This window comes from Leptospira bandrabouensis, assembly GCF_004770905.1.
GTDB lineage: Bacteria > Spirochaetota > Leptospiria > Leptospirales > Leptospiraceae > Leptospira_A > Leptospira_A bandrabouensis.
In genome coordinates this window covers 1-115,343 of sequence record NZ_RQHT01000014.1, presented here as the reverse complement: position 1 = coordinate 115,343, position 115,343 = coordinate 1, and the positions used below count along the sequence as shown (strand labels likewise).

Here is a 115,343-nt window from a genome sequence, read left to right as displayed (position 1 = left end):
GCCAAACTTTTAGAAGAACCCATCAAACGTATGTTACCTGCTCATGGTAGTGAAATTGAAGATCCGAAAAAAACCATCACTCTTGTGAAAAAAACATTAAGCATTCTGGAAAAAGGCGTTCTCCGAAGGCTCAGAGAAGGGGAATCCGACTTAAAAGTCCTTATGGAAGCTGCCATCGGAAAAAAAGTCCATAATGGGGGCCACTTGCCGACAGCACTTGGACTTGTATACAGTATCATCCAGAAATTAGTTTTAGAAGGCCAGATACGTATCGAAAAACGTGAGAATGGATATGAAATCTTTCATATTGTAGATTGAGCGGTCGTTATGCGGTGGTTTGTTTTAATTTTTGAAATGATTTTTTAAATATTTTCCTTTTAAGTTTTTGTAAATCGAAAAATTTGAATCAATGCTAACAATTCGTTCGATTCTCATTCTCTAAGAGAATCAGCACGAACCTAAGTCATCCAAACTAGTTTCTTTGAGGTAACTTCCTAACTTCTACTTGTTCTCCTTCCCATACAAAAACTCCCTTTTGGTTTTCTAATTCTTTTTTATATTCCAAAATCCTAGATTTCGGCCAGAGAATTTCATCAGTAAACTCTGGGGCCATTACCACATAACAAACATTCGCCTTTTTGCAAATGGAGGAGGAGTTTTGGATTTGTTCTAATGGAAAGGTTGTCGCTTTGTCAGTGATATAGAAGGAAAGATTGTACTGAGTGAATACAAATATTCGGTTTGCGTTATCTTTTAGATCCAAAGGCTCATTTGGGTATGTGGGATTTTTAGGATTTAGTTTCTCTTTTGGCTCACCAAAAATTGGTCCCTTAAAAATGGAGAGAAGAATCAAATTTACTTTTTTTAGATCTGATTGGATTTCCTTTTGGATCGTAGGAATTTTCCAAGGACTTTCGATTTTGGGATCCAGTGGATAATTTTGGTCTAGTGAGTTTTTCCAAAAGAGACAAGTTAGAATCAAAAAAGCAAAGGAAAGAGTTAATTTTTTATCTGATCGGATCCATAAAATTCCACTATAAAGTATAAAAGGAACTAACGTATAACTGTAATACGTATAAACCTCATGGTGCCAAGGCCTTGAGGAAAATATATGTGTAGCATATATTAGCCCGATTCCTATGACTTCGGGTATCATCTGAAAGATTCCGAGTCCCCCGCTGACGATTAACTCAAGAAAAATTTGAAATGATTTTTTTGCACCTGTCACTTGTTTGAATACGGAATGGTATTCTTGGGTGAGTGTTTGGGTCCAAGAGACGGATTCTGATCTATCACCAAACATTGGATAAATGAAAAAAACATAACCCAACCATACAAAGACAATACTGTAAACAAGAGTTAGTGATTGGATGGTTGCTTTTTCTTTAGAGTTGTCTCTTACCGATCCACTTGACTGTTGCGCATCCCTATTTTCATTCTTTTTCTTTTTCCAAAGATTATATGAAATTCCTAAAACAGTCGGTAGAAAAAATAGAAGAAGATAAATACCAATATCCTCTTTTTGCGAGAGATAGAGAACGATAGATAAGGTTAAAACGTTATAGTAGATCCAAGGGGAACGGAATGGACCCTTTTGTATCTTTTCTCTTTGTTCCCAAATATAGAAAAAGAAAAAACCAAAGAGGAGAACTAGCACTTCAAAATGAAAACTAGACCCAATCCGATACAAATACAATTGGTTTGCCAAAAGAATCCAAAAAGTTAGAAATTTGATTCCATTCTCTTTTAAATGGTGTTTGGAAATTTGATAGGCCCATAGTATCCACAGGATGGTAGCTAGTTGATAAACAAAAAACACTGCTACAGCAAGTCCCCACCGTTCGGGAACCCAACTCACAAACGGTGTCAAAACTAACATCCCTGGTGCGAAGTGGTGGTGGAGATAACTTCCTTCACCTGATGGGGAATAGTAGCCGCTGGTGAATCCTTCTCCACGAGAAATAGAGAGAAGGATATCCGAAATGCCAATATAATCCGCATCTTGAAACAAAAAAGCATCGGCTAATGACTTTGTTAAATGGAACGCATGGTAGGTGCTTGTGATAAAAAAGAAAATACAACTGACAAAAAGTAAATAGGGGAGAATGGTTATCTGTTTATCAGATAACAAACCAATATTAGTTGTGCTTTCATTCAGCTTTGCCTCAGATTTAGCTTTTTTTTCTTTCCAAAAGTTTAAGATGGTTAGGAAAAACAAAAAAAGAAACACCCCCTTTTGGAAGGGGGCATGAAAGTTTTTAGGAGAAATAAAGAGAAAAGGGGAAACTAAACTGAATAAAAAAAATAAATAAACCACTTAACGGATAAAGTACAATACCTTTCTTTCGCCGATCCGCTCTCTATTGATTTCCACTCGGTTGCGGTAATAATAACCTTTTTCCGGAAATGTTTTAGAGAAAAATTCAAATAAATCCATTTCGAATAACAACATACATTCTGCTACGTCAGTGGAACCAATCGACATTGCTTTTTTTGTATCTACCATCACATGACGTGAGTTGATAAAGTCGGGTTCAATTTCGTTGGCAATCAGTTCAAAATTAGTTTTGGTGATGGTTCCACCGACAGAAGTTTTTTTCCCTCTGCTTTTTGCTTCCGAAATGATTTTTTTAGAAACACGAGTGACTTCTTTGTCGTCTGGTTTTTTATCCATAGAAGCACTTAGATCTGATCTAGCAGCTGTTACTTGCTCCAAACTTTGGAATGGAACAGAATCAAAGATATCCATCAAGTTTCTATATCCTGTGATGGTTTCCATGTTAATTGATTTGTTATAAGATTCGTATTCCGAAGGTGTGAGGAGATTCTTCATGGTCTGGATGAAGTTTTTTAATGCATATTCGGATTCCACCATCGGTGCAGAAATCCCCGATACTCCGATTCTTTTGCAGATTCGGATATCGTTTCTAGCTTCCGGGCCACCAATTTTGACATAGAGTGGCAAAATTCCGGCAGTGATCGTTTTTAAGAGGGAGATTTCTTCTTCTCCCATGTCCTCGGTTTCCGTACCTGTTTTAATGCAGACAAAAGAGTAGTTTTCTTTCATCTCCAGTAAGGTTTTGCGTAAAACGTGGATTGATGTTTCCATAAGTAGAAGATCTCCATGTATGGTATCGTCGATTCCCGAAAATAGTACAAGTCTTTTGCGCTTTTTTTCCCCCTTTCTTGACAGAAAATTCCAATTCCTTAGCTTCGAACCTATGGGAATATTCTCCACCATCTTCCAATCCAAACCAAAACAAGATTCTAAGGAACCGCCAAAAGAGGGAGCCGCTGCCTCTGGAATTTCTTTCGGAATCATTGTGGTTCTTGTATTTGCTTTCAAATCATCTATATTAGATGCTAATAATATTCCTTCTGGTTCGATGATCCCGACACTCAAAATTGGGGACTTTTTGTTTGTGAATAAAATGCGTTATTCTTTTCGAATGCCTTTTACAGAGAAGGAACTCTTCCGTATTGATGATCCCAAACGTGGGGATATTGTTACTTTTATTCCACCGGCAACGGCCCTTGCCCAAGAAGAATCACGGACTGGAATTTTTGCCAAACGATTTGTGAAACGAGTTGTAGGATTACCTGGCGATACGATCCGAATCACTCGCAAATACATGGACACAAAAGATAGAGGACGAGTACACTTTGCACTCATCGAATACAAAGAAAAAGGTTCCGAAGAGTTTCGATCTTACGAACCAAAGGAAGTTCCCATTGGAAGAGAACTTTCTGATCTAGATAATTTAGAAGCCACACAAAGAGCACTCTTCAAAGAAGTCAAACCAGGGTTTGAACATTTTATTTTGGAGGGATTTGAGGATGATCGCCGTGCCCATATCTTTGAATATTGTGATTTTTTACATGGTTGTCAAATTCCAGAAGGCCAGTATATGGTGATGGGGGACAACCGAGATGACTCTCACGATTCACGTGCTTGGGGATTTGTAAAACGAGAAGATATTTTAGGTAAGGCACTCATTATTTATTTCTCCATCGATTGGAAAGATTCCACATGTGAATACAAAGATGGACAGGAACTTGCTGAGAAAGGACCTGAAATTGCAGAAAGATATGAAGGGGAAAAACTAGAAAACCGTTGTCATTATACAGAAATCTTTTCTTCACATAATACTCGTTATAGAGATGATGAGTCTCGGTTCGGATGGATTGAAAGAACTATTCGTTACCGATTGTGGAGACTTAGTGTTAGGTGGGACCGAATTGGTCGTATCCTCCAATGAGCGAAGAGCAGGAAAAACCATCTGCCAAAAAACCAGAAAAGTCACCTATGGCGATGGCTGGTGCTGGTTTTGAATTTGTATCTTCCATCGCACTTTTTGTGGTGGGAGGATACTACCTTGATGACTATATGAAAACGGAACCACTTTGGCTCCTGGTTGGTTTTTTCCTGGGTTTTATTTTTGCTTTTTATTCTCTCATCAAACGAGCCAAAGAAAACGAATAAAAATTCGATCCATTCTGCTGTTACATCTGCATCTATCAATTCCATCCTTAGGCTTGCGAAATGTTTGCAGAAAATCACTAAGCCACTCCAAATAAATTCTTGACGGATCACAAGTTTACAAAAAACTTTTTACTGTAATGGCCTCTCGGACAACCACAGACAACGAATTCATGGATTCCATGCCCGTTCTTGGATTGTCTAGCTATGTCCTCTCTACTCTCGTCCTAGTCGTCGTAGTCTCCTCATACATACGTAGCTTTCTGTCATAATTCTCACTTGTTTCCTCGGTCGACAGAAAGCTGAAAGCCGACGGGGAAACCAACAAGGAGAGGATCTTTATGTCGGAACAAATCACCGTAAGTCAATACATCATACGTTTTTTAGAATCAAAAGGTATCACATGGATTCCAGGAGTACCAGGGGGAACCATCTTGCCATTATACGAAAGTTTGGCGGGGTCAAATATCGAACATGTGTTAGCAAGACATGAGCAGGGTGCTGGATTTATCGCACAAGGTAGGGCAAGGAGCACTGGAGAGGTGAGTGCCGTATTTGTTTCCTCTGGACCTGGTGTGGCCAATCTCATCACTGCTGTAGCCGATGCGCAAAGGGATTCTGTTCCCTTGCTAATTTTTTCGGGACAAGTTCCATTAGGGTTAATGGGAACCGATGCTTTCCAAGAATTACCAACAGTAAAGATTGTTTCATCAGTCGTGAAAAAGGTTTATTTGGTAGAAGAACCAAATCAAATCACTGAAATTTTAGAGGAAGCATTTTTGTTATGCGGGGAAGGGAAAAAAGGACCAGTTTGGATTGATTTACCCAAAGATATACAAACTCAAAAGATTAACTTACCTGAAAATAACATTCCTTTTGGTGGATCATCTCATTTGGATTTTTTGGAACAGGTAAGTAAGGCAGATCCTTTGTCTTTTGAAAGTTTGGATATTTTTCTAGATGAGTTCAAATTCTTGTTAAAGAGTTCTCGGTTCCCCTTACTATATATAGGTGGTGGTGCAAAAAAAGAATATTTGCGATTAAGAGAATTTGTTTCTCGTTTTCAAATTCCCGCTGTGACCACTCTTATGGGACTTGGGATTTTTGAAAAAGACGATCCGATGAATTTAGGGATGATGGGGATGCATGGAACTGTGGCTGCCAATGAAGCTCTGGGTGTTTGTGATCTCTTGATTGGCATAGGAGTTCGTTTTGACGATCGTGCGACAGGTGCCATAGAAAAGTTTTGTAACCAAGCAAAAATCATTCATATAGATATTGATGCCCGTGAAATTGGCAAAAATAAATCGGTAACTTTAAGTTTACAAAAAGATATTTCAGAAGTTCTTCCTTTTTTATTAGAAGAGGATTTTCAGGTCCAAAACAAGGAATCATTGTTGCAGGTTGAAACTTGGAAACAGATTCCAGAAGAACATCCGATGAAATCTATTCTTTTGGATTTTGCTTCGGTTTTACCAAGTGGCGAACATTTTGTCCTAACGGATGTAGGCCAACATCAGATGTGGGTGGCACAATATTTTCCATTTCATCAACCATTGTCTTGGATCACCTCAGGTGGACAAGGAACTATGGGGTTTGGTCTTCCAACTGCTATTGGTGTTGCATTAAGCCATAGAGATTCTCATGTGTATTGTTTTACAGGTGATGGATCGATAATGATGAACTTACAAGAATTGTCTACACTCAGAGAACAGAATCTTAATGTAAAGATCATTCTAATCAACAATGAACATTTGGGGTTAGTGAAACAACAACAAGACTTGTTTTATGGAAGTTTGTATTCTGGTTCTAAATTTCATTTCCATCCCGATTTTTCTATGTTATGTGAATCATTCGGAATAGTATATTATGAATGGGATTGGAGATCGGAAGTTCAGGACTTAGAAACAGTTTTAGAAAAGAAAGGCCCGGCTTTGGTTGAAGTAAGAGTCCCTTCTAGTTGGGGAGTGTATCCATTTGTTCCTGGTGGAAAGTCCAATCAGGAATATATTCTCGGCCAAGTAACAACTTGAGTTTTGACTCCGAGGGAAAAATTCCCTCGGATCATCAAATTTTCGTTAGATGGCTTTGCTTCCTCGTTCTCCGCTACGAATGCGAATCACCTCTTCAAGTGGCATTACAAAAATTTTTCCATCTCCTATTTTACCTTCTGGTCCTGTTTTTGCTGCTTTTAAAATGGCATCCACAGTTGGTTTGACAAACTCATCGTTAACTGCGATCTCTAAGCGCACTTTTCTAAGAAGATTCACTTGGTATTCATGCCCACGGAAAACTTCTGTTTTTCCTTTTTGTTGGCCATAACCTTGGACATCACTTACAGTCAAACGATAGATTTCGTTTTTGGTAAGTTCGTTTTTTACTTCTTCTAACTTATGTGGTTGGATGATTGCGACTACTAATTTCATACTGATTACCTTATATCATATCCTTTTTCACCATGAATCTCTTGGTCGAGTCCGGTGATTTCTTTATCTTCTTCGATTCTGAAACCGATTGTTTTTTCAATTACAAGTGCAAGTATATAGGAAACCACAAAAGAATAAATTCCTGTTGCGACTACGCTAATGACTTGCGCGTTCATTTGATTTCCTAAGGTCATTCCTTCAGCTAACTCTAAAGCAAAGAGTCCAGTGAGAATGGCACCGAATGCTCCTCCGACACCGTGAATACCAAAAGCATCAAGAGTATCATCGTAATTGAGTTTTCCTTTAAGTAAAATTGCCATATAACAAATGGGTGACACTAAAAATCCCATAATGATGGCACCTTGTATGCCCACATAGCCGGAAGCAGGTGTAATGACAACCAAGCCTGCTACAATTCCTGAGGCAGCTCCTAACGCTGTTGCTTTTTTAGTGTGTAACCATTCGATCAGTAACCAACTGGCTCCCGCAGCGGCTGGCGCAATGAGTGTTACAGAAAATGCGCGCGCTGCAAGTCCATTGACAGAAAGACCAGAACCGGCATTAAATCCAAACCATCCAAACCACAAAAGTCCTGAGCCAAGTAACGTATAAGTCATATTATTGGGATGAGTTAATAATCCAGGATCACCTTTTCTTTTTCCAATAACAATGGCTGCAGCAAGTCCAGCGATCCCTGAAATTAAATGGACGACTGTTCCTCCAGCAAAATCAAGTGCATTCATTTGTAATAACCAACCTGAATCGGACCAAACCCAATGTGCTACCGGATCATAAACTAACGTTGACCATACGAGAATAAAAACTATATAAGCTGAAAGTTTGATTCTCTCGGCAATGGCACCTGAAATTAATGCTGGAGTAATGAGTGCAAACATACCTTGAAATAAAAAATGTACGTATGTGGGAATACTTCCTTTTACTGAATTAATATCGATTCCATTCAAAAAGGCTAAATCAAAATTACCTACGTAAGGGTTATCTCCCGAAAAAGCAAAACTATATCCAATGATGGTCCATTGTAATGTCATCACGATGATAGCCACAAAACTATGCATCATTGTGGAGAGGACATTTTTGGATCTGACAATACCACCATAGAACAAAGCAAGGCCTGGGATCATAAAAAACACAAATGCAGAAGAAACTAACATCCATGCGGTGTCGGATTTATCGATAGCAGGGGTGGGAGTTAATTCACCTTCTGCTGCCAAGAATCCGGGCAAAAGGAAGAGTATAGATACCAACAAAGGCCTTAAGACCAATTGTATTTTCATTGTTTGCTCCAAATATCTTTTGAAATGAGAAATAAAATTCGTATCATTTCGAATGCCTTCCCTCTGAAAGCTAGTAAATTCTGCAAAACTAGGAACTTTTTTGTAAAAAATAACGGGAAATTGGGAAGGCGATGGCTGGATTCGCTCGGTTGTGGTAAGGCGGTGGTATTGGGAGGCGGGTTCAGTTCCCCACCCAAATTAGGGCGGGGTTATAAATATCCACACTCACCCGGTTCCTTTCATTCAAAATCCGAATTATTTCTTAAAAAAGATTGAACAAAATTGAATTGTGCACAATCTAATTTGCAGTAAGGGAGAGAACAAATGTCAGATGAATTTTATAAAATCAAAGTAAAACGCGGATCCGAGGAAGTTCCTTTGGAACAATTTAAAGACAAGATACTTTTGATCGTAAATACAGCGAGCGAATGTGGTTTCACCCCTCAATACAAAGGTCTTCAGGAAACTTATGATCGTTGGAAGGGGAAGGGTTTGGAAATTTTAGCATTTCCGTGTAACCAGTTTGGACAACAAGAACCAGGAACAGACGCAGAAATCAAATTGTTTTGTGAGAGAACATTCTCTACTACTTTTCCTATCTTTTCAAAACTAGAAGTGAATGGTCCAAATACGGATCCACTATATTTACACCTTAAAAAACAGGCACCGGGAATCTTCGGTTCCTTGGATATCAAATGGAATTTTACAAAATTCTTGATTGATAAAAACGGAAACGTTGTGAAACGATATGCTCCGATTACAAAACCCGAAGATATCGAAAAGGATATCGAAAAACTTGTCAAAGCTTAAGAATCCAACAGAGGAGGTTCTTCTATTGAAGAACCAAATTTGTTTCTCCTTATATTCTTCGATGCACCGACTGATGAGAATCTATCGGCCTTTGCTTGAATCGGTAGGGCTAACATACCCGCAATATCTGGTTATGTTAGTTCTCTGGGAGGAAGGTGAAAGTTCTGTTAGTGGATTAGGAGAACGTTTGCAACTGGATTCCGGTACATTAACCCCGCTACTCAAACGATTGGAACAAAATGGATTGATCCAACGTAATAGAAATCCCAACGACGAACGCGTTGTGATTGTTACTTTAACCAAGATGGGAAAACTATTAAGAGAAAAAGTAAAAGGAATCCCTGAACAAATTTTTTGTTTATCCGGGATTAATGAAAGTCAGGCGAACCAATTAAAAGAAATTTTGGATGGCCTTGGTGCCAATTTAAATCAAATTTAGTTGTTTTTTAGGAATTAATTTCCTAATTTATGATTGACTATTAAATTATCTTTTTTAAATAATCTAACATCGTTTAGATACTAAATCGCTTGAACAAACGAAAGCAAAGGTAAACTGCTCCATGCTGAAGCCATATTTCAAATTTTGCTTTTGTTTCTCACTTTTTTTATTTTCCTGTAAAGATCCTTTTTCTGAAAATTTATGTGACCCCAATGGAAAGCGATTTATAAACACTTTGCTGTTAAAATGGGCAACTACAGATGGCAGTCCAACTTGCGGTAAAATCTATGTTCCATCGGTCGCAAAAGAATTATTGGAGTATTCGATTCCTAGTTTAGGTGTTAAGGGAATCATCACAGAAAACAAAATAGTCATCACCTCTGAAACAATCGTTTCTATATCTTCCTATATTGCAAATTTCAAAACAAACGGTGCCTCTGTTACAGTGGATGGAAAGGAACAAATTAGTGGCGTTACTTCTAACTCTTATTCAACTCCTTTAAAATATATTGTGACTGGAGTGGATGGTAGTACCAATGAATACACTGTCCAGATGGTAGCACCCAGGGTTTTGGGTTCTGGTTCTCTCAGGCTTTGGTTCAAGGCAGACCAGCTAACATTAAATGATGGTGATCCCATTGCTACTTGGTCTGATGTCAGTGGTTATGGAAATCATATAGTTCAAGCACCAGCCCCGACTATACATACACTTTATAGAAAAGGTCCAGCTGATGGATACCCAGTTGCAGAATTTAGAAGTGTAAATGTATCAAAGATGAATTTATCAGGCGGAGTCGGATTGTATGTTAATAATAGCGGAAGCGTTTTTTTTGTGATGAAGTTAATCAATACTATTACTGGTGGGATCACTCTAATTAACATACATGGTGGCCAAGGAAGAGAGATTTCTATAGATCATCCAAATTCAGCATATCTTGTCTGTCGAAATGGTGCAAGTTGCTCTACCATATCAGCTTTACCAATTCCAAAAAATGAATTTCTGGCAATAGGTTCAGTGCAAGTGTTGATGACTTCTGGTCGTGAGTATTGGAATGGTAATTTGAAAAGTCAAGTACCAATTTCCTATGATTATTCAGGTGGTGCTAGTCCAAATACAATTTATTTAGGCAATGGAAATCTTGATGCAGATATAGCTGAAGTTCTTTACTTTAATACGGACCTTTCAGAAGCAGATGTAGAAAAAGTTTTCTTTTATTTGAATACCAAATACAAACTTTCGCCAAAGTAATTGTAGTTTTCTTTTCAGAATCGGCAAAAAGATGAACATGATTCAATTAAATTTGTGAACCTACAATTCCTCCTACACAAACCAGCAAACATGTGATATATGGTAGTCATTGGGTGGCGGGTGGATTACCCCACCCAGTTCGATACGGGCGGGGATCTATACCTTCCAATCCCCCACGCACCCCCAAACCTACTTGCCCCCAAACCGCCACTATGCAAACTACAACCAATGGATCTAAATACCATCAATCTGAAAAGGTTCCATCTCCACTATTTTACTTATTTACTTTTTATTTTCATTCTAAGTCTCCCCCTAACTGCAGGTTTGGTGGAGGATGGTTATCGTGTGATTTTCTATTTTGGAGGTGCTATGTCCTTTGCGATCCAAATGGCTGTCTTACAACTCCGGTTTTTGCCGCGAAAAATCCCCGCACTTGCTGACTCAGGGTTCCCCTTTTTTACAGTATTTCTCTCCTTTTTTCTAAATCTGGGCATATTGACAGCTTTGCAGGTCTTAGATTACCCTTTTGAGGCAACTTCTGGATTTTTAATTGCCTATTTCGTCCACCTTCTTTTCCTTGTATTTGCGAGCTATTTCAGTGGAAAATAAGTCTAAATATCGGTTTTTTTTATCATTTTTATTAGTTTTTTCCCTTAGTTTTACGAATGTTTTTGCAAACGATTCGGAAGGGCACGGCTCTGAAGAGGGCTTCGATTTCAGCGAAGTGATGGCACACCACTTAGGTGATGCTCCGATCTTCCCTCTGAACTTCGGTGGCACAATCGTAACGGAAGGCCAACCTGGTTTCGATGCTGAAAACCACGATGTCTTCGTAAACCATGACGGTGTGAAATACCACTATGTTGGTGGCCTTGACCTTCACATCACCAAACGAGTGACCATGATGTGGATCGCTTGTTTTTTTATGTTCCTCGTTTTTATTCCCGCAGCCAATTTGATTTCTAAGAACCCTAAAAAGGTTCATAACAAATTCACATCCGGTGTAGAGGCTTTTGTATCTTATCTAAAAGAAAACGTTGTAGATTCTTCTCTTGATCACCACGGCCATTCTTACTACCATTATATTTTCTCATTGTTTTTCTTTATTCTATTCTGTAACTTGTTTGGCCTTATCCCTTCAGTAGGGGAGCTAACAGTTGCCGCTTCTGATGCTCTTGTGGCAGTCGGGGCAGTGGATCACACACCACATTCTCTCCATACATTCGGAGAAATCTGGTCTGGGATCACACCAACAGGTGATATCAGTGTCACACTTTCTCTTGCATCAATCACCTTACTAACGATATACGGCACAGCATTCTCTTACCAAGGAATTTCATTTGTAGCACATGCGGTTCCTAAGGGAGTTCCTCTCCCACTTTGGCCACTGATGTGGGTTCTTGAATTTATCGTCACTCATATCGCACGATCTTTTGCGTTAACCATGAGGTTACTTGCCAACATGACTGCAGGGCACGTTATGATCCTTGCGTTACTTGGGTTTATCTTTATGAGTGAAAATTGGCTCATAGCACCTGTATCTGTTCTCAGTTCAGTGCTTATTTACTTTTTAGAACTACTTGTAGCCTTTCTACAAGCGTTCATTTTCTCACTGCTCACAACCGTGTTCATCGGAACTGTGATGCATAGACATTAAGATTGGTTTTATTTATATTATAAAACACACAGGAGTGAAACGAAAACAATGGAATTCGGTTTAGGATACATCGCAGTAGGACTCGCAGCAGGACTTGCATTACTTGGTGCAGGAATCGGTATTGGTAGAATTGGTGGATCAGTGGCAGAAAGCATCAGCCGCCAACCAGAAGCAGCGGGAAAGATCCAACTCGTTCTTTACGTAGCAGCAGGTATGATTGAAGGTGCAGCACTTTTCGCAGTGGTAATCGCTCTTCTTATCGCGCTCAAACTCAATGGCTCAATTGACAAAACAATTGGTGCTGGTGCCACTAAAGTAGAACAAGGACAATAGTCTTGGTTATCCTTGCGGCTTCCGGCTTCAATTTGCTGAAAGTCAATCCGGGTCTGGTCATCTGGACCCTGGTCACTTTCTCAGTTGTTGTCTTCGTTCTTAAAAAATTTGCATGGGACAAGATCCTTCATGCTCTCGAAGAACGTGCTTCCGGCATCCAAGGCGATATCAACAAAGCTGAAACCCTTCGCGTAGAAGCAGAAAAGTCTTTAAAAGAATATAAAGACCAACTCTTCAAAGCGACGGAAGAAGCTCATAAAATTGTAGATGAAGCTAAAAAAGATGCAGTTGCTCTCCGCTCTCGATTGACGGAAGAAGCACACAACGAAGTGAAAGGCATTAAAGATAACGCAATTCGCGAAATCGATTTAGCGAAGAGCAGAGCATTATCTGAAATGCAAAACCAAATTGTGGAAATGTCCGTTCTCATCGCGAGTGAGATCTTGGAGAAACAATTGAAGAAGGAAGACTATGCTTCCTTTGTCGAAAAAGAGATCGCAAAACTCGATAAACTTAAAATCAAATGAGTCTGAACCAAATTTCAAAGGTTTACGCAACGGCAATTTTAGAGTTAGCTCAAGAAACTAACTCACTTGAGTCAACAGAAGAGGAACTTTCAACACTCGTTGATGTTTTCTTTTCTGATGAATCAATTCGCCATTATTTCCTTTCTCCATTAGTTGATCCTTCTGAGAAAGAACGAACTGCTGAAAAGTCAGTTCAAGGGAAGGCATCGGAAATCGTTGCCAACTTCATCACACTTGTGGTTCGCAAAAATCGATTTCTATTCCTCAAGGATATTTTGGAAGATTATAGAACAGGAGTGGACCGACTAAAAAATCGTAGTTCTCTTCGCATTGTTTCCAAAGATTCTCTTGGCAAAGAAGCTGTAGATCGAATCACCAAGTCTATCACTTCCAAGTTTGGACGCGATCTTCGTGTCACAGAACAAACGGATCCAACCCTTATTGGTGGATTCAAACTCTTTATAGACGACTTTTTAATCGATGCCTCGATCCGTGCAAAACTTGCAGGAATAGAAGAGGCTCTCCTCCAAAAGAAAATCCCAGTCGGAGCATTTGAATGAAAATTAAAACAGACGAAGTAACGTCGGTACTAAAACAAGAAATTAAAAACTTCAAAAAAGACCTTCAAGTTGAAGAAGTCGGAACAGTTCTCGAAGTTGGGGACGGGATTGCGAGAGTTTACGGACTCACAAACGTAATGTCAGGAGAGCTTGTTGAATTCCAAAACGGAGTTCGAGGACAAGCATTCAACTTAGAAGAAAACTCCGTAGGGGTTGTAATCTTCGGTGATTATATTAAAATTGAAGAAGGTTTTTCCGTTAAACGTGTGGGAAAGATCTTCGAAGTTCCAGTAGGACCAGAACTTCTCGGTCGAGTACTTAACCCTCTTGGGGAAGTGATCGACGGAAAAGGACCTCTGAACGCAAAAAAAACAAGACCGGTTGAGTCTCCAGCTCCTGGAATTGCGATGAGAAAATCGGTTCATGAACCAATGCAAACAGGAATCAAAGCGATCGATGCAATGATCCCAATTGGACGTGGACAAAGAGAGCTTATCATCGGTGACCGTGGAACAGGAAAAACATCCATTGCGATCGACACCATCATCAACCAAAAAGGAAAAGGTGTAATCTGCGTTTACGTAGCGATTGGACAAAAAGCATCTACTGTTGCTTCCACCATCGAAATGTTACGCGAAAAAGGTGCTCTTGAGTATACAATCATCGTATCGGCAAACGCATCGGAACCTGCACCAATGTTATACATTGCACCTTACTCTGGTGCGACTATGGCTGAATACTTTATGTATGAAGAAGGAAAAGCAACACTCGTTGTTTACGATGACCTTTCCAAACAAGCCGTTGCTTACAGACAAATGTCATTACTTCTACGCCGCCCACCAGGTCGTGAAGCATATCCTGGGGACGTATTCTATCTTCACTCTCGCCTTCTTGAAAGAGCAGCAAAACTCGATGATAAATTTGGTGGTGGGTCTATGACTGCACTTCCAATCATTGAAACGCAAGAAGGGGAAGTATCCGCCTACATCCCGACTAACGTAATCTCCATTACTGATGGTCAGATTTACCTTCAATCCAACCTTTTTGCATCGGGACTACGCCCTGCGGTGGATGTAGGGATTTCTGTATCACGGGTTGGATCTGCAGCGCAAATCAAAGCGATGAAAAAAGTAGCGGGAACACTCAAGTCAGACTTGGCACAGTTCCGTGACTTAGAAGCGTTTGCACAGTTAGGAACAGAACTTGATCCAGTCACACAAGCACAGCTTGATCGTGGATACCGAGTTCTTGAAATTCTAAAACAGCCAAATAACTCACCATCTCCAGTAGAAGAACAAGTAATTTCCATCTTTGCTGTAACAAAAGGATTTATGGATACAATTCCTACCGCTAAAGTTAGAGAATTTGAATCTTTCCTTTTGAAAACGATGAGAGAGCAACACACTGAAATTTTGGAAGAAATTAGAACTGCTAAAGAAGTAAAACAAGAAGCAGCTCTACAAAAAACAATCAAATCGATTGTTGAACATTTTCTAGCAAAGAATAACTAAGGGGAAAGATCTTGGCGACACCGCGTGAGATAAAAAAGAGGATTAACTCGGTTAAAAATACGAGAAAAATCACTCGAACCATGGAGATGGTCTCCACGGCAAAGGCAAAAAAAGCCACTAACAAGGTTAATGCGGCAAAACCATATGCCGAATTAACTCGTGAGTTAGTTTCTTCTTTGTCTGGCCTTGCTGGGATCATCCACAGCCCTTACTTAAGGAAGCCGGACAAAATCCGAAAAGTGGCTATCCTTGCAATTGCCGCAAACCGTGGGTTATGCGGTGGTTTTAACTCCAATCTTCTTCGTATGGTCAAAAACCGTATCGAAGACTTGAAGTCAAAAGGTGTGGAAGTCGAAGTCCATGCTGCAGGGAAAAAAGCCATTGCTTTCTTTAAATTTGCAAAAGTTGAATTGGTAACAACATATACCAATATCGATGACAAAGCAGGAAGTAAAGAAGCAAACGACCTTGCAACTTACTTTATGGAACGTTTTGCAAATGAATCAGTGGATTCTGTTGAAATTATTTCCACTCATTACTATTCGGCAGCGACTCAAAAACCTGAGATCACAACGGTTCTTCCATTATCAATGGAAGAAAAAAGTTCCAAAGGATCTTCTGGCCCTGAAGTTTTGTATGAGCCGGATCCAAAAACAATTTTGGAAAACCTTCTACCAATGGTGATCAAAACAACTTTTGTTAAAATCATTTTGGAGTCGGTAGCTTCCGAACACATTGCACGAAGAGTGGCGATGAAAGCGGCAACAGACGCTGCAGGTGAGATGATTAAACTTCTAACTCGCGGTTACAACCGAGTTCGTCAGGCAAAAATTACGCAGGAAATTTCAGAAATCGTAGGAGGAGCGGAAGCCATCTCCTAACAAAGGTCTTTCGGAGTATATATGAATAAAGGTAAAATTAAACAAATCATCGGTTCGGTAATGGACATCAGTTTTGAATCCGGGAATATGCCTGAGATCTACAATGCCGTGGAAATCCAATCGAAAGTTAACGGCAAAGACGTAACAATTACTGCAGAAGTGCAACAGCACATTGGAGACAACACGGTTCGGGCGATCTCCCTTCAATCCACTGATGGATTAAAAAGAGGATTAGAAGTCATTGATACGGGAGCTCCCATTTCTGTTCCTGTAGGAACAAAAACTCTTGGTCGTATCTTTAACGTTCTTGGTGAGGCTATCGATGAACTCGGTGATCTTCCTAAAGACGTAAAAAAGATGCCAATCCATAGAAATGCACCTTCTTACGATGAAATTAAACCAAAAACTGAAATCTTTGAAACAGGGATCAAGGTTATCGATTTACTCGCTCCTTATATCAAAGGGGGAAAAACAGGACTATTCGGTGGTGCCGGGGTAGGAAAAACCGTTCTTATCCAAGAGCTTATCAACAATATCGCAAAACAACACGGTGGTTACTCTGTGTTCGCTGGTGTGGGTGAAAGAACTCGTGAAGGAAACGACCTTTGGAACGAGATGAAAGAATCTGGAGTTATCGACAAAACCGTTCTTTGTTTTGGTCAGATGAACGAACCACCAGGTGCTCGTCTTCGTATCGCACTTTCTGCATTAACAATGGCAGAAAACTTCCGTGATGAATCCGGATCAGACATTTTACTTTTCGTAGATAATATCTTCCGTTTCTCGCAAGCAGGATCTGAAGTATCGGCCCTACTTGGTCGTATGCCATCTGCGGTAGGATACCAACCAACTCTTTCTACAGAGATGGGGGGATTACAAGAACGAATCACTTCCACAACTAGAGGTTCCATTACTTCTGTGCAAGCGATCTACGTTCCTGCCGACGACTTAACTGACCCGGCTCCCGCAACTGCCTTTGCTCACTTAGATGCAACCACAACCTTATCTCGTGCGATTTCTGAAAAAGGGATTTACCCTGCTGTGGATCCACTGGATTCCACTTCACGGATCATGAACCCACAAATTGTTGGGGAAGAACACTACAACACAGCACGTGAAGTACAAAGAATTCTTCAAAGATACAAAGACCTTCAAGATATCATCGCAATTCTTGGTATGGACGAACTTTCTGAGGACGATAAAATCCTTGTTTCTCGCGCTCGTCGTTTGGAGAAATTCCTTTCACAACCTTTCCACGTGGCAGAACAGTTCACTGGTCGACCAGGAAAGTATGTAAAATTGGAAGATACCATTCGTTCCTTCAAAGGAATCATTGAAGGTAAATATGACACCCTTCCAGAACAAGCCTTCTATATGGTCGGTTCGATTGACGAAGCGATCGAAGCGGCAAAACAACTCAAAGGTTAATTCGGATGAGTAAAGAACTGACTTTAACAGTCATCTCTCCCGACAAAATCCTTTATCAGGGCAAGGCAGAATCAGTGATTCTGCCGGGTTCTGTGGGTTATTTTGGAATTTTGCCAGGGCACGCAACACTCGTTTCCCAACTCGATTTTGGACTCATCAAATTGCATTCTGCAGGAAAAGAGTTCCGAATCGCCATCGATGGGGGATTCTGTGAAGTAAGAAATGACCAAATCCGAGTGTTAACCGAGGGTGGGGATTCAGAAGACGATTTGTCTCATGACCACGCCATTGAACTCTTACAGGAAGCAGAAGCCCTTCCCGTTTCAAAAGAGAAAGAAAATCTCCTAAAGAAAGCAAAAGTTCGCATTTTACTGCACGAACGTTAATTTTTTTCCCCCCTTCTTGCCGAAAATAAACCAGAGGGGGAATTCCTTTGGCTATAGATTGGATTCGACGTTCTGTATTGGTAACGATACTGGTTGCCGGATTCTATTACTTAAAGGAAAACCCTGATTTGCGAAAAAGAATCTATTCTGAAGAACCAATTCGTGTTAAAATTGAGGGACCTGTGGTGAACCCTGGGTTTTATTCATTAGATGCGGGTTCCAATGGAAAAGATTTGATTGAGATGGCAGGTGGGTATGTACCTGGAGCGCAAATCAAAATGGAGGACAGTGTCTTGGACCAACCTTTAGAGGATGGCCAGATACTAAATTTGGGAAAACGGTAATCGAGGCGAATGGCGGATCAAGAACAGAATAAAAACGAAGATCTAGAAAACATCGAACCTATACTCGATGAAGACTCGTTTTCTTTGGATTTGGATGATTTTGATATGGGCGATGATGACTTAGATGTATCGCCAGGGATTGAAGCCCCAAACCTCGATGATATCTCTGCCTTCGATGAGGAAGACGATTCCATTTCGGATATGGTTGCTTCTTCCGATTCCTATGATGATTTATTAGATATAGATTTAGATTCTGATTTAAACTTACTTGGGGAAGAAGACCCCATTTTGCATGATGAAGACATTCATGCTGATTTTTCTGACTACGAAGAAGATTTAGAAAAAGAAAATTCCAAAAGCCCCGCAAAACAATCATATAACGATACCCTTGACGAAGATCTTGAATTAGAGTTTGATGATGATTTGATTGACCTGGATAAAGAAATCGAATCAATTCTTAACGGTGAAGACGGAATTCTCACTCCTAAGAAAACCAAGCAGGATGAAGACGAAGAAGAAGGTCCTATCTCTTTATCTTTAGAAGAACTTGAGAATATTACAGGTAACTTAGAAGAGGAAGATCATACAGGAGAACCTGCACGAACTCAATTTGATGAAGAGGAACATGAACACAATTTAATTGATGAACATTCCGATTTAAATCTAGATTTAGATGATTCTGAAATTGATACAGACCTTGCGTTCGATGAAGAAGGTAAACCGCAATTTGATTTAACTGACCATGACGAAGAAGATTCTTTTATACCTAAAGATGACTTAGGTCCCGACACAGAGGAAGAGGATACAAGTTTCAAACCTCTTGTTGATCCAGAAGAAGAAGAATTATTCGGAAAAAACAAAGAAGATGAAAACCTCACGCTTTCTGATGAAGAACTAGGAAGTATCCTTGGAGCAGGCGGTGAAGCAAGTTTAGAGGAAACTTTAGGTTCGGAAGAAGAATTCCTAACATCCGATGATGAATCAGACCTTCCTAGTTTCACTGATGAAGAAGGCAGCTTTGACCTATTAGGCGGCGAGTTTGAAACGCATGAAGAAGAAAACGAAACTAAGGACAATGACGAAGAGGAAGGTCCTCTCACATTATCATTAGAAGAATTAGAAAACATTTCTGGCGAAGCTATTGAAGAGGATTTTGAAGAACCTACTTCAGACATTCTAAACGAAGAATTAGAAGACGAATCTATCACTTTAAGTCCAGACGAACTTGGAAATATCATTGCCAGTGATCCAATCGAAGAAACAGAAGATTCTGAAACTTCTGAAATCGAAGGAAGTGACGAATTAGAAACGGATCTCGGCGACGATTTCGGTTTTGATTTAGGAGAAACGGAATCTGACCTAGAAGGATCGGAAAGTTCGGAAGAAGGGCTAGAAGGTCAAATGGAAGGTTTTGAATCTTCCGAAGAAGATGAAGGCCCCATTGCTCTTTCTATGGAAGAATTGGAATCCATTGCTTCTGATGCTGAAGAAAATTCGGAAGAAGAACTTGTTGATAGTTTTGACCGCGCACCACTCCCTTATGAAGAAGAACTGACTCCAAAATCAGATCTAATGGCAGAAGATGAAGAAGATGAATCCATCGCTTTGTCAATGGAAGAGTTGGAAAACATTACTGCCTCGGAAGAAGAAGAGGTTTCAGCTGATGAAATTGCAAACTCTCTAGAAGCAGAAATTGAAACAGATGATGAAGATGTAACTCTCTCGCCGGAAAGTTTGGATGAAATTTTAGGGGAAGAACTCCCCGGAGAAGGATTAGAAGATATCGCTGACCTTCCAGTTGAGGAAGAATTTGCGTTATCGGAACAAATTGGTGAAGAAGATGCATCAGAATTTGATTTTGGCACTGTCGAGGAACAAGACTTAGTCGAACATGAATCAGATACGGATTTTGGAGATTTAACTTCCGATTCTGCGGTTGATGATAGCTTTGATTTAACAATCAGCGAACCACCTAAAGAAACAAGAGTTCCGACTTTAGCTTCAGATGATTCGGAAGAATACGAAGTTGATTTAGATGAATATGCAATGGAAGGAAAACTTTCTCCATTGGAAGAACTTCGTAAATCAGATGTATCCGCACCAGAGGGAAAACAAACCCCTGCAGAGGAAGCTTTTGCCGAGGTTGGTAGCGAAAATTTATCCGCTGGTGATCGCAAAAAAGTGTTAGGTTATTTGGATAACTTACTTGGCAACCTTCCTGATGAAGTCATTCGTGAATTCTCGAAATCCCAATACTTCGAGTTATACAAAAAAATGATGAAAGAATTGGAGTTATAAAGTGGGACTTCTCGATAGAGCCGAAGAAATTAAAAAAACTTCGGATTCCCCAACTCCTAAAACAATTTCCGACTTTCAAGATAAACCTTCATTACTAAAAAAAGCGGAACACTTTCGGGAAGAGATAGAACTAACTCAAAAAGAATCTTCACCTGCCGTCGACTCAGACTCGGAATGGTTAGACGATGAATTTCAAGAAAACCTTCCCACTGAAATTGGGGATCTACCCAATCCTGATGGAGAGGAAGAGTTTGATTTAAGTGATATTCCAGAATTGACAGATGCCGATTTTGGTGACTTAGCAGATGAGGCATGGGATGAAAATCCTGTCTCACAATTAGAAGATGATTTTGAAAATGGACCTAATGATTACCAACCAATTGCGGATGAGGATTCTGAAAATGATTCTCTTGTAGAACCTGATTTAGATTTTGAATTGCCCGCAGAGGAAGAATTATCTCCCGAGTTAGAAGGAGAATTACCACCTTCCGATGAAAATCCTTCACCAGAATTAGAAGCAGAATCACCTGAAAAGACAACGCCACCTAGCAAAGGAACGGAACCAGATAAGACCAGTGAACTGGAGTTTGGTGACGATTTAATTGATCGTGATTTTCATGACGATACAACGGAACCGGATGCACCACTGCCAGAAGTAAATCTTTTTGATGAGTGGGAAAACGACGCAAAAAAAGAAGCTGCAAAACAACCTCTTAGACCTACGAAAGAAGATCCGACTCCGATTGGCGAAGATGTCTTGTTTGACGATGAGTCTGATTTTGGAACAGCACCGATGTCATATCATCTTGCTTCCAAAAAACGAATCGAAAATTACCAAGCTATATTTGAAATAACAAAAGAAATCGCATCTTCCAAAGAATTTTCTGATTACTTTGATAATTTAGTTTATAGTTTAATTGGACAAGTGGGATGTAACTCAGTCGTAGTTCTCACTTCCACAAATCCTAAAAATCCAAAATGGGAAGCAGTTGCTGCTCAAGGAATTCAATCCAAAGATTCTTGGTATTTGTCACCTAACGATGAAATCTATTCTCGCATTTCTGATTCGGAAACTGTGATTTATGCAGGAGAGTTTAAATCTGCTCGTTTGCCTAGCCGAGAATTGAACCTATTAAATGAAATGGGTTCTGAAATCCTCGTTCCGATTCGACATGGAGATAAATGTTTTGGATTATTATCCTTAGGAAAACTCATCAATGGGGAAGAATACATTACCGACGATTTGGAATTTGCAAAAATAGTAGGTGATATAGCAGGTTCTGTATTTGAAAGAGTCTCAGAATTTGAATTGATGAATGATAGTTTGGTGCAAGCCAAAGAAGTTATAGAAATCAATGAATCTGTTTTAAAATCTGCGCGTGAATTTGCTCGTGTTCGTAAGATGGATGAAGCATTTGATCTTCTTGTTGAAAGCATTAAACAAAAATTAGGTGTAAAACAATTTTCCTTTTTGGTGTTAGATTCTGAAACTCGTTCTGATTACATTGTATTTGGTTCTAATTTTATACTTCCGGAACGAGCTAAAGATTTTAGGCTGAGTAAAGATTCTGACATTGTTGGAATGGTTTCCAACGTTCCTGGGGTTTATAAATTAGAAAACTTCAGAGAAGATTCAGAATTGAAATCCATTTTCACAAATGATGAGCTAGGTATCATGAGTGAATTTACAATTCTACCTATCATTAACTTAAATTGGCTTGTAGGTATGGTGATTGTTCATTCCACCGGATCTTCTTGGACCGATACTACTAGGGATGTAGCTGTTAGCCTTCTTGAAACATCGGCTCCCGTTTTTGCCAATCTTTTGATTTTGCAAGAGAAAGAAGCATTATTCAGAAATCCATTTAATCCACTAGAAAATAGAATTTTAAGTGAAATCGAAAAAGCATCTCAGATGAATACAAATTTCACAGTTTCCTTATTCAAAATTCAAAATGTGTCTCGAATGGTTCACTTAGTCGGGACAGGAACATTTGCTCGTTATGCGGATGCTTTACGAAAGACTATGATGGATCATATTGGCGAGTTAGACTTTTTTACGCGAGTAGGCCAAGGAAAGTTTGCAATGGTCCTTCATGGAAAAGATAAAGAGGAAGCAGACATTGTAATTAAAAAAATTAAGTCTTCTTTTGCCAAAAAAGAAGATGCCATCATTGGATCCTTCCGAGCTACATATCGTGTATTAAACTTATCCTATCCTCATGATACAAAGGACAAAAATCAGTTTTTGGAAATGGTTGAAGAAGCCTAAGTAACTACCTGTGTTATTTAACTCTCTTCCTTTTCTCTTTCATTTTCTTTTATTCTACGCTATTTATTATTTTGTTTCCGATCGAATTCGGAAATTTCTTCTTTTGGCTTTCGGAATCTATTTTTATTCTAAGTGGAATGTAAACGCTACATTTCTTTTGCTGTTTTCTGTGACTTTTAACTTTGGTTTGGCAAGGTTTTTGTCACAACTCTCCGGGAAAAAGAGGAAAGTCCTTTTCGTATTCGCAATTTCTTCTAACTTATTATATCTTGGGGTGTTTAAATATTTTATTTTTGTTTGGGATTTGTATTCTGATCTAAGGATAAGTGTTGGTTTGAGTGAGTTAGTATGGAAACCAGAAATTTTATTACCCATAGGCATTTCTTTTTATACATTTCATAATATTAGTTATTTAATTGAAGTGTATGATAAAAGAATCTTTCCTTGTAAGAATTTTTTTACCTTTGCTATTTATGATTTGTTTTTCCCATTATTGTTACTTGGGCCAATTGAAAGACCTGGGAATCTTATCCCACAAATAGAATCGAAACAAACCATTACAAAAGAAAAAATTTGGAATGGCGTATCTTTGTTTATGTGGGGAGTTTTTATAAAATCAACCATTGCGGATCCCTTTTCCCGGTATGTAGAAACCCATGCCCAATCCTTTCATTCCTTGGAGCTTGGAATTTTGTGGATTGTGGCACCTGTGATTGCATTCCAAGTGTATGCAGATTTTTTTGGTTATTCCCTTTGTGCAATGGGTCTTGCTGAGATGATGGGCTTTCAGCTTATGAACAATTTTAAAAGGCCATTCTTTTCTTCGAATCCATCAGAGTTTTGGTCCAAATGGCATATTTCTTTATCTACTTGGTTACGTGATTATGTTTATATTAAGTTAGGTGGGAATCGGCATGGTTTCCTTCGTGAAAATTTGAACTTAATGATTGTTTGGTTTCTTGCGGGTATTTGGCATGGAGCCGGATATGGTTTTTTAATTTGGGGAGTATACCTAGGTCTTTGTTTAGTTTTTTATCGCTCTTTAAAACATTACGGGTTTGTAAAGGAAACAAGTCATATCCAATCTATCCTTGGGATATTTTTTACCTTTTATAGTTTTTCATTAGGACTATTATTATTTCGTATTCAATCGCCAAAGGAAACCAAGTTGATTTTGGAAAATTTAACTCATTTCCCGAAAATTTCTTCCATTCCACTAATGATTCTAATGACAATCTTGCCGTTGTTAGTATTCGATTTATGGCAAGAGTGGAAAAAAACGGACCGACCCGACTTTTTTATTTCATCGAAACCCTTTTCCTTTTTGGTTGTGTTTTTTTTCTTATTTCTTTGGTTTTCTTTATTTTCTCCCTTTGGGAAACAGGATTTTTTTTATTTCCAGTTTTAGTTTAATTTATGAAACCACTTTATCTTTTATGCACATTCATTCTTCTTTCTCTTTTTATGCATCTCACTGTCGACTGGATTGTACCTTTTTGTGAAACAACTTCTTCTTATTGGTTTCTATCAAACGAACGAAAAATTAACTCAAATGCAAAGATATTAGTATTAGGTGATAGTCAAATAGTTACCGGCGTAACTCCTCAGTTAATTGCAGAAATGGAAGGTGTTACCACTGATGAAGTTTTGTATCTTCCGAAGCCAAGCCAACAACCTGAAGGGATTTTATTGGAATCTTTGGAGGTCCTTCAAAAAGTACCAAAACTAAAAAAAGTTTATGTTAACCTTTCTCCACTAAATACGAGTAAAAATTCAGTTACTGATGCCAATCGGCAACTTTTCCTTTCCTTTGGAAGTTTTTCCTTAGACACAATCACTCATCCATTATTACGTAAGGCTTATTTTTCTAATGTAACCGATTTGAGTTGGAAGATAATCATCAAGATCTTCCCATACTTTGGACTTAGTTCCAATATCAATCGTTTGGTGTATGATCCCATCGCACAGTCAGATGTTTTACGTAGGCAAAAGGAATTTGTATACATAAAGGATAGTATGGAAAAAAACCAAGGATCTTGGGTTTGGAAATTCATTGGTGATGATCCAACCTTAGATGTGAAGGAAGAATTTCCGCCTAACAGTTCACAAGTTCTTTCGGGAAAAAGGGATTTATCAATGCTTTTATGGTTCGATTTGATTCGTCTTTGGCAAGAGAGGGGAGTAAAAGTAGTTTTTCTTCGTATCCCATTTTCTCCCAAGATGGAAAAAGATATTTTGAAAACCAAAGCAAACTTAGTTGCCGATGAGTTTTTTAAAACGATTACAACTGAAGAGAGGCTTAAAGAGAGTGTGGCAGTGTTTGATTTTAAATCAGAATTTTTAGAAGAGTATCAGTATTTTGGTGATTTGACGCATCTCAACCAAAAAGGAAGAGATGCTTTTGCAATCATTTTGAAAAAAGCTTTATTTGATCACACCCACTCTTCGGCCCAAGGCATGTAGGTTGATTCCCCAACCGAGTCCAAAAAATTGTTTTGGTGTTAGGATTTCTTCTGTACTAGGATCCCAGATATCTTTCACAAATGCTTCTGCTGAAATTTCTGTTCCGTATGGGATTCCCCAAAAATTTTTATCTTCACCGTATGACATGAATCACCTCGCTATTTAGCCAAATCTTACGATTTGCTAGATTCTACCATAGTATAAAATTCTTGAAAATGATAAGCGGAATCATGAGGACCTGGACAGGCTTCTGGATGGTATTGGACTGCCATCACGGGAAGGCCTTTGGTTTTTAGGCCGGCAACTGTATGATCGAACAAATTGATCCTAGTGATTGGCATCTCACTTGTGGACTCACCGAGTACATGAAATCCGTGGTTTTGGGAAGTGATTTCAATTTTGCCAGTTTCTTCGTTTCTGACCGGATGGTTTCCACCTCTATGACCAAACTTGAGTTTGGCGGTCTTTTTGCCTAAAGCCAATCCAATGATTTGGTGGCCTAAACAAATCCCAAACAGAGGTTTTTTGGCATCCATAATGGCTTTTGCTGAGGAAATCGCATAATCCAAGGGAGCTGGATCTCCAGGACCATTGGAAAGGAAAAAAGCATCAAATCCTTCTTTTAATAAATCTTCGGCTTTGGTTTTGGCAGGGAAAACATGAACATTGAATCCAGCTGCATCCAAAAGTTTTAAAATGTTGCGTTTGACCCCAAAATCATATACAGCAAGTTTAAACTTACTTGGAGAATGTGCTCCAAATACATATGGTTTCTCACAAGTGACTACTTGTGCTAGGTCTTGGCCTTCCATAGTAGGGGCATTTTTGACTGCTTCAAGAAAAGAATCATTGTAAGTTTCGCTAATAAAAATCCCACAAGACATGGCACCTGAGTTTCGTATGATGCGAGTTAGCTTGCGAGTATCGATACCTTCTATGGCAGGGATACCGAATCGGATTAAAAAATCGCTTAAAGTTTCTTTCGATTGAAAGTTAGAAGGTCGTTTGACATATTCTTTGACGATGAGTCCAGATGCCTGGATCTTATCTGATTCCATGTCGTCTGGATTGATACCGTAATTCCCAATCATAGGGTAAGTGAGTGTCACGAGTTGGCCTTTGTAAGAAGGATCAGTAATGATTTCCTGATATCCCGCCATAGAGGTGTTAAAGACTACCTCACCAATCGAATTCTTATTTGCACCGAAAGATCGGCCCTTCATGACCGTTCCGTTTGCTAAAACCAAAAAAGCCTGCATCCAGTCCATTCCAAAGAAATGGCCCCTTATGACGAACAAAAATTCATCAATCTTTTATGTAATAACGTTTTATCCTGTCGTATCTGTAGTCCCCATTGATTTCCACTGTTTGCATCTGTGAAAGGGATTCGGCCATTTCCTGTGCCAGTTCTGGTGCAATGGTTAAATAAGACCTTTTACCTCTTACCAAATAGACAATTTGGCCCGTGTTGGGATCGGCTTCGATGACTTGTCCTTGGATCCTTTTTAACTGAGAACCTGGGGTGCTAATAGAAACTTGAAATTTCTGAAAAATATGAGGTTTCCCCAAACAAAGCCAAATATCAGAAGTGGGGTTCAATTGCGTGGCTTTGCCCTCAATATTGTGTTTTTCAAAGGACTGGTTGCCAAGGGCCAGCTGCATCGTATCCGCATCACAATAGATGGTTTTTTCTCGTAAATTGGTAGGGTCGATAAAACGAAACTGTGGTTCGGGTCCTTTTGTATCCCAATGCACCAATTCGCCTGAAAAACGAATGATTTTGCGTTCCCGACCAAAGGCCTCGCCGGAAAACAGAACAAAAAGCAAGAACAATCTGCAAATAAGGAAAGATTGCCTAGATGGCATTAGACTCATTCGAATTACCACATTTAACACAATTTTCGTTTAAATTTAACAATTTTATTTGACAAATCCTAGAAGAACGACTAGTTTCATTGCAATTGTCGGTATGAACGGTTGCTCACTTGCATTCGTTTGTCCACAGGAATGAAAAAAAATTCAGGAAACACTCACTAAGGAGTAATCATCAAATGCTTAAATCTCTTCGCTTTGGAATGATGGGGTTCTTACTTTTGTGCTTAGCTGGCAGCTTAAGCGCACAATCCGGTCCTCGTTCGTATCTTATGATCGGTCTAGGTATGCAATTTGACCTAGCACAACTCGGCGGAACCATCACAAAAGATGGTCTCGATTCTCGCCTTCCAGTAACTAACAGCTCTGGCGCTTTGACTGGTGGACAACAAAAAGCTATTTATGCAGAAAACACTTTGCTCAGCTTAAAAAGATCTACTGGTGGAGTGATTGGTGGAAAAAACAGCGGAGCGATGACTGGTGGTAACATTAACGTAGGTTACGAAAAAGAAGGGATCTTTGGACTCAACAATCTCTTTTTCCGTATCAATGCAAACTATACTACTAAAATTGCAGGTGGTGATACTACTTCTACTGTGATGGGTTACAAATGGTTAGACCAAGAGTGGAATTATACTGCGGTAACAGTTCCTACTTACATTGGTGTTAAGTTATACAATGCAGCTAACGATACAGCTGTTTACATCGGTGGTGGTGTGAACTACTTTAAAGGTATGTGGAACGTTTCAGGAACTATCAACGCTCCTGGTTTAGAGTTAATGACTGCTGGACTAGGTTCTAATGGTTCTCCACTACTTGGTCGTGGGGGCGCTCTTTTGGGTGATGTTCCAAGTCCAGGTGTTGCAAAAGAAAATGCAAAATTTGGTGCTAGTGGATTCGGTTTCAACTGGATCGTAGGAGCGCAAACAAAAGTGACTGATAAAGGTCACCTTTTCTTCGAATTGGAAACTATCCTTTCTGCAGGAATGGGTGTTGCGGGTGTAACATCTGTTGGTGGTGCTAGTGCACTTGCTCCTTGGGCAGCTTACCCAGTAGTAGTGGGTGGACAAACTTACCGTGTAGGTTACAAAATCGAGATTTAATCAGTCTCACTGATTGGATCAAAAGCCGGTGTTGGAATTCCGACCCCGGCTTTTTTTATTTCATCACGGATCGATAGGATTTTTGTTTAGTCCATCAGCCTTGTAATGAAATCTTTATCTCTAGTGGTTAAAGAATTAGTTTCATGAGTGAATAGTTGCAATCGTAGTTTGTTGTATACATTCCAAATCTCTGCATGATGATTTATGGATTCAGAAACTAACGCTACTTTTGTGATAAATGAAAAGGCTTCTGTAAAATTATGGAATTCTTTTTCAAATTTTAAAATAGGGATTCCTTCTTTTGAGTCCAATTTCCAATCTTTTTGGAGAGTTAAGAGATTCTCAATTTCTTCATTGGATAGACTAGTAGGTTTCTCTCTCATGGTTTCCCCTTTCGTTTGTGAAATACGATCAAATACAATCCCGTTAGAATGATACCAGCACCAGCTAATTTTTGTTCGTCAAATGGTTCTTTCATGAATAATATACCAACAAACATTAAGAAGATGGGTTCAATGAGTAAAGTTGCATTAAGTTTACTTATAGGTAAATAATTATGCGCCTCAAAATAAAAAGCTCTACCTAAAAAATAACCGAGAAGTGAAAATAAACCAAGAGTCACTATAATAGAAATTTCAGGAACATGAAAACTCCCAATGTATAGTGAATAAACTAAGAAAAACAGACTCAAAAGAAATAGTCTTAAGTAAGCATATTCTAAACCCAAAATTTCAGGAATATATTTTTTAATCATATAACTTTGGATTGCGAAAAGAAAGGCACTGAGTAAAATACAGAAAGTAGATAAAAAATTAATTTGTCCTTCCAAAGTTGAAATCATATAAATTCCCAAAATGGCAATTGCGATTCCAAACACTTCTGTTTTACGTAATCTTTCTCCTAAGAAAAAAACTCCAAGTAATACATTGTAAAGAACAGTTGTTTTGATAAGGATGGCAGCGGGACCTAAATCGGTTTGTTTAAGAGCAAAGTAGTATAAAACGATTCCAATGGCATTGGAAATAGTTCCTAAAGTTAGAATAAAACCATCTCGTTTAATCGTTGTGGTTACTTTGAATCTTCTTCTTTTGGAAATTAAAAAATAGGGAGTCACTACCAAAAAAGAAAACCCAACTCCAAAAAAAGCGGCAATTTCTGGTTCTAATTGGTATTTCCTAAATATCTCTTTAAAACCAATTACCTCAAAGGCAAAGAATACCCCTGTCAGAAATACAAAGAAATATCCTTTTTTTTCGTTACCAGTCAATGGGTTTCTTCCCTTGTGTTAGTAAGTATTCGTTTGTTTTGGAAAAATGTTTATTTCCTAAAAATCCTCTATAGGCGGAAAGTGGGGAGGGGTGCGCCGATTTTAAAACCAAATGTTTGTTTGGTGGGATTAAAACTTCTTTTTTCTGAGCAAAAGATCCCCATAACAAAAATACAAGATTCGATTTTTTTTCTGCCAGGATTTTGATCGCAGCGTCTGTAAATTCTTCCCAACCTTTGTTTTGGTGAGATCCGGCTTTGTCTTTTTGTACAGTCAGAGTGGCATTGAGAAGAAGGACACCTTGGTTTGCCCAATGCGTTAAGTTTCCTGATTTTGGAATAGGTTTTTGTAAATCGTCTGCAATTTCTTTAAAGATATTTTGTAAGGATGGTGGGAAGGGAACTCCTTCGTTTACGGAAAAACAAAGACCATGTGCTTGCCCTGGGCCGTGGTAGGGATCTTGCCCAAGAATCACTACTTTCACTTGTTCAAAAGGACAAGAATCAAATGCATTGAAGATTAGTTTTGCCGGAGGATATACGGTAGAGGTTTTGTATTGTTCTCTTACCCATTCGCGTAAGTTAGAAAAATAAGGTTTTTCAAATTCATCTCTCAGGACTTCTTTCCATCCTGATTCAATTTGGACGTCTTTCAATTCTTCCCTCCGAGTGAAAGTATAATACTCGTAAGTCGATTCCTCCATGTGTGACATGGATGGTTTTTTTAGAAAAACTTCGAAGTTCTCTCATACAATCGCTCCATTTTTCTTCCGTGGGACAAAGAATAAAACCAATAAGTTTGGGATGATTTTTGGTGAGTTTTAAAAGTTCTTCTAATCGTTTTCCAATTTTGGAATAAAGCTTTTCTTCGGATTCAGTTCGTTCGTTTTTACGAAGTCCATACGGCGGATTCAAAGGTAAAAAATAATGAGAAAATTCTGCACTCCCTTCTGGTAAAACAGGGAAGGTTCTAAAAAAATCAGAAATACTATGATCCCAATGAGATACTTGGATTATCTTTCTCCAACGTTTAAACTCTTCTGACCAATAACTCTCTAAAGCTGGGTCTGTATCTTGGATGATAATGGGAGTAGATGTGATAGGTTTTGTGGATAGTTGTTCTTTTTGTTTCTTTTTGAAATGTTCGAATGATTTGTCTGGAAACAAATTTAGTTTAAAAAACAAAAAGTCTCTAGGTAGGGAAAGAAGAGAAATGTTCTCTTCTTGTAACGCCCATTCGGTGGCGAATGTCAAAGTTCCAGCAAATGGAATGTATAAACCGATTACATTTTTTTTGGGAACTAAAAAGATATCAAAACATTGTTGAATTAAAATTTGTGTTAAGTCTTCAGGGACTGGGGCACTGGTGGGAAAATTGGCTTTGATACCTCGTTTGTATCCAGGTTCTCCTAGTACTGATAGGGAAACGGTAATTTCATCTTCGAAATAACTAATATGTAAGTTTTCTTTAATTTCGTAAAACCTTGTGTTTGGATCAGAAAACAAAGGTTTTGCGATTGTCACAGCCTCTGTTAGAATTCTTTCCCATTCTTCTTCTCTAACTTCAGAAGACTGATCCCAGTCTTTGGTACGCCCAATCACAAGACGAATGTCTCTTAAGAATAGACCATGAAACAAAAGATAGGCGATTTGGTGGGAATTTGTATTTTCTAGTTTGATTTTTTCAGAAAAAATGCGTATATTGGGTTCCGGTTGGTTGGGTAGTGGGACCGATTGTAAAATATCTTTGATTTTTTCTCCAGACCAAGTGGCTGTTCCGGGTGGAAAATACACCTCCCAACTAAGGGCAGTTCCAGTTTGTGGTTTTCGGATTCTAAATTTCCAATTCATCTTTTCCTTGCTCTGAACCTTTCTTTCGAAACATTGTCTTCTATATGTCCAGGATCTTCACTCCAGAACTCTTTTTGGTGATTGCCGCCATTCTTTGGGGTGGAACCTTTGTGGTCATCAAACTTGCGCTGGATTCGGTGCCTCCCTTCCTATTTTTGGCCGTTCGGTTTTGGCTCGCAGGGATTGTCACTTTACTCCTCTATAGAAAAACTTTGTTTTCAAAAGCCAATCGAAGGTGGGATTATATTTTCCCTGCCTTTTTGGTCGCTTGTTCCGCCCTTTTGGGTTATGCTTTTCAAACCATTGGCCTTGTTTATACGACTGCCACGCAGTCTGGTTTTATGACCGGTGCTTATGTTGTCTTTGTACCCTTATTACAAATTGCCATAGAACGTCGGCTTCCCTCACTACGAACTTGGATCGCAGTTTTGATTGTCGTGGTTGGATTATTTTTGATTTCTCAAAATGGAAAATCGTATGAAGAAATTATAAACTCTAGTGGCTTCGGAATGGGAGATGGACTCACTCTGATCGGCGCATTTTTCTTTGCGATTTACATTATACTCATTGATATATTTAGTAAAAAAATTCCTGCCCAAATCTTAGTGTCCTTTGAGATTCTTTTGATTGCGATTGTATCCACTACTTTGTTTCCAGTGGAATCTATGTTTTTGAATCAAACCATTTCCATACAATTTGATTTAAAATTTTGGGTCGGAATCATTTATACTTCTATTTTCGCTACGATTTTTACAACACAAATCCAAACAAAATACCAAAAGGCAGTTCCTCCGGCAAGAGCAGGGTTACTCTATAGTTTGGAACCGGTGTTTTCTTTTTTTCTCGCCTATTTAGTGTTAGGAGAAAGGTTGGAGACAGTTGGTGCTATTGGTTCCGGCCTTACCCTTTTTGGAATTGTATTTTCTGAATTAGGTAAGTGGAATCAAAGAGAAGAATAACAAACCATAAACTGTTTTTGATATGGTTTGTTTAAAAATTTCGTAAAAGTATGTACTCCCAGAGTATACCATCTTCGTTTAAATGATTTGGTGTTCTTTGAGTGCATGGTAAAGAATTCCTATTGTTACTTTGAGAATGGACAAAACTGGGATTGCGAGTAACATTCCAAAGATCCCAAAAAAGTTTCCCCCGACGGCAATTCCAATGAGAATCGCAAGTGGATGGAGAGAAACCGCATTGGCAATCACTACCGGTTGTACGATGGCATTATCGACTAGTTGAGCTACCACCACAACAGAGGCAATCGATCCAATCGATGGAGACATCTCAGGGAAAAGAATGGAAAATAAAATGGGTGGAACCGCTCCGATTAGAGGTCCCAAATAAGGAATGGAATTGGCAACACCCAAAAAGACACCAAATAGAATAAAAAACTTAACTCCCACGATATAAAAACCAACCGAAGCAACGATCGCCATTATTCCGCATTGGATGACTAAACTTTTTAAGTAACTAGTAATCTGTTGGTTCATTCGATAAAAAACCATTAGAAACATTTCAAAAAAACGATTTGGTATAAAACTTATCATTGTTTTATAAATCAAATTCGCATCCAAAAGCAAAAAGAAACTAATGATAGGTATAATTATCATCCAACTTATAAAAGTGGGGATCATCACAATCATTTCTCTTAAAAACGATTCTAAATTACTTGTTGCCATCTTTGCCACTTCTTCTGGATTTATAATTTTTTTCCAGAGTTCTGGGTTTTTGGAGAGAACAGGTAGTTTATTAAAATCAAATAATTGAAAATTGGGATCATCCATTTTGGCTGACCATTCAGATACGATGGGTTGTGTCTTTTCAAAAAGGTTTGGTAAATAAAAAGCCAAAAACCAATAAGCAGCAAAGATCAAAATAGAAAAGATAATGATAATTGTAATGGCTCGATGGATTCCTCTTGATTCAAAATAGTCAACGATTCCGTGGAAGATATAAAAATGGATCCCTGAAATTAAGAGTGGAATTGCTAAGAATTTTACTCCTACAACTCCAATCAAAACGGTAAGTGCAATGAGTCCAAAAAATGCAGTTCTTAATATTAAGGATGAAATATTGAATTCTTTTGGATTCATTTGGTTTTATTTTTTTTACTTTTGAAGTAAGCAGCTTCGAGTGTATCGTTTGTTTTGCGAAGCCTGTCGGCGATGATGGATGCAAAACTTAATAGTAGATCGTTTCCTACCCTTGGTTTCGTTTCCAATAGTGTTTTTAGTTCAGGTTGAAAAAAACCAAGTAAAATAGAATCAACAAGAGCCACGGCAGTCGCAGATCTTGGAAAATCTTGGAATAAGGCAAGTTCTCCAAAAAAAGCGCCTTTTTCCAGTTCGGCGAGCTTTAAGGTAACACCTTCTCTTTCTGAGAAAATTTCCACCTTTCCTTGTAAGATAAGATACACTCCTGTTCCAGCTTGGCCTTGGTAAAAAATGGTTTCACCAGCATAATACTTCCGCTTGTGAATGAGTCTTGCTACTTCTCGTAATGTCCTGCGAGACATTCCTTCAAAGATAGCGGTTTCACGTAAAAAATGTGAAATTTCGGTAATCGGATTTTCGTCACGTTTGAGAATGGATTTCCAAAGGGGAAGTTGCATAAAGCCTCTACTATATAAATCGGATAGACGAGGGTAAGAATTGATAAAACTTGATCCGTATGGGCCAAGCTTTTTACGTTGCAGGGACAGGGACCGATGTAGGAAAAACTTTTTTCTCCTGCCTCTTTATGGCCAAATACGCAGAAACGTATGGGTTCCGTTATTGGAAACCCATCCAAACTGGGGCTCTGGGCACTGGTGATACAGAACTTGTGCAGAAAACCACCAGTCTACCGGATTCCTATTTTCTAAAACCAGTGTATGAATTTCAAACTCCTGCCAGTCCACATTATGCCTCCAAACAAGAAGGAAAAATTTTAGATCCCAAGTTCCTTCTCGCGGCACTTGCCAAACAAAGAAAAACCAATACCCTTGTCGAAGGGGCAGGTGGCGTTTTTGTTCCTTGGACCGATGACTACTTAACCATCAGAGGAATTGGAGAAAGTAACCTTCCCGTTGTGGTGATAGGATCCACTGAACTTGGTACTATCAATCATACCTTACTCACTTTGGATGCGCTTACCAGTCGCTTTGTGGCGGTTTTAGGATTTTATTTAGTGGGCCCAGAAAATTCCTTACAAACCGACAACGCTGAAACCATACAAAGATTAGGTGGTGCACCTTGTTTAGGTGTTACCAATTTTCCGGAACAAAAGTTATCACCGGCAGAATTTATTTCTTATGCAAACCAAGAGTTTGACACCAATCGAAATGTCATTGATACCTTACTCAATCCAGACGATGAAATTTAATCCTCTCCAAACTCATACATGGGTTCCCTTAACCATTCAAGAAGAAGGGGAATCTTTAATCGATATTGTAAAAGCCGAAGGGGAATTTGTTTTCGATTCCGAAGGGAACCAGTGGATTGATGCCATAGCCAGTTGGTGGACAATGATATTTGGTCATCGTCATCCTAAGTTAGTATCCGCACTTAAAACACAAATCGATGAACTAGATCATGTGATGCTTGCAGGTCATATCCATCCTGCGGCAGAAAATTTATCCAAATCTTTATTGGAACTTACTCATCTTGATTTCCATAAAGTATTCTATTCGGATAACGGATCGAATGCAATCGAAATTGCATTGAAACTCTCAATCCAATTTTATAGAAACCACCCAGACTTCAATCCAAGATCAGAGTTTCTCGTGTTTTCCAATTCCTATCACGGCGATAGTATTGGAGCCATGAATGTTTCAGGAAAAAATTATTTTAATCGAATTTTTTCTGAACTTAGATTTCCCACAAAAGAATTTCCTGCTCCCAATTGTATGAATTGCCCTTGGGGAAAAAATGTAAGTAGTTGTTCTACAGAATGTTTAAACGATTTAGAACTGAGTATCAAACAACAAGAATATGTGGGAATTGTCATTGAACCCTTGGTGTTTGGTGCCAATGGGATGTTATTTTATGATAAAAAAGTATTAATTAAACTTAGGGAACTTGCGACACAAACCAATACTCTTCTAATTTTTGATGAAGTATTTACAGGAATGGGAAGGTTAGGTGAGTTTTTTGCTTACCAAGTGGCAGGGGTGAAACCAGATCTTCTCGTGATGGCAAAAGGACTAACCGGGGGAATGTTACCCCTCGGTGCCACCTTAGTTTCTGAATTCATTTATCAACAATTTTTATCTAAAGATCCTTATCATGCATTCTTTCATGCACATACGATGACAGGAAACCCTTTGGCATGTAGCGTGGGTTATGCGTCAGTCAAACTTTTGCAGGAAGACGGTATGGATCTTGTCAAAAAACTCGAAAGTTCTTTGCAAAGACGAATAGAAACATTCCAGAAAAAATTAGGAAAACGAATCCAGAATGTCCGTGTGTTTGGTGGAATCTTTGCTTTTGAATACAAAGAAACTATTGCAGAAGATGAGTATTTGAATCCTATCGGGAAAAAAATCCGGGAAAAAATGAGAGAGTTTCGCGTTCTTTTGCGCCCACTGGGAAGAACGATTTATATCACACCACCATATACTATTTCCGAGAAATCCCTCGATCAAATTTTTTTGGCAATGGAAGAGACCCTTCTTAGTTTTGTAGATTCAGATTGAGACTAAATATACGAAGAGATTTTCTTCGTTTACACAGGTTGGCGTCGAAAAGAATCTGTTCCCATGATTGCAGAAATCCAAGAAAAAACTGTTTCCACCACACCTTCCTTAATTACGGAAATGGAAGCCCTTGAAATCCTAGAAGGAAAAGTTCCTTTGCTTTCGGTTGTCGCTCGTGCCGCCGAAGAAAGAAATCGTTATTACACCAATCGTGTTCGCATTCATATATTAGATAATATCAAAAATGGTTATTGCCCTGAGGACTGCGGATACTGCGCCCAAAGAAAGGGTGGAGATTCAGGAATTCAAGAGTATTCACTCAAGTCTCCTGAAGAAATTTGGGAAGATGCCAAACGTGCCAAAGAAAATGGAGCTTACCGCTTTTGTATGGTAACTTCTGGCCGTGGACCAACAGATAAGGCTGTTGATAAACTTGCTGAGACTATCTCCAAAATCAATGGGGAACTGGGAATGAAGGTGTGTTTGTCAGCAGGGATCTTGGATGCAAAAAAAGCTCGGACCTTAAAAGATGCGGGCCTTGACCGATACAATCATAATCTCAACACATCCGAATCCAAATACAATGAAATCTGTTCCACTCATACCTTTAAAGACCGACTAACAACACTTGAGGCGGCAAGAGAAGCTGACATCGGGCTTTGTTCGGGGATCATTGTGGGTATGGGAGAAGAACTCAAAGATTTGGTACAAGTTGCTTTTGAACTCAAACGACTTGGTGTGATATCTATCCCTGTTAATTTCTTTATTCCTATCAAAGGCCATGCCATCCAGAAGTCATCACTTACTCCAGAATTTTGTATTCGTGTATTGTCTATGTTTCGATTGGTCAATCCAGATTCAGAAATTCGAATTGGTGCGGGAAGAGAAGGTCATTTAGGTTCTTTACAATCCATGGCTCTTTTTGTAGCCAACTCATTGTTTGCTGAAGGATACTTAAATGTAAAAGGCAGTGAAATGGCCCAAACGATGAACTTAATTCGTGATTGTTCTATGGTTCCTGAATTTACAGAAGGGGTACCAGAAGGATGGGAAGAATACGAGTCACAGTTCCTTTACGACGAGAAAAATTTTCCAGAACTCTATAAACATAAAAAGTAGTTTGCCTTTTTTACTTTTGGCGGTAGTATGCTCCTACTTTACTGCCTCAAGTGAAAAATATGCGAAAACCTTCTTTACCATTTCGAAAACAGATGAGTTATGCGATCGGCCAATTGGGTTGGTCCACTCTCATCAATATCATTGGTCTTCACCAAGTTTATTTTTATCTTCCCCCCGCACCGAAACCAGGACAGGAATGTTTCCCTGATCTAATAGAAAAGTTGGCCTTCTGGGGGCTATCCACCATTGGAGTTGTCGCAGCAGTTGGTCGTTTGTGGGATGCTTTTACCGATCCTATCATTGCTAATTCCTCAGACCGGTTTAGTTCCCGATTTGGACGTCGGATTCCCTTTCTTTTTCTAGGTGGAGTGCCTTCAGCCGTCTTTTGTTGGCTCATTTTTGTACCTCCACACAACTTTATCTCTTCTACCAACTTGGTTTGGATGACCGGATGTATGTTGTTATTTTATTTATTTTTAACAGTGTATGTCACACCTTTCTTTGCTCTCATTCCAGAGCTTGGCCATACTCCGGAAGAGAGGTTGAATCTTTCTACCTATATTTCTGTGACATACGCATTGGGGATCATTGTGGCATCCACCGAGCCCATGATAGCAGGTGTTTTAAAATCCTCTTTTGTTTTTGATGCTGATAGTGCCGTTCAAACCTTGGTATCTCGTCAGTATGCTTTGGGAATCCTTTGTATGTTTGCGGCGATCTGTATGTATTTTCCTGTATTTTCGATTCATGAAAAAACCTATTGTGAATCAGAAGCTTCTAGTGTTCCTTTCAAAGAAGCGCTTTTTCTTACATTCAAAAATAAGAATTTTCTATACTTCGCTTTGTCCGATCTCTGTTATTTTTTAGCTCTTACCATTCTCACCACAGGAATCTCTTATTATGTAACCGTACTTTTGGAATTGGAACGAGAATTTGTCACACAACTTCTCACTGTGATGTTACTGGTTTCGTTTGCTTTTTATCCTGTGGTCAACTGGATCGCAAGAAGGATCGGAAAGAAAAAAACCGTACTCGCTGGATTTTATATTTTTCTAATCCTCTTTCTTTCTATATATTTTGTTGGGAAAAATTCATTGCCATTATCACCACATATCCAAGGTTATTTGATTGTTGCCATTGCAGCCGTTCCCATCGCGATTCTTGGAATCTTACCGAATGCCATCCTTGCCGATATTGCTGAACTTGATTCGTTAAAAACTGGTTCAAAACGTGAAGGTTTGTTTTATGCGGGAAGAACTTTTATGCAAAAGTTGGGACAAACGCTAGCGGTTCTTATTTTTAGTTCCGTCATCCTTTTAGGACTGGATCGTGAAACAAAGAAAAATGTGACACCAAATGTAACAGGGATTCTTGCGCCTTCTGTAGCAGATCCTAAATTAGAATTGAAAAAAAATTCAGAAGGAGAGGCAAAAATAAGTATGGAATCTACCATTTGTAAAGTCGAAGAAGTAGAAGCGGGAGGGGAGCTTGGTGTTCGTTTGACCGGTCCTCTTGCCTCAGCATTCTGTCTACTCGCCATCTTCCTCTTTGGAAAATACAAGGAAGATGAAACTTTAGAAGAGATTGCAAAGATACGTGGTAATTAAATCCTGGTTTTTGGAGCTATTCAGATGAGATATCGCATTGAGACAACCAAGTTAAAGAACGGGTATATCGAAGCCAAACTCATCGAGACAACCACAAATAACCCGATTGAATTTCGGATTTGTGACACGGAAGAATATGCGCAGGCCCAAATCAAAGATTGGCAAAAGCGCTTCCGAATGAATGAACCGCAAGAACAGGATTAAATTCTTCCTCCGATGGGGCATGGCTTTTGCCCTTGTTTTGAGTGTTGCCGACTGTAAATCTTCCTCAAAACGTGATTATTTCGATACCAGTTTTCAATGTTTTGCAGAGCCTGGGTGGCGAGACGACTCAAACTTTAAAAAGTATATAGAGAAAGCTTGGCTCCCCACACGGCTGTTATATGCCGAAGACAATTTAAAAATCAAAAAATCAGATATTGTTTTTACTGGTGATAGTTTGGTTCATTTGTTTTTACCAGACTTGATGGCCAAAGAATTTCCCGGCCAATCCGTTACCAATCGTGGGATTGGTGGTGATATGACAGAGACTCTTCTTACTCGCATTGAAGAAGATGTCCTTGTCCTTCGTCCAGAAAAGCTAGTCATTGAAATTGGTGGAAATGATTTTATCCAAGGTAAATGCCTTAGTCTCGTACAAAACAATCTCCTTGCTATCATTCATAAAATCCACTCTCGGAATCGAAACACAAAGATATTTCTGATTGCTGTGCCGCCAACGCGAGTGAAGGAACTGAACCAAATTGTTCCTGTTTTTAATTTGTTTTTAAACCAAGTGGCAAGAACTACATCTAATGTGGAATATATCGAAGTTTGGGATAAAATGCGTAAAACCGATTCTCCTACACTAAGTGATGAATTCATACGCCCTAATGGGGATAGTCTTCATTTTAATGAAAAAGGATATGAACTCTGGGGTAAAAAACTAAGACCCTATCTACAAAAGTAAAAATGCATTCACTCCTACTGATTTCTCGTTCTCCCATCACTGATTCTATTCTTTCTGAAACTTTCACCAATTTAAAGTTTGGTGGTTCCGCTTCCCAATTAAATTCAAGTAATCCAAATGTAATTCGATCGGAGAAGTTTGGATTACACTGTGTGCGAATCTTAGTAAATGATTTGTTCGATCGAGAAATAATTTTGACGATTCGAAAGAAATTAGCCGAACACCAAATTGATTTTTTATTTCTTAAAACGTTGTTACCAAAAGATAAAGAGTCTCTTTTTGTTTTTGATATGGATTCCACAGTCATCAAAGAAGAGGTTATTGACGAGTTGGCAAGAAAACACGGCGTGTATGAAGCCGTGGCCACTGTCACCAAACAAGCGATGGAAGGTGGAATGGGATTTGACGAAGCACTTCGCTTACGAGTCAAACACCTGGCAGGTCTTTCCAAAGAAAGTTTTCGCGAAGTATATGATCTATTAACACTAAATGATGGAATGGAAAAAGTATTTCAATTTGTTCCAACAAATGGATCAAAACTCGGAATCCTCAGTGGTGGGTTTACTCCTGTATTGAAACTATTTTCCGAAAAATATCCCGTGGATTTTTATAGAGCCAATGGATTGGAAGAAGTAAATGGAACCTTTACAGGGGAAATTTTTGGTGAGATCATCAACCGAGAAAAAAAAGAAATTTATCTAAAACAATATGCAAAAGAACTATCAATTCCTTTAGAACAGGTTGTTGCTGTTGGTGATGGGGCAAACGACGCCCTCATGCTCATTGCCGCAGGAATTGGAATTGGAATTCACGCGAAACAAGGGTTAAAAGATCAAATCACCAACTGGATTGATTTTACCGATCTATCCGCTTTAGTTTTTCTCTTTGAGAATTCTTTTTAATTCATCCAAAATCGTCAACGCTTCCATAGGTGGAATTTGATTGGGATCGATTTGTTTTAATCTTTTTATGACCTTTTCTTCGTTAGGTGACATGTTGGAAGTATTGTTATCCATGAGACCCGCAAACAAACTCGGTTCTTCGTTTTTAATTTTAATTTCTCGTTTTTTAGATTCAAGTCCCGAAAGAATTTCTTTGGCACGATCAGAAACGATTTCTGGAATCCCTGCAAGTTTTGCTACATAGATTCCAAAGGATTGTTTTGATTTTCCACGTTTGACTTTTTTAAGAAAAAGGATCTCTCCTTCTTTTTCAAAGGTATCCAAATACAAATTAAAGATTCCATTTCCTTTTTCTAGTTCTGTCAACTCATGGTAGTGGGTCGCAAATATGGTTTTTGGTTTGGGAAACTTGGCAGATAAAAATTCCAAAATGGCCCAAGCAATCGATAAACCATCGTAAGTGGAAGTCCCACGACCAACTTCATCAAATAAGATGAGGCTATTCTCCGAAAACTGATTTAAGATGGTGGCTGTCTCTTTCATCTCTACAAAAAAAGTAGATTCACCCTTCGTTAGGTTGTCACCAGAACCAATTCGAGTAAAAATTCGATCCACTACAGCAAGGGAGGCTTTTTTAGCGGGAACATAAGATCCCATTTGAAATAGGATTTGGTTAATCGCAATTTGGCGCATAAACGTAGATTTACCGGCCATATTGGGACCAGTTAACACAGCTATGGCGTTTTCACTCGGATTCAGCTCTAAACTATTGGGTACAAAACGTTCGCCAATGGGTAAAAAAGTTTCTACAACGGGATGGCGAGATTCGGAATAGTTTAAAATTCCATCGTTACGAATCTCAGGCCTAATCCATTGGTATTCTTCTTTGGTTTCTGTGAGAGAAAGATGATAATCCAAAGAAGCAATTTCGTTGGATAAAGTTAAAAATTCCTCGTAAAGTGAAATACAGTGCGCAACTAATTCTTCGAATTTTTCTTTTTCAATCCTTTCGATGATTTCATCTGCTTGGAGGATGGCTCGTTCTAGTTCTTCTAATTCGGGAGAAGTGAACCTTTCTCCGGTAACTAGTGTTTGTTTTTTTAAAAAATGTTTGGGAACTTCTTTTGCTTGGGCTTTGGAGATTTCAATAAAGTAGCCAAGGATTTTGTTGTAACGAATCTTAAGTGAGGAAATGTTTGAAGCTTTTTTTTCCTTCTCTTCCAATTCCAAAATCCAATCTTTTCCTTTTTCGCGAGCAAGGATGGCATCATCATATTCTTGATTAAACCCGGATTTTAAGAACGGAGAGTTGCCGAGAAATACCGGAAGTTCTCCGTCATAAAGGGTATCCATAAACAGTTTTGATAGGGCATTTAGTTCTTTGGGAAGTTTGGAAAAATCATAACCAATTCCGTCTAGAATCGATTTGATATTCGATGTGGATTCTAAACTTTTTTCGATACCACGAAAGTCACGAGGCAGAGCTTTCCCCACGCGAAACCTTGTGAGGACCCTTTCTAAATCAATCAAATTACCTAACAAATCTTTTATTTTTTGTCTTTCTTTTTTATTGGAAGAAAGAATTTCTATTTTATCCCAATGGGCTTTGATTTTGTTTTCATCTCTTGTCGGAAATAAAATTCTCTGTTTGAGATACCTTTTTCCCGTGGCAGTGATACAACGATTTAAAACCCCAAACAAAGTATGGTTTTTATCATTTGGATTTTCAACGAGTTCTAAATGAGAAACGGTTTGTTCGTCCAAAACCAGATATTCGTTTTCATCAATTCGTCTAGGGGACTTAAAAACAAAGTTTTGTTTGCGATAGTTATACTGAAGATAGGCGTCGAGTACATGGACAACCGTATCAATTCCAGCTCCTTTCTTTTTGGGAAGATAATCGAGGGGGATTTTCGAGAGAATGATTTTAGATTCTTTTGCTAAGGGTGGAACTTCTTCTGTATAAATGATTTCTTTAGGAGAAAATCGTTTGATCGTATCGTTAATTCTTTCTGTTTCCTTTTCTGAAAAAAAGAAATACAAAAGTTCTGAAGTGGAAACGTCAGCAAACGCTAAGTAAACGGAAGTTTTTTCCCGGTAATACAAGGATAAATAATTGTTTTGGTATCCGCCGAGAAGGTTATCTTCCACCACAGTTCCCGGTGTGATGATACGAACCACTTCTCTCGACATGATTTTGGCTTTGGGATCGTCGGGTTTTGTTTGTTCACAAACAACTACTTTTTTCCCCGCAGCGATCAACCTTGATATATAACTTTCCGTGGCATGATACGGGATCCCTGCCATCGGAATTTGGTTTTGGCGTTTGGTGAGGGTGATGTCTAAAATCTGTGCGGCAATTTTAGCATCTTCTAAAAACATTTCATAAAAATCACCCATACGAAAGAATACAATCCCATCCGGGTGTTGTTCCTTCACCTCCATGTACTGGCGCATGACAGGAGTGTTCAATGCTTCATAGTGTTCGGACATTTTGTACCAAAGTTTTTATTTTATTAGGATCTTTTTTCCCGTCGGTTTCCACTCCACTGGCCACATCGATCCCATAAGGATGAACGGTTTCTAATGCAGTTTTAACATTGTCTGGAGTGATCCCACCAGCGAGTAAAAAAGGTCGTTTTACGGATGTTATATATTCCCAAGGGAAAGTATGTCCTGTCCCACCACCTAAATTTTTTTGATAACTATCTAAAATCACTAAACTAGATTTTGGTTCCAGGTCTTCATCACTTGTGACCTTGGTTTGGATCCTGATGGCAGGTAATAACCTTTTTGTTTCTGTAAATTCATCCCAAATTTGTGGCGAAATCAATTGGTCTCCTCGGATGAGTTGGATGAGGTCCGGTTGGAAACGTTCTGTGAGTGTTTTGATTTCTGTCAGATTGTTTTCAAAAAATAAAAATACAAGTTTTGGGAATCCGGATTTTTGTCTGATGCGGAGAAGTTCCTCGGCAGTTTGAGGTGTGATGGCACGAGGAGAACGTGGAGAAAAGTTGAGCCCAACAAAATCGACCTGGAGATCCACACAAAGTTCCAATGTGGCCAGGTCTTTGATTCCACAGATTTTGATTTTGTATCTGGTTCCCATTTGGAAACCAGATTGAATCAACTCAGATCAGAGGCAATCGATCCTTTGTACCCAAAGTGCAAAAATTTAAGGAAACTATCCTGATACACCAACATATCCTGTTTGGAAATTCCTTGGCGAACCATCTGCACAAAGATATTGAGAAAAAAAGAAAGAATATTGCGGACAACAAACTCACTCACTTCCCCTTTGTAACTCGGATTTTTTTCTTTAAAACTACTATACTGGTCAAAATTGATTTTGGTGAGACGAGTGAGAACCGTATCTGGAAATTCTTCTAAATGAGAACCTTGGGATTTGGTTAAAAGTAAAATAAAATCATCACGATTGGCATCCACATAATCAAGAGCAATATGAAATCTCTCTTGCCATGCCTCATAACTGTCGTTAAATCTTTTTTCAAAGTAATCAGGATGAGATACATAAGCAAAAGCTTTTTCCATTCCCGAAAGTACCGGCTGCAGTATCTCTGTTAGAAGGTGTTCTTTGTTTTCAAAGTAATTGTAGATATTACTCGTGGAAACCTTTGCCTTTTTGGCAATGGTTCTCATACTAGCTTTCTCAAAACCGAGTTGGATGAATTCCTCTCGAGCCGCTTGTAAGATTTCTTTTCGTGTATGTTCTTTTGGCGTTTGCATGGTTCTGAACAATGTTTCCTAAAAGAACAATGTCGTTCAGGATTCATTTGTAAAGTTTAATTTTACATGTTTGTTGTATTTTGTATTAATTTTGCCACAATTCCATAGAGCCGAAAACTTCCTAACACCAATACCGGAAATCTGCCTTGAAATAGAGGAGATAAATCTTCTTCTCTCTGGATTCTCTGGGTCACCGACTTAAGTGATTCCGGTAGGGTTGGGAAGGTTCCAAAACCGCTTCCTTCCCATAAAACCAGAGATTGGAGGGGAAGTTCCAACAATTGCGAAAGTATCCCTTCTTGGTCTTTGTCGGGGAGGCTACCGAGAAGCAAGGAAAAAGAAGGATGTGTTTTGGCAAACTCTGCTGTTGTCATAGCGATGGCGTCCGGGTTATGGGCCGGATCAAAAACAATTTTGGGAGAGTTTTTTAACACTTCCATGCGGCCCCGAGGTTTTGCTACAGATTCGAAGGTTATCGAATTTAGTTTTGGAGTTAGGTCGGGATAAAGACAGCTGAGTGCTGCTTGGGAAAAAAGAAAGTTTGTTTCTAAATACGTGGGTTTTCTTTCAAGGGGGAGGATTTGCGTTTTAGTTTTTCCTTTGGGAAAATTTTGAATGAGAGTTCTTAAGGAATCTTCTTCGGGATCCATCACCAAAAGATTTCGACAAGTGTCTGTTAGGATTCCTAGTTTCTCCAAACAAATTTTTTCCTTGGTATTTCCTAAAATTTCAGAATGATCCAAACCAATTTTAGTAAGTATAACATGGTCGGCATACAAGAGTTTTGTGGCGTCAAGTCTTCCTCCAAGTCCTGCTTCCCAAATTTCGAAATCTGTATTTTCTTTTGCAAAATAGAGATAAGAAAAAATGGTTAAAAATTCAAAATAGGAAAGTGATTTAAATTTTTCTAAATCAGGAAGGATTGTATTCTTAAAAAACGAATTTACTACCTCTTCTTTAGGAACCTGAGGTTTTCCATCTACAAAGATTTGAAATCGTTCTAGTGGTGTCAAAAGGTGGGGGGAAGTGTAAAGTCCAGTTTTGTATCCAAGAATGGACAAAAGTGATGCAAGGTAATGGGAAGTAGATCCTTTTCCATTGGTTCCAACCACACTGATACGAATTGGTTTCTTTAACTTGTGTTTAGATTGCACATATAAAAAAAGTTCAGAGAGTCCATCTAAAGAATAGTTTTTAAAAACATTGAAGTTCCTTGTTTTTTCTATGTTTTGTAAACTATGTAAAAAATCTAAAAACAACATATAGAGTTTTTTTTGTAATCCTTCCTTAAATGTGGGAATCGATTTAATTACGATTTTTTAATTGTTTGAGAAGGAGTGATTCTACCTTCCTTATCCATTTCTGTTTTGTTTGAATATTTGTAAATAGTTCAAATTGTCGAATCCCTTGGTAGAGTAACATATGGTAACCAGGAATGATCTCTGCTTTTTTTTTCTTTGCCTGTTTGACTAAATCGGTTTCTAAAGGATTGTAAACAATGTCGAATAACGTGTGTTTCTTGGTAAAAAAGTCGGAGTTTAGAATTGGTTTTCCACCAAATCCTTTCATACCAACAGGAGTTGTATGGATGACAAGGTCATAGTTTTCCGCTTCTTCTAAAGATTTTTCATTGGTAGTAACGCCAAGCCATTCTGGATTTCCTAAAGAATTGAGAATCTCTTTGGTTGCAAATTCATTTCTTGCAAGGATTTTGACCTTTCTTTGGATCTTTCCCAGCTTCGCCTTTTTTTGGAGCGATTCTGCGATGGAAAATATAATTCCTTTGGCACTTCCCCCACTCCCGAGAACTAAAATTTGTTTTTCCTGATTGGGATCTAAAAGATCGGGATTGGCTTCGAGAATGGACCTGACGGCACCCGTTCCATCTGTATTCACAGCCTCAATCCCTTCGCGAAAGAGTAGGGTGTTGGATGAACCCATCGTTTGGGAAGCCTTACAAACAATGTTCGCTTGTGAATACGCCCATTCTTTGAAAGGTATGGTTACAGATACTCCCCGGACACCTAATTCGAGTAAGGGACGAAGACCGATCTCGTTCCATCGTTTGTTTTCGAAAACCAAATACACTCCATCATATCCAGAGAGTTGGAAGAGTGTGTTGTGAATCCAAGGGGAAAGGGTATGGCCTAAGGGATATCCCAAGATGCCAAATAGTTCAGTGTGTTTTGAATACAAGGAAAACCTCTTTTTTTATCTTATGGACTAAACTATGGCTTACCGAAAATAGGTAATAGACAGGTACAAGATCAATGATTTCATTACCGCTTGCCGCACCATCAGAACCGTGGACCATTCTAGTAGATATTTTATTCTTTTTTCTCGCATCCGCAGCCTGTGCCTATTATTTTTATTATTATAAACGTAAAGACTTACTCGGAAAATTTTGGGGATCTACATTCGTTGCAGGGATTGGTGCCTTAATCGTTTTTGCAACCTTCCAAACTTACATTCGCGACATCATCATGTGGCTCATGTCACCCAAAATTGGATCCACTCAATTATCCAACGTGAACTTGGTTGCTATCTTTCTTGGTGGATTTACGGCTCTTTACATCATGAACCGAATCAACCATAACAAAGAAAGAAGAGATTGAATTCGACTTTTCATATAACTTTAAATACTTGAGAAAGTTATAATAAAATCCTAGAAGTGCCAAAACAAATCCTTGTTTCCCATCTAGGATTCCCAGCCGAATCCAATACATATAAAATCCTTTAAAACAACCTTTCAAAAAAGCCCAAAGTACTGAACTCGATTTTCCTTTTCGGAATTCTTCCTCAGCAAAAAGACTAGAATAGCGATCAATAAACTTTAAATGATCGGAAATGTTTTTATAGGAATAATGATAGAGTGGATTTTTTAGTTTGATTGGTTTTCCGATGAGTTTCACTCTTTCGTGCACCAAACCACCGCTAAACTCGCCAGCCGTTTTTTTAAACAAACGAATTTGGTAATTAGGGTAGTATCCACCAAATCGGATCCACTTACCCAAATAATAGGTCAACCGGGGAATTAGGAATCCTTCCGATTGTAATTTATTTTTTGTAAATAATTCTGTGATTTCTGCTTTTAATCCGTTGGATACCACTTCATCGGCATCGACTGCAAGTACCCAATCGTATTTAGTTTGTGCAATGGCAAAGTTTTTTTGATCCGCATAATTTACGAACTTACGATAGAATACACGTGCACCTAAAGATTTTGCTATCTCAACAGTTTTGTCAGTAGAACCAGAATCAATGACTACGATATCTTCAATAAAGGAAAGGGCAACGAGAGTGCGAGATATATTATCCTCTTCGTTCTGGGTAATGATGGCACAGGATAAAGGAAGAGGCATAAATTAAATTTGGTTTGGGTCGCGGACAGAAATGAATTTATCAGAGAGAGGAATTTCTAAACGAGCGATGGTAGAGTCTTCTCCGATGATGATACGAAAGAAATTGGGATCGATACCTTCCCCTTTTAACATAATGAGAATGAGGGCAAGTCCAAGACCTGCACCTTCTGTTGTATCCGCATTGTCCATATAGAACTGAGCGATATCATCATACACCATTCCCTTTTCCAATCGTTCACGGATGGCTTTTTCTTCTTCTTTGGCAATGGGTGTGTTGTTGATGACTTCGATGGTGATTCCATCGTCATTGAATTTAAAATTAATTAAGCAGTAGTATCCCTTCTTTTTGGCTTTCATTCCAAATTCATTGGACATTTCTTCCGAAAACATCTCTCGGTATTCTCTGACCCCTCTTGCATATTCAGAAGGATTTAACATACTGTAGCCACGTTCTTCAAAAAACACACGTTTTTGGTTGGCCTTACAAGCATTGATTGCTAATTCTTTGATGATGGTGTAAAGAGTGGGGACGAGGGTAGGATAAGTAAGGCGATCTAGGATGAGGCCTACCGCTTCCTTGATATGTTCCTCCACAGATTTGGAAACCCGGTGCGTTTTTAGCGAGAGAATTTTCCCATTTTCGATGTGTAATTTGATGTGATCAGAAATCTCGCTTGTTTCCTTTCCCATACCCGAAATCTTTTCCATTCTAGTCCTTACTGTCAAGGTAACTAAGACCGCTAGCATGAAAAACCGCAGGCTTCTATTCCTCTCCTTATTTTTATCGGCTTTTGCCCCTACGATACTTTTGTCTCAAAATTTGAAAATGAAATCAGTCCGAATTTGGGATAGTGAAAAATCCAATTTTGGCGGATTTGTCGATCTAGAGGTGGTCCAAGGCAAAATCATTTCCCTAAAGGCTTCAGCTCCCATTGTACAAACAAAATACTTATTGCCTGGATTTTGTGATGCTTCTGTCACTTTAGGTTCCAACGCACGGGGCGGAAAGACAGGGCGCGAGGAGATTTCCACTTATCTTTCCGGGTTTTTAGCGGCAGGATTTAGCCACATTGAGTCAGTCGGGGATCCAAATGCATCCAACTTACAAACCGAAATTTCCAAATCGAAGTGGTTGTCTCCTATCATCACCCAATCCCAAAAACCGGCTTTGTATCCAGAACTTGCTTTGAGGAAAGAAACTCTTTACCAATCAGGGCTTTCCGGATCCCCAGATTCGAAAAGGAACCGTCACCTCCCTATCTTTTTAAAAGAAGTGGAAAACCGGGGATTTTCTCAAACGGAACTTTTTGCCAAACGCAGAGAAGGAGAGGAAAGAGGGTATCTTCCTGTTGCTTATACCTTTGCGGATAAAACCAGCTGGGAGGATGCATTGGATACCGGTTTTGCGGTGATTTTCCATCCCATGCCAGAGGGAACCAATTTATACCGAGCTCAAAAACGGGACTTCCGTTGGGCCCCTATGTTGTCTATTATGTATCTCCAGGAATTAAAATCGAATCCAGAACTGGGAAAGGAAGAAGTCCAAATTTGGTCTCGTCTCCATTCAGTTTTTGGATCGCGTTGGAAGGACTCCCTTTCTTGGGAAGGCGATGAGGAAAGTTCAGAAAAAATTTCCTTTTCTCAATACAAGTCTACTTTCCAGGCAGAGGCCGAAGTGGGGAAAAATTTACTTTTTGCCAGCGGGGCAGGGCATTGGGGACTTTTCCCTGGACAAGCTGCCATTGTGGAAATCCGACTTTGGGAGACCCTTTTGGCTAAACCAGAGGAAAGGAAGGCCGAGTTTGTGAATGGGCAACCTGGGTTTTGGGCCTCCCTTTTCGGCAGTTTTTCCCCAAGTATTCTTTCCACAAATAGAGATCCGGAATCTGTATCACAAATCCGCAGGGAAATCATCCAAACCTTGACCCTTCGCACTTGTTCCTATATGGGCGCAGACCACGAGGGGAAAATCCGGGTGGGTGGACCTGCTCATTTCTCCATTCACGACGAAAATCCTCTGAAACGTGCTTCCGGAATATTTCCAATTGAATCCATGGTATTAGGAGGAAAATTGGTTTATACCCCAAAACCCACCAAGGAAGGAACCGCAAAATGAAAGGCCCATCCTCAGAATTTGAACGTTTATTAGAAGAAAGTTTTAAAAAAAGACAATCCATTGAACCTGGCTCTCGCCATGAAGCTAAAGTAACAGCTGTTAAAAATGATTATGTGTTCATTCGAACCATAGAAAATAAAATTACAGGAAATATCTCAGTCGAAGAATGGAGAGAAGAAGTTTTGCCTAAGGTTGGCGATTCACTTGTTGTTTATTTTTTAAAAGAGAACTCAGGCGATTTTTATTTTACCACTTGTCTCTCTGGAGACAACCTAACAGAAGAAAATATGGAGATGGCAGCTCAATATGAAATTCCTGTACTTGGCCAAATGCTTGTGGAAGCAAGTGGCGGATGGGATGTCAAACTGGGAAGTCATCAAGCATTTGTACCTTTCAGCCAATTAGATGTTTCCTTAAAAGGAAAAAATATCGCAGGCAAACGTATCAAATTTGTGATTTCTGAAATTGGGAAAAAACAAAATAAAATTGTTTTGTCTCAGAAAAAAATTGCTGATAAAGAAAGAGAAGCCAAAAAACAACTGTTACGTGATGAACTAAAAGCAGGTATGTTTGTGTCTTGCACAGTAAAAAGTATCCATAAATTTGGACTGATTGTGGATATGGACGGGTTTGATGCCTTGGTTCCTCAATCAGAAGCCACTTACAAAAAAAATGCTGATCTCACTACCGAGTTCCGTGTGGGAGAAACTTTGCGTGCCAAAATTCTTACGCTCGATTGGGCTACGAACAAAATCTCTCTCAGTGTAAAAGACTTTTTATCAGATCCTTGGTCCGGGAAACTTCCTTTTAAAGAATCTGATATTGTAACAGGAACTTTAGAGTCGATCAAACCTTTTGGCCTCTTTGTTCGGTTAGGTGATGATTTTTCTGGACTTGTTCCAAACAAAGAAACTGGCGTTCCGTCTCGCACTCCACTGAATACTGTTTTTAATCCTGGCCAAAAGTTAGAAGTGTTTGTAATGGAGATCAATCCAGAAAAAAGACAAATAGCTTTGTCAATTTCTAAGGCGGCAGAGGCCAAAGACCGGATGGAATACCAAGAGTATATGTCCAAAGAGGAAACAACAGGTGCCGTTTCTAGTTTTGGTCTTGCCCTTCAAAAATCTTTGGAAAAAAAGAATAAAAAGTAATTCACGAATTGGAGATCGCGCTTTTTAAACCAGAGATTCCACCTAACACCGGTAATATAGCAAGGCTTTGTGTGAATGCCGGTGTTCCCCTATCCATTGTGGGGGAACCCTCTTTTGACCTTTCGGAAAAGGCAGTCAGGCGTGCAGGACTTGACTATTGGAAAGATCTGGATTTACGTCGGTTTGCAGATTTTGAAGAATTCCGAACTCAAAAGGAAGCGGAAGGGAGTCGAATTTTCCTAGTATCCAAATTTGGGACCAAAGTGTACTGGGATGTAACTTTCCAAAAGACTGACGTTTTTTTGTTTGGCCGTGAAACCTCAGGACTTCCGGAAGAAATCCACAAGTCTTGCCCTCCAGAACATATTATATCCTTACCTATGGCAGAGGTGAGTCGATCGATCAATCTTTCCAATGCCGTTGCCATTGTACTTTATGAAGCACTGCGCCAAGAGAAAACACGGACTAATCCTTAAAGGATAAAACAATTTACAACTCTTCCGTTCCCCTTGAAATGGGAATATATGCCGTTCCCTCTCTCCAGAACTGAGTTAGAGAAAGAAGTGAAAACTTTGTTCTCCAATGGCCTCTCGGGGAATGTGAACGATTTCTATTCTTGGGTGTTTATGGAAACCCAAAGGAAATTTAAGGACAATCCAAATACAACTTTGGAAACCATGACCTCAGTCCTGGATGACTTTATCAAAGACGGAATCATCACCACAAACCCCTTGGACCCCAGGGAATATTTGTTGGCTGAATCTTCTCCTATCATTCGCAAGATGGGTACTTCCGAACAGTTTGTAATCCTTGGTGCACTACCTTACAATCCCATGCAATATGTTCGAGCTAGGCTTGATTATTTTCTAAAACGAAATGGGATCATTGAAGACCTACGTATGGATCTTTGTATAGCCACTGTTGAGGCTGTTGAGAATGCCGCAAAGTATGGTGATGGTGGAGGAGTGGAAGTTATATTTCAAATTGACAAACACAAAAACTTTACCATTGAAATGATCAATACAGTAAAAGATTTTAATCTAGAAGACGATATTCAAAGGGGCAAGTTTTCTTCCACAGCAACACTCATGCGTGGTATGATGGTTATGCAAAAACTTTTCGATTCGGTTGATTTAGAAATTAGCGACAATCGAAAACAAGCTATACTCAAAGCAACTCGTAAACTAACATAGGTTCCTATGGCAAATTTCAAAATGGTTTCTCCTTTTAAGGCTGCCGGAGACCAGGTCAAAGCAATTGAAGATATTGCAAAGTCCTTCGGTGAGGGTAAAAATAAAATTACCCTAGTCGGTGTAACAGGTTCTGGTAAAACCTTTACGATGGCAGAGGTCATCACTCGTGTCAAAAAACCAACTCTGATTTTGTCACATAACAAAACTCTTGCCGCCCAGCTCTTTCGTGAGTTTAAAGAATTTTTCCCTGAAAATGCTGTAGAGTATTTTGTCTCTTATTACGACTACTACCAACCAGAAGCCTATGTGCCTTCCTCTGATACATTTATAGAGAAAGATATGTCGATGAACGAAGAGATCGACAAACTTAGGTTACGTGCAACTTCCAGTTTGTTAGAACGAGATGATGTGATCATTGTAAGTTCTGTATCTTGTATTTATGGTTTGGGTTCTCCCGAAGATTATATGAATTCGGTGGTAATGTTACGCATCGGAGATAAAATTGATAGGGACCAAATCATTCGAAAATTTCTCCATATCCAATATGCAAGAAACGATATAGACTTTAGCCGTGGTAATTTCCGTGTACGTGGGGATACCATTGAAATTATGCCTTCTTACCAAGAAGAAGGGATTCGGATTGAACTATTTGGAGATGAAATTGATGGACTTTCCAAAATTGATCCACTCACCGGAAAGGTAAAAATGAAACTAGACCGAGTGGTGGTTTATCCTGCTAAACACTTTATCACTTCTGGTCCCAAAATTAAAGACGCTATCGAAAAAATTAAAACTGAGATGGCGGAACAAAAGGAAAAATTCCTAAAACAAGGAAAACATATCGAAGCAGAACGTATTGAATCCAGAACCAATTATGATATGGAGATGCTTGTGGAACTGGGATATTGTAGTGGGATCGAAAACTACTCTCGCCACCTAACGGGTAGACAGGAAGGCGAAAGGCCCGCATGTTTACTTGATTATTTTCCTAATATGGATTTTTTACTCATCATAGATGAATCCCATGTGACCCTTCCACAAATTGGTGGGATGTATGCGGGGGATAGATCCAGAAAACAGACGTTAGTTGATTTTGGTTTCCGTCTTCCTAGTGCTCTTGATAACCGTCCACTGAATTTTGAGGAATTTGAAACCTTAACTCCGATGACTTTGTATGTTTCAGCCACTCCGGACCAAAAAGAAATTGATAAAAGTGAAGCGGTCATTGAACAAATCATTCGACCGACGGGCCTACTGGATCCAGTTGTGGAAGTTCGTCCCACCACAAACCAAATTGAAGATCTGTTAAACGAAATCCGACTTCGTATTGAAAAAAAAGAACGTATTCTTATCACCACACTGACCAAAAAAATGTCGGAGGATTTAACTGACTATTATAAGGAAGTGGGATTAAAAATTGCTTACCTACATTCGGAAATTGATACCATCGAACGAACAGAGATTATCAGGGATTTGCGTAAGGGTGTTTATGATTGTATCGTGGGAATTAACTTACTCCGAGAAGGATTGGATATTCCGGAAGTTTCCCTTGTTGCCATTTTAGATGCTGACAAAGAAGGTTTTTTACGAAATTATAAATCCCTGATCCAGACCATTGGACGTGCCGCAAGGAACGTAAATGGGAAGGCCATTTTGTATGCAGACCGAATGACTGATTCCATGAAAAAAGCAATCAGTGAAACGGAACGCCGTCGTCTAATCCAGGAAGCACATAATACGGCCATGGGGATCACTCCTCAGAGTATCATTAAAGAAATTCATGATATCCTCCCACGGGAAATGGCGGAAGAGGATAGCAAAGAAGAAGCACTCAAGGAAATGGAAAAAGAATTTACCTTGAAGAAATATAAAACCAAAGACAAGTTACGCGATGCTTTAAAAAGAGAAATGTTGCGTTATGCTTCGGATTTGGATTTTGAAAAAGCGGCCATGTTTCGAGATAAGATGTTAGCACTCGGGCCCGATAAAATAGAGTCATAAGGTAGGATTTTGATTGGAAACAAATGAATTTTGGGAAAACTCAACAAAACTGGCGAGAATGGAAGACTCTCTTCCTAAACAAATTTTTCTTCTCCCCATTAAGGTAAGACCAGTATTTCCAGGAATCATCACACCTTTAATTGTTCCACCCGGTAGATTCATTCAATCCATTGAAGAGTCATCCAAAGGAGCTGGGTTTTTGGGACTTATCCTTTTAAAAGAAGATGAGTCTGACCTTCCTTCGGAAGATAATATATTCCAAATCGGTGTGGTGGCTCGAATTTTGAAAAAAATCAATCTACCCGATGGTGGAATGAATATTTTAGTAAATACCATTCAAAGATTTAAAATCAATTCCATTCATACAAAAGAGCCCGCATTGATAGCTAATGTAAGTTATCCGGAAGAGGAGTTGGGTACTAGTAAAAATAATATCAAGGCTCTGATGAGAACCTTACTTATTTTGACCAAAGAACTCGCGCAAAACAATCCTCTGTTTACGGAAGATATGAAACTGACTATGATGAATGTGAATGAACCAGCAAAAATGGCTGATTTTGTTTGTTCGATTCTAAACTTAGAAAAAGAAGAATACCAATCTGTCATTGAAGCGATTCAGATCAACGATCGTTTAGAAAAGGTTTTATTATTCTTAAAAAAAGAAATAGAGTTGGTAGTTCTCCAGAAAAAAATCCAAGAACAAATTAACGACAAAATAGATAACCAACAACGCCAATTTTTTCTCAGAGAACAGCTAAAGGCCATCCAACAAGAGTTAGGGGTCGGAGAAGATAAAACCGAAATCAAATACGACAAACTTTTGGAGCGATTGAAGGCCATCCCGGTGGCTGAAGAAATTATCGTAGAAATAGAAAGGGAAATTGATAAGTTTAAAAATTCAGATCCTATCTCCAGTGATTATAATGTCATTCGAAATTATTTAGATTTGGTAGATGCACTTCCTTGGGAAAAACCTGCCGAAAAAGATGTAAATCTACTTCATGCCAAAAAAATTCTCAATCGGGATCATCACAAATTAGAAGATGTGAAAGAAAGAATTTTAGAATTTTTAGCAGTACATAAATTAAATCCAAAAAGTAAAGGATCGATTCTTTGTTTGGTGGGCCCACCTGGTGTGGGTAAAACTTCCATTGCTAAGTCAGTGGCAGAAGCTTTGGGTCGTAAATTTTATCGTTTTTCTGTGGGTGGAGTCAGAGATGAGGCTGAAATCAAAGGACATAGGCGAACTTATATTGGTGCCATGCCTGGTAAACTGATCAGCGCATTAAAAATTACAAAAGAAAGAGACACTGTGATTCTTTTAGATGAAATTGATAAGATGTCGCAAGGATACCAAGGAGATCCACAAGCAGCCTTACTCGAAGTTTTAGATCCTGAACAAAATTCCAATTTTAGAGATCATTATTTAGATTTGCCGTTTGATTTATCTGATGTACTTTTCATAGCAACTGCAAACACATTTGAACCAATTCCTCGAGTTTTACTCGATCGTATGGAAGTCATTCAACTTTCTGGATATATCACAGAAGAAAAGGTACAAATATTCCAAAAATATCTTTGGAAAAAAATCTTTGAAAAAAATGGATTAAATCCTGATTCCTTTTCCATGAAAAAGGAAACAGTATCGGTCCTTATCAATTCTTATTCTAGAGAATCGGGATTACGTGGACTTGAAAAAACTTTCGATAAATTAGTTCGTAAAATTGCCTTAAAACAAGTGTTAAAGGATAAGTATTCCAAAGAAATTCGAGAAAAAGATTTAGTAGAATACTTAGGTCCCCCTCCTTTTGTGGATGATCGAATGACCATCCCAAAAGTCCCTGGAACGGCTCTGGGACTTGCATGGACTAATGCAGGAGGTTCAACACTCCTGATCGAAGCAGTCCTCATCCCAGGTAAAGGTGGACTGACACTTACCGGTCAGATGGGAAAAATGATGGAAGAGTCGGCAAACATAGCATTATCGTTTGTTAAAAATTATGTGAACAATGATAGTTTATTTGAGAAAAAAGCGATTCACTTACATGTCCCAGATGGTGCCACTCCCAAAGATGGGCCTAGTGCTGGGATTACAATGGCTACTGCACTTTTATCACTTGTAACAGATCGTGTGATTGCTCCTGGTTTTGGTATGACCGGAGAACTTACGTTAACTGGTGAAGTGCTTGCTATTGGCGGATTACGAGAAAAAATCGTGGCTGCAAAACGTGTGGGTGTAAAAAAAATCATTTTCCCTAAAGATAACGAAAAGGCATTCCAAGAAATTCCTGATTATGTAAAGAGGGGTGTAACTTTTTATCCTGTGACTCGTTTTGAAGAAGTGGAAGAGTTGGTCTTTCCGAAATCCAAAGGTAAAAAGAGATGAACCATCAATCCAATTCTTTTGTTCTCATCTTGGAAGTATTATACGGTCACTTAAAAGATCTAGTTCGCTTTTTTTGGGTTAGGCGAGTCCGTTTTTTGACTTTAGGGTTTATTTTTGGTGTTTTTTTATCTTTTTTCTTTTTGGGTGGGGCGTATGTGGTTTGGTCAGGCGAAGAAGCTCGTGTCCATAAATCGCTAGAAAAATATAGATCCGAAGTTTCTAACTTTTATGATAGTTTTCAACCGAAGTCAGTTAAGATTTTGGACCGCAGTGGAAAAGTTATGGGAGAGTTTTATAGGAGAAACTTCAGGCCCATTCGAACAGACAATTTAGGAAAACATAATGTCCTTGTTTGGGCCGTTCTTTCTTCTGAGGATCGGGAATTTTTTTCCCACTCTGGATTAAACTATACGGCCATTGGTCGTGCTGTAGTGACAAATCTAATCCAATTTCGATTGTCCCAAGGTGGATCTACCATCTCACAACAGTTAGCAAAACTAACTTTAAACTTAGGAAAACGTAATTTATTTAATAAACTAACTGAACTTTATTGCACTTTTTATATCGAGAGCCAATATTCTAAGGAAGAAATTTTGGCCATGTATTTAAACCAAATATTTTTGGGGGAAGGAAATACTGGTGTTGAAGAAGCTGCTAGATATTATTTTCGAAAACCGGCTTCAGAACTAAGTCCAGAAGAAGCAGCCTTACTTGTGGGAATTATCCCCGCTCCTAGTGTATACAATCCTGTTCGCAACTTAGGAATCGCACTTTCCAGACAAAAACGTGTGTTATACGATATGGCAAGGAATCCTGAGCTTCATCCCTCGCAAAAAGAGATTCCTCATAAGTTCTCAGATTCCATTGAACTTAATTTAAAAAAGTTTAGAACCATCTATAAAGTCAAGGAAACCAAAGACGAAGAAGGAAATCCGAAATATTCGAGTGAAATTGGAAAATATGGTGCAGACAAAGATTTTCGAGTTAACTTGGCTCCAGATTTTAATTCGGAAATCAGAAGATTTATATTAGAGCGATTTTCTAATGAAGATTTAGAAGAACGAGGTTTACTTGTATATACAACTTTAGATTTGGAAAAACAAAGATTTGCTGAAGAAGCTTTACGTGTTGGTGTTGATTCAGTAAGAGCAGATCTCACCAAACAAGAATCAGATTATCAAAGTAAAGGAAAAGCTGATTTAGCAGAAGTAACAAGGGCGATTTTACCACAACTAAGTGGATCAATGATTTCTCTTGATCCTGAAACAGGAGATATTGAAGCATTAGTTGGTGGATATAAAATCTCAAATGTTTTTCGATTCAATCGTGCAGAAGAAGCAAGAAGGCAACCTGGTTCCACGATCAAAGCTCTTGTTTATGCATTAGCCTTTGAAAAAAGAATCGTAAACCCTTCCTCAAAAATCAAAGACGAAAAATTAGACATCTCTGGTTATTCACCGAAGAACTGGTATAAGGGCTATAAAGGTGAGATAACAGTTAGACAAGCACTCGCACAATCTGTGAATACAGTCTCCGTAAAATTATTACATGAAATTGGGATTTCGTATTTTATCCAAAAGCTAAGTGCCATTCTTTCCATCCCTGAAGAAGAAGCAGAAGCTAGGTTTCAAAGAAATTTATCGTTAGCACTTGGTTCTGGGGAACTGAGTCCTATGGAACTTTCTGTGGTGTATGCAACTCTTATGAATGGGGGAAGGCGAGTCACGCCTAGAAAAATTTTAAAAATTACAGATTTAGATGGGAACGAGTTTTATAGCACAGTTCCTAATGAGGCCGCAGAACAAATATTAGATCCTGTTGCTTGTGCTATGGCTATCAATACTTTACAATCTGTCCTTACAGAGGAAGGAACAATGACTTTAAAGCGAAAAGAGGGAGAACCTTTTTTATACGCTGGAAAAACAGGAACTGTTCAATCTCCCAAACTTAAATCCTCAAGATGGAAAGGATTAAAAGGAGTTCGTGATGTATGGTTTGCTGGACTTACTCCTAGAAATGTAACCGTTGTTTGGGTGGGGCATGATGAAGGAGCACCTTTCCCTGGTTCAGGATCTGGGGTTTCTGGTGGGATTTGGTACCGTTATACACAAAACGTAAAATCAAAACTCGGAATGGGAAATCAGTTGATTTCTAATTTTGTAGGGGATTTTGTAAAGGTGGATGTTTGTGCTGATGATGGTACTATCATTGAACCAAATCCAGATTACGTCTGTAAGGTGCCTTTGTATGCGCAGTACTATTATATTGGAGATTTACCGCCGAAAAGAGCTGGTTTTGTAAAACAAGAGCCTGTAAATCAAAATGTTAATCTCAAACCAGAAGAGGTTGAGGATGATGATTCAGAAATTTCTACTTATGATGTGCAAGGAAGTCGAATTCGGCCAACTGCTGTGGATTCGGTAGAATTGGAACCTCCCGTTATAGAAAATCGACGAGTGCGGTATAACGAAGAAAATCCTTAGATACTAAATAGTTTTCCTGGATGGACCAAAGAAAAATCCAAGGTTTGTCTTCGCGAATTCTTTCAATAACTTGAAGGGCATCCTTATCATTTTTAAAAGGTTGGTCCAGAATTTTACCTACCTCCGCATTTTTATAGAAAGAGCGGTTCCCTCCATTACCAACTTTGTTCGGATGAAAGAGTGGATCTAAAAAATTCCAAACCGAATCAAAATCGGAATACCAAGTGAGTAATGTAAGGTCTCCTTTGCCTTCTCCATTTTCTTTATATAAGGGAGCTTTCTCAATTGGTTTGATTTGGATCTTTAGTCCTATTTCCTCTAATGCCTGTTTGATGGCTCTCCCTTTTGCTTGGTTTTCATCATCACCTCGCATTCTAAATTCTAATTTTGTCGTTTTCAGTTTTGAAAAACAAGTGGATCTTTTTAGTTCCTCTATCGCCAGTTTTGGATCATAAGTTTCTTTTGGGATAACTTGAAACTTTGATATTCCTTCCATGTAGGTAAAAGGAACAGGTCCATAAGTGAAATCTGCATGGTTTTCTAATAATTTCTGAATGATCATTTCGCGGGGGATTGCTAAATTGAGCGCTTTACGAAAATGAATATCAAAACATGGATTGTTTTGGTTGATTGCCACATACTGAACAGACCTTCCTCTTTTTGTCAGAGTGAATTCAGAATTAGCTTCGGGTAAGGAAAGTAGAAAGTCTGTAAGTTTGAATGCATCTAATTGGTGTTTTTTGTATAAAAATAAAGAAGTGGAGGATTGTGGTAAAATTAAAAATCGAATTTTTTTAGGAAACTCAAGATCTGTTTTGCTTTGTAACTCTAAGTCTAAAAATTCATTTTTTTTCCAAGTGCTGAGTTTGTATTTTCCGTAAGACTTTAAAATTCCCTTTTTCCATTCCTCTTTTCCAATGATGGAAGCAAAAGGCAAACTGAGTTTTTCTTTCCACTCTGTTTCTTTGGTACCTGGTTTGAATTCTAAATCGATTTGGTTTTCTTTAAACAAACGAACAGAAATTAAGAATTGGTAATCCCCTTTTCTCGGATAGGATTCAAAAATTAAACGGGATAAACTGTATTCGATATCGGAAAGACTCGGTGCATGGGAATGCAGTTGGAAGCGCCAGACTTCATTTTTTGCGTGTGGAAGTTTTTTGTAAGAAAGAATCCATGGAGAAAGAAAACCATTTTTCTCTCGAGTAAATAATCCTTGGTGGAGGAACTTTGCTAATTTTTGACCTGACAAATCAGTCAGGAAAAGGGGATCCAAATGTGCCGGATCAGAGGGAAGAGCAATTTTTAAGTCAAAATGGGGAGTTTCCTTTTGGCAAAAAGTGAGGGACAAGAGAAAGAAAACAAGGGATAAGGTTCTCATACGTGAAGATTTACCGAAAACTCTGGCCATACTTGGCAAAATACAAATACAGACTCAGTATTGGTATATTTCTGTCTATATTTGTTTCTATATTTAATGGGGCCTCCCTCACGTCTCTGATTCCTATTTTTGATTCCTTGGGTACTGGTGAAAATTACAAGTTCCAAATTGCTCTTACCAAAAAAGACCAAACCTTGCTTTCAGAATACAACAAACCAAACCAACTCGAGGGACTCAAATACTGGGAATGGCAATTTGCCAATCTCAAACAAAAAACAAACGAAGAACTGGCAGATAAAAAACCGGATGATCTTGTATATCTATTTTGTTTAATCATCCTTCCTATTTACTTTTTGAAACTCCTATGTCTTGCGGGAACAGTTTACTTTGTCAATTCAGCAGGTCTACTTGCTGTCAGTGATCTTAGACAAGCTCTCTATAAAAAACTGCAAGTATTACCATTAAATGAGTTCTATCGTGAAAAGACTGGTGTACTTATGAGTCGGGTGATCAATGACGTGGATATTGTTGGAAAAGTCGTTTCCAATGACTTAAAAGATGCGATCAATGATTTCTTTTATATAGTCACTCATTTGATCATCTTACTTGTATTAAGTTGGAAATTGTTTTTTTTATTATTTATTGTAATTCCGCTGATTGTGGGACCTGTCAGTACATTCGCTGATCGAATCAGACGAACCACAAAAAACCAACAAGAACAGCTATCTGAGTTGAATGGGGATCTTCAGGAAGTAATTTCTGGAATTCGAGTGATCCGAGCATTTTCAATGGAAGATAAAGAAGCCGACCGATTTTTTAAAGTAAACCAAAACCTTTCAGATAAAACTTTTAAAACACATTTTTACCACCAGATAGGTCCCGCCTTGACAGAGTTATCTGGTTCCGTTGTGACTATGGTTTTTTTAGGAATAGGGGCTTACTTATTAGAAGATGCAAGTTTTTCAAAAGGGATGTTCATTGCTTTTTTTCTAACCTTGATTTTTTTGATGCGCCCGTTAAAACAGATGAGTATTCTTGTGAATTTAATCCAAGCTTCTGTCATTGCAAGTGATCGTGTATTCGAAATTTTGGGAAGAGATGTTGATATTAAGGAACCGGAAGTCCCAAATTCTTTAGGTCCACTTTCTAAGTCCATTGAGTATAAAAACGTTTCTTATTTATATCCTAATACAGATATTTATGCACTGAAGAATATCAATCTTAGTTTGCCCCGTGGCGGAACCATTGCGATTGTTGGTTCTTCTGGAGCAGGTAAATCAACGTTAGTTGATCTTTTGCCAAGATTAATCGATCCCAGTGAAGGTGGGATTTTTTGGGATGGTGTAAACGCAAAAGATATCAGTTTAGATAATTTACGCCAACGTATCGGTGTGGTTTCGCAAAATATCTTTTTATTTAACGGTTCGATTCGTGAAAATATTGCTTTCGGAAAACCGGACGCATCTGAGGAAGAAGTGAGAAGAGCAGCCGAAGATGCCTTCGCCTCTGAGTTTATAGAAGCCTTTGAAGAAGGGTATGATACCATTGTCGGAGAACGTGGAGTGATGTTGTCGGGTGGTCAAAGACAAAGGATTTCTATTGCAAGGACTTTACTTGCCAACCCAGAAGTATTGATTTTGGATGAGGCAACTTCTGCTTTAGATACAGAATCGGAGCGCCTGATTCAACAAGCATTTGTTAGGTTGTATGAAAACAAAACGGTTATCATCATTGCTCACCGTTTATCTACGGTCAAAATTGCAGACACAATTTATTATTTAGAAAACGGTGAAATCGTAGAAAGTGGAAGTCATACTGATTTATTAAAAAACCAAAACTCTAAATACAAACGTTTGTATGATATGCAGTTTTCAGGTTCTAATAAATGATAACTTTTTTAAGCTAAACGACTTGTTCCACAATTAGGACAGAATTTTGCACCGGGAACGGCAACAAACGAACCGCAGTTAGCACAAGTCCAATTTTCGTTGATTTTGGGAGTGGGGAGAGTTGCCACATTTGCCTTTTTTTCTTTAAGTTCTGCTTCTAAAGAATCCAAAGCTTCAATATAAGGAAGGGATTGGGTTTGGAATTCTTCCTCTGTCAATTTGCCCGAATCAAAGTCGGAACGAATGTCTTTCAGTGAATCTAACAAATTGTTTTTCTTTTCTGTAAGAGGTTTTAGATAAGCTCCTTCATCTTTACCAAAGGGTGATTCATCCAGTCGGAATCTGTAATAAAAGACTAAAAAAGGCGCAACCAGAATGATTCCAAATAGCAAACAATACAGATATAAGAGAAAATCCATACGTTCAGAATTTGGACTTTTTATTTTTAGGCAATCTCTTTATCTTTGGTCAAAGAAGAGAATTTAAAATTATGGCCGTTACAAACCCTTTAATTGAACAAAAAATTAAAACAGCAGAAGAAGTGGCAGCACTTCTCCCCCAACATGTCACTCTAGGATGTTCTGGATTTACACCGGCTGGATACCCTAAACTCATTCCAGTAGCCTTTGCCAAACGAATTGAAGAAGAAAAAAAATTAGGCAAAGAGTTCTCTATTAATTTATATGCCGGTGCTTCCACTGGTGAGGAATTGGATGGTGCATTAGCAAAAACGGGTGCACTAAAATTAAGAATTCCATACCAATCGAATTCGCATCTGCGTAATCTTATCAACCAAGGTGAAACTGATTTCATCGATATGCATTTATCTCATGTTGTAAAATACATCGAACATGGAATTTTACCAAAAATTGATGCCGCTATTGTAGAAGCAATTGACGTAACCACAGATGGAAAAATTTATCTTTCTACTTCTTCAGGGATGAGTGCCACTTACATTCAAAATGCAGAATCAGTTTATATTGAATTAACAGATACTCATCCGTTAGAGTTAAAAGGTTATCATGATGTATATCTTCCCAACCATCATGAAAAAGGACTTCCTATTAATATTCTTACACCTGGGGATCGTATTGGATTACCGTACATTCAAGTCCCACCTGATAAAATCAAAGGGATTGTTCGATCTAGTAAACCAGATGCCTCTACGGTTTTTAAAACTCCTGATGAAGATTGTCAAAACATTGCCGCTCACGTATTGTCGTTCATCCAACATGAAATTAAAAAAGGAAGAATTCCTAAAGAATATCTTCCATTTCAAAATGGAGTAGGGAATATCGCAAACGCAGTTCTTTCTAGTATGGCGAAAGATCCAAACTTCCACTCGATACAAATGTATACAGAAGTAGTTCAGGATTCTGTATTTGATTTGATTGATGCAGGCAAATTAGAAATTGCATCTACCTCTGCGTTGACTTTTTCAGATGCAGGCCTGCGGAGATTCCACGAAAACATATCAGAATGGAAATCTAAGTTTATCATTCGTCCGCAAGAAATATCAAACCATCCAGAAGTGATTCGACGTATGGGACTCATTGCTATGAATACGGCAATCGAAGTTGATATTTATGGAAACGTAAATTCCACTCATGTAATGGGAACATCAATGATGAATGGAATTGGTGGATCGGGTGATTTTACTCGAAATTCCCATTTATGTATTTTTATGACACCATCGCTTGCCAAAGACGGAAATATTTCTGCAGTGGTCCCAATGGTATCACATACAGATCATAATGAACATTCAACTATGATATTTGTAACAGAACAAGGGTTAGCTGATCTTAGGGGTTGTCCTCCTAAAAAAAGAGCAGAACTCATTATTAATAACTGTGCTCATCCCATTTACCGAGATAAACTTCGTGAATATTATGAAAATGCCCTTCGCGTTTCAAAAGGAAAACATACACCTCACGATTTAGAAAGAGCACTTTCTTGGCATGTTCAATTCTTAAAAACGGGAAGTATGAAGTGATTGCAGTCGTTGGCTCTGGAATCACTGGACTTACAGCAGCATGGGCAATCGGAAAGTATAAGGATGTAACTTTATTTGAGAAACATCCAGAGATTGGTATGGCTGCTTTTGGAGCCATACAAACGATTGATGGGAAAAATATTGAATTTGATATTCCGTTTAGAACCATCAAACGCGACTATTATCCAACTCTCTTTCAAGTGTATGATAAGGCAGGAATCAAAACAAGGCCGGTGGATTATTCATTTTCTGTGGAATCGAATGGTGATTCTGTTTTTGGATTTCGTTCCCACCAAATCTTTGGTATTCCTTTTGGAATACCAACTATGGATTCTTTTCGAACAGGGAAAGGAAGGCAAATTTTTTCAGATTTACTGAAGTTTTATGCTAACGCTAAAGAAGACTGGAAAAAAGAAAATCCGTCCATTTCCATTTTAGATTTTTTAGTAAAATATGGATACTCCGCTGAATTTATTTATGAATTCCTTCTGCCAACATTTGCTTTAGTGAACACCTGCAAAACGGAGACAGTAGGTGCGTATCCTGCAGAAACCATTATTGGATACCATTCTCGTGGTTATTCTTATACTCCCCAGGAAACAGCAAGTTTAGGAACAAGGGATGTTGTGAATCGCCTTACTGAGAATTTAAAAAACCTAAACCTAAATGCTGGAATTCAAAAAATTTATAAACGAAATCATAAAACCATCATTCAATTTGCCAATGAGGAAAAAGAGTTTGATCATGTGATTCTTTCCACTCAGGCGAACCAAGCTAAAGATTTACTTGGTGAAGGTTTTGATTTAGAAAAAGAAATTTTAAACGAATTTCGTTATGAATCGAGTGATGTGGTCTTACATACCGATGAATCGTATTTTTTAAATCCTAAGGTATCTTTAATTTTTAAAATCAGAGAAGGTTTTGATAAACCTGAGGTAACTTTGGATTTAGGGAGAATCATCCCTGAGTTGAAAGGAAAAAAAATATTTCAAACTTGGAATCCACACAAACTGCCTAATGATGTTCATACATTGAAAGTGGCTAAGTTTGAAAGACCAGTGATGGATGAAAGAACAGCTAAAGCCATTCAAAGGATTGCAACATTACATTCTCAAACAAAATGTAATCTTTGGTTGTGTGGATCTTACTCTTTGTATGGGATTCCACTTTTAGAAGCTGGCGCAAAATCTGCGTTACAAGTTGCTTCTCGATTGTTAAACCAAAATATAGATGAATTGATACAAAAGTAATTCCTGCTTGGATTTATTTTTCGAAAACATGATAGTAGTAAGTAAGTCCAAGGTAATTCACAAACCAATCTAAAACCTTTGCAAATGCTCTTAAGGAAATAGGTAAATTTGTGGAATGATTGGTAAAACCCTTGATTACAAATAAGGTCCAGTTTTGGTTTTCTATTTGTTTCCATCCCATTGATTTTAATTCTAAAATTGTTTCTTCGTTCAATTTTAAATTTTCTTTGGGTATAAGAAAAGGCAGATAGAGCCATACAAATTTTTTAAATTTGTTTTCTGCGATTTGAAAATTTGTGAAAACAAACTTTCCTCCTGGTTTTAAGACCCTATAACTTTCTTTGTAAAATTCAGAAAGATTCTTAAAATGATAGGCTGCATCTAAAGAAAAAACATAATCGTAAGTAGAATCAGGTAACGATTCCAAAACTTCCCAACTACCTTTTAAGAAAGGTTTCACTTCTATATTATTAGAACCAAATAATTGTTCGGCGAACTCTGATTGTTCTCCAGGGAGATTGATTGCGGATAGGAGTTTTGGATGATAAAATTTCGACCAGTATAATAAACTTCCTCCAAGGCCCGAACCAACTTCCAAAATTTTTGATTCTGTTTTTAGCTGGCATCCCTTCGCAAATTCTGATACAAACCGGATCCCCGCATTTTTGTAGGAAGATTCCCCCTCCCAGTATCCAAAATTAGAAAGGTAGAAGGGGGGAGATTGGGGAAGGATAAACGCTGGTGATTTAGAAAAGGGGAAGGGTGTCATTTTTTACTTGCTGGATTCTTATACCCTGCCGGGTATGTAGTATGAGCTTTTCGGAAAACCAAACTAAACTGATCCACCGTATCAATCGAATCCAGGGACAGCTGGAAGCAATCAAGAATACAATCATAACAGAAGAAAAAGACTGCGAAAAGGCAATCTTACTTTTGAAAGCAGCCCACCAAGCCATGAAAAAGTTCGGAGAGGCCTATATCCATGAATATATGGATACTTGCTTCAAAGAAAAAAAATCCACACAAAACATAGAAACGGATGTAAAAAAAGCAATTTCTGCCGCCTTTTCTCTCTAACCCCCCTCTTTTTAAGTAAAAAATCCATAAATCGCTTGCCACATATACCCACAGGGGTATATGTGGATTTAGTATCTGTATACTATAGGGGGTATGGTAATGTTTCTAGCTTCAACAAAAACTTGGTATTTGGAACGAGTGGTATTTTTCATCGCAGGACTCTTCAGTCTCGTGGGTGTATCACTGGGATTCTTCGTTTCACCTTGGTGGTATTTATTGAATCTACTTGTGGGTGTGAACCTGGTTGTTTTTTCAACCACTGGCTTTTGTCCGATGGCCATTCTTTTGAACAAACTTGGTTTTGAACCAAAGGTTAGGGATTAAGAATATGAAATCAATCATTAGCTTTTTGCTTTTGGTCGGACCGATGGCTCTCTTTGCGGAGAGCGTCGGTTTTAGTGATTTGTGGAAACGAATTGAGGAAAATTCTTCAGCGAGAAAATCCAAGTATTTGGAATGGAAGGCAGGAGAAATTGCCAAAGATAGATCCGAAAAACACTGGTTACCTAGAGTATATACCGATTTACGTACCTTCCAAACAAATGATCCTACACTTAATTTTATGGGAAAATTGAGCCAACGAAGTGCAACAGATTCTGATTTTTCTACAGCTTCAACAAGATATCGGCCAGGAAATTTTTTAGATTCGAATAACCAAGCTTATTCGACATTAAACTCGGATACAATGAATCTATTTGCTAAAGATACACTCAACTATCCTGGAAGTCATACATATTCTCGCGGAACACTTGGTATGGATTTACCATTGTATGAAGGTGGGTCTGGAAAAACTCTCGCTGCCATGAATGAAAAAAGGTCTACAGGTCTTAAGTTTGAGTGGCTTGCTATCCGAGACCGGGAGTTTGCACAAACTGGTTTTTATTACCGAGCGATCCAAACTTTAAATGAATACAAACGTAGATTGGAACAAATTAAGAAAATTGAGTCTAGGTTCCAATCTAATTATTCACTTGGTAATAAAGGAAATCCCGTTGGGTATGCAGGTTATCTTGCATTAAAATCTATCAAAAACCAAATTGCCGTTTTAGAAAAACAATCTGATCTACAAATCAATGATTATAAAGAAACTTTATATGTTCTATCAGACCTCCCTCCATCTGAATTAGAAATTATTGAATCCGATTTGAATGTATTTTTAGATACACACTTCAAACGCCCTACCGGTTACGAAAGATCCAATCAAATGAATGCACAGATCAAATATGCGGAAGGGGAAAGACTCAAAAGCGATATGGAGATGGCAAAGTTTTTACCTAAAGTTGGAGCTTATTCGGAAGCTTATGGATACCAAGGGAGTCGTAACGTTTCGAATGCTTACCAAGCTGGTGTGTATTTACAAATGAATCTTTACAATCCAAAAGATATGGGAGCAGTCGAAGAATCTAAACTTAATGCAGAAGCTGCTTTGAAAAAGATCGAAGAGAAAACTAAGGAAGAAGAAGCTCATGTAAAATCTCTTTTTCAAAAAGAAATTTCTCTCAAAGAAAGTCTTGATTTGGTAAGAGAAACTGTAAAATACCAAGACGAACAAATTGTGAATATGCAGAGACTCTTTCAAAGTGGAGCCATCAATGCTATCCAATTTGCAGAAACATTAAATAAATCTCTTGAATTATCCCGTGTGCTTATGGAAACAGAAATCGCTGTTTTACAAGTAAGAACAGAGACGTCATTATTTTCAAATAAGGAAGAATCAAATGAATCCATTGGAAGAAATTAGAAAAGGGTTTGCTGGACGACTTGCAGAAACATTTCTGCATTCAAGACTGACTCCTGTTATTGCGGTCGCTAGTTTAATCTTGGGGTTATTTGCTGTATACTTAACACCCAAAGAAGAGGAACCACAAATTTCTGTTCCTATGATTGATATCCAGATTCCTGCACCTGGATTTTCACCAGAAGAGACGGAACGTAAGGTTACAGAGTTTGTAGAACGTGCCGTATGGGGACTCGAGGGCGTAGAATATATTTATTCCACTAGTAAGTGGCATGGAAGTTATATCACTGTTCGATTCAAAGTGGGAGAACCTATTGAACCTTCTTTGGTCAAAATCCATCATAAATTGATGGAGGTTAAGAATGTTCTACCTCCAAACACTTTAAGCCCTATTGTAAAATCGTATTCCATTGATGATGTTCCGTTTTTGGCATTGAGTTTCAGTGCAGAAAACATGAACGATTATGACTTACGACAATTGGTGGCACCATTAGCACGTGAACTCTCTTCTACTCCTGATTTAGCATCAGTGCAAATGTTAGGTGGTTTGAAAAAAGTCGTAAGGGTAAAAGTAGATCCTAATCTTTTGAATCGATTTGGTGTCACTGCAATTGAAGTAGCAATGAGTCTGAAACAAAACGATGCTTTGATCCCTGCTGGAAAAAATTGGTCCTCAGATGCCATTATGGATATTGAGGTAGGTGGAGTACTCAAAAAAATATCTGATGTCAAACGACTCCCCGTCGCGCAAAGGGGTGGGCGAGTAGTTCGGATCCAAGACCTGGCAACTGTCGAAGAAGGTCCAGAAGAACGAACCAAATCTTCTGCCCTGTATGATAAATCTTTAGGTGAAGGAAAACGAAATGCAGTTACCATTGTGTTTGCCAAAAGAAAAGGAACAAACGTAGTCAATTTATCCAAAGATTTATTGGAAAGAGCAAACTTGTTCCAAAAAGATTTACCAAAAGAAATTCGTTTGAGTGTGATTCGTGATTACGGAAGTACAGCAGAAGATAAATCACATGAGCTGATAGAACATTTACTCATTGCGACCATTTCTGTTACAGTTCTCATTGCGCTTTGGATGGGATGGAGGTCTGCTCTTGTCGTAGCCATTGCAATCCCAGTGACTCTTGCCCTTACTTTGGCGATTTATTATTTTCTTGGTTATACTTTGAACCGGGTGACATTATTTGCTTTGATTTTCTCCATTGGGATTCTTGTGGATGATGCCATCGTTGTTGTTGAAAACATTGAAAGGCATTTAGAAGAAAATCCAAAGTTAGGAATCATTCGTGCCACACTCGTGGCAGTATCGGAAGTTGGGAATCCTACCATCCTTGCTACCTTTACAGTAATCGCAGCTATTTTACCAATGGCTTTTGTTCGAGGACTTATGGGTCCTTATATGAAACCAATCCCTGTGGGAGCAAGCCTTGCGATGATTCTATCTCTTATCGTTGCTTTTGCCATCACACCTTGGGCTTCTGTTAGATTACTAAAGGAAAACCATTCTCATGCAGAAAACGGATCCGGTGAACATAAAGTTTCCAAACTGGATCAAATTTATATTCGTTTTATGAATTGGTTACTAGGTTTCAAAAAGAACGCTGCTGTATTTGGAGCTATTACCATTGGTTTATTACTGATCTCCATGGCCTTTGTAGGTTTCAAGTGGGTGAAGGTAAAAATGTTACCTTTTGATAACAAAGAAGAATTTCAAGTTTTGTTAGATTATAAACCAGAAACTACACTGACTCAAAGTATGAGGCATTCCGAAGAGTTAACCAAAATTCTTTTAAAAAATCCCAATGTGGAAAAAATACAAATTTTTGCAGGAGAAGCGGCACCGTTTTCTTTTTCGGGAATGGTAAAACATTCATTTTTACGTAACCTTGATTCGATGAATGATTTGCAGGTAATTTTAAAAAATAAAAATGAGCGTAAAGAATCAAGCCATGAGATCATCGAAACTTTAAGATCCGACATACAAAAGTTTGGTGAACGTTATGATGCCATTACAAAAGTATTGGAGATCCCTCCTGGGCCGCCAGTGATGGCCACTATGGTGGCAGAAGTGTATGGTCCAACGGCTCAGGAACGAAAAAAGGTAACTGAAGAAATTTACGAAGTGTTTCGTAAGGAACCAAGTGTAGTAGATTTGGATACATCTCTTAGAAATGGTCGTCCAAAAATGGTTTACCCAATCGATTTTGAAAAATCGGGACTTTATGGAATTAAAACTTCAGCCCTGGCTTATACAGGATCTATTCTTTTTTCCGAATCGCCTCTAGTCAGTTTGGCGACAGCGGAAGAACCTGAAGAAGTGACTGTGAATCTTTCTGTGATCCAAAGTTTCCGAGGTTCTAAAAACCCTTTTCAAAACCAAAACATCATGTCTATGGAATCGGGTGTTGTATCCTCAGAACGTGTTTTAGGCAAACCATATTTGGAAGAAGATCGGGCTCTTTTTCGTAAAAACTTAAAACCAGTCAATTATGTGATGAGCGAACTTTCTGGTGAAGAAGAAGCCCCTGTATATGGAATGTTAAAACTCGCACCTAAAATCAACTATGAAACACAAACTGCAGATGTTCCTTGGAATACAACAAAACCTGTGATTAAGTGGGATGGTGAATGGTTTATCACCTATGAAGTGTTCCGCGATTTAGGTGGTGCATTTGCTGTGGTGATTTTACTCATTTATGTTTTAGTGCTTGGGTGGTTTAAAAGTTATTCTGTTCCCCTTGTGATTATGGCACCAATTCCAATTTCGCTGATTGGAATTTTACCAGGTCACTGGGCGATGGGTGCTTATTTTACGGCAACTTCCATGATTGGTTTTATCGCTGGTGCAGGGATTATTGTCAGAAACTCGATCATACTTGTAGATTTTATCGAAGGTGAAATTAGGAAAGGTGTGGAACTTAAAGAAGCTGTTGTCCATGCAGGTGTAGTTCGTTTTCGACCTATGTTACTCACTGCTTCTGCCGTGGTGGTTGGATCCTTTGTGATGTTATTTGATCCAATCTTTGAAGGTCTTGCTATCTCACTTATGTTTGGTGAAATTGCTGCCACTGTCCTCAGTCGATTTGCTGTTCCTGTTTTATATTACTGGTTTATCGGGAAATCAAGACAAGGAGTGATTAAACACGCGTAAGGAATTAAGTGAATCACTTAATGAAAACAAAAAAAGGCTGAAATTACTTTCAGCCTTTCAGTCGAAACCCTTTGAAAAAAACCAAAGGGTCTTTTCTCAAACTAATGAATTAACGAGTTCCCTCGTTTTTAATCTCACTATGGTTCTTATACAATCCGGTTGCTGTTAGAGAAGGTGCTCTTAGATGACCAGTGTATTGTGTGTAAGTAGTGCTACCACTCACAATAGAAGATTGGCATTTATCAAGTCCACCAGCACGGTTGTATCCGCAAGAAGAGTGGTATGCCACAGCATAATCATCTTCTCCAGGTAGGATGGCAGAAGCTCCAAATGCACCTTTATAACCAGGCACATGGTTGATCTGAATTCCACCAGTGTTGTTGTGATTGAAAGCCCCACGAGCGGTTGATACGATGAGAGATTTGTCCATCGCATTTCCTGCAAATCCAAACGTTACGCCGTTGAGTGCAGAAGCAAGTTCCGATCCACCAGAAGCAGCAGCAAGTGCTGTCACTTTTGTGAGGTTAAATCCTTTTGCCGATGCCGTTGAACCTAGGTTTGACAACCAAAATTCAATCGCATAACATCCTGCTGAGTGACAAACGATTTTGCAAGAGTTGGACCCTTTGCAATAGTTTGTGAGTCCAGTTGCAATGTTTGTTTGTGCGCGGGCAGTTCCGTAAGTTCTAGGATCTGTGGTTCCATCGTAACCGATGAAAATTTTCGATCCAGAAACGGTATTGGCAGAGCTTCCCCAATACGAATTTACGTCTGTGGTTCCCACGCCGTTGTGGTTTTTGTCTGACTTACCGTGAATGAACACGGTGTATGTTTGTGCACTGAGCGATCCTGCAAACAGCATCGCAAGTATCGTTGTGATTGAGCTACGCATCTTTTTTTTCCTTTTTCTGATTTTCTATATTACGACACAAATTCCATAAATAAGTCAAATATGTCAATTTATATATAGTTGGGGCAAAAAAAAGGCCAGCCGATTGGCTGACCTATCCTTTTCTCTTGATTCAGAGAAGAGTGGGAGTTTCGGCGATTTACCGATATCCTTCTGATTTGATTTCGCTGTGGTCGAGGTAAAGTCCAGTCGCAGTTACAGAAGGAGCACGGTAATGTCCGCTGTATTGTGTGTAGGTTACGTTGGAATTAAAAGGCCAGATTCCTTCACTTTGAGTGAGAGAAGATTGGCATTTGTTAAGTCCACCTGCTTTGTTGTAACCGCAAGAAGAGTGGTATGCCACAGCATAGTCATCTTCTCCAGGAAGGATGGCAGAAGCTCCAAACATTCCTTTGTAACCAGGAACGTGGTTTACCGCAACACCGGCAGTGTTGTTGTGATTGAAAGCACCACGAGCGGTTCCTACGATGAGAGATTTGTCCATCGCGTTTCCTGCAAATCCAAAAGTAATTCCGTTTAGCGCAGAAGCAAGTTCTGATCCACCAGAAGCTGCAGCAAGTGCTGTTACTTTTGTAAGATTAAATCCTTTTGAGGAGGCAGTAGAACCAAGGTTAGATAACCAATACTCAATCGCATAACAACCAGCAGAGTGGCAAACGATTTTGCAAGAGTTAGATCCTTTGCAATAGTTTGTAAGACCTGTGGCAATGTTTGTTTGTGCACGAGAAGATCCGTAAGTTCTAGGATCAGTCGTTCCATCGTATCCGATGAAAATTTTTGATCCAGAAACGGAACTAGTGGAAGAACCCCAGTATCCGTTTACGTCTGTTGTTCCCACACCGTTGTGGTTTTTGTCTGACTTACCGTGAATGAACACAGTGTAAGTTTGGGCACTGAGCGATCCTGCAAACAGCATCGCAAGTATTGTTGTGATTGAGCTACGCATCTTTTTTTTCCTTTTCCTTTCTTTGAATGATACCGGTTAACTTATCTCCAACCTTCGGTTTTGATTTGTCCGTGGTCTAAATAAAGTCCTGTGGAAGAAACAGAAGGAGCACGGTAGTGTCCACTGTATTGGTTGTATGTTTTATTGGATCCAAATGGCCAGAGCCCTTCGTATTGAGTGAGTGAAGATTGGCATTTATTTAAACCACCAGTTCTATTGTATCCACAAGAAGAGTGGTAAGCCACAGCATAGTCATCTTCACCAGGAAGAATGAGGGAGGCACCAATCATACCTTTGTAACCTGGAACGTGGTTAACGGCAACACCAGCAGTGTTGTTGTGATTGAAAGCACCACGAGCTGTGGTAACTATAAGTGATTTGTCCATTGCGTTTCCACCAAATCCGAAAGTGATTCCGTTCAGAGCGTTCGCAAGTTCTGATCCACCAGAAGCCGCAGCAAGTGCTGTTACTTTTGTAAGATTAAATCCTTTTGAGGAGGCAGTTGAACCAAGGTTTGACAACCAATACTCAATTGCATAACATCCAGCAGAGTGGCAAACGATCTTACAAGAGTTAGATCCTTTGCAATAGTTAGTAAGACCTGTGGCAATATTAGTTTGTGCCCTGGAAGATCCGTAAGATCTAGGGTCAGTCGTTCCATCATAACCGATGAAAATTCTTGTTCCCCCTACCGAATTAACGGAAGAACCCCAATAGCTGTTTACGTCAGTGGTCCCAACGCCATTATGATTTTTGTCTGATTTTCCGTGGATAAAGACTGTATAAGTCTGTGCACTTAGGGATCCTGCTAAAAGGACTGCCGTTATGGTTGCTAGTAGAGTTCGCATCTTGTTTTCCTGTTTCCGAAGGTATGTTCTCCTTGTTTTATAAGTTTGGCAAAAGATTGACAAGAAATTTTTTTACATATTTAGACAAAATTTTAACATATTTTTGCCATTGTCAGGGTTTCTCTGACGATCTTTAGGGCAGATTCCTAGGATTTTGCTAGGGGAATGCGGATGGTAAAAAGGGTTTTGCCGGGACGACTTTCCACTTGGATGTTTCCATTGTGGTTCTGGATGATTTTCTGGACGATCGATAGCCCAAGCCCCGTGCCCATTCCTAGTTCTTTTGTGGTAAAAAAGGGCTCAAAGATTCGGGGAAGAATTTCCTCAGGGATTCCTTTCCCATTGTCTTCAATGCTGACAATTGCTTCTGTTTCTTCTTCTTTGAGGAAAATTTGGATTTTCCCTCCTTCTTTGGGACAGGCTTGGATGGCATTGTAAATGAGATTGGTCCAAACTTGCACGAGTTCGTCGGCATGCCCGAGAATTACGGGATCTCCACTGATTTTCCAATCAATTTCGATACTCTGTTTCCAACTGGTGGAATACATGGAAAGAACCGAATCGATCCCCTCTTTGAGAGAAAGGAGTTTTTGTGATTCCTTGGGACCAGCATAGGAATGATGTTTGAGTGCAAATACAATCTTTGAGGCCCGTTCCACTGCCGTTTCAATAATCCCCAAATGGAAACCAATGACAAATTCATTGAGTTTGGATTGGAAGGTGTTTCTTCCTTCTTCTGTATCGAATAATTTTTGGTATTCTTCTGGAATAGTTTCAATTTTAAAATCGAAACAAGTATCAGCAAGGGAGATGGGATCGGGAATCGATTTGGATTTAAAATATGCAATGAGTTCTTTTTTCCTTTTGAACCGTGACGTAACTTCAGATCGTTTTTGGGTTTTAAACTCTTCCAAAAATTGTTCTGCTAAAAGGACCAGTTCTGTTTTTTCTGAACTAACAACATTTGCCTGCCCATCTTTGATAAATTGGATACTTCCTTTAATAGCTGCTAGTGGGTTATTGATTTCATGTGCTACACTGGCTGCAATTTTACCTAGAGTGGACATTCGTTCTGCATGTAAAAGTTGTTCTTGGGTTTCTCTTAGTTCTAAGATGGTTTGGTTTAAAGATTCTGTGCGTTCTTTGATTTTTTGTTCTAATTGAAGCCTTGCATCCCGAACAATGGAAATCATTTCGTTAAAACTATTGGATAACTCGCCAATTTCATCTCTGCTTGATACTTTGACAGTAACAAACAAATCCCCTGAATGCATTTTTCTAATCCCTGCCAGTAATCTGGTTAATGGATATACAATACTTGTTTTATGTAATACGGGATATAACATAAAAATTGTAAATAAAGAGAATAGGAGAGTAACGATAAGCCAAACAACGGTTTGGTGTACTTTGTTTCTGTATTCAATATAAGGGATTGCGACTAAAAAATGATGGTTTTTCGCGTAAAAATCAGAAGTCCAGTAAATGCCACTAGGTTCATTTGTCAATGAATGTAACTGAAATGATTCGAAAGAAGATGAAACCTTTTTAAATTCTTTTATATTCTCTTTTGTAAAGTTAACTTTATTGATGCGGAAATTTTGATTCTGTATGTCTATGACTAGTTCAGAAAGATATACAAATGGATAAGTCGAACCAAGTTCCAGTTGTGTTTTAATGCTATGTTTTTCTCGACTCATTTCATTTTGAAAATCCACACGAAACCTGTTGAATAAAAAATTAGCAACGATGGAAAGGATCAAATACAAAATGGTTAAATTGAAAGTCATGATTTTAAATCCAACCGTGGAAGGTATTGTTTCTTGGTTTAGTGAAACCAAAATAAGAATCGTCATGATAATGATTGTTAGGTTAGTTAGTAAAAAAAGAAAGGTTGGTTTGCTGAAATAATTTAGATCCACAAGGATATCAGCTAATGCCAAAGAAAGAATCCCTAGGATGGCTAAAAGAAATCCTCCTGTATTTCTTTTTTGTAAACCTTGAAACTTTAAGTATTTAGCAAAAAGTACAACAATCGTATTTCCAAGAACCAAAAACATAGTACCTGCAATGGAAAGGATGGAAAGTTGGACTATCAGAGAGGTGGATTGTTGGTCTGGAACATAGAATTCCATTTTGGGATCAAAATGTACTTCACGGAAAAAAAAACCGGTTCCGTTGGCAAAAATCGCAAGGACGGCAAGTGTGATGTGTACGCGAAGGCTCCATTGTTTCCAACGCGGAAAACTATTTTCCTGAAATCCAAAGGCTAAATGGGAAGAGGCAACACCCAAAATCAAAATGACGGGATTTTTCAAAAAAACAAAAACGTAAGCGGTCCAAGGGGCAACAAAGGAATTGCAAATCGACCAAGCCACCGACCAGAAAAAAAGACAGATAAGGGGAATGAGAAGGCCTCGGAAAGTAGGGGTTAAATCCTCCTTTCGGGACATAAAGTAGACAAAGGCAATCCCGCTCACCAAACAGAGCCCAAAATAAAAAAAACTGTATAGATTCAGTAAGGGAGCCAAGCCAATCCAGAAATCCCTGAGATTTGACTTTCGGCAAGCATTTCGTTATCCCGGGAGAAATCCTATAGTGCGACGCACAAAATTCCCCTTGCCAACAGGACAGTCTCGAAAATCATGGACTTATTGTGCGATGCACAATTGAAAGTCTGAAAATGAGGACCCCATGCGAAAACGAAACACAATCACTCAAATTTTAGGAACTGGCCTACTTTTGGTTATTTTCCTCACAGAATCCTATGGAAAGATCAGCTCTGCCGGTCTTTCTGTTCGTAATGAATCTTCCAAATGGAAATTGGAAGTCTATATTGCCAAACACAGACCAAACCTTACTCCTAAGGAAAGGCGAGAATTGGTTTCTGCGATGGAAAATGCTGCCCTTAACCTGAGGTTTCCCGTAGGTAACAAAATGGAACGTTATGACAAATTGGGATTTTTGGTAGGCCTTGTGCAGACCGAATCGCAGTTCCATAAAAGAGCGAAGTCACATAAAGGCGCACTTGGACTCATGCAAGTAATGCCGGCAACAGCCAAGTGGTTGGCTGAAAAAGAAGGAATTCCTTTTTCTTCTGCTAAGAATTTGTATGAACCTGAAATTAATTTGTACATTGGTGTTCTTTATTTGAATTATTTAATGGAACGCACTGATTCCTTGGAGGCTGCCTTATTATCTTATAATGCAGGGCTTGGAGGTTATAAACGATTTGGAGGCATTCCAGAGTATTCGCGATCAGTGTACCGGTATTACGAAGAATGGAAATCGATGCCCGTACCAACACAAAGTCTGATTACTGAAACTGTAGCGAGTCTTCTTTCTATCTAAATTTTACTTTACATAGTTTTAAAACCGACAAGGCTCTTATCCGTTTTATAAAACAAAAGGATGGGAGCGTATGGATTTAATTCGTAGATACGGTGTGTATCTAGCAGTTGTTATATTGGTCGTGATTGGCCTTATCTTCTTTTTATTTAAGGATAATGTTGGATCGGATCAAGATGCTAGAGAGAAAGCCAGACAAGAAAGGATGGCAAGTAACTCTGATCCAACGCAAAATGATGATAGTTCTGGAAGTGGATCGGATGGATCAAGCGGCGTTCCAGACGATGGTGCCACTCCTGAATATATTTTAGAAAAGTATTTAGAATGGGCTGAATACCCACCTTTCTCAAGACCAATGTCCATCCTCAATCATGATTTGGCTTTCCCATTCATTATTGAAACTTCTCCCGATTATTCCATCGATCCAAAAACGAACGAACCAACAGGTTATGTATGTTTATTCCAACCAAAAACTTGGGCAGTCATTGGAAACAAAGACATGATGTATGTAACATTAGAATGTCGTGACAAAGCAAGGAATCGAGTAAAGGTATCCATTGATTCTCATCAAGTTTTTAAAGAATGGGAAGGGCAAAGATACGGCGTAGTCAGTGCCTCTGTGAATGACAACGGAACCGATGGGGACCAAACTAGAGGAGATAATATTTTTACATTCTCTTGGAAACCACAGAAAGGTGATTGGGGACAAATGTCTCTTGTTGCAGAAATTACTTACGGACCAGAAAATCTTAAAACAACTCTTACATCTAGTTTCTTTTCTAGTCCTTCCATTCCAGCTGAATTTAATGGAGTTTTTTCTGACTCTTTACAAGACGGATCCCTCATTGTTCGTGCAGTGGTGAATGTTTATCGAAAAGGAAAATACCATTTAGAAGCAAATTTAAAAGACGAAAAGAATGGGGAATATATCGCCTATGCCGTGTACGATGGAGATTTGGTTTCTGGTTCGAACGAAGTGGAATTTACTTTTTTCGGGAAAATCCTTCGTGATAAAGACTTAGATGGTCCGTATTTGGCGACATCTTTTCGTGGACACCGAGTCAACTTACCCATTGATCCTGAATGGTTCAACCAAGGGGCAGAAGGGCTCAGAAAAATCCAAGCGGCAAAAACAACAGAACCTGATCGTGAGCTTGTTGTTCCTTATAAAGATGAGTACAAAACAAAATATTATAAAGTGGAATCCTTCTCGAATGCAGCTTGGGATTCAGCAGACAAACAAAATCGCATTCGTCAAATCAAAGCACTACAATAACCTATGTTAGATAAAACTAAAAAATTCATCAGAAAGAGACCTTTTTTAAGTCTCTTTCTACTTTTCATTCTCACTCTACCTGTCACCTTACACTTTTTGTTTTGGGGACTTGTATCCTTAAAAGCACCTCGTTACAGCGGAGAAATTGTTTCTGATAAACTGACAACGGCCGTGACTGTGATCCGAGATGAAGCAGGAATACCTCATATTGTGGGAGGAGATGCCAAGTCCGCCTATTTTGCATTAGGTTATACAATGGCACAGGATCGCATTTTTCAGATGGAATTACAAAGGCGGATTGGGAAAGGAGAACTCACTGAAATTTTTGGTGATAAACTCATTCCTACCGATCAGTTTTTGAAATCTCTTCTTTTGAAAAAAACAGCGGAAGAATATGTAAACCAGAAGGAACATATTTATCCTGAAGCATGGAACCAATTGGATTGGTTTTTGGATGGGGTAAATCATTTTCTCTCCGAAGACAATTTGCCAATTGAATATACCATTCTTGGAATCAAACCGAAGCCATTTGATCGGGTAGATGCCATTTCCTTCCTATTTTATATGGGTTTTTCTTTTGCAGAAGGAATCAAATCGGACAGTTTGTACACCATTATGGAGTCGGAATTAAAGGCTAGGTCTGCAAATGAACTTTTCCCGCGGTATGATTTTGAAACAAATGCAACCATTTTGGAAACACAACCGGGTGTACAAAGGTTAGCGGATAAAAACAATTTTCAAAAAATAGATTCTAAACAAATCCAAAACTCAAGTTTCAATCGAGTTACAAACCAAAGTTATTCCTTTCCACCAGAAACCAAAGACCATTCAAACGGAAAAGAGGTTTTTGGTCTAAAACAACTAGTATCTTTTGTGGACCAATTGCAACTTCCGATTGAGCCACTAGAAGGTAGTAACTCTTGGCTTGTGGCACCTAGTCGTTCTGAGAGTGGTGGGGCAGTTCTTGCAAACGATCCGCACATTGCTCTTTCCAATCCAGGGGCTTGGTATGAAGCTTATATTGAATATCCAGGATATGAAAATTATGGTTATTTCCTTTCGATCATTCCTTTCCCTCTCATTGCACATAATAGAGATAAGGCATGGGGACTTACCATGTTGGAACAGGATGATGTTAACTTGTATTTGGAAACCGTTGAAGGTGGGAAATTCAAAACGGGAAATACCTGGAAAGATTTAACATATTATCGTGATCCCATCCGTAAAAAAGATGGATCCGAAATTCCATTTGAAGTTGGGATTACAAACCACGGTCCTCTCATAACAGAACATATCAAAGGATTTAAGGGAAGACCTGTAAGTTTGTATTGGGCTCACCACCATTTACCAAATCCGCTGCTTGATGTTCTTTTCCAAATGGGGAAATCCAAATCGTTCACCGAACTTGATTCAGCTTCTTCTATGATTGGAGCACCGGGACTTAATTTTAGTTATGCGGATAAAAATGGGAACATTGCCTATTATGCAGTGGGAAGATTTCCAATCCTAAAATCGGGAAATTCTCGTAAAATTTTAGAGGGTTCTACTGGTGAAAATGATGTGGTTGCTTATGTTTCGGTAAAAGACAATCCAAAGATCATCAATCCAAAAAATGGAATCATCGTCACAGCAAACAACCAAGTGACAAGTAAACCACTTCCGGGACTTGGAAAACCAGAAGGAAATTGGCAACCACCTGATCGTTTTCAAAGGTTAGTTGGTATTTTGGAAACAAAAGAGAAGTGGAGTTTGGAAGACCTTGCGGCAATCCAAAATGATACCGTTTCTTCCTTTGCACCAGAGTATTTAGAACTTATTTTGTCTACGGTAAAAGAAACAAAAACTCCCAACGGGAAAAAGGTTCTAGGGATTTTGAAAAAATGGAATTTTGAACATTTTCCCGAATCCCAAGGTGCGGCTGTTTACGATGTATTCTTTTATATCACTCTTCGGGAATTGTTAATTGATGAGATGGGTCCCGCCAATTTTGAGTTATATGGAGATATGGCAGAATACTGGAATGCTTATCGCCGATTTATTAGGAATCCAAGTTCTCCTTATTGGGATGACTTAAGAACCGAAGGGATCATCGAATCAAGAGAAGACATTCTCAAAAGATCGATTGAGGAAACTGGCAGATATTTAGAGGCACATCTCTCAGCATCGCCAAGCCTTTGGACTTGGAAAAACTTATACAAAATCAAACACCCACATCCGCTTGGCGTATTGCCAGTGATAGGTGGTATTTTTGATATTGGTCCGCTTCCTTCTGCTGGTGGTGCCGAAGTGGTTAATAATTTAAAATACAAACTGATGAAAGAAGATTGGACTGCGTTTGCAGGTCCATCCAAAAGGCGGGTGATTGATTATGGCCGTTTCGAAGAGTCTGTCACACAACTTCCCATCGGGAATAGCGGAAACCTTGCTAGTCCTTTTTACGGGAACTTAGTGGATGATTATATTAACGGAGTTCACAGGAAAATCCTCTATACGAAGGAACAAGTAGGGGCTGGAAAATTCCGATTGGAATTTCGACCTCGGTAATTTTTAAAAAAATCCCCACGGGACCTGTGGGGATTACTATTTTTCTACACCTAAAGATTCTCTTTTGGCCGATCTTTAAACCAGATGTTTCGTTCCTTCCTCCTCTGTATTTTGTTTGTTACAGCAACTTTTGCCCAATCGTCTTCCGATCGGTTGGCCTTTGCATTTCGTAGCCAGGCGTCGCTTGACCCACTTCGGATGATTGTTGTGGGAGAGGTTGTGGGAATTGAAAAAGCCAGTTATTATGAAGTGGATACACTTTCTCAAGAATTGGAAGTAGACACAAGACCAGATACTGTGACAATCAAAGTGGCTGACCCAAAAGGAATTCGTGTGGGTCAAACTTTGTATTTATTAGAAAAGAACCAAGACCACAAAACATTTCGTGATGGTAACATTGTGGGAATGATCACGGTGAAATCTGTTTATCAAACTACTTTTTTTGGATGGCAAGTCCGCGGGGAAGGGTATTTGCGACTCATTGAAGATCGCCCTGTAACAGCCGCAAGGTTACTTGATACCACAAAATACGATGAAGCCTTTATGGCCAAAAAGAAAGGTGACCATTATTTTGCCAAAGGGCAAATGGAAGAAGCCCTTAGAATGTATAAACATTCAGTTTCTCTCGATCCGGGGTCACCTGATTCCCATTATGCGCTTGGGAAAGCTCACTGGAAAGATGGGGAAGGATATGTATCAACGGCGTTTGAATACTCAATGGCTTGGAAAAATAGAGAACGATTTTCGAATTCCCAAGAGAGACTTTTATTCCTAGTCGATTATTTGCGGTTTTTAACTTTCTATTTTAAAATAGAAGGAAAAGAAAACAAAAAACAATTGGATCTGATGCCTTTGGTGGCAAAAGAAGCACGTAATCTTTATCCAAAAAATTATGAAGTTTGGTTATATAGTTTTGAAACTTCTTTTTTAAATCTTTTACATTCGAATATGGCCGATACTGGGATGGATGGTCGTAAAAAAAGAGATGAATGGTCCGACCGTTCGGAAGAATATTTACAGAAAGCCTATTCCCTCCGAAAATCTGATTATTATCTTCATAAACTAGCTTGTGAATTCTATAATTTGAAATGGAAAGAAACTCGGGGTTCTGTTAAAGAAACGGATTATCGTAATAAATTAATTGAACATGGAAAGTTGTTACGTCTTTATTATACGGGCGAAACCACTTTGTCAGAAGATCTTTTGAATGCAATTCGACTTGCTGAAAAACAGTCAGGATCATTCTGACAAAATTTTCATACTCTTTTCAAATAAATACGATTCCAAATACAACATATCATCTGGGGCTGAACTAAAATAGTTTACCCCAAGGTGGTAATGGTCTCCTTTATCTAAAAATCGAATGATCTCACCTCGGATGATCATAGTTCGTTCCTTACTTAAAGGGATAAACATTTTGATGATATTGTGGCGTTTCAAATATTGAAACAGACGTTTGTCATAAATTTCAAAGAGAAGCCCGTCGAGAGAAATATCCACAACTTTTGTTGTGGATTGCATGGTTTCATAACTCCCGTGTTGAATGGCAATTTTTGTAAATACATAACTTATAATTTCTGCTAGTTCGAAAACATATACAGCTTGGTTATGAGAGATGGTAAATCTTTCCATCGCCGTGGAATGTACTTTGATATAGCCAACAATATCTTCATACAATCGTATGGGTGTAATTACATAAGAAACGTAAAAATTACGCGACTCATGTTTACGCATAGATTCAAAAAAATCCAAAGCGAATTCTTCTCCGAATTCCTTCGTCATTTCTTTATGTTCATTAAAATAATTAAAAAGAACATCATCACCTGGATCATTGATATAAGAAGTGATTCGATTACAATCAGGAATATAAATTGTTTTTCCAGTCCTTAGAATGGTTTTTTTAATGAAGTCATCATACTCGTTAAGTTTTTCATCTGGTTGAAAAAAATGAATTTCATAGTCTTTGGAAATTCGTTCGATTGCTTCAGTTAACATCACATTGATGAGTTTACTATCGGGCCTGTCCTTTCGTACTTCTTTCATTAGGTGAGGGAATCGACTTTCTGCGTATAGGTTTTTTCCCACCTCTCTTGAACCACCAGTTAAACTTCTAAACAGAATGATAAAGTTCATAAACAAATCATCTACAGGAATCCGTTTATTGGTTCTGAGTTGGTAGGATTGTAACTCCGTAGGAGTTTTGATCACAGTTTTATCTTTTTGGATATCCAGGATCACTACCTCAAATTGGTAGTTGATGTTCATCACTTCAAAACGAACCCTTGCTCGTCTGGAACCTTGTTCCACAAGATCGGGAATCATGAGGGTGACTGTATGAGATTCAATTTCTTCGACAGCAGCGACAAGAATTTCTTCTTCATAGATAAATTCAAATTCTCTGTTATCGGCCTTTAGATAATAAAAGAGATGTTTTACGATATTGACATCGGATCCAATGATGGTTTCTTCAAATAACGATTCTAGAATCGTTATGAGTTCTTGCATCGAATCGGTTCTGCCAATTGCCATACTAAAATTATCGATTTTCTAAGGGTCAAAATCGATTTTCTCACAAGGAAAATATGCAAGGAAACGACAGAATTCGCCGAAATGGGAAGTATATGGAACTAACTCTCCCAAAACAAGTCAATCCTGAACTTTTGCCAATGATCCGCCAAGGGCTACTCAGTCCGGAGAAATTAGCCATCCTAACCGAATTACATTCACTTGTGGAACGATTTGCTGGTTGTTTGTATACGGATGAGGAAAGCCAAAAGAAAATTTTGGAACGAACAGGATCTTTGCCTGATCTCATCACTTGGGGTGATTATTTCCAAACCGAAGTGGCTTCTCGTTATTTTTTAGAGTCAGAAGACTCTTTACGACGAATTGTTGATACCATCCGTTTTGACCTTATCTCTGCCCATTTGATTTTTAGCGGAAAACCGGACCATTATAAAGATAAAATTAGAGCAGAAGTTTTGGTAAGCAAAGGAATCGATTCTGCGCTACCAAAAGAGAATTTAGAGACCCAACACCTAGAAATTCTACTCAACTACTTTGAAAATATGGAGATCGGAAAAAAACCTTTATCTTTACAAGATAAAGCCTGGTACGAATCCTTTCAGATAGATGAAATCGCGATTTGAATCCAAAGAGTATGAATTCCTAGAAGTTGAATCCCGTGAAACAGAAGATGGAAAGATTGTTTCCATCTTCCTAAACAATCCTAGTTCCCGCAATTCCATGACATGGAAAATGGGGGAAGAGTTTGCCGACCTTATTCATTCCATTAAAAAAGAAAAAGTCTTACCTCGGGCCGTAATCATTTCTGGTCGTAACGATGTATTTTGCGCAGGTGGCGATTTAAATTTATTAAGATCTTTTTCTGAAAAAACTTTCTCGCAAAACAGACGTGATATGAGGAAATTCTACGGTTTCTTTTTATCGGTCCGTAAGTTACCAGTTCCTGTGATTGCCGCTGTCAATGGGCATGCAATAGGTGCAGGTCTTTCCTTAACCTTTGGATGTGATTTGCGAATTTTTGCTGAGGAAGGAAAGTATTCTTTTAATTTTGTGAGACTAGGAATCCATCCTGGTATGGGTTCAAGTTTTCTATCGCCAGAGCTCCTTGGAAAAAGTTTGGGAGGAAGGTTATTACTCACCGGGGAAACCTTTGATGGTAAGTTTGCTAAAACTTGTGGCCTTGCTGTAGATAGTGTTCCCAAAACAGAAGTATATACACGCGCTATGGAGTTAGCATTATCCTTGTCTAAGGCTGCACCACTCGCCTTACAAGAATTAAAGAAGAATTTATACTCCTGGAAACACTTGGACTCCGCCCTAAAAAAAGAAGCAGAATCCCAGGCGCGGAACTTTATTTCGGACGACTTTAAAGAGACAATCAAAAGTATCTTAGAAAAGCGGGATCCCAAGTTTACCGGCAAATAAAAAATTTAGAAGGTTTCTAAATTATGGCTCGACAAGGATTTTTTAAGAGGTTACATCGAAGCTGAATGGCGGATCTTCCACTCAATCCTGATTGTTTTGCATGTGATTATAAAAATCACAATGTCCTACACTGTGCGGCACATGAGACTATAGAAAGAATCAATGCTGGTAAAGACTTCACTGTATTTCCACGAGGGAAACATCTTGTTTCCTCTGGGGAAAAGGCTCTGGGTTTTTTCTTCATTAAATCTGGTCTTGTAAGAAGTTATGTCCAACTTGCTAGTGGTAAGGAACAAACTTTACGTCTTAGTGGACCTGGAGATTGGGTTGGTTTTCGGGATTGTATTTCTGATTCCATTTCCCACCACAACGTGATTGCTGTAGAAGACACCCACGCATGTTACATCACCGGGGATCTTATCGATGCACTTGTGAAAGATGATATCAACTTTCAAAAAGAAGTATTTAAACAAATGGCAAAGGAATGGCAGGAGATGGAGGAACATGTTGTTTCTCTTGGAACCAAACAAGTCCACGAAAAATTAGCAGAAATACTCATTGTTTTGGACAATGCCCAAGGCCGTAAGAACCAAGTGGAGCTCAAAGTCACACGTGACGTCCTTGCCACTTTTATTGGCACAAAAACAGAAACTTTGGTTCGTGCCCTTTCCGATCTCAAAGCCAGAGAATTCATCTCCGTAGACAAAAACCGGATCGATATTCTGAACAGAGAAGCTCTGTATTCACTTTCAAAAATCGCCTAAATTTTTTCTAATAAACTATTAAGCCCCCACCTCGGAATTCCGATGGTAGAAATGATTGATAATCAAGGTAAGGTCTGTTGCCTGATTTTACCTTAAAATCACTCCCGGGGGGACTTTCCGAAAGGATTCCCCCTTTTTTTATTTCCCTTGTTTCTTTCCATGCTATCTAAATCTTGGAGGTTACATGTCTAGAAATCGAGGCCAGAGTCCTAGTTTATTTGGGAATCCCATCCTTCATCCCCTGAATGTAATTCTCATCATCAATTGTCTTATTTTTTTTCTGCAATATTTTGCAAACCAACAGTTAATTTATCGATTTGGATTAACACCTGATTTTGTGTTAGGTGGTGCTGTTTGGCAAGTTTTTACTTATGGATTTTTACATGCGGTGGATCTCATCCCTTTTCACTTACTGGTGAATATGTATGGGATGTATATGTTAGGTTCCAACATCATTCCCATTATTGGGAAAACCAAATTTACCATTTTGTATTTTGCTTCGCAAATTGGTGCGGGAATATTTGTGGTTCTTTCGGCTTATTTGAATGTGATGTTAGGTGGTAATATCCCATTTTTAGAATCCATGACCACTCAAACCATCGGTGCATCCGGGGCCTTATTTGGATTACTTGCACTTTTTGGAATTTTTTATCCCAATGCGGAATTACTTTTATTTATTTTTCCGGTGAAGGCTAAAAATGCCGTTTGGGTTTCCCTTGTGATTGGATATTTAATTTCACAATTGGGAAATGGAGCTATTTCCAATACCTGTCATTTGGGTGGTGCTCTCACCGCTCTCATCCTCTATAAAATTTTTCAAAAACAAATCAAACCGGGAAGTTTACCATACATCCCAGGGTTAGAATGGGAAGCCCCAAGAGAGTCCAAAATCCAACAGAAGGCCAAACCAGCTGTTGTTGAGGATCTATTTCAAGACCAAAAAAAGATCAACGAATCTGTTTTGAAACAGATTGATTCTAAAAAAGATAGAGACTCGGTAATAAATTATTTACAAGGAATCCAAGTGGCAGATGCAAATATTTGCCCTCCTTCTACGTATAACACCGAAGATCCGATTTGTTTGCGTTGTGAATGGTTAGCAAATTGTGCGCTTCGTAAGGCAAAAGAATAATTTTTCGTCTAATTCCTTGACAGACTCACTTGGTGGGGATAATGAAAATATGCCTGTAGAAAAGAAATCCTCTGTGGAAGAGGTTCTCAAACGCGAAAAATTAGCAAAAGAATTCGAAAAAGAAAAACGTAGCTCTGAGAAAAAGGCGATCGAACAAGCTGCCGCTAAATTGTCTTCGCAGAGTCTAGAAACAACAGATACTGCGAAACCTTCCAAATTCATTACGAATATTGATATAGCTTTTTCACAGGCTAAAACGGATCTCCGTTTCTATTTTTTAAACGATGGTACTTATGCCGATGACTTTAAGAGGATGTTCCTAGAGAACGAATCTCTCTTCAAACGATATGGAATCACAAGCCAAAAATACTTGGAATACATTCGTGAGTCTTTTGATCGTTACAAAAAAATTCATGATATGATGCCCTTGGATCCTATGAAACCAAAACATTTTAAATATGTGGAAGATTCCATTTCTGAGCTTGTGCGTATGTTTAACCAACGATTTGGGAAGTAGGGAGGGGCAGATACTCAGCCTGTAAAAAAATGGGATTTCCCTAAAAAAACTGGGAAGAACTCGATTTTCAATTGTTTCTTCCTTTAGAGGGACTTCTTTGCAAGAACATTGGAAACGCATTCTTATTTTTACGATCATCGCTTTAGTTTATATTTTCTGGGTCTTTGTGGGGTATGATTTGGCTGGGGTCCTAAGCCTCGCCAATTAAACTTCCTTACATTCTCTCTTGACACCTGGGTTTTCTACCAAACATGCTAGGAATATGGTGGAATCAAGAAAGACATCCGAGACAGACATCCGACTCGACCTCAACGTTCGAGGCACTGGGGTCTACCAGTTTGATACAGAAATCCCTTTTTTTGAGCATATGCTCTCTCATATCTCCAAACATGGTCTCATCGATATGGACCTAAAACTTCGAGGAGATATTGGTATCGATTGCCACCACTCGGTGGAAGACACCGCCATCCTTATGGGCCAAATGATCCACACGCAGTTAGGTGACAAAAAAGGAATTTTCCGATATGGTCATTTCACTTTGCCAATGGATGAAGTTTTAACCACAGTCGCTGTGGATTTAGGTGGGCGTTTTTATTTTAAATACACTGGACCTCCTTTGGACGGAAAATTTGGAATTTATGATGCAGAACTCACCCTTGAGTTTCTTCAGAAATTTGCCCTCAATGCGAAGATGAATTTACATGTGGTTGTTCACTACGGTGAAAATCGCCACCACATTCATGAGTCTATCTTTAAAGGCCTTGGTAAGGCTCTACGACAAGCCATTGCCATCGACACATTGGCTAAGGATCAAATCCCTTCTACAAAAGGAATGTTGGAGTGATCGCAGTTTTAGATTTTGGAATGGGGAATATCCATTCCCTATTAAAAGCAGTTTCCCTTTATACGAATGATTTTCAATTCACCAGTGATATCGAAACAGTAAAAAAAGCAGATAAAATTATTCTGCCTGGGGATGGCCATTTTGATAAAGCCATGCAAAACTTAGATGAAGCTGGATTTTCCTCTGTATTAAAAGATCATGTTGCGGCAAAAAAACCTTTGTTTGGGATTTGTATCGGCTACCAAGTGTTATTCGAAGACTCGGATGAAACTTCGAAAGTGGGAACCACCATTCCTGGCTTAGGATTTATCCGTGGTAAAATTAGAAAGTTTGAAGGTAAACAAAACTTAAAAGTTCCCCATATGGGTTGGAACAAACTATTCGATATCAAAGCTAAAAATACAAAATTACTGAAAGGGATTCCGAACGAATCCTTTATGTATTTTATCCATTCTTATAGACCAGTAGGTGTTGACAGGTTGGATATCACAGCTAACTGCCATTACTATGGAGAATCCTTTCCTGCCGTAGTAGAAAAAGAAAACGTATTTGGAACTCAGTTCCATCCTGAAAAATCAGATAAAACAGGTCTTGGAATCCTGAAAAATTTTATAGAACTTTAATATGTTAGTATTACCTGCCATTGACCTTTTAGATAACGAAGCTGTCCGTTTACTCCAAGGAGATTATTCTAAAAAAACAGTTTATTCTTCTGAGCCAGAAAAAATGATCCAAGTTTTTGAAGAACAAGGTGCCACTCTGATTCATATTGTGGATTTAAACGCTGCTAAAACGGGAAAGTCAGAAAATGAAGTTGCCATCCGCAAAATCAAAGCTAACTGCTCCGTAGAATTAGAGCTAGGCGGTGGGATTCGTTCTTTAGAGAACATGAAGTTTTATGATGGGTTAGGGGTGTCTAGGTTCATTCTAGGAACTGTGGCTGTGGAAGACCCGTCAGTGGTAGAACAAGGTTTAAAAACCTACGGCCCAGACCGCATTGTGATTGGAGTGGATGCCAAAGATGGATTGGTTCGCACCAAAGGTTGGGAAACTAACTCCGGAATCAAATACACTGATTTTTTAAAAAAAATGTATTTGATGGGAGTCCGGCATGTGATTTTTACCGATATCTCGAAAGATGGAATGATGGCAGGGCCTAATACTGCCGTGTATTTAGAGTTGTTATCACTGTTTCCTGATTTGCAACTTGTGGCTTCGGGAGGAGTATCCTCTATCGAGGATTTGGTGAATTTATATGAGGTTTCCCATGGGAAACTTTTTGGGGCCATCACGGGAAAAGCCATTTATGAAGGAAAATTAGACCTAAAAGAAAGTATCAGGATTCTAAGTAAGAAGAGGAATGAAAATTGATGAATCGTAAGAATTTAGCATTAGCAGGAGTGATTGGTGGAGCCATTGGACTCATCGTCTCTTTCCTATTGGCAATTGAATATTTTGGAATTGGAACTGAAAATGTTGCTAGTTCTGCCTGTTCTGCGTTAGGTGGAGGTGACTCCTGTTTAAAAGTAGCAGAGAGTTCTTATTCGGCGATTCCAGGGGTGCCTTTTTTAGGAAATGTTCCTATCGCCTTACTTGGATTTGGTTTCTACGGATTAATTACATATTCTTTCTTTTTGGTAACTAGAGCTAAATCGAATGAAGAAGTTTCAAATTTTATTTCTCTTTTATTTCCAATTTTGGTTTTAGGACTGGTTTTTGATTTTATACTTTTGGGAATCTCTGTTGGTATAATCGGAACTATTTGCCAACTATGTTTCATCACGTACATTGTTACCATTGCACTTCTTGTAATTTTGTTTTTACTTTGGAAAACAGAAGGTAAACCAACCCTTAATTTCCCTTTGGCAATCAAAGATGGAATGACAACGGCAGCTCTTGTATATTTTTTCACTTTTTCCCTTGGATTTGCGACAAGCAAAATGTGGGTAAGTGGATCCAATTCCAATACACTGGCCACTTCCAGAGGAATGGATTCGGCAGAAATCCAATCAAAAATTGCGGCTTATTTTCAAGAACCAACACTGGGAATCAAAGTGGAAGGTTATCCTTTTATTGGTAAAAAAGAGGCACCTATCACTATTGTAAAATATGCAGACTATAATTGTGGGCATTGTATGCATACAAGCCATATCTTACATACAGTTCTTTCCGAATATGATGGAATGGTTCGTGTCGTTTATAAAAATTTTCCTTTAGATGGAACTTGTAACCGTCTTATGCAACAACCAAGGCCAGGGGCAACCTCTTGTGTTGCAGCCATTGCAGCCATTTGTGCCGACAAACAAGGAAAGTTCGAACCGATGTATCGTGGTTTATATGATAACTTAGAAAAAGGTGTGGCTCACTCAGGATCTAGTGTTGTTAATTTAGCAAATTCTATTGGACTCAATGTCAATTCATTGAAAGCGTGTATGGCTTCTAAAGATGCACAAAACCAATTGAATGCAGAGATTGATGAAGCCGAAAAGCTAAATATCCAATCGACTCCTTCTCTTTATGTGAACGATAGAAAAATTGAAAGTGGAACTCCAAATCCAATTTTTCTAAAATCACTTCTAGAACAAATCATTCAGAAAATGTAATTTAACTTGGCGCCTACTTAGACCTAGGTGCCAATCGAATCGGTCCTTCTTGTAAAAGGGAAGGATCTCCCACGCGGTCTAACTCCCAGGAATTTAAAACATTTTGATCTTTTGTATGTAAAGCCGGTCTTAAACTAAGAACGGAATTTCCTTTTTTATATAAGGATCTTCTTCCGTAGAACCAACCACCGGTTTCTTCAGGATGTGTGTTTTTTCCATACACCCCACCCATTTCAAAACTTAGTTTTAAGTCATTTGCCAATTTTGAAAACGTCATTGGATCCATGGAAATTCCATGATCGGGGCCTTCTAAATTTCGATCTAAGGTAAAATGTTTTTCAAAAACCACGGCACCCAAACCGCAGGCTACGGAAGATGCCAAGGTTCCATCCGAATGGTCACTAAAACCCACAACATAGTCTGTTGTATCTAAATAATAGGGAATGGATCTAAGATTTACCTTATTGAGTGGTGTGGGATACATTGAAACGCAATGAAGTAAACAAACCTCTGTTTGGTTGGTTTGAAAAAGAGAAATGGCTCTTGTTATTTCTTCAGGCAATGCTGCACCAGTGGAAACAATCAAAGGTTTCCCTGATTGGATTGATTTTTTTAATAAAGGCAAATTAACTATATCGCCAGAAGCGATTTTTAATACAGGAACATTTAATCCACATAACAAATCAACAGCGGATTCACAAAGTGGGGTAGAAAAAAAATCAAGTCCTAAGTCTAAGGCAGTTTTTTGGAATTCCTTATGTTGCGATTCGTTTAATTCGTATTGTTTGAAGATATCAAAAAGAAATTTTACATCAGGGTTTGTAGAGTCAATGAACTCTTCTGTCCTATAGGTTTGGAATTTGACAGCGTGTGCCCCAGATTCTTTTGCTTTTGCGATTGTTCGTTTACCAATTTCCAAATCAGAATTATGGTTTAGTCCAATTTCAGCAACTAAATACGGTTCTGATTTTCTTGTAAGAGTTTTTGATCCAATTTTAAAATCCAAGTGTTCCCTTCTTTAGATCATTGTCGGCAATTTAAGAAAATCCTAAAATTTTTCCTAATTGGAAAATGAGAAAGGAGGAACCAATGGCAAGTGTTGTCATATATAAAAATTGTACAATCGGCCAAAAAATGGTTCCTGTTTCTTTTTTTGTCACAGCGAGTGTGGATATACATTGACTGGCAAAGGCAAAAAATACAAGGAGTGAAAGTCCAGAAAGAGGTGTCCAAACGAGGCTTCCATCGGCCTTTGTTTCTGTACGAAGCATAGATCGGAGGGATTCCCCTTCTTCGTTTTCTTCAGAACCATATAGCACAGCTAAGGTGGAAACCATTACTTCTCTTGCTGCAAAAGATGTTAAAATGGAGATCCCAATTTTCCAATCGAAACCGAGCGGTTGGATTGCCGGTTCCATTCCCTTACCAATGGTACCTATATAAGATGTTTCAATGGGACTTGTTTTCCATTCGTTATTTTTGTATTCAGCGGGGAAGTGACTTAAAAACCAAAGTAAAACAGAAATGTACAATATGATCTGCCCTGCGGTTGATAAAAATGATTTTACCTTTGCATATACTGTATGAAATAAACTTCTCGCAGAAGGAAGATTGTATCTGGGAAGTTCCATAACAAAATAAGAGGCATCTTCTTTAAAGACAGTTTTTCGGAAAAGAAGGGCAAACCCAAAACTAACAATCATACCAAGAGAAAACATAGAGAAAAGAACAAACCCTTGGATATTAAATATTCCAAACACAGGGGGAAAACTAAAAACAGTTCCCACAATTAAAATGTAAACAGGATACCTTGCTGAACACATAATGAGAGGTGATACCATAATCGTTGTAAAACGGTCTGATTTGTTTTCTATGGTTCTTGTTCCAAGAATCGCTGGAACGGCACAAGCGGCAGATGAAAGTAAAGGAATAAAAGACTTTCCAGATAATCCAAATTTTCCCATTATTCGGTCCATTAAGAAACTAGCGCGTGCTAAATAACCAGATTCTTCTAAAATCCCTATGAATAGGAATAAAAGTGCAATCTGAGGAATAAATACGATAACACTTCCTACACCACCAATGATCCCTTCTGAAATTAAAGATTTTAAAAGTCCATCATCTAGGAAACTTTCAACAAATGATTGTAAGTTTGTGATCCCAGATTCAATTAAATCCATAGGAAGTTCTGCAAAACTAAATAAACTTTGAAATAGAAGTCCCATCAAAAGGAAAAAACAAAGAAAACCAAGGATTGGGTGTAATAAAAGACGATCTAATTTTTCTTCCCAACTGCCGGGAATGGATTTTGGGTAGGTGATTACACTTGCCAAAACTTTTTTAATAAAAAAGGAGCGATGGATCATTTCTTCTTCGTAGTAAAAATGAAAACCTTTTCCCTCTACAGTGGATTGTAACCAGTTTTGTGTTTCTTCTGGAAACTTTGTGAAATAACGTTTGTCACTTAAGTGAGGATCTTTATTGATAAACTTGAGCGATTGTGATAAAAAGAATTCTGCTTCATTTGTATTAATACCTAGCTTTTGTTTTGCGGTAGACAAAAAAGTTTCTTCTTTTGATCCCCAAGTCCATAATCGAGGGCGTTTCTGAAAACTATTTGGATTTTTTAGAATCTCTTTTAAATTTTCAATCCCTTCACCAGATTTTGCATTGACCAAAACAAATTGAAGTCCAATGGATTTTTTTAAATTTTCTAAATCCAATTGAATTCTTTTTTTCTCCAACACATCTTTCATAGTCAAAACTACAAGTGTTGGAACACCCATATCAATAATTTGTAGTAAAAACTGAAGTCCCCGTTCTAAATTCAGAGCATCTAAAACATAAATTACTTGTTCTTCTGGTTTTCTTGAAAGTAATACTTCGTAAGCAATTTTTTTATCTTCCGCAACTCCCCCAAGACCGTATGTGCCTGGTAAGTCGGTGATAGTCCAGTCAACGTTATCTAGATTTAGAGTTCCTTCTCTTTTTTCGACGGTAACTCCACTGAAGTTTCCTGTTTTTTGTTTTAGGCCTGTAAGTTGGTTGAATAAAGTTGATTTCCCACAATTAGGATTTCCAACTAAATAAATTCGATTTTCTTTCATGATTGTTTTAATTTAATCTCTATGGCTTTTCCATCTTGGATTCGTAAGGCTATTGTGGTTCCGTTAAGATCACAAATCATTTTACCGAGTAGTGATGATTTTCCTTTGAGTGTGATTTCTGCACCGGGGAAAAAACCCAGTTCTAATAACTCGGTTAACATTGGTCTTGGCAGTTGTCTGGAATCTAAGGAAACAATCGCTGCTGTTTCTCCAATTTTTAAATCTTGTATTGTCATTATCTTTGGCTTATGAGATTGCAAATTTTTGTGTGTCACGGAATAAATTGATTTCTGGTGCAATCGACTTCACATATCTATCAAAGTATAACATTTGTTTCATGAGAAGAGCAAATTCTCTTGGGATTTTTAGTCCATTTTTTTCGGCAATTTCCTTCATCTCGTACATAATTCGATTTACCCTGGATTCGTCAAATATCTCATTATCGGTCAAATGAACATAAACTGATTCTAATTCATTAAAAACAGAATCTAATTCTTTTGCGAGTACAGTAGGATTCACTCCGCTATCAGTAGAATCCATTTCTACTAATCCTTTTGCCACTAACGTAGGTTCGCCGATGCCAATTCCTTGGGTAAATAACATAAGACCTTTCCAAATTTTAGGAGAAATTCTTCCCACGATTCCAAAATCGATAAATCCAATGGTTCCATCTTTTAAAATCATAAGATTTCCAGCGTGAACATCGGCATGAAAAAAACCTTGGTTGGATAGAGAAGAAAACCAAATTTCTAAGGCATCACTTAAAATTTTTCTTGGATTGTTTGTGAACTTACGAAGGCCGACTTCATCGGTGATAGGCACTCCATAAAATCTTTCCATAGTCAAAACTTTCTTTGTGGATAGGGTGTGGTATACTCTGGGAACTCTCGCTCTAGATTCTTTCACTCGCAAAAGGTAATCTTCAAACTCTTCAATATTTTTTGCTTCTTGTATAAAATCTATTTCCTGTAAGATGGATGTTTGAAATTCTTCAAACATAGCTGTAAGTCCTGATTTTTTAAATTCAGGAGCAATGATTTCTAAAATCTTTGTAAGGATTTTCAAAATCTGCATATCAGTTTTTAGCGTTAGGTGAACGTCAGGTCTTTGGACTTTTACTACTACATCCAAACCTTCCTTTGTGACAGCCGCATGGACTTGAGCAATGGATGCAGAAGCCAGAGGGGTTTCATCAAAACTATGGAACAAAGTTTCGAGTTTACCACCCAATTCTCGTTCAACGGAGGATCGAATGTCCCGAAATGCAACGGGCCGCACTGAATCCAAACAAACCTGCATTTCCTCTACGTACTCTTTGGGAAACAAGGAAGGGGCACTTGCAATGAATTGCCCCAGTTTGATATAGGTGGCTCCCAGGTCAGAAAATGCCTCTCGGAGGGTAATGGCGATTTCTCTATGGTTGGGGTTTCCTTTGGCAAGTTGGGCCAAAATCCCAATCGCCCTAGAAGTGAACACAAAACTGGAATGGGCGACTCGTAGGCTCGATTGCCAGCCGAAAGAAACGATTTCAGAAAGAGAATCCATACGTCCTAGTTTGAGACCTAAATCGGGATTGGAAACGAGAAAATCCCCTTCGATCCTGCAATTGAAATAGAGTTGCAGGAATAGGTCTCAATCAAAAACTTATCAAATCGCAACCATGAGCCAAGAAACTGTCCTGTACCAAGAGTTAGAGAAACTCGATCTCAACGAGATCAAAAAAATCGCAAGCCTTTGGAACATCCAAAAGATCCCAGGAAAGGACAAAAAATCGACTATTTTGGGCCTCATGGAGATTTTCCAGAACGAATTTTACCTAAAAGGGATTCTGGAAAAGTTCACACCCCTCCAAGTCAACATTCTGACCTCCATTTTAAAGAACAAAGGGGTTATGACACTCGGTGAAATTTCTAGAAAGGTCAACATCCCTCCCATTAACGTGGAGATGGAACTGAACGTACTTAGAAAGTACTACCTTCTTTACCAAAGAAAGAACCGCGAACGTCTTACTAACAATTTAGATAAATATCATACTTATGATGAATACTTAAAACTCATCAAAGTAGAAACAAATCCTAAGGGTGAAAAGTTTAAATTCTCTATTGAGAAGGCCTTACACAAAGCAACACTAGCAGAACTTCCAGAAGAATGGAAAGAAGCTGTTGGTGCCAAAAAAGGCGAACACATTGAAACATTTTTAAAGAATGCTCTCGAACAAGAGTTCCTTCAAAAGTTAATCGATGGCCTTTCTGATTTTGATAAAGATGTCCTTCACCAAATATATATTCACGGTGGTGTCATTGAAGCAAATACCATTCGTAATTACATCACGGTGAATCGTGGTAGGTTTGAACAAACTATCCCACATCTTACATCTCTTTATTTAGTTCGTGATTTATATTATGTAGAAGATAAATTCATTCGGGTCATTGTGATCCCGAAAGAAATTTTGGAGTTTTTGCAGTTTTCTCCTATTTTACCTCCTGTAAAAAAAGGAACCCGCGTTCGTCAGGAAAAAATTTCTGCCAATGGTCTCGATTTTTTCTTAAACGTAAAAAAACTCATTTCGTATATTTCACGTAAGGGTTTGAACCTTGCAAAATCTGGAAAAATCAAACAAGCAGATCACAAAAGAACGGAAACGGAACTTTTATCTCCTGATATAGAAATTTTTCCTGAAAAAAGTCAGGTGTATCAAATTGAACTGATCCTTCCTATCTTAAAACTTTTAGGATATGTGGATATCAAAGGTGAAAACGTAATTCTCATTCAAGAAACTGATGAATTTCTAAAGAAAGACATCTTTGAAATCATGAAGCTCGTGATTCATGAAGTGAATGAAGCAAGGACTCGTCGTCTCAATCCAGCAGAAGTATTTACTGCCACCGAAGTTCCGTTCTACGAAAAAGGAATTTTGGATAAAACTGTAAAACTCATAATGGCACATGGAAAGATCAACAGTTCAGTGATTTTTTCTCATATCATTCGTGACCATTTGGTTTTTTCACCAACATTTCAGATCAAAACTTATGAAGAGGATTTAGCAGACTTACGTAAAGAAATCATTTCTGCTATCTTTTACTTACAACTCTTTGGTCTTATTGAAGTAGAATATCCACAAAGAAACCTTAGCCTTTCCGAGCTTGGTGCCCACTATTTCAACCACGAACCTCTGGTTACGGTGACTGAAAAAGGTGGAATTACCATCAACCCTGACTTCTCGATCATTGCTTTCCCTGATCGAGTTTCTTTACATGGAATTCATTTATTAAAAGCTTTCTGTGAGTTAAAAGATTACGATAGAGTTTATACTTTTTTACTAACTAAAGATAGTTTCCAATTGGGGATTTTGCTTGGTTATGATAAAGAAACGTTCATTCATTTTTTAAGAGAATCATCGAAAGCAGAACTTGCACAGAACTTACTCTTCTTATTGGATGATTGGGGTAATAACCTTCCTATCGTTACCATTACAGAAGACTCCGTTCTCCTTAGAACCAAAGATTCTCAGGTGATGGAACTTCTTTTGGGTCAAATCAAAGGCAAAAAATTTGTTTTGGAAGAAGTGAGCCCAACAGGAATCATTATCGAAAAATCGAAGGTGATGGAAGTTATAGCCATTGCAGAAAAATTAAACATGATCATTCGATTGAATCGTTAGTTTAAGATTCGATCCACCAATAAGAAAAAAGACCAACTAGTGTTGGTCTTTTTTTATGTACGGCAAATGTACCTTGAAGGAAGTAAATTCCAGTGAAGGAATTTATTTTTTTTCGCCAGCAGCAAGTTCTGGGTCGGTCACTTTGATTTTGTTTTTGAAATCCCATTTACGAAAGGGAGAAACTGCATCCAAACGTTCTTGTGTGACAAAGAACAACCTTTCTCCATATTTAACAAGTCCACCCTTATAATAAGCATACTTCGTTTTGTGGTCTACTGTTCCCACTTCTACGACCTTATTCCAATCTTCGCAGGTTTTTAAAGAAGGTACCTTTCTGAGATACAATTCCTTAATTGAATTTTCTTTCACCGCATCGCGAAGTATTTTTTCCCATTCCATATTCGAATAGCCTTTCTTTCCTTACCTAAATTTCAATTTCATTTTTCATTTTATTGATGAGTATAGGTCGAGGACTACGGAAAAATACAAAAAATATTAGAAAAACAGCCATGATTCGCCAAGGTCTAGGTCCGAATTGGAGATAGGGAGTCGTTCTTTCCTTAGGAACTAATGGCAAATCCAAATAACCGATTGCTTTTTGGAATGTTTGTAATTCTCCCATCATTTCTCTTCCCCATAAATCATAGGCTGTGGTAAGGCCAGTGACGGCTACGCGGACAACGGGTCTCCCAAGTTCGATCGATCTAAGTTTACCGGCGCCAGCATGTTGCATCGTTTCTGTCTGACTTTCAAACCAAGAATCATTGGTGAGATTGAGAATGAATTCCGATGGGGAATGTCCTATCATCTTGCGACCTAATTCGGGGTATAGGATTTCATAACAAATCAGCGGACTAAGTGTAACCATTTCTCCCGCTTTGGTTTGAAACCTTAAAGCGTCTGTTAGGTTGCCCGGAATATGGTGGCTTGTTTCTGGAAATAGGTTTCTAAGCAAAGGAAAGTGATTTTCTCCAGGTAAATATTCACCAAATGGTAATAGGGCCTGTTTGTATCTTCTATCTGAGACAAAAGATATTGGTTGCAGGAGGGTAAATGAGTTTCTAGACCCTCCGTCCCATACCAATTCATTAAATGCAAGAGGGGCATTGCTGAGTTTTACGAAACTTTCTGTAACATCCACAAAACTTTTGCTATACGTTGAATTGGGGTTTTTTGAATCTAAGGTGCCAAGAAATGGAATCGATGATTCAGGCAGTACCAGTAAATCAATTGGTTTGGGTGCGAAACGAATGGTTTCTAAACCGATATCGTAAACGGATTGGATGGTACTTGTCATCCATTCCTGGTTTTCCTGAATTTCTCGTTTCGCATATTTTGTGTTTGGTTGTATCAATGCAAGATGTACTATACCAACTTGAGGAATGGTTTCTGCGAGGAAGTATAAATTGATCGAGAAAAAACAAACAATGGGTAAAAGATAAGGAAAATAAGTTCGAAACCCCTTTGTCTGTTTTAAAAACATCAAATAAAATAAGGCGGCCGAGATGACCGAAACAAATCCTAAAACCTCTACCCCAAATCTTGCCATTTGCCTCCAAAGGATTTGGTTACGAAATAAGTCTCCCCAATAGACAGGAAAAATCATGGGGCAAATCCAATCAGAAACCAAAAAAAGGGAAGGTAAGACCAATAAAAAAAGATAAGAGTCTTTAATGATTTTCTGTTTGGTGAGAAAAACAGAACCAAAAAATATAAAACCTATTTTATAAAAGGATAGAAGTGCATAAACCAGAAATAAAAGAGAGGAAATTACAATCCCTTGTCCCGAAATATTTCTTATAGCATTCCAGATCCAATAGAAGCTGGTAAGAGTAACAAGGCTTGAAAATAATAAGCTCGCAAGTAGAGTTTGTTTCCAACTAGAAATAATAGTAAGTTGTTTTGTGATATAGAGTATTAAAAATATACAGAGAAACCCAGCGGATGATAAGCCGAAGGGTTCCAGTGCCAATGCAAATAAGATTGCTACTGGTAAAAGTAAAAGAAGTGGATGTTTAATTTTCGGAATTTTTGAGTGTTTTCTCATATTCCATTCTTCTTGTATATTCCTCTGCTAATTCCTTACTTCCTAAGGTTTGGATTCTAAGTTCCATTAATTTTTTTTCACGTTCCGACTCAGAAAGATTCGGATAGTTTTTAAGAAGGTTTTTTTCTTCTCCTTGGAGTTTAGAAATTTTTTCCTCTTCTTCTTTTATTTCCTTGAGAACTTTTTCCATTCGATCATTTCCATCTTTTCCAAAGTAACGAATGCGAACTTCTTTTTCTTTTGATTCTCTCTCTGAACCTGATAACCTTGAAAGTTCAGCCTGTCTTAAATCCATTTCGTTTTCGAATTTATCGAATAATGGTTCTCTGGCTACCACAGCATTGTAATAGTTTCCAAAAGATTTTTTTCGATAATCTTCATACAATCTTAGTCTTTCGTCTGCTTTCAGATTTTTGGTTTCATCGAGGAAATTTTTTCTGTTAAAACTAAAATCTGCGGTTGCTTCTTCTAATCCAAAAATAAGTTCTGCATCTTCTTTTGCAAAATACTTCCTACGAAGTTGTTTGATTTGTTCGTATCTTTCTTGGTTGGTGTATGACTTACTAGAAGGATCTAAATGAACCATGGCCTCCTCATATTTCAGATAATTGGAAAGCATATTGATGAGTCTTTTTGCGTCTTCTCCACCGTATTCGTTTTGAAGAAATGCTTTGATATATTCGTGACACTGCTCCCTAGTGCTTCCTTCCGGGCATTGTCTGCGTAAATTCCAAAGTTCAGAAACTAAATTTAATTCTCCTGATTTGGCACGACTTAATATTTCATCGAAACGAAGGAATTGGCCGTCTGGAGAAAAGATGGTTTTTGCTGATTCTAAGTAAAACGGATCCACAGAGAAACCATCACTTTGGGTTCGGAAGTATGATTCTGCTTTGTCATTGGGATTTTCCTCATTGGAGGTTTCTAATTCACTTGGACCAATGATTCGGTACACAATATAAAGAAGGAGGATGGCAACCAAAACATAACTAAGATAACGAAAGATTTTAAGATTCATAAGAGATGGTTCGTAGTAAAGGATGGAATGGTACTTCTGGAAACAAAAAAACCCAAGCGAGTGCTTGGGTTTCTAAAAAAATCTTCGGAAGTGAACTATTGATTGGCCTTCATGTTAGAAGCCATATTCAAATAAAAACCTTCAACATCATACCAAAGACTTCCTGAACGAAGAGTGTTGGATGCTTGTAAGTGATCGATTCCAGTGGTAAGGATTCCATAAGAAGGTCCACCTTTCCATGTTCCCCATTTTTGTGAAGAAAGTGGAACGAGTCCGTCGTTAGTAAAACCTTGTCCTTGGAAAAGTCCACCAGCACCACAAGCAGGGTGAAGGATACCCATGAGTGGGTGTTGGATGAGGTCAGGAATGGTGATAGAAGATCCGTAAGAGAAATATTTTACACCTGCTCTGTTAGGAGTATAAGAATTAAAAGAGGTAAGTCCTTCTTTGCTCAAAGAGGAAAGTGCCGCAAGTGCGTTTTGTTGGTTGGTTCCACCATAAACAATTTTCACAAGAGTTTCAACAATGCTTGCTACAAATGGTTGGATCCAACTAGGAAGAACTGTCTTCACGATATCAGCAATCGGTGATCCGTAGTGAGGTGTGTTCAGAGTAGTGAGTGTTGCTGTGCGGCCAGAAAGTCCTAAGTTAGAAACCATATAACGGCTATCAAGTCCACCTTGTGAGTGACCAAGGATATGGAATTTTCCAGTGTAGTTGGTAGCGGCTGCATAAGTAAGGATGGCAGCTTTGAGTTCCGCAGCACGGACTTCGTTTGAATTGGCTGCTGTTTTTCCTGGAGCAAATACAGTAGCACCTTGGCTTCTTAGATAGTCGTCTGTGCCACCCCAATAGTTTACAATGCTAATGATTCCACCGGAGTTTTCGCCCCAACCAAAAAGACCATGAGAAAGGATAATGGGATAAGTGCCTGAGAGTGGTTTGGACGAAGAACCGGAACTGGCAAGGACGGGAGTTGCAAGAGCAATTGTGATAAAAATGGCTAAAAGACCTTTACGAATCATATATATTTCACCTCTGAATTTTCTAAGATAAAACTGTGTCAAAATGCCTTATTTAGGGCAAGGATATTTTCGCTACAAATCGGAAAAAAAATCCAAAGTTTTTGTAATCATTATAAAACTTTAAAAAAGAATCTTTTGTTTTCAGTAGAGCCTTACCCAAATTAAAAACGAACAACCTGTACTGTTTAAAAAGAGCAGAAGGAAAAATCTCCTCACGCAGATATAACGGTTACCGATGGAATCCCAGGTCTTGACAAAACAAGAGAATAGAAAAAGAAAAATCTTTTCAAAAATGATAAATTTGGTAAGGTCTAGCGCTATGAAAAAGGGTCAGATTCGTTTCCAACAATTTCTAATCATTGGTTGTTTATTGTTTAACTTCAGTTTAAGACCGCTTTTTGCCAAAGAACCAATAGTCCTCACTTCCCCCATCACAGATGAAGTCGGAATTTTAAATTCCCATCATCTCACAAACCTTCAGTCGGTGATCTCTGAGATAGAAAATAAAACTAGTGCACAGGTTTTTTTATACATCATTCAAAGTTTGGAAGGTGAGTCTTTAGAATCCTATTCCTTACAAGTGGCAGAAATTTCAAAAATCGGCCAAAAAGACAAGGACAACGGTGTTTTGGTTTTGTTATCGGTAGGTGATCGAAAAGTAAGGTTGGAAGTTGGATACGGGCTTGAAGAAACTTTAACAGATGTTTTATGTAATCGAATCATCCGAAATATTATGATTCCTGAATTCAAAAAAGGAGACTTAGCAGGTGGGGTTCTACTTGGTTTCTCTGCCATCGAATCGATTTTATTGGAAAAAAGTCAGTCCAATCCAAATTTACAAACAGATTATCCGAATGGAATTGGGTCTGCGTTTTCTACAGATAACACATTAAGAAACATAGGAATTGCTATTGCTGTGATTGTTGTGGCACTCATTGTTTACTTTTTATTGTTCGAGGGAAAAAAATATAAACAGAAAATATGGTTAGAAGTTTTGTATGGCGGTGTTGTTTTTTTAGGGCTTTTGTGTTTTCTTCCAGATGCTGTGTTTTATTTTTTCTGTTTTGGACTGATTGCATTAAATCTATATTTATTGTATGGAATTTGGGAGTGGTTTTCTTATCCGCTCGCGATCCTCTCTCTTTTCTTTTGGATTCCTTTTTTACGGTATACATTCCATGCGGAATGGATCGTGCTTTTTTGGGTCTTTGGAATCATTGATTCCATTCTTCTTGTCATTAAACTCGCATTAGATGAAGTATTGATCGAAAAATTTGGAAAACTTGCGAAAAAGTGGGGATTAAGTCCAAGTGAACTTTTTGTTCATATCCTTGCATTTTTTAGTTTTGGATTTACACTCGATTCCCTCCTTCGCCACGAAAATTTCTTTTACATTTTGTATTATCAGGGACTCATCTTATTTTCTCTTTATGGATTTACCATTTCTATATTTGAAAAATATGCCATTCGGTACGGGACCGCTTTTCTCATTTGGTTATTTCTTGTAGCAGGATTTTTCTTCTTTTGGCCAATGAAACAAGGTGCAGATAACACAATTGATTTTGAATCCCTTATTTTTTCCTTTCAGTGGTTTGTTTATTTGGTGTTAGGTTTTGTTTTAGCAAAAACCATTCAAGTGAAGTCTTGGAAAATAAGATCTTTGAAATATGGCCTTATCTCTTTTGTTTGGACTTTAGGTTTTTCCATCGATCGAATTTTGGGTTTTACAGAAACCTTTTCCTTTTCGATCTTTTTCGTTTTTTATTTTATCATACTCCTTCTCCACTTTTTTTACACTGTATGGGAAGAAAGTGATGGTAGTTCTTATGGATCGAGTTCTTCCTCTTCCAGTTACAGCAGTTCTTCTAGTTCTTATCGTTCTAGCGCAGGCTCTAGCTCCAGTTCTGGTGGAGGAGGAGGTAGTTTTGGCGGTGGTGGAAGTTCTGGCAGTTGGTAAAGGAGATTTGACTTGGTAGTGAGTCAGGTAAAAAAAAGTCTATGGGATCTTAGTCCACACGTTTTCGGTAGCGAATGTAAAATCTTTCAAAGGAGGATTTGTCCCAGAACTTAACGGCTTCTTCGTTCTGTAAAATGGCTCTGAGTTCAATGGCGGAAATGGATTTTTCTTTGCACCAAAGATCGACATCTTTCAAAAGGGCAGACATATATCCTTTTTTCTTTTTGCCGAGTTTGGTGACAGCAAGATCGATAAAAAGACTTCTTTCTTCTTCTAAGTGAGGTTTTTCTTCTACCCTTCCAATGAGTAAGGAAACAAGTTCTTGGTCCTCGAAAAACCCCCGCATATAAACTTTGCCGGTTCCAATCAGTTTGAAATAGATATCAGTGAATTTTGTGGCAGCGCGGGGACGGATGCGAAACAAACCATCTAACTCGAGTTCGTTTACCTTCCGGTAAAATTGATTTACAAGTTCGATGGTTTGGTTTCTATCAGTTTCTGTTAAATCTCGAATCACCTAAACCATTCGATTGATGAGGTAATTTTTTAGCTCAGTGATTGAAATTCTTTCTTGTTTCATAGAATCTCTTTCTCTAATGGTAACGGTTCCATCGTTCATCGTATCATAGTCTACGGTGACACAGAATGGAGTTCCAATTTCATCATGACGGCGATATCGTTTTCCAATGGCGCCACTTTCATCATAGTCTACATACCAATGGTTTCTTAAATCGGAATATATCTCTTTTGCTTTGGCATCAAGTCCGTCTTTTTTCATAAGTGGAAAAATGGCCACTTTCATGGGGCTCACTCGTTTCCCAAATCGTAATACAGTACGAATGTCGTCTTTTTCTAATTTTTCTTCTTCGTAAGCATCACATAACACGGCTAAGAATAGGCGGTTTAGGCCTAGTGCCGGTTCCACAACATAAGGAAGGTATTTTTTCTTCTGATCCAAATCATGGTATTTTAAATCTTCAGAAGAAAACTTTTCATGTTGGGTAAGATCATAATCGGTTCTCGAAGCAACACCCCAAAGTTCTCCCCATCCAAATGGATATTTGTATTCAATATCACTTGTGGAATCACTATAAAAAGAAAGTTCTTCCTTTTCATGTTCTCTCACACGTAGGTTTTCTTTTTTTAGTCCTACCACATTCACAAGCCAGTCCATGCAGTAATCCACCCAATACTTGAACCATTCTTTTTGAGTGCCTGGTTCACAGAAAAATTCCATTTCCATTTGTTCGAACTCACGAGTCCGAAAGATAAATTGGCGGGCCATAATTTCGTTACGAAAGGATTTCCCAATTTGCGCAATTCCAAAGGGAACTTTTTTCCGAGCAATTTGAGTGACGTTTTTGAAATTAATAAAAATCCCTTGGGCCGTTTCTGGACGAAGATAAATGTCCGTGGCCCCTTCTTCCGAAGCACCGTGAGATGTTTTGAACATTAAGTTGAACTGACGTGCATCGGTAAAACTTCCGACTGTGCCACAAGTGGGGCAAGCGTAGGCTTTTTCTCGAATGATATTGGTAAGTTCTTCTAAACTTTTGCCGGTAGCCGCTCCGTCTCCCTCTTTATCTTCTAAGAACTTATCCACTCGCACACGTGTTTTACATTTTTTACAATCCATAAGGGGATCGTTGAAGTTGGAAATATGGCCAGAAGCCTCCCATACACGGGGGTGGAGGAGGATGGAGGAATCAAGGCCCAAAACATCGTCCCGTCTGTGCACAAAGTATTCCCACCACAGTCGTTTTAGATTGTTTAATACTTCAATTCCATTCGGACCATAGTCAAAGGTATTGGAGAGGCCTCCGTAAATTTCGGAACCTGGGAAAACAAATCCCCTTCTTTTGGAGACTGCGACGATGGGTTTGAGCGACTGTTCTTCTTTCTCTTTCGGCTGTGCCATATCCGCCAAATTTTTTGTTTTCCACGAAAATTCAAAGTATTTTCCTTGAGATAAGACTAAAGAATGGATTCGGCAAACGTAAAATCACTCTCTCCTTGGGCAAAAAAATCCTTAACCTTCTTTCTTTGGATGTCCCCACTATTTTCTCTTGGACCATTTTTGGCTTTGGGTGTTCTTTTTGCATTCCCTGGAGAATTTCGGCTACGTCTGCGAGCCATTGCTGTCGTGGCAGTTTACATCCTTTCTTGGGTTATCTTTTATCCGATTGAACTTTTGCACAGGTCGGGTTTGGAATGGGAAGCTTTGATCAACGAATTTCTGGCAAAAGATTCCAGGAGTTTCCAGTTAAAATTTGGATTTGTTTTACTTTGTTTTATATTTTTACTTACAAACTACATTCATAGTCGTAAGAGAAACCATAAAAGAGAATCGATACGATCGGCAAGGTTACAAACGATAAATCCGTATGATACGATCCGAACAGATATGCGGATTCGAGATGCTAAGTTCGATACGGTCTTACTTGTATTGTTTTTGGCTCTCCTTTTGAATTTTGGATTTCAGTTTCTCTCAGAAAAATTACATCCTAACAAATCACTTTCACCATTGGCACCTTTGGTGGATGTTTACCAATTTGTTTTTAATTATTCCATCTCTCTTTGTATTTTGCTTTTGAATTTCAATCGAAACAAAATTCCTTCCCTCGTTGCAAAACCTTATTTGCGTTATATGGAAGGAATTCGTATTCGCGAACGTTGGAAAAAAGCAGTAGTTTCACAGACAAAATTTCCTTTTCGTTTGGAACTGGTTGTAAAAGAAAAAGCCAAATTTCGCGACCATATTCTACCAGGTTTTGGACATGTATATGTTTATGAATACTGGCGTGGGTTCCCCATTTTATTTTTGACCTTACTTTTGTTTTTGTTTTCTGCAGTTTGGGTATTTTCTTATGTCAGTCCCATTTTTGGGATTCAGTTTTTGGCAGGATTTGGATTAAAACCCGGAGTTCCTGATAAAGATTTTTTTATCTCCTCACAAAACATTGCCTATGCGGTATTTTCGGTATCTGCCCTTGTTGGAATTTATTTTTATTCTTCTTACCTTCTAGAAAAGTCGTTTAGTTTAGAAAATTTAGGAGTAAAAGAAGACAAGATAGGAGATTCCGAACCTTTCTTTAAACCAGGTTTACGAAAAGGATTTAGAAATATCTTACCACTCTCCTTACTCTTTCATTTGGTATTGATTTGCCTTGTTTTTCTTATCCCTATCACACTCCAACGTAATAAAAAGAAAGACCAGTCTTCGCAAAAAAATAACCATTTCCAACCAGAAAAAATGGAATTCTATTTCATCGATCCGAATGTTCCAGATGATACGAAAGGTTTAAATGGGGGGATTGTTACCGGAAACGAAACAGAAAATAAGGAGAAAGGGGAAAAAGTCTCTAACGAAAAGGTCGCAGATAGTGGCCCAGTCAAAGGTTATATCAAAAAGATTCGGGGAAAAAAAGTTCCACCAACTTACTCCAATTATATTTCTGCAAAGATGCGCATTCCCGAAAGTTATATGGACTATTGGGCTAAGGCACCCCATCCTTATTCTTCTGTAGTGGCCTATACCATTACCCAAGATGGGGATGTGATTGATGTGGAACTAGTGGAAGCTTCTGAGTACCCGGACCAAGATTTACGAACCTTACAACTTGTAGAAAGTTTAGGGCCGCTTATGCCACCTCCGGGGACTAAAAACGACATTCGTGTGACCGAACTATTTTGGAATGGCCCAATCGACCCTGAATTTGTTCCAACACCCCTCCAAAAAGAAATGATCAATTTATTTGACGGCCGTTATATGGAAGAGTTATCAGAATGAAAGAAGTAGGCTTATTTGATTATTTTATTGGATCTCTTACTGTCCTTCCTTGGGCCATAGTGATTTGGAAGGCTTATCAGCCGAAAAAAGGATGGCAGGAAATTTTAGGGATACTTTTGGCTTTGTTCTTTGGTTGGTTGTCAACAGATTTGATTTTAAGACTCCATCCAATTCTTTGGCCAGAAACTGATTTTATGCCAAAGAAAAAAGTAAGTATGTTAACTCAAACTGCGCATTTGGCTTTTATTCAAGCAGGGATCATGGAAGAGACGTTTAAAATATTTTTTATCATGATTTTGTCTCTGCTATTAGGCTATGACAAGAAGACAAAATTGTTTTCACCCGCAGTTGTTTTGTTTGGTGCTTTTGTTGCAATGGGATTTTCTTTTATTGAAAATACTCATTATATTGCCAGAGAACCAGAGGAAAAAAAATTAGATTTATTTTTTGCAAGAACGATTCATTCCTCCAACATTCACTTACTGATCAACCTTTGTTTTTCTATGTTTCTACTCAAGAGTAATACTAAACAAGATAAAACGATGAAAAAATTTTATATTGGTTTTGGATTTGTTTTAGCGGTTTGGCAACATGGAGTTGTAGATTTCCTTCTCATACCAGGATCCACCATTGGACTTTGGATCGCCACTTCCATGTTTGTTGGAATTTGGGTTTGGGTAGTAAACGATTGGCGAAAATATGTTTATTTCGTTGAAAGAAAAACTCTAATTCCTGCTTCTGAATATTCTTCCCAATCGATTTTGTAGGTTCTGATTTTGGGAATTTCTGGATGGTTCCAAATTTCCGCCCAAAATTTTGGAACTACTTCTTCAGGTGCTCCTGGTTGGATTTGAAAATAACGACCGTTTTGTGGGGTTATCTCAATCTTTTCCATTCCTGGGAGCGGTTTTGCATCCGGTTCCACAGCATAACCTAACAAAAAATCGTAAGCCCCATTTTCATCAGACACATAGTTGAAATAGACACCAAACAATGGATCAAATTTTCTTAAAACTTCCATTTGTTTTGGTATATCTTCTTTATAAAACCTGGAATACACAGCGGGTATCTTCACATCGGCGTCACCAGGTGCGTTGGAAGTTCGAATCCGAAGTCCCATTACAGTGAAAGATTCAGTTTTTACTAGTGGCTCTGTCATTTCCGGCATAAAGAAAAAGTTTCAGTCTGATAAAAAAACGCAACCTTTTCTTAAAGAATGGTTTGACTAACTGAAGCTCTCTGTACACATGGTAATTACTCCTGGTGATTATGGAGAGAAGGCCATACCCGTTCCCATTCCGAACACGGAAGTCAAGCTTCTCATCGCCGATGGTACTATTGGGTTCGCTCAATGGGAGAGTAGGACGTTGCCGGGTTAGCACTTATAACTCAATAAAAAAAGCCAGCCGAAAGGTTGGCTTTTTTTATGTACAAAATAAAATCCATTGAGCGAACCCAATAGTATCCAGAACTAAATCGTTCGCGAAATGACAGACTTGCGACCCATAGGGAGCAAGGCTCGGACACTCGCCCGCGGAGCGGAAAAGCGAGTGGGGGTGGAAGTAGGACGTTGCCGGGTTAGCACTCATAAACGATAGGGAAGCGTGGACTTAGGTTCACGCTTTTTTTATTTGTGGCCGCACTGTTTTTGCCGGCTGCCGTCCACGACTATTCGCTAGGCAAGCAGAGCTTGCTCCGCGAATGTCGCCTGCTCGTTCCCTATGGGTCACTGCGCAGCATTGCTGGGTTAAAATCATTTCCATCAATAAATATAATTCTTTTTATCAATTTACAATCAGTTACCAATGGTTCGCGAAATGGGTGAGGCTTCGTTAGGAAGCCGAAGCATGCTAGGATTTTTCGGAAAGAAAAATAGGGGGGCGATAGCATTAGATTGAGCAAGGCGGATGGGTCAGCAGTATAGTTTTTTAATATAATAAGAGTTAGATGGTTTTATTAGGCTTCTGACAATTCGATTGTATAATTAATATTTTTTTGTGATTTGATTTTGAAATTTATTTTTCTGGAATGGGCAGGATTACATGATTGATCGAAATAAATTAGAATGCGTTTTCTTGGAAGCTCTGTGATTTCGATGTTAGCCATCTTTGGTTGAAATTCAAATTGGTATTTTTCTTCAGGAAATTTTGGATAAATATTTTCTCTTTTCCCGCGAACAAGGACGAATTTGATATAATCATAACGATAAATTACGTATTTGGTAGCTTTACAATCTGGATTATCAATTTCGATTTCTTTTAGTTGGTTTAAATCTTCTAATCCGTTTTCTGCGAATACTTCGATGATAAATGCGAAGTTGGTTATTTTAATATCTTTGTAAATTTCATCCAAATTTTTATTAAAGTTTGGATTTAGTGAAGAGAAGTTATTTATATCAAATAAAGCTAATTCTAAATTTTGGTCGCTAAGTTTAAAAACATACAATTTGTATTTACTATCGTCAGCTGGATTTTTAGACTCATGGATCGTGACCGATAAATCTGAATTGATGCCGGGTGAAAGTATAAATCGAGTGCAATTTGAGATGAAAACAAAAAACAAAACAGGATAAATTAGTTTCATTCAGTTTTCTAAAATATCCGTTGCTGTTTGGGTTCCGATTTGTTCTGCAAGCCCAATGAGGATTCCTTCTACTCCACGAATATAACAGAGTTTATATATATTTTCAAATATAACCACATCACCAACGACTGTGGCACCATGTTTTTCTAGGCGAGATAACAATTCGTCTAGGTTGTCCACTCTAAACATAATACGAAGATAACCAAGAGAATTGACTGGAGCTGTTCTGTGGTCAGCGATCGTTTTTGGTGATATAAATTGAGAAAGTTCTATGCGAGTGTGTCCGTCTGGGGTTACCATCATTGCAATCTCTACTTCCTGATTCTTGAGTCCTGTGACTTGCCCTGCCCATGCACCTGCAACGACCATTCTTCCTTCCAGTGTTAGTCCAATTTCTTGAAAAAAAGAAATGGCGCTACCGAGTGATTCCACAACGATTCCGACGTTATGCATTTCTAATAATTTACTTTTTGTCATAGTTTTTTTATCCTAGATCCACTGAGGAACTAACAGTTGCTTTGAATAATTGTATCACATCCATTCCTTTCGGAAGGACTAAATGTCCATCAATGGCAAGAGAAGCAATTCCATGTACAGTGGCCCAAGCTCCAAGTGCTCTGGCATGTGCTAACTTTTTACTAACTTTTTCATTTGCAAAGGCAGCAAACAACAAACGAAAGGGACGTTGTGAACTCAGCCATATTTCTCTTTCGTGTGGATCGGATCCCATTTTTTTTTCCAAATCAATTTGGTTCATCATCAATCGGTAAAGGTTGGGACTTGCGATTGCAAAATGGATGTATTCCACACCGTAATGATAGGCCATCATTCGACCTTGGACTTTCGGATGTTTTTTTTGGGCAGCAAGCATATTCGCAGCCAGTTCATCATACCCCGATGCGGCTACCGACTGTAGCAATTCTTGTTTCCCCTTAAAGTGAGCATAAGGGGCCATATGTGTGACACCTATGGCAGAAGCGATGGATCGTAAGGAAAGGGCATCGGCCCCTTGGTTTTGTAACAGACTTCGCGCAGCAGAAATGAGTGCAGGGCGAAGGTCACCGTGATGGTAGGAACTGGTAGGTTTGTCTATTTTCTCTTTTTTCCCGGCCATTACAACCTAGTAGGCCCCAATGCTTCCGTTGTAAATTCTTTTCAGTAAAGGTTTTAAAAGAGAAGTGACGTGAACTTTGATGCAAAGGGGTGGAGATTTAAAAAATCGGGACAAGAAAAAAGATTGCAATCTTTACAGTGTAAAGATTGGGTGTTCTTCATAAGGATTACCCTGGGGAGAATGGAAAATGTCTCATTATGACACTGTTGTAATTGGTGCCGGTAACGCCGGTTTAATGGCCGCCACTCGATTGCAGCGAGAAGGTTCAAAAACATTGTTACTCGAGAGGCATAACGTCCCTGGTGGGTGCGCAACCTCCTTTGTGAGAGGAGATTTTGAATTTGAAGTGGCCCTCCACCAACTCAGCGGGGTGGGAACAGAATCAAATCCATTCATTATGCGCCGTGTTTTTGAAGAACTTGGTGTATTAGATAAAATAGATTTAGTTCAGGAAGAAGAACTCTATCGTATTGTGATGCCAGGAAAATTAGATGTTACATTGCCTGCCGACTGGGAAGAATTAAAAAACCATTTAAAGAGTCTTTTTCCAGAAGAAGGGAATTCGATTGATCGTTTTTTTACTCTAAGTGAAGCCGTTGTGAATGAATATTATTTTGTTTTGCCGAGAGTTAGGTTATCTAACGATCAAGAAAAAATTCGAACAAAATGTCCAAATTTTTCATCTTACGGCCTTCGTTCCACAACTGATGTATTAAATGAATTTTTTAAAAATGAAGATCTCATTAGTGTCATCACACCTTATTGGAGTTATGTTGGGATACCAACAACGGACTTGGTATTTGCTGAATTCATCGGTATGGTATATTTTTATTGTGTATATAAACCTTGGCATATCAAAGGCGGTTCCCAAATGCTTTCGAGTGCACTTCTTGATTCTTTTGAAGAAGCAGGTGGGGAAGTTCGTTTCCATTGCGCCGCAGAAAAAATTCTCACAGAGAACGGAGCTGTGCGAGCTGTTCTTCTCGAAACAGGAGAAACTGTCACTTGTGATGCTGTGGTATCAAACGCAAGTCCTCTTATCACTTACCATGAAATGTTAGATTTAGAAACGCCTCCTTCTGTTTTAAAAGATTTCCAATCAAGAAGGATGGGTGTATCAGCCGTATGCCTTTATTTGGGTTTGGATTGTCCTCCTGAAGAATTAGGCTTCACAACTGCTTCCACCTTTGTAATGACAACTTCTAATGCAGAGGTCAATGAAGACCGTATGTATACTTTGGATGCTCCTGATTGGGGAATGGTGACTTGTTATAATTTTATTGATTTGGAACTTGCTCCAAAAGGGAAATCGGTAGTCACTCTTGTGGCCTTACAATATGGGGAGGCTTGGAAGGATATACTTCCTGAACAATATATTTCCACAAAGTACGAGTTTGGTGGTAAACTAATTGATCTTGTTGAAAAAGCATATCCTAAAATTAGAGCACATATTGAAAAGGCAGAAGTTGCCACACCAATGACGATGATGCGTTATCTGAATACACCGGGTGGGGCCATATATGGTTTCAAACAAATGTTACAAGATGGGCATTTGTTTCGTGAATCTTTGGATGCAATTGATGGACTTTATTCTGCCAGCAGTTGGACCAGTATGGGTGGGTTCCAACCAACCTATTTGAATGGTTATTATACTGCACGGAAAATTTTAAAACGTTCGAACATCCGTCGTAAATTAAAAACAAATGTTACGGCTCCATGAAAAGTAAAGGATTCAACCAAATCGAACAACTCAACTTTAATTGATAGGAAATAAGATATGTTAGATAACAATAAAAAACTAGAAACAAACATTTTGAACTCTGTGGTTGGGTACAAGGAAGCGGTTTTAAAAAAAGAGGAATTGGAAAATAACGGTTCTAACTTTAAAGAAGAGAAGGGTCTTGTTCGACAAAAAATAAACAGTCTACATCCAAAGCGGCTGAACCTTCGTGTAGAAGAAATTCGTGTAGATACAGTTTCAACAAAAACCTTAAAAATGGTTTCGGTTGATGGAAAAAAATTACCTCCCTTCCAGGCCGGGCAGTATATCAATTTATTTGTTTCTCTTTCGGGTGTTCTCACTGCGAGACCTTATTCGATTTCTTCTTCACCAAATGATTTAAATTCGTATGAACTGACCATCAAACGAGCAGAAGGTGGATTTGTGAGTCCATATTTGTTGGATGATGTAAAGGTTGGACAAGAATTTGAATCTAGCGGACCAATGGGTTCGTTTCATCACAATCCTCTCTTCCATGGTTTTGATTTGGTATTCCTTGCTGGTGGATCAGGGATTGCTCCTGCAATGAGTATGTTAAAATCGTTTTTGGCATCGGACAAAAATTTTCGATTCCATATCATTTACTCTAATAGTTATGAAGATGATGTCATTTTTATTGATGAACTTCGTAACTTAGCTTCGGTTCATCAAAACTTTATTTTGACCGAGTTCCTTTCTCGGGAAGTCGGTCAAAATTTTAAAGGATACCGTGGTCGATTGGATTTTACAACATTACAAACCTTACTTCAAAACGCTCCATCAAAAATGTATTATGTTTGTGGCCCCACTCCTTTTAATGAACATGTAGGAAAACTTCTTTCTGAACTTGGAGTTAAATCGGGGCGGATCTTAATTGAAAGTAATGGCCCACCACCAAGACCCGACATAATGGAAGGTTGGCCGAATTCTATTCTTCTTACAAAGGAAGTAAAAGTCAAAGTAGGAGATCACCAAACTTTCCAAGCGAAAGTTGGAGAACCTCTTCTGAATAGTTTAGAAAGAAATGGATATTTTACCGAGAATGCTTGTCGATCGGGTGAATGTAGTTTGTGCCGAGTGAAACTAAAATCAGGAGAAGTATTCAGTCCTCCCGAAGCTAAAATTCGAAAGTCTGATAAAAAGTTCGGATGGATTCACTCTTGTGTTGCCTTTCCTGTTACCGATATAGAGATACAATTATAAAAACTTTTCACGAGTTTGTTGTTATTTGTGCAATGAAAAAAAACATATATCGTTTAAGGTGTATTTCCATTATTTAAGTAGAAAAATAGACTTCTCTATTTCCTGGATAGATGATTAATTTGTTCAGGATCAAACTCATTCGGTGATGCTAAAAAATAACAAATTCTATTCTGCTCTTGTTTTGTTGTTTCTGCTTTCGAAAAAGATATTTATCAAACCAGATCGAGATGTTTTATTTTCTTCTCGTTTATACAAGAGTGCAGTTTCTTTACGTATACTATTTAATATTTTATCTAATTTAGTATAAGACATGGGAAGATAAGGAAAAAAAAGAAATTATTGCCTTTTAAGATTTTTTGTATTCTTTTGGATTCATCATCATTTTTACTCATAATCCCTGTGACGGTACAAGGTCCTAGAATGCATTTTGCCAGCACTATGCGTTCTCGAATTTTGTGAGAAATCTTTATGTGGAAGCTCTTTGGATTACCTGTGATTTGCACTTTGCAAAGGATTTTGGAAATACAAAAAACTCTTAGACCTTTTGGTGTTGAATCCTAAACATTTCAGTTTTGTTTCAATACTCTTGTATATTCTTTGAGATCCAATCCAATTTGGTAGAATTCTATAACAACTAGAGACCAGTTTGAGCTAAGTCAATTTTCGTTATGCGCTAACCGAAAAATTTTATTTGGTAGGTTCAAGAATCTAATGCAACAAATCCCGATAATTTAAATGGGAGATAGAATGGCAGAATATACTAGAT

Annotated in this window: 105 protein-coding genes, 1 rRNA gene and 1 pseudogene (1 of these 107 running past the window's edge); 64 read left to right on the top strand and 43 right to left on the bottom strand. The window is 38.5% G+C overall.

The genetic code is table 11. From position 1 onward, the window contains the following. On the top strand, positions 1 to 318 hold the end of the coding sequence (locus EHR07_RS07695; RefSeq protein WP_135744554.1) for an MBL fold metallo-hydrolase. 705 nt of this gene lie to the left of the window's left edge; the window shows 318 of its 1,023 coding nt (coding positions 706-1,023); the start codon falls outside the window, past its left edge; the stop codon is at positions 316 to 318. Positions 319 to 342: 24 nt separating this feature from the next. Here EHR07_RS07695 and EHR07_RS19350 read toward each other — a convergent pair. The 3 genes and pseudogenes from EHR07_RS19350 to EHR07_RS07685 form a co-directional block, all read right to left on the bottom strand. After that, positions 343 to 438, bottom strand: a pseudogene (locus tag EHR07_RS19350) (pilus assembly protein); the annotation flags it as partial. A 34-nt stretch (positions 439 to 472) separates the two neighbouring features. Further along, positions 473 to 2,317 carry a DUF2079 domain-containing protein gene (locus tag EHR07_RS07690; RefSeq protein ID WP_135744553.1) on the bottom strand — a complete coding sequence of 615 codons (1,845 nt, stop codon included), beginning with the start codon at positions 2,315 to 2,317 and terminating at the stop codon, positions 473 to 475. Further along, entirely contained in the window at positions 2,318 to 3,109 is a 792-nt protein-coding gene (locus EHR07_RS07685; RefSeq protein ID WP_135744552.1) for an aldolase, read from the bottom strand. Positions 3,110 to 3,221: 112 nt separating this feature from the next. Between EHR07_RS07685 and lepB the strand changes: the two genes are divergently transcribed. From lepB to ilvB, 3 genes are all read left to right on the top strand, one after another. Next, complete coding sequence (lepB, locus tag EHR07_RS07680; protein ID WP_409035721.1) at positions 3,222 to 4,259, top strand: signal peptidase I; 1,038 nt, start codon at positions 3,222 to 3,224, stop codon at positions 4,257 to 4,259. Beyond that, the gene (locus EHR07_RS07675; RefSeq protein WP_135744550.1) at positions 4,256 to 4,483 is read left to right on the top strand and encodes an AtpZ/AtpI family protein; all 228 of its coding nucleotides are present in this window, start codon (positions 4,256 to 4,258) and stop codon (positions 4,481 to 4,483) included. The genes lepB and EHR07_RS07675 overlap by 4 nt, the downstream gene beginning before the upstream one ends. Before the next feature lie 338 nt (positions 4,484 to 4,821). Beyond that, positions 4,822 to 6,513, top strand: coding sequence for a biosynthetic-type acetolactate synthase large subunit (gene ilvB / locus EHR07_RS07670; RefSeq protein WP_135744549.1), 1,692 nt, complete (start codon positions 4,822 to 4,824; stop codon positions 6,511 to 6,513). A 45-nt stretch (positions 6,514 to 6,558) separates the two neighbouring features. Here the strand turns inward: ilvB and EHR07_RS07665 are convergent, their stop codons facing one another. Continuing rightward, on the bottom strand, positions 6,559 to 6,906 hold the full coding sequence (locus EHR07_RS07665; RefSeq protein WP_135697141.1) for a P-II family nitrogen regulator: 348 nt from the start codon (positions 6,904 to 6,906) through the stop codon (positions 6,559 to 6,561). A 5-nt stretch (positions 6,907 to 6,911) separates the two neighbouring features. Then, the gene (locus tag EHR07_RS07660; RefSeq protein WP_135744548.1) at positions 6,912 to 8,201 is read right to left on the bottom strand and encodes an ammonium transporter; all 1,290 of its coding nucleotides are present in this window, start codon (positions 8,199 to 8,201) and stop codon (positions 6,912 to 6,914) included. A gap of 324 nt (positions 8,202 to 8,525) precedes the next feature. Between EHR07_RS07660 and EHR07_RS07655 the strand changes: the two genes are divergently transcribed. From EHR07_RS07655 to EHR07_RS07575, 16 genes are all read left to right on the top strand, one after another. Beyond that, complete coding sequence (locus tag EHR07_RS07655; protein WP_135744547.1) at positions 8,526 to 9,011, top strand: glutathione peroxidase; 486 nt, start codon at positions 8,526 to 8,528, stop codon at positions 9,009 to 9,011. After that, positions 8,998 to 9,450, top strand: coding sequence for a MarR family winged helix-turn-helix transcriptional regulator (locus EHR07_RS07650; RefSeq protein ID WP_135744546.1), 453 nt, complete (start codon positions 8,998 to 9,000; stop codon positions 9,448 to 9,450). Before EHR07_RS07655 ends, EHR07_RS07650 begins: the two co-directional genes overlap by 14 nt. Positions 9,451 to 9,685: 235 nt before the next feature. Further along, positions 9,686 to 10,699, top strand: coding sequence for a DUF5018 domain-containing protein (locus tag EHR07_RS07645; protein WP_135744545.1), 1,014 nt, complete (start codon positions 9,686 to 9,688; stop codon positions 10,697 to 10,699). A gap of 577 nt (positions 10,700 to 11,276) precedes the next feature. Further along, on the top strand, positions 11,277 to 12,356 hold the full coding sequence (atpB, locus tag EHR07_RS07635; protein ID WP_420871173.1) for a F0F1 ATP synthase subunit A: 1,080 nt from the start codon (positions 11,277 to 11,279) through the stop codon (positions 12,354 to 12,356). A gap of 48 nt (positions 12,357 to 12,404) precedes the next feature. After that, positions 12,405 to 12,689 (top strand): ATP synthase F0 subunit C, encoded by a 285-nt coding sequence (atpE, locus tag EHR07_RS07630; protein ID WP_002975055.1) that lies wholly within the window; start codon positions 12,405 to 12,407, stop codon positions 12,687 to 12,689. 2 nt (positions 12,690 to 12,691) lie between these two features. After that, on the top strand, positions 12,692 to 13,216 hold the full coding sequence (locus EHR07_RS07625) for a F0F1 ATP synthase subunit B (protein ID WP_100742135.1): 525 nt from the start codon (positions 12,692 to 12,694) through the stop codon (positions 13,214 to 13,216). Beyond that, entirely contained in the window at positions 13,213 to 13,776 is a 564-nt protein-coding gene (gene atpH, locus EHR07_RS07620; protein WP_135744542.1) for an ATP synthase F1 subunit delta, read from the top strand. Before EHR07_RS07625 ends, atpH begins: the two co-directional genes overlap by 4 nt. Further along, the gene (gene atpA, locus EHR07_RS07615) at positions 13,773 to 15,287 is read left to right on the top strand and encodes a F0F1 ATP synthase subunit alpha (RefSeq protein ID WP_135697156.1); all 1,515 of its coding nucleotides are present in this window, start codon (positions 13,773 to 13,775) and stop codon (positions 15,285 to 15,287) included. Before atpH ends, atpA begins: the two co-directional genes overlap by 4 nt. Positions 15,288 to 15,298: 11 nt before the next feature. Continuing rightward, positions 15,299 to 16,168, top strand: a complete 870-nt coding sequence (atpG, locus tag EHR07_RS07610) for an ATP synthase F1 subunit gamma (RefSeq protein ID WP_135744541.1) — start codon at positions 15,299 to 15,301, stop codon at positions 16,166 to 16,168. A gap of 21 nt (positions 16,169 to 16,189) precedes the next feature. After that, positions 16,190 to 17,596 carry a F0F1 ATP synthase subunit beta gene (atpD, locus tag EHR07_RS07605; RefSeq protein ID WP_135744540.1) on the top strand — a complete coding sequence of 469 codons (1,407 nt, stop codon included), beginning with the start codon at positions 16,190 to 16,192 and terminating at the stop codon, positions 17,594 to 17,596. A gap of 5 nt (positions 17,597 to 17,601) precedes the next feature. Further along, positions 17,602 to 17,982 carry an ATP synthase F1 subunit epsilon gene (atpC, locus tag EHR07_RS07600; protein WP_135744539.1) on the top strand — a complete coding sequence of 127 codons (381 nt, stop codon included), beginning with the start codon at positions 17,602 to 17,604 and terminating at the stop codon, positions 17,980 to 17,982. 47 nt (positions 17,983 to 18,029) lie between these two features. After that, entirely contained in the window at positions 18,030 to 18,326 is a 297-nt protein-coding gene (locus EHR07_RS07595) for a hypothetical protein (RefSeq protein WP_135744538.1), read from the top strand. Positions 18,327 to 18,335: 9 nt separating this feature from the next. After that, a complete protein-coding gene (locus tag EHR07_RS07590) occupies positions 18,336 to 20,624 on the top strand; it encodes a midas domain-containing protein (RefSeq protein WP_135744537.1) in 2,289 nt (762 codons plus the stop codon). Position 20,625: 1 nt separating this feature from the next. Further along, positions 20,626 to 22,896 (top strand): GAF domain-containing protein, encoded by a 2,271-nt coding sequence (locus EHR07_RS07585; RefSeq protein ID WP_135744536.1) that lies wholly within the window; start codon positions 20,626 to 20,628, stop codon positions 22,894 to 22,896. Between the two features lie 10 nt (positions 22,897 to 22,906). Then, the gene (locus tag EHR07_RS07580) at positions 22,907 to 24,304 is read left to right on the top strand and encodes an MBOAT family O-acyltransferase (protein ID WP_167483365.1); all 1,398 of its coding nucleotides are present in this window, start codon (positions 22,907 to 22,909) and stop codon (positions 24,302 to 24,304) included. A gap of 8 nt (positions 24,305 to 24,312) precedes the next feature. Continuing rightward, a complete protein-coding gene (locus EHR07_RS07575; protein ID WP_135744535.1) occupies positions 24,313 to 25,359 on the top strand; it encodes a hypothetical protein in 1,047 nt (348 codons plus the stop codon). Here the strand turns inward: EHR07_RS07575 and EHR07_RS07570 are convergent. Genes EHR07_RS07570 through EHR07_RS07560 form a run of 3 tightly spaced genes read right to left on the bottom strand, consistent with a single transcriptional unit; the run spans position 25,321 to position 27,186 of the window. Further along, positions 25,321 to 25,506: a DUF5808 domain-containing protein gene (locus tag EHR07_RS07570; protein ID WP_135571309.1), complete on the bottom strand. Its 186-nt coding sequence runs from the start codon at positions 25,504 to 25,506 to the stop codon at positions 25,321 to 25,323. The two genes, EHR07_RS07575 and EHR07_RS07570, sit on opposite strands and share 39 nt — an antisense overlap. A gap of 26 nt (positions 25,507 to 25,532) precedes the next feature. After that, complete coding sequence (gene carA / locus EHR07_RS07565; RefSeq protein WP_135746220.1) at positions 25,533 to 26,618, bottom strand: glutamine-hydrolyzing carbamoyl-phosphate synthase small subunit; 1,086 nt, start codon at positions 26,616 to 26,618, stop codon at positions 25,533 to 25,535. 46 nt (positions 26,619 to 26,664) lie between these two features. Continuing rightward, on the bottom strand, positions 26,665 to 27,186 hold the full coding sequence (locus EHR07_RS07560; protein WP_135744534.1) for a hypothetical protein: 522 nt from the start codon (positions 27,184 to 27,186) through the stop codon (positions 26,665 to 26,667). Between the two features lie 224 nt (positions 27,187 to 27,410). Between EHR07_RS07560 and EHR07_RS07555 the strand changes: the two genes are divergently transcribed. Continuing rightward, positions 27,411 to 28,334 carry a porin OmpL1 gene (locus EHR07_RS07555; RefSeq protein WP_135744533.1) on the top strand — a complete coding sequence of 308 codons (924 nt, stop codon included), beginning with the start codon at positions 27,411 to 27,413 and terminating at the stop codon, positions 28,332 to 28,334. A gap of 86 nt (positions 28,335 to 28,420) precedes the next feature. On the opposite strand, the gene EHR07_RS07550 is transcribed toward EHR07_RS07555, so the two are convergent. From EHR07_RS07550 to EHR07_RS07535, 4 genes are read right to left on the bottom strand one after another with little or no spacing between them, the layout of a single operon-like run. After that, positions 28,421 to 28,717, bottom strand: a complete 297-nt coding sequence (locus tag EHR07_RS07550; RefSeq protein WP_135744532.1) for a 4a-hydroxytetrahydrobiopterin dehydratase — start codon at positions 28,715 to 28,717, stop codon at positions 28,421 to 28,423. Then, positions 28,714 to 29,601, bottom strand: coding sequence for a DMT family transporter (locus EHR07_RS07545; RefSeq protein WP_135744531.1), 888 nt, complete (start codon positions 29,599 to 29,601; stop codon positions 28,714 to 28,716). Before EHR07_RS07545 ends, EHR07_RS07550 begins: the two co-directional genes overlap by 4 nt. Continuing rightward, complete coding sequence (gene ung, locus EHR07_RS07540; RefSeq protein ID WP_135744530.1) at positions 29,591 to 30,256, bottom strand: uracil-DNA glycosylase; 666 nt, start codon at positions 30,254 to 30,256, stop codon at positions 29,591 to 29,593. Before ung ends, EHR07_RS07545 begins: the two co-directional genes overlap by 11 nt. Further along, positions 30,237 to 31,451, bottom strand: coding sequence for a hypothetical protein (locus EHR07_RS07535; protein ID WP_135744529.1), 1,215 nt, complete (start codon positions 31,449 to 31,451; stop codon positions 30,237 to 30,239). Before EHR07_RS07535 ends, ung begins: the two co-directional genes overlap by 20 nt. A 44-nt stretch (positions 31,452 to 31,495) precedes the next feature. On the opposite strand from EHR07_RS07535, the gene EHR07_RS07530 reads away from it, so the two are divergent. Continuing rightward, the gene (locus EHR07_RS07530; protein ID WP_135744528.1) at positions 31,496 to 32,410 is read left to right on the top strand and encodes a DMT family transporter; all 915 of its coding nucleotides are present in this window, start codon (positions 31,496 to 31,498) and stop codon (positions 32,408 to 32,410) included. Between the two features lie 78 nt (positions 32,411 to 32,488). Here EHR07_RS07530 and EHR07_RS07525 read toward each other — a convergent pair whose 3' ends face one another. Next, on the bottom strand, positions 32,489 to 33,547 hold the full coding sequence (locus EHR07_RS07525; protein WP_135744527.1) for an AI-2E family transporter: 1,059 nt from the start codon (positions 33,545 to 33,547) through the stop codon (positions 32,489 to 32,491). After that, on the bottom strand, positions 33,544 to 34,065 hold the full coding sequence (locus EHR07_RS07520) for a cyclic nucleotide-binding domain-containing protein (protein WP_002975024.1): 522 nt from the start codon (positions 34,063 to 34,065) through the stop codon (positions 33,544 to 33,546). Before EHR07_RS07520 ends, EHR07_RS07525 begins: the two co-directional genes overlap by 4 nt. A 59-nt stretch (positions 34,066 to 34,124) precedes the next feature. Here EHR07_RS07520 and bioD point away from each other — a divergent pair, with 59 nt between their 5' ends. The 7 genes from bioD to serB all read left to right on the top strand — a co-directional run bounded on the left by bioD (position 34,125) and on the right by serB (position 40,706). After that, a complete protein-coding gene (bioD, locus tag EHR07_RS07515) occupies positions 34,125 to 34,817 on the top strand; it encodes a dethiobiotin synthase (RefSeq protein ID WP_135744526.1) in 693 nt (230 codons plus the stop codon). Further along, on the top strand, positions 34,807 to 36,129 hold the full coding sequence (bioA, locus tag EHR07_RS07510) for an adenosylmethionine--8-amino-7-oxononanoate transaminase (RefSeq protein WP_135744525.1): 1,323 nt from the start codon (positions 34,807 to 34,809) through the stop codon (positions 36,127 to 36,129). Before bioD ends, bioA begins: the two co-directional genes overlap by 11 nt. A gap of 63 nt (positions 36,130 to 36,192) precedes the next feature. Further along, positions 36,193 to 37,248 carry a biotin synthase BioB gene (gene bioB, locus EHR07_RS07505; protein ID WP_135744524.1) on the top strand — a complete coding sequence of 352 codons (1,056 nt, stop codon included), beginning with the start codon at positions 36,193 to 36,195 and terminating at the stop codon, positions 37,246 to 37,248. 92 nt (positions 37,249 to 37,340) lie between these two features. Continuing rightward, positions 37,341 to 38,855, top strand: a complete 1,515-nt coding sequence (locus EHR07_RS07500) for an MFS transporter (RefSeq protein WP_135746219.1) — start codon at positions 37,341 to 37,343, stop codon at positions 38,853 to 38,855. Between the two features lie 24 nt (positions 38,856 to 38,879). Beyond that, a complete protein-coding gene (locus EHR07_RS07495; RefSeq protein ID WP_002975048.1) occupies positions 38,880 to 39,059 on the top strand; it encodes a hypothetical protein in 180 nt (59 codons plus the stop codon). 19 nt (positions 39,060 to 39,078) lie between these two features. Next, a complete protein-coding gene (locus tag EHR07_RS07490; protein ID WP_135744523.1) occupies positions 39,079 to 39,804 on the top strand; it encodes an SGNH/GDSL hydrolase family protein in 726 nt (241 codons plus the stop codon). A 2-nt stretch (positions 39,805 to 39,806) separates the two neighbouring features. Beyond that, positions 39,807 to 40,706 (top strand): phosphoserine phosphatase SerB, encoded by a 900-nt coding sequence (serB, locus tag EHR07_RS07485; RefSeq protein ID WP_135744522.1) that lies wholly within the window; start codon positions 39,807 to 39,809, stop codon positions 40,704 to 40,706. Here serB and mutS read toward each other — a convergent pair. The 5 genes from mutS to EHR07_RS07460 all read right to left on the bottom strand — a co-directional run bounded on the left by mutS (position 40,677) and on the right by EHR07_RS07460 (position 46,649). Further along, complete coding sequence (gene mutS, locus EHR07_RS07480) at positions 40,677 to 43,199, bottom strand: DNA mismatch repair protein MutS (RefSeq protein WP_135744521.1); 2,523 nt, start codon at positions 43,197 to 43,199, stop codon at positions 40,677 to 40,679. The two genes, serB and mutS, sit on opposite strands and share 30 nt — an antisense overlap. Continuing rightward, complete coding sequence (locus tag EHR07_RS07475) at positions 43,183 to 43,815, bottom strand: phosphoribosylanthranilate isomerase (protein WP_135744520.1); 633 nt, start codon at positions 43,813 to 43,815, stop codon at positions 43,183 to 43,185. The genes mutS and EHR07_RS07475 overlap by 17 nt, the downstream gene beginning before the upstream one ends. 17 nt (positions 43,816 to 43,832) lie before the next feature. Further along, on the bottom strand, positions 43,833 to 44,453 hold the full coding sequence (locus EHR07_RS07470) for a TetR/AcrR family transcriptional regulator (RefSeq protein WP_135744519.1): 621 nt from the start codon (positions 44,451 to 44,453) through the stop codon (positions 43,833 to 43,835). Positions 44,454 to 44,515: 62 nt separating this feature from the next. Then, positions 44,516 to 45,715, bottom strand: a complete 1,200-nt coding sequence (locus tag EHR07_RS07465; protein WP_135744518.1) for a folylpolyglutamate synthase/dihydrofolate synthase family protein — start codon at positions 45,713 to 45,715, stop codon at positions 44,516 to 44,518. Between the two features lie 43 nt (positions 45,716 to 45,758). Beyond that, positions 45,759 to 46,649: a shikimate dehydrogenase family protein gene (locus EHR07_RS07460; RefSeq protein WP_135744517.1), complete on the bottom strand. Its 891-nt coding sequence runs from the start codon at positions 46,647 to 46,649 to the stop codon at positions 45,759 to 45,761. A 74-nt stretch (positions 46,650 to 46,723) separates the two neighbouring features. On the opposite strand from EHR07_RS07460, the gene EHR07_RS07455 reads away from it, so the two are divergent. Continuing rightward, on the top strand, positions 46,724 to 47,068 hold the full coding sequence (locus tag EHR07_RS07455; RefSeq protein WP_040917277.1) for a hypothetical protein: 345 nt from the start codon (positions 46,724 to 46,726) through the stop codon (positions 47,066 to 47,068). Here EHR07_RS07455 and EHR07_RS07450 read toward each other — a convergent pair. Continuing rightward, positions 46,973 to 47,815 (bottom strand): glycosyltransferase family 2 protein, encoded by an 843-nt coding sequence (locus EHR07_RS07450; protein ID WP_135744516.1) that lies wholly within the window; start codon positions 47,813 to 47,815, stop codon positions 46,973 to 46,975. The two genes, EHR07_RS07455 and EHR07_RS07450, sit on opposite strands and share 96 nt — an antisense overlap. A 3-nt stretch (positions 47,816 to 47,818) precedes the next feature. Continuing rightward, positions 47,819 to 48,523: a hypothetical protein gene (locus tag EHR07_RS07445; RefSeq protein ID WP_004785405.1), complete on the bottom strand. Its 705-nt coding sequence runs from the start codon at positions 48,521 to 48,523 to the stop codon at positions 47,819 to 47,821. 37 nt (positions 48,524 to 48,560) lie between these two features. On the opposite strand from EHR07_RS07445, the gene EHR07_RS07440 reads away from it, so the two are divergent. The 7 genes from EHR07_RS07440 to EHR07_RS07410 are packed head-to-tail and all read left to right on the top strand — an operon-like array spanning position 48,561 to position 59,145. Further along, positions 48,561 to 49,931: a hypothetical protein gene (locus EHR07_RS07440; protein ID WP_135744515.1), complete on the top strand. Its 1,371-nt coding sequence runs from the start codon at positions 48,561 to 48,563 to the stop codon at positions 49,929 to 49,931. Then, the gene (locus EHR07_RS07435) at positions 49,928 to 51,082 is read left to right on the top strand and encodes a S1 RNA-binding domain-containing protein (protein ID WP_135744514.1); all 1,155 of its coding nucleotides are present in this window, start codon (positions 49,928 to 49,930) and stop codon (positions 51,080 to 51,082) included. Before EHR07_RS07440 ends, EHR07_RS07435 begins: the two co-directional genes overlap by 4 nt. Positions 51,083 to 51,090: 8 nt before the next feature. Beyond that, on the top strand, positions 51,091 to 51,558 hold the full coding sequence (locus EHR07_RS07430; protein ID WP_135744513.1) for a tRNA (cytidine(34)-2'-O)-methyltransferase: 468 nt from the start codon (positions 51,091 to 51,093) through the stop codon (positions 51,556 to 51,558). A gap of 48 nt (positions 51,559 to 51,606) precedes the next feature. Beyond that, positions 51,607 to 52,275 carry an ATP-binding protein gene (locus tag EHR07_RS07425; protein WP_135744512.1) on the top strand — a complete coding sequence of 223 codons (669 nt, stop codon included), beginning with the start codon at positions 51,607 to 51,609 and terminating at the stop codon, positions 52,273 to 52,275. Positions 52,276 to 52,281: 6 nt separating this feature from the next. Then, the gene (gene uvrB, locus EHR07_RS07420; protein ID WP_135744511.1) at positions 52,282 to 54,276 is read left to right on the top strand and encodes an excinuclease ABC subunit UvrB; all 1,995 of its coding nucleotides are present in this window, start codon (positions 52,282 to 52,284) and stop codon (positions 54,274 to 54,276) included. 58 nt (positions 54,277 to 54,334) lie between these two features. Further along, positions 54,335 to 56,662, top strand: coding sequence for an endopeptidase La (gene lon / locus EHR07_RS07415; RefSeq protein ID WP_238752919.1), 2,328 nt, complete (start codon positions 54,335 to 54,337; stop codon positions 56,660 to 56,662). Continuing rightward, positions 56,659 to 59,145, top strand: a complete 2,487-nt coding sequence (locus EHR07_RS07410; protein ID WP_135744509.1) for a transglycosylase domain-containing protein — start codon at positions 56,659 to 56,661, stop codon at positions 59,143 to 59,145. The genes lon and EHR07_RS07410 overlap by 4 nt, the downstream gene beginning before the upstream one ends. Here the strand turns inward: EHR07_RS07410 and EHR07_RS07405 are convergent. Next, positions 59,102 to 60,526 carry an ABC transporter substrate-binding protein gene (locus EHR07_RS07405; protein ID WP_135744508.1) on the bottom strand — a complete coding sequence of 475 codons (1,425 nt, stop codon included), beginning with the start codon at positions 60,524 to 60,526 and terminating at the stop codon, positions 59,102 to 59,104. The two genes, EHR07_RS07410 and EHR07_RS07405, sit on opposite strands and share 44 nt — an antisense overlap. A 2-nt stretch (positions 60,527 to 60,528) precedes the next feature. Between EHR07_RS07405 and EHR07_RS07400 the strand changes: the two genes are divergently transcribed. After that, complete coding sequence (locus EHR07_RS07400) at positions 60,529 to 62,415, top strand: ABC transporter ATP-binding protein (protein ID WP_135744507.1); 1,887 nt, start codon at positions 60,529 to 60,531, stop codon at positions 62,413 to 62,415. A gap of 8 nt (positions 62,416 to 62,423) precedes the next feature. Here the strand turns inward: EHR07_RS07400 and EHR07_RS07395 are convergent, their stop codons facing one another. Then, positions 62,424 to 62,834 carry a zinc ribbon domain-containing protein gene (locus tag EHR07_RS07395; RefSeq protein ID WP_135744506.1) on the bottom strand — a complete coding sequence of 137 codons (411 nt, stop codon included), beginning with the start codon at positions 62,832 to 62,834 and terminating at the stop codon, positions 62,424 to 62,426. Between the two features lie 71 nt (positions 62,835 to 62,905). Between EHR07_RS07395 and EHR07_RS07390 the strand changes: the two genes are divergently transcribed. After that, a complete protein-coding gene (locus tag EHR07_RS07390; RefSeq protein ID WP_135744505.1) occupies positions 62,906 to 64,408 on the top strand; it encodes a succinate CoA transferase in 1,503 nt (500 codons plus the stop codon). Continuing rightward, positions 64,405 to 65,658, top strand: a complete 1,254-nt coding sequence (locus EHR07_RS07385) for an NAD(P)-binding protein (RefSeq protein ID WP_135746218.1) — start codon at positions 64,405 to 64,407, stop codon at positions 65,656 to 65,658. The genes EHR07_RS07390 and EHR07_RS07385 overlap by 4 nt, the downstream gene beginning before the upstream one ends. Before the next feature lie 13 nt (positions 65,659 to 65,671). Here the strand turns inward: EHR07_RS07385 and EHR07_RS07380 are convergent, their stop codons facing one another. Further along, positions 65,672 to 66,427, bottom strand: coding sequence for an SAM-dependent methyltransferase (locus tag EHR07_RS07380; protein WP_135744504.1), 756 nt, complete (start codon positions 66,425 to 66,427; stop codon positions 65,672 to 65,674). Between the two features lie 41 nt (positions 66,428 to 66,468). Here EHR07_RS07380 and EHR07_RS07375 point away from each other — a divergent pair, with 41 nt between their 5' ends. From EHR07_RS07375 to EHR07_RS07360, 4 genes are all read left to right on the top strand, one after another. Beyond that, the gene (locus EHR07_RS07375; protein WP_135744503.1) at positions 66,469 to 66,735 is read left to right on the top strand and encodes a metal-sensitive transcriptional regulator; all 267 of its coding nucleotides are present in this window, start codon (positions 66,469 to 66,471) and stop codon (positions 66,733 to 66,735) included. Between the two features lie 99 nt (positions 66,736 to 66,834). Beyond that, positions 66,835 to 67,059, top strand: coding sequence for a YgaP-like transmembrane domain (locus EHR07_RS07370; protein WP_135744502.1), 225 nt, complete (start codon positions 66,835 to 66,837; stop codon positions 67,057 to 67,059). A gap of 4 nt (positions 67,060 to 67,063) precedes the next feature. Next, complete coding sequence (locus EHR07_RS07365; protein ID WP_135744501.1) at positions 67,064 to 68,476, top strand: TolC family protein; 1,413 nt, start codon at positions 67,064 to 67,066, stop codon at positions 68,474 to 68,476. Further along, positions 68,454 to 71,633, top strand: a complete 3,180-nt coding sequence (locus EHR07_RS07360) for an efflux RND transporter permease subunit (RefSeq protein ID WP_135744500.1) — start codon at positions 68,454 to 68,456, stop codon at positions 71,631 to 71,633. Before EHR07_RS07365 ends, EHR07_RS07360 begins: the two co-directional genes overlap by 23 nt. Before the next feature lie 109 nt (positions 71,634 to 71,742). Here the strand turns inward: EHR07_RS07360 and EHR07_RS07355 are convergent, their stop codons facing one another. The 4 genes from EHR07_RS07355 to EHR07_RS07340 all read right to left on the bottom strand — a co-directional run bounded on the left by EHR07_RS07355 (position 71,743) and on the right by EHR07_RS07340 (position 76,865). Then, entirely contained in the window at positions 71,743 to 72,525 is a 783-nt protein-coding gene (locus EHR07_RS07355) for a hypothetical protein (RefSeq protein ID WP_135744499.1), read from the bottom strand. A gap of 157 nt (positions 72,526 to 72,682) precedes the next feature. Next, a complete protein-coding gene (locus EHR07_RS07350) occupies positions 72,683 to 73,489 on the bottom strand; it encodes a hypothetical protein (RefSeq protein ID WP_135744498.1) in 807 nt (268 codons plus the stop codon). A gap of 41 nt (positions 73,490 to 73,530) precedes the next feature. Next, entirely contained in the window at positions 73,531 to 74,337 is an 807-nt protein-coding gene (locus EHR07_RS07345; RefSeq protein WP_135744497.1) for a hypothetical protein, read from the bottom strand. 146 nt (positions 74,338 to 74,483) lie between these two features. Then, a complete protein-coding gene (locus EHR07_RS07340) occupies positions 74,484 to 76,865 on the bottom strand; it encodes a HAMP domain-containing sensor histidine kinase (protein ID WP_135744496.1) in 2,382 nt (793 codons plus the stop codon). Between the two features lie 163 nt (positions 76,866 to 77,028). Between EHR07_RS07340 and EHR07_RS07335 the strand changes: the two genes are divergently transcribed. The 4 genes from EHR07_RS07335 to EHR07_RS07320 all read left to right on the top strand — a co-directional run bounded on the left by EHR07_RS07335 (position 77,029) and on the right by EHR07_RS07320 (position 82,750). Next, on the top strand, positions 77,029 to 77,685 hold the full coding sequence (locus EHR07_RS07335) for a lytic transglycosylase domain-containing protein (RefSeq protein ID WP_135744495.1): 657 nt from the start codon (positions 77,029 to 77,031) through the stop codon (positions 77,683 to 77,685). A gap of 70 nt (positions 77,686 to 77,755) precedes the next feature. Continuing rightward, positions 77,756 to 78,958: a hypothetical protein gene (locus EHR07_RS07330; RefSeq protein WP_135744494.1), complete on the top strand. Its 1,203-nt coding sequence runs from the start codon at positions 77,756 to 77,758 to the stop codon at positions 78,956 to 78,958. 3 nt (positions 78,959 to 78,961) lie between these two features. Then, the gene (locus EHR07_RS07325) at positions 78,962 to 81,502 is read left to right on the top strand and encodes a penicillin acylase family protein (protein ID WP_135744493.1); all 2,541 of its coding nucleotides are present in this window, start codon (positions 78,962 to 78,964) and stop codon (positions 81,500 to 81,502) included. 84 nt (positions 81,503 to 81,586) lie between these two features. Then, entirely contained in the window at positions 81,587 to 82,750 is a 1,164-nt protein-coding gene (locus tag EHR07_RS07320) for a tetratricopeptide repeat protein (RefSeq protein WP_135744492.1), read from the top strand. Here EHR07_RS07320 and EHR07_RS07315 read toward each other — a convergent pair. Next, positions 82,742 to 84,031, bottom strand: coding sequence for a PilZ domain-containing protein (locus tag EHR07_RS07315; protein ID WP_135744491.1), 1,290 nt, complete (start codon positions 84,029 to 84,031; stop codon positions 82,742 to 82,744). The two genes, EHR07_RS07320 and EHR07_RS07315, sit on opposite strands and share 9 nt — an antisense overlap. Before the next feature lie 92 nt (positions 84,032 to 84,123). Between EHR07_RS07315 and EHR07_RS07310 the strand changes: the two genes are divergently transcribed. The 9 genes from EHR07_RS07310 to EHR07_RS07270 all read left to right on the top strand — a co-directional run bounded on the left by EHR07_RS07310 (position 84,124) and on the right by EHR07_RS07270 (position 91,313). Next, a complete protein-coding gene (locus tag EHR07_RS07310; protein WP_135744490.1) occupies positions 84,124 to 84,651 on the top strand; it encodes a hypothetical protein in 528 nt (175 codons plus the stop codon). Beyond that, positions 84,635 to 85,453: an enoyl-CoA hydratase/isomerase family protein gene (locus EHR07_RS07305; protein ID WP_135744489.1), complete on the top strand. Its 819-nt coding sequence runs from the start codon at positions 84,635 to 84,637 to the stop codon at positions 85,451 to 85,453. The genes EHR07_RS07310 and EHR07_RS07305 overlap by 17 nt, the downstream gene beginning before the upstream one ends. 65 nt (positions 85,454 to 85,518) lie before the next feature. Continuing rightward, the gene (locus EHR07_RS07300) at positions 85,519 to 86,217 is read left to right on the top strand and encodes a Crp/Fnr family transcriptional regulator (protein ID WP_135744488.1); all 699 of its coding nucleotides are present in this window, start codon (positions 85,519 to 85,521) and stop codon (positions 86,215 to 86,217) included. 184 nt (positions 86,218 to 86,401) lie between these two features. Continuing rightward, on the top strand, positions 86,402 to 87,349 hold the full coding sequence (locus tag EHR07_RS07295) for a rhomboid family intramembrane serine protease (RefSeq protein WP_135744487.1): 948 nt from the start codon (positions 86,402 to 86,404) through the stop codon (positions 87,347 to 87,349). 49 nt (positions 87,350 to 87,398) lie between these two features. Next, entirely contained in the window at positions 87,399 to 87,866 is a 468-nt protein-coding gene (locus EHR07_RS07290) for an LIC11177 family protein (RefSeq protein WP_135744486.1), read from the top strand. Between the two features lie 262 nt (positions 87,867 to 88,128). Then, complete coding sequence (hisB, locus tag EHR07_RS07285; protein WP_135744485.1) at positions 88,129 to 88,710, top strand: imidazoleglycerol-phosphate dehydratase HisB; 582 nt, start codon at positions 88,129 to 88,131, stop codon at positions 88,708 to 88,710. After that, positions 88,707 to 89,333 (top strand): imidazole glycerol phosphate synthase subunit HisH, encoded by a 627-nt coding sequence (gene hisH / locus EHR07_RS07280; RefSeq protein WP_135744484.1) that lies wholly within the window; start codon positions 88,707 to 88,709, stop codon positions 89,331 to 89,333. Before hisB ends, hisH begins: the two co-directional genes overlap by 4 nt. A 1-nt stretch (position 89,334) precedes the next feature. After that, positions 89,335 to 90,081 carry a 1-(5-phosphoribosyl)-5-[(5-phosphoribosylamino)methylideneamino]imidazole-4-carboxamide isomerase gene (gene hisA / locus EHR07_RS07275; RefSeq protein ID WP_135744483.1) on the top strand — a complete coding sequence of 249 codons (747 nt, stop codon included), beginning with the start codon at positions 89,335 to 89,337 and terminating at the stop codon, positions 90,079 to 90,081. Further along, the gene (locus tag EHR07_RS07270) at positions 90,081 to 91,313 is read left to right on the top strand and encodes a vitamin K epoxide reductase/DsbA family protein (protein ID WP_135744482.1); all 1,233 of its coding nucleotides are present in this window, start codon (positions 90,081 to 90,083) and stop codon (positions 91,311 to 91,313) included. Before hisA ends, EHR07_RS07270 begins: the two co-directional genes overlap by 1 nt. 13 nt (positions 91,314 to 91,326) lie before the next feature. Here the strand turns inward: EHR07_RS07270 and EHR07_RS07265 are convergent, their stop codons facing one another. Genes EHR07_RS07265 through EHR07_RS07250 form a run of 4 tightly spaced genes read right to left on the bottom strand, consistent with a single transcriptional unit; the run spans position 91,327 to position 95,965 of the window. Then, on the bottom strand, positions 91,327 to 92,319 hold the full coding sequence (locus tag EHR07_RS07265; protein WP_135744481.1) for an N-acetylneuraminate synthase family protein: 993 nt from the start codon (positions 92,317 to 92,319) through the stop codon (positions 91,327 to 91,329). 31 nt (positions 92,320 to 92,350) lie between these two features. Continuing rightward, positions 92,351 to 94,420, bottom strand: a complete 2,070-nt coding sequence (gene feoB / locus EHR07_RS07260) for a ferrous iron transport protein B (protein WP_135744480.1) — start codon at positions 94,418 to 94,420, stop codon at positions 92,351 to 92,353. After that, positions 94,417 to 94,656, bottom strand: coding sequence for a FeoA family protein (locus EHR07_RS07255; RefSeq protein ID WP_135744479.1), 240 nt, complete (start codon positions 94,654 to 94,656; stop codon positions 94,417 to 94,419). The genes feoB and EHR07_RS07255 overlap by 4 nt, the downstream gene beginning before the upstream one ends. Before the next feature lie 10 nt (positions 94,657 to 94,666). After that, on the bottom strand, positions 94,667 to 95,965 hold the full coding sequence (locus EHR07_RS07250) for an ABC1 kinase family protein (protein WP_135744478.1): 1,299 nt from the start codon (positions 95,963 to 95,965) through the stop codon (positions 94,667 to 94,669). 115 nt (positions 95,966 to 96,080) lie between these two features. Between EHR07_RS07250 and EHR07_RS07245 the strand changes: the two genes are divergently transcribed. Then, a complete protein-coding gene (locus EHR07_RS07245) occupies positions 96,081 to 98,081 on the top strand; it encodes a helicase (RefSeq protein WP_135744477.1) in 2,001 nt (666 codons plus the stop codon). Between the two features lie 102 nt (positions 98,082 to 98,183). On the opposite strand, the gene EHR07_RS07240 is transcribed toward EHR07_RS07245, so the two are convergent. The 4 genes from EHR07_RS07240 to EHR07_RS07225 all read right to left on the bottom strand — a co-directional run bounded on the left by EHR07_RS07240 (position 98,184) and on the right by EHR07_RS07225 (position 102,168). After that, complete coding sequence (locus tag EHR07_RS07240; RefSeq protein ID WP_135571185.1) at positions 98,184 to 98,480, bottom strand: hypothetical protein; 297 nt, start codon at positions 98,478 to 98,480, stop codon at positions 98,184 to 98,186. Positions 98,481 to 98,505: 25 nt separating this feature from the next. After that, a complete protein-coding gene (gene lnt, locus EHR07_RS07235) occupies positions 98,506 to 100,128 on the bottom strand; it encodes an apolipoprotein N-acyltransferase (RefSeq protein ID WP_135744476.1) in 1,623 nt (540 codons plus the stop codon). Then, positions 100,097 to 101,146, bottom strand: coding sequence for a lipase secretion chaperone (locus EHR07_RS07230; RefSeq protein ID WP_135744475.1), 1,050 nt, complete (start codon positions 101,144 to 101,146; stop codon positions 100,097 to 100,099). The genes lnt and EHR07_RS07230 overlap by 32 nt, the downstream gene beginning before the upstream one ends. Positions 101,147 to 101,241: 95 nt before the next feature. After that, positions 101,242 to 102,168 carry an esterase/lipase family protein gene (locus EHR07_RS07225; RefSeq protein ID WP_420871229.1) on the bottom strand — a complete coding sequence of 309 codons (927 nt, stop codon included), beginning with the start codon at positions 102,166 to 102,168 and terminating at the stop codon, positions 101,242 to 101,244. A 322-nt stretch (positions 102,169 to 102,490) separates the two neighbouring features. Here EHR07_RS07225 and EHR07_RS07220 point away from each other — a divergent pair, with 322 nt between their 5' ends. After that, positions 102,491 to 104,128, top strand: a complete 1,638-nt coding sequence (locus EHR07_RS07220) for a TPM domain-containing protein (protein ID WP_135744473.1) — start codon at positions 102,491 to 102,493, stop codon at positions 104,126 to 104,128. Between the two features lie 49 nt (positions 104,129 to 104,177). On the opposite strand, the gene EHR07_RS07215 is transcribed toward EHR07_RS07220, so the two are convergent. Next, positions 104,178 to 104,645: a GNAT family N-acetyltransferase gene (locus EHR07_RS07215; protein WP_135744472.1), complete on the bottom strand. Its 468-nt coding sequence runs from the start codon at positions 104,643 to 104,645 to the stop codon at positions 104,178 to 104,180. Beyond that, a complete protein-coding gene (locus EHR07_RS07210; protein WP_167483364.1) occupies positions 104,646 to 106,046 on the bottom strand; it encodes a glycine--tRNA ligase in 1,401 nt (466 codons plus the stop codon). It abuts the gene before it with no gap. 63 nt (positions 106,047 to 106,109) lie between these two features. On the opposite strand from EHR07_RS07210, the gene EHR07_RS07205 reads away from it, so the two are divergent. Both EHR07_RS07205 and EHR07_RS07200 read left to right on the top strand, forming a co-directional pair. Continuing rightward, complete coding sequence (locus tag EHR07_RS07205; RefSeq protein WP_135744470.1) at positions 106,110 to 107,918, top strand: energy transducer TonB family protein; 1,809 nt, start codon at positions 106,110 to 106,112, stop codon at positions 107,916 to 107,918. After that, positions 107,915 to 108,685: a PrsW family glutamic-type intramembrane protease gene (locus EHR07_RS07200; protein WP_135744469.1), complete on the top strand. Its 771-nt coding sequence runs from the start codon at positions 107,915 to 107,917 to the stop codon at positions 108,683 to 108,685. Before EHR07_RS07205 ends, EHR07_RS07200 begins: the two co-directional genes overlap by 4 nt. On the opposite strand, the gene EHR07_RS07195 is transcribed toward EHR07_RS07200, so the two are convergent. Then, the gene (locus EHR07_RS07195) at positions 108,622 to 109,086 is read right to left on the bottom strand and encodes a GyrI-like domain-containing protein (protein ID WP_135744468.1); all 465 of its coding nucleotides are present in this window, start codon (positions 109,084 to 109,086) and stop codon (positions 108,622 to 108,624) included. The genes EHR07_RS07200 and EHR07_RS07195 overlap by 64 nt on opposite strands. Before the next feature lie 91 nt (positions 109,087 to 109,177). Between EHR07_RS07195 and rrf the strand changes: the two genes are divergently transcribed. Beyond that, positions 109,178 to 109,294 (top strand): 5S ribosomal RNA (rrf, locus tag EHR07_RS07190). Between the two features lie 580 nt (positions 109,295 to 109,874). Here the strand turns inward: rrf and EHR07_RS07185 are convergent. From EHR07_RS07185 to EHR07_RS07175, 3 genes are read right to left on the bottom strand one after another with little or no spacing between them, the layout of a single operon-like run. Continuing rightward, complete coding sequence (locus tag EHR07_RS07185) at positions 109,875 to 110,501, bottom strand: hypothetical protein (protein ID WP_135744467.1); 627 nt, start codon at positions 110,499 to 110,501, stop codon at positions 109,875 to 109,877. Then, positions 110,502 to 110,978 (bottom strand): VOC family protein, encoded by a 477-nt coding sequence (locus EHR07_RS07180; RefSeq protein ID WP_135744466.1) that lies wholly within the window; start codon positions 110,976 to 110,978, stop codon positions 110,502 to 110,504. Positions 110,979 to 110,985: 7 nt separating this feature from the next. Next, a complete protein-coding gene (locus EHR07_RS07175) occupies positions 110,986 to 111,615 on the bottom strand; it encodes a TetR/AcrR family transcriptional regulator (RefSeq protein WP_135744465.1) in 630 nt (209 codons plus the stop codon). A gap of 187 nt (positions 111,616 to 111,802) precedes the next feature. On the opposite strand from EHR07_RS07175, the gene EHR07_RS07170 reads away from it, so the two are divergent. Both EHR07_RS07170 and EHR07_RS07165 read left to right on the top strand, forming a co-directional pair. Beyond that, the gene (locus EHR07_RS07170; protein WP_135744464.1) at positions 111,803 to 113,335 is read left to right on the top strand and encodes a phytoene desaturase family protein; all 1,533 of its coding nucleotides are present in this window, start codon (positions 111,803 to 111,805) and stop codon (positions 113,333 to 113,335) included. A 57-nt stretch (positions 113,336 to 113,392) separates the two neighbouring features. Beyond that, positions 113,393 to 114,577, top strand: a complete 1,185-nt coding sequence (locus tag EHR07_RS07165) for an FAD-binding oxidoreductase (RefSeq protein WP_135744463.1) — start codon at positions 113,393 to 113,395, stop codon at positions 114,575 to 114,577. The last annotated feature ends 766 nt before the right edge of the window (positions 114,578 to 115,343 follow it).

What these genes read in the sequence shown, in the direction of transcription:
- EHR07_RS07590 (WP_135744537.1), top strand. Translation starts at nt 18,336, where the DNA reads ATGGCGGATCAAGAACAGAATAAAAACGAAGATCTAGAAAACATCGAA.
- EHR07_RS07445 (WP_004785405.1), bottom strand. Translation starts at nt 48,523, where the DNA reads ATGGAAAAGATTTCGGGTATGGGAAAGGAAACAAGCGAGATTTCTGAT.
- serB (WP_135744522.1), top strand. Translation starts at nt 39,807, where the DNA reads ATGCATTCACTCCTACTGATTTCTCGTTCTCCCATCACTGATTCTATT.
- hisB (WP_135744485.1), top strand. Translation starts at nt 88,129, where the DNA reads ATGGTGGAATCAAGAAAGACATCCGAGACAGACATCCGACTCGACCTC.
- EHR07_RS07570 (WP_135571309.1), bottom strand. Translation starts at nt 25,506, where the DNA reads ATGTCATACGGTGAAGATAAAAATTTTTGGGGAATCCCATACGGAACA.
- EHR07_RS07525 (WP_135744527.1), bottom strand. Translation starts at nt 33,547, where the DNA reads ATGAATCCAAAAGAATTCAATATTTCATCCTTAATATTAAGAACTGCA.
- EHR07_RS07230 (WP_135744475.1), bottom strand. Translation starts at nt 101,146, where the DNA reads ATGAATCTTAAAATCTTTCGTTATCTTAGTTATGTTTTGGTTGCCATC.
- EHR07_RS07500 (WP_135746219.1), top strand. Translation starts at nt 37,341, where the DNA reads ATGAGTTATGCGATCGGCCAATTGGGTTGGTCCACTCTCATCAATATC.
- bioB (WP_135744524.1), top strand. Translation starts at nt 36,193, where the DNA reads ATGATTGCAGAAATCCAAGAAAAAACTGTTTCCACCACACCTTCCTTA.
- EHR07_RS07320 (WP_135744492.1), top strand. Translation starts at nt 81,587, where the DNA reads ATGTTTCGTTCCTTCCTCCTCTGTATTTTGTTTGTTACAGCAACTTTT.
- EHR07_RS07375 (WP_135744503.1), top strand. Translation starts at nt 66,469, where the DNA reads ATGAGCTTTTCGGAAAACCAAACTAAACTGATCCACCGTATCAATCGA.
- EHR07_RS07210 (WP_167483364.1), bottom strand. Translation starts at nt 106,046, where the DNA reads ATGGCACAGCCGAAAGAGAAAGAAGAACAGTCGCTCAAACCCATCGTC.
- EHR07_RS07530 (WP_135744528.1), top strand. Translation starts at nt 31,496, where the DNA reads ATGTCCAGGATCTTCACTCCAGAACTCTTTTTGGTGATTGCCGCCATT.
- bioA (WP_135744525.1), top strand. Translation starts at nt 34,807, where the DNA reads ATGAAATTTAATCCTCTCCAAACTCATACATGGGTTCCCTTAACCATT.
- EHR07_RS07345 (WP_135744497.1), bottom strand. Translation starts at nt 74,337, where the DNA reads ATGCGAACTCTACTAGCAACCATAACGGCAGTCCTTTTAGCAGGATCC.
- lon (WP_238752919.1), top strand. Translation starts at nt 54,335, where the DNA reads ATGGAAGACTCTCTTCCTAAACAAATTTTTCTTCTCCCCATTAAGGTA.
- atpH (WP_135744542.1), top strand. Translation starts at nt 13,213, where the DNA reads ATGAGTCTGAACCAAATTTCAAAGGTTTACGCAACGGCAATTTTAGAG.
- EHR07_RS07195 (WP_135744468.1), bottom strand. Translation starts at nt 109,086, where the DNA reads ATGCCGGAAATGACAGAGCCACTAGTAAAAACTGAATCTTTCACTGTA.
- EHR07_RS07465 (WP_135744518.1), bottom strand. Translation starts at nt 45,715, where the DNA reads ATGTTGTTTTTAGATTTTTTACATAGTTTACAAAACATAGAAAAAACA.
- EHR07_RS07365 (WP_135744501.1), top strand. Translation starts at nt 67,064, where the DNA reads ATGAAATCAATCATTAGCTTTTTGCTTTTGGTCGGACCGATGGCTCTC.
- EHR07_RS07270 (WP_135744482.1), top strand. Translation starts at nt 90,081, where the DNA reads ATGAATCGTAAGAATTTAGCATTAGCAGGAGTGATTGGTGGAGCCATT.
- EHR07_RS07455 (WP_040917277.1), top strand. Translation starts at nt 46,724, where the DNA reads ATGATTTCATTACCGCTTGCCGCACCATCAGAACCGTGGACCATTCTA.
- hisA (WP_135744483.1), top strand. Translation starts at nt 89,335, where the DNA reads ATGTTAGTATTACCTGCCATTGACCTTTTAGATAACGAAGCTGTCCGT.
- uvrB (WP_135744511.1), top strand. Translation starts at nt 52,282, where the DNA reads ATGGCAAATTTCAAAATGGTTTCTCCTTTTAAGGCTGCCGGAGACCAG.
- EHR07_RS07435 (WP_135744514.1), top strand. Translation starts at nt 49,928, where the DNA reads ATGAAAGGCCCATCCTCAGAATTTGAACGTTTATTAGAAGAAAGTTTT.
- EHR07_RS07220 (WP_135744473.1), top strand. Translation starts at nt 102,491, where the DNA reads ATGAAAAAGGGTCAGATTCGTTTCCAACAATTTCTAATCATTGGTTGT.
- EHR07_RS07470 (WP_135744519.1), bottom strand. Translation starts at nt 44,453, where the DNA reads ATGCAAACGCCAAAAGAACATACACGAAAAGAAATCTTACAAGCGGCT.
- EHR07_RS07245 (WP_135744477.1), top strand. Translation starts at nt 96,081, where the DNA reads ATGAGCCAAGAAACTGTCCTGTACCAAGAGTTAGAGAAACTCGATCTC.
- EHR07_RS07490 (WP_135744523.1), top strand. Translation starts at nt 39,079, where the DNA reads ATGGCTTTTGCCCTTGTTTTGAGTGTTGCCGACTGTAAATCTTCCTCA.
- EHR07_RS07205 (WP_135744470.1), top strand. Translation starts at nt 106,110, where the DNA reads ATGGATTCGGCAAACGTAAAATCACTCTCTCCTTGGGCAAAAAAATCC.
- EHR07_RS07360 (WP_135744500.1), top strand. Translation starts at nt 68,454, where the DNA reads ATGAATCCATTGGAAGAAATTAGAAAAGGGTTTGCTGGACGACTTGCA.
- bioD (WP_135744526.1), top strand. Translation starts at nt 34,125, where the DNA reads ATGGGCCAAGCTTTTTACGTTGCAGGGACAGGGACCGATGTAGGAAAA.
- lepB (WP_409035721.1), top strand. Translation starts at nt 3,222, where the DNA reads ATGGGAATATTCTCCACCATCTTCCAATCCAAACCAAAACAAGATTCT.
- EHR07_RS07395 (WP_135744506.1), bottom strand. Translation starts at nt 62,834, where the DNA reads ATGGATTTTCTCTTATATCTGTATTGTTTGCTATTTGGAATCATTCTG.
- EHR07_RS07350 (WP_135744498.1), bottom strand. Translation starts at nt 73,489, where the DNA reads ATGCGTAGCTCAATCACAACAATACTTGCGATGCTGTTTGCAGGATCG.
- EHR07_RS07290 (WP_135744486.1), top strand. Translation starts at nt 87,399, where the DNA reads ATGCCTGTAGAAAAGAAATCCTCTGTGGAAGAGGTTCTCAAACGCGAA.
- EHR07_RS07450 (WP_135744516.1), bottom strand. Translation starts at nt 47,815, where the DNA reads ATGCCTCTTCCTTTATCCTGTGCCATCATTACCCAGAACGAAGAGGAT.
- EHR07_RS07660 (WP_135744548.1), bottom strand. Translation starts at nt 8,201, where the DNA reads ATGAAAATACAATTGGTCTTAAGGCCTTTGTTGGTATCTATACTCTTC.
- EHR07_RS07310 (WP_135744490.1), top strand. Translation starts at nt 84,124, where the DNA reads ATGGAACTAACTCTCCCAAAACAAGTCAATCCTGAACTTTTGCCAATG.
- EHR07_RS07675 (WP_135744550.1), top strand. Translation starts at nt 4,256, where the DNA reads ATGAGCGAAGAGCAGGAAAAACCATCTGCCAAAAAACCAGAAAAGTCA.
- EHR07_RS07355 (WP_135744499.1), bottom strand. Translation starts at nt 72,525, where the DNA reads ATGCGTAGCTCAATCACAACGATACTTGCGATGCTGTTTGCAGGATCG.
- EHR07_RS07335 (WP_135744495.1), top strand. Translation starts at nt 77,029, where the DNA reads ATGCGAAAACGAAACACAATCACTCAAATTTTAGGAACTGGCCTACTT.
- atpE (WP_002975055.1), top strand. Translation starts at nt 12,405, where the DNA reads ATGGAATTCGGTTTAGGATACATCGCAGTAGGACTCGCAGCAGGACTT.
- EHR07_RS07240 (WP_135571185.1), bottom strand. Translation starts at nt 98,480, where the DNA reads ATGGAATGGGAAAAAATACTTCGCGATGCGGTGAAAGAAAATTCAATT.
- EHR07_RS07440 (WP_135744515.1), top strand. Translation starts at nt 48,561, where the DNA reads ATGAAAAACCGCAGGCTTCTATTCCTCTCCTTATTTTTATCGGCTTTT.
- EHR07_RS07555 (WP_135744533.1), top strand. Translation starts at nt 27,411, where the DNA reads ATGCTTAAATCTCTTCGCTTTGGAATGATGGGGTTCTTACTTTTGTGC.
- EHR07_RS07315 (WP_135744491.1), bottom strand. Translation starts at nt 84,031, where the DNA reads ATGGCAATTGGCAGAACCGATTCGATGCAAGAACTCATAACGATTCTA.
- EHR07_RS07180 (WP_135744466.1), bottom strand. Translation starts at nt 110,978, where the DNA reads ATGACAAAAAGTAAATTATTAGAAATGCATAACGTCGGAATCGTTGTG.
- EHR07_RS07255 (WP_135744479.1), bottom strand. Translation starts at nt 94,656, where the DNA reads ATGACAATACAAGATTTAAAAATTGGAGAAACAGCAGCGATTGTTTCC.
- EHR07_RS07410 (WP_135744509.1), top strand. Translation starts at nt 56,659, where the DNA reads ATGAACCATCAATCCAATTCTTTTGTTCTCATCTTGGAAGTATTATAC.
- EHR07_RS07300 (WP_135744488.1), top strand. Translation starts at nt 85,519, where the DNA reads ATGGCGGATCTTCCACTCAATCCTGATTGTTTTGCATGTGATTATAAA.
- EHR07_RS07685 (WP_135744552.1), bottom strand. Translation starts at nt 3,109, where the DNA reads ATGGAAACATCAATCCACGTTTTACGCAAAACCTTACTGGAGATGAAA.
- atpD (WP_135744540.1), top strand. Translation starts at nt 16,190, where the DNA reads ATGAATAAAGGTAAAATTAAACAAATCATCGGTTCGGTAATGGACATC.
- EHR07_RS07200 (WP_135744469.1), top strand. Translation starts at nt 107,915, where the DNA reads ATGAAAGAAGTAGGCTTATTTGATTATTTTATTGGATCTCTTACTGTC.
- EHR07_RS07520 (WP_002975024.1), bottom strand. Translation starts at nt 34,065, where the DNA reads ATGCAACTTCCCCTTTGGAAATCCATTCTCAAACGTGACGAAAATCCG.
- EHR07_RS07655 (WP_135744547.1), top strand. Translation starts at nt 8,526, where the DNA reads ATGTCAGATGAATTTTATAAAATCAAAGTAAAACGCGGATCCGAGGAA.
- EHR07_RS07550 (WP_135744532.1), bottom strand. Translation starts at nt 28,717, where the DNA reads ATGAGAGAGAAACCTACTAGTCTATCCAATGAAGAAATTGAGAATCTC.
- EHR07_RS07165 (WP_135744463.1), top strand. Translation starts at nt 113,393, where the DNA reads ATGTTAGATAACAATAAAAAACTAGAAACAAACATTTTGAACTCTGTG.
- EHR07_RS07330 (WP_135744494.1), top strand. Translation starts at nt 77,756, where the DNA reads ATGGATTTAATTCGTAGATACGGTGTGTATCTAGCAGTTGTTATATTG.
- atpC (WP_135744539.1), top strand. Translation starts at nt 17,602, where the DNA reads ATGAGTAAAGAACTGACTTTAACAGTCATCTCTCCCGACAAAATCCTT.
- EHR07_RS07250 (WP_135744478.1), bottom strand. Translation starts at nt 95,965, where the DNA reads ATGGATTCTCTTTCTGAAATCGTTTCTTTCGGCTGGCAATCGAGCCTA.
- EHR07_RS07575 (WP_135744535.1), top strand. Translation starts at nt 24,313, where the DNA reads ATGAAACCACTTTATCTTTTATGCACATTCATTCTTCTTTCTCTTTTT.
- EHR07_RS07185 (WP_135744467.1), bottom strand. Translation starts at nt 110,501, where the DNA reads ATGAAACTAATTTATCCTGTTTTGTTTTTTGTTTTCATCTCAAATTGC.
- ilvB (WP_135744549.1), top strand. Translation starts at nt 4,822, where the DNA reads ATGTCGGAACAAATCACCGTAAGTCAATACATCATACGTTTTTTAGAA.
- EHR07_RS07175 (WP_135744465.1), bottom strand. Translation starts at nt 111,615, where the DNA reads ATGGCCGGGAAAAAAGAGAAAATAGACAAACCTACCAGTTCCTACCAT.
- EHR07_RS07295 (WP_135744487.1), top strand. Translation starts at nt 86,402, where the DNA reads ATGTCTAGAAATCGAGGCCAGAGTCCTAGTTTATTTGGGAATCCCATC.
- EHR07_RS07380 (WP_135744504.1), bottom strand. Translation starts at nt 66,427, where the DNA reads ATGACACCCTTCCCCTTTTCTAAATCACCAGCGTTTATCCTTCCCCAA.
- EHR07_RS07535 (WP_135744529.1), bottom strand. Translation starts at nt 31,451, where the DNA reads ATGAATTGGAAATTTAGAATCCGAAAACCACAAACTGGAACTGCCCTT.
- EHR07_RS07475 (WP_135744520.1), bottom strand. Translation starts at nt 43,815, where the DNA reads ATGGGAACCAGATACAAAATCAAAATCTGTGGAATCAAAGACCTGGCC.
- EHR07_RS07170 (WP_135744464.1), top strand. Translation starts at nt 111,803, where the DNA reads ATGTCTCATTATGACACTGTTGTAATTGGTGCCGGTAACGCCGGTTTA.
- EHR07_RS07665 (WP_135697141.1), bottom strand. Translation starts at nt 6,906, where the DNA reads ATGAAATTAGTAGTCGCAATCATCCAACCACATAAGTTAGAAGAAGTA.
- atpA (WP_135697156.1), top strand. Translation starts at nt 13,773, where the DNA reads ATGAAAATTAAAACAGACGAAGTAACGTCGGTACTAAAACAAGAAATT.
- carA (WP_135746220.1), bottom strand. Translation starts at nt 26,618, where the DNA reads ATGCAGGCTTTTTTGGTTTTAGCAAACGGAACGGTCATGAAGGGCCGA.
- feoB (WP_135744480.1), bottom strand. Translation starts at nt 94,420, where the DNA reads ATGAAAGAAAATCGAATTTATTTAGTTGGAAATCCTAATTGTGGGAAA.
- EHR07_RS07405 (WP_135744508.1), bottom strand. Translation starts at nt 60,526, where the DNA reads ATGAGAACCTTATCCCTTGTTTTCTTTCTCTTGTCCCTCACTTTTTGC.
- EHR07_RS07425 (WP_135744512.1), top strand. Translation starts at nt 51,607, where the DNA reads ATGCCGTTCCCTCTCTCCAGAACTGAGTTAGAGAAAGAAGTGAAAACT.
- EHR07_RS07305 (WP_135744489.1), top strand. Translation starts at nt 84,635, where the DNA reads ATGAAATCGCGATTTGAATCCAAAGAGTATGAATTCCTAGAAGTTGAA.
- EHR07_RS07390 (WP_135744505.1), top strand. Translation starts at nt 62,906, where the DNA reads ATGGCCGTTACAAACCCTTTAATTGAACAAAAAATTAAAACAGCAGAA.
- EHR07_RS07495 (WP_002975048.1), top strand. Translation starts at nt 38,880, where the DNA reads ATGAGATATCGCATTGAGACAACCAAGTTAAAGAACGGGTATATCGAA.
- lnt (WP_135744476.1), bottom strand. Translation starts at nt 100,128, where the DNA reads ATGAGAAAACACTCAAAAATTCCGAAAATTAAACATCCACTTCTTTTA.
- EHR07_RS07370 (WP_135744502.1), top strand. Translation starts at nt 66,835, where the DNA reads ATGTTTCTAGCTTCAACAAAAACTTGGTATTTGGAACGAGTGGTATTT.
- EHR07_RS07325 (WP_135744493.1), top strand. Translation starts at nt 78,962, where the DNA reads ATGTTAGATAAAACTAAAAAATTCATCAGAAAGAGACCTTTTTTAAGT.
- mutS (WP_135744521.1), bottom strand. Translation starts at nt 43,199, where the DNA reads ATGTCCGAACACTATGAAGCATTGAACACTCCTGTCATGCGCCAGTAC.